Origin of the sequence: Thalassospira sp. UBA4513 (assembly GCF_002388495.1) — a bacterium.
Taxonomy (GTDB): Bacteria; Pseudomonadota; Alphaproteobacteria; order Rhodospirillales; family Thalassospiraceae; genus Thalassospira; species Thalassospira tepidiphila.
Genome location: NZ_DGMR01000012.1, coordinates 8204 through 93883 on the forward strand (window position 1 = coordinate 8204; position 85680 = coordinate 93883).

Annotated in this window: 84 protein-coding genes and 2 pseudogenes; 51 read left to right on the top strand and 35 right to left on the bottom strand. The window is 52.5% G+C overall.

What is annotated here, in order from left to right; all coding sequences use genetic code 11:
• From B2T33_RS05040 to B2T33_RS05065, 6 genes are all read left to right on the top strand, one after another.
• On the top strand, positions 1-231 hold a 231-nt coding region (locus B2T33_RS05040; protein WP_286791306.1), incomplete at its 5' end, for a GNAT family N-acetyltransferase.
• Entirely contained in the window at positions 228-956 is a 729-nt protein-coding gene (hisA, locus tag B2T33_RS05045; protein ID WP_064787961.1) for a 1-(5-phosphoribosyl)-5-[(5-phosphoribosylamino)methylideneamino]imidazole-4-carboxamide isomerase, read from the top strand. The genes B2T33_RS05040 and hisA, both read left to right, overlap by 4 nt.
• Positions 957-978: 22 nt before the next feature.
• A complete protein-coding gene (hisF, locus tag B2T33_RS05050) occupies positions 979-1740 on the top strand; it encodes an imidazole glycerol phosphate synthase subunit HisF (protein ID WP_197146356.1) in 762 nt (253 codons plus the stop codon).
• A gap of 4 nt (positions 1741-1744) precedes the next feature.
• Positions 1745-2071 (top strand): phosphoribosyl-ATP diphosphatase, encoded by a 327-nt coding sequence (locus B2T33_RS05055; protein ID WP_197146355.1) that lies wholly within the window; start codon positions 1745-1747, stop codon positions 2069-2071.
• A gap of 57 nt (positions 2072-2128) precedes the next feature.
• Complete coding sequence (locus tag B2T33_RS05060) at positions 2129-2500, top strand: histidine triad nucleotide-binding protein (RefSeq protein WP_044830002.1); 372 nt, start codon at positions 2129-2131, stop codon at positions 2498-2500.
• An 82-nt stretch (positions 2501-2582) separates the two neighbouring features.
• Positions 2583-3059, top strand: a complete 477-nt coding sequence (locus tag B2T33_RS05065; protein ID WP_286791307.1) for a DUF6314 family protein — start codon at positions 2583-2585, stop codon at positions 3057-3059.
• 48 nt (positions 3060-3107) lie between these two features.
• Here the strand turns inward: B2T33_RS05065 and B2T33_RS05070 are convergent, their stop codons facing one another.
• Positions 3108-4055, bottom strand: coding sequence for a LysR substrate-binding domain-containing protein (locus tag B2T33_RS05070; protein ID WP_197146354.1), 948 nt, complete (start codon positions 4053-4055; stop codon positions 3108-3110).
• A 119-nt stretch (positions 4056-4174) separates the two neighbouring features.
• Here B2T33_RS05070 and B2T33_RS05075 point away from each other — a divergent pair, with 119 nt between their 5' ends.
• The 3 genes from B2T33_RS05075 (at position 4175) to B2T33_RS05085 (ending at position 6388) form a co-directional block, all read left to right on the top strand.
• Positions 4175-4603 (top strand): VOC family protein, encoded by a 429-nt coding sequence (locus tag B2T33_RS05075; protein WP_197146353.1) that lies wholly within the window; start codon positions 4175-4177, stop codon positions 4601-4603.
• A 180-nt stretch (positions 4604-4783) separates the two neighbouring features.
• Positions 4784-5731, top strand: a complete 948-nt coding sequence (locus B2T33_RS05080; protein ID WP_197146352.1) for a 2-hydroxyacid dehydrogenase — start codon at positions 4784-4786, stop codon at positions 5729-5731.
• Between the two features lie 150 nt (positions 5732-5881).
• Complete coding sequence (locus tag B2T33_RS05085; RefSeq protein ID WP_197146351.1) at positions 5882-6388, top strand: SRPBCC domain-containing protein; 507 nt, start codon at positions 5882-5884, stop codon at positions 6386-6388.
• On the opposite strand, the gene B2T33_RS05090 is transcribed toward B2T33_RS05085, so the two are convergent.
• A complete protein-coding gene (locus B2T33_RS05090; protein WP_197146350.1) occupies positions 6374-7291 on the bottom strand; it encodes a LysR family transcriptional regulator in 918 nt (305 codons plus the stop codon). The two genes, B2T33_RS05085 and B2T33_RS05090, sit on opposite strands and share 15 nt — an antisense overlap.
• Before the next feature lie 126 nt (positions 7292-7417).
• Here B2T33_RS05090 and B2T33_RS05095 point away from each other — a divergent pair, with 126 nt between their 5' ends.
• The 5 genes from B2T33_RS05095 (at position 7418) to B2T33_RS05115 (ending at position 10398) form a co-directional block, all read left to right on the top strand.
• Positions 7418-8158, top strand: coding sequence for an SDR family oxidoreductase (locus tag B2T33_RS05095; protein ID WP_197146349.1), 741 nt, complete (start codon positions 7418-7420; stop codon positions 8156-8158).
• 197 nt (positions 8159-8355) lie between these two features.
• Positions 8356-8874, top strand: a complete 519-nt coding sequence (locus B2T33_RS05100) for a GNAT family N-acetyltransferase (protein WP_197146348.1) — start codon at positions 8356-8358, stop codon at positions 8872-8874.
• A 108-nt stretch (positions 8875-8982) separates the two neighbouring features.
• Entirely contained in the window at positions 8983-9276 is a 294-nt protein-coding gene (locus B2T33_RS05105) for a hypothetical protein (RefSeq protein ID WP_008888805.1), read from the top strand.
• Between the two features lie 68 nt (positions 9277-9344).
• Positions 9345-9641, top strand: a complete 297-nt coding sequence (locus tag B2T33_RS05110; protein ID WP_008888804.1) for a hypothetical protein — start codon at positions 9345-9347, stop codon at positions 9639-9641.
• Positions 9642-9798: 157 nt separating this feature from the next.
• Complete coding sequence (locus B2T33_RS05115) at positions 9799-10398, top strand: class I SAM-dependent methyltransferase (RefSeq protein ID WP_197146347.1); 600 nt, start codon at positions 9799-9801, stop codon at positions 10396-10398.
• Between the two features lie 77 nt (positions 10399-10475).
• Here B2T33_RS05115 and B2T33_RS05120 read toward each other — a convergent pair whose 3' ends face one another.
• Together B2T33_RS05120 and B2T33_RS05125 are read right to left on the bottom strand one after the other, a co-directional pair.
• Entirely contained in the window at positions 10476-11462 is a 987-nt protein-coding gene (locus tag B2T33_RS05120; RefSeq protein ID WP_197146346.1) for an aldo/keto reductase, read from the bottom strand.
• A 12-nt stretch (positions 11463-11474) separates the two neighbouring features.
• Positions 11475-12251: an SDR family NAD(P)-dependent oxidoreductase gene (locus B2T33_RS05125; RefSeq protein ID WP_286791308.1), complete on the bottom strand. Its 777-nt coding sequence runs from the start codon at positions 12249-12251 to the stop codon at positions 11475-11477.
• A 112-nt stretch (positions 12252-12363) separates the two neighbouring features.
• On the opposite strand from B2T33_RS05125, the gene B2T33_RS05130 reads away from it, so the two are divergent.
• Positions 12364-13278 (top strand): LysR family transcriptional regulator, encoded by a 915-nt coding sequence (locus B2T33_RS05130; protein WP_286791309.1) that lies wholly within the window; start codon positions 12364-12366, stop codon positions 13276-13278.
• A 29-nt stretch (positions 13279-13307) separates the two neighbouring features.
• Here the strand turns inward: B2T33_RS05130 and B2T33_RS05135 are convergent.
• Positions 13308-13979, bottom strand: a pseudogene (locus tag B2T33_RS05135) (ATP-binding protein); the annotation flags it as partial.
• 33 nt (positions 13980-14012) lie between these two features.
• Here B2T33_RS05135 and B2T33_RS05140 point away from each other — a divergent pair.
• The 4 genes from B2T33_RS05140 to B2T33_RS05155 are packed head-to-tail and all read left to right on the top strand — an operon-like array spanning position 14013 to position 18403.
• A complete protein-coding gene (locus B2T33_RS05140) occupies positions 14013-14807 on the top strand; it encodes a TnsA endonuclease N-terminal domain-containing protein (RefSeq protein WP_168173392.1) in 795 nt (264 codons plus the stop codon).
• 39 nt (positions 14808-14846) lie between these two features.
• On the top strand, positions 14847-16547 hold the full coding sequence (locus tag B2T33_RS05145) for a Mu transposase C-terminal domain-containing protein (protein WP_083952718.1): 1701 nt from the start codon (positions 14847-14849) through the stop codon (positions 16545-16547).
• Complete coding sequence (locus tag B2T33_RS05150) at positions 16544-17437, top strand: TniB family NTP-binding protein (protein ID WP_083952717.1); 894 nt, start codon at positions 16544-16546, stop codon at positions 17435-17437. Before B2T33_RS05145 ends, B2T33_RS05150 begins: the two co-directional genes overlap by 4 nt.
• A gap of 6 nt (positions 17438-17443) precedes the next feature.
• Positions 17444-18403, top strand: a complete 960-nt coding sequence (locus tag B2T33_RS05155; RefSeq protein ID WP_168173391.1) for a TniQ family protein — start codon at positions 17444-17446, stop codon at positions 18401-18403.
• On the opposite strand, the gene B2T33_RS05160 is transcribed toward B2T33_RS05155, so the two are convergent.
• Together B2T33_RS05160 and B2T33_RS05165 are read right to left on the bottom strand one after the other, a co-directional pair.
• A complete protein-coding gene (locus B2T33_RS05160; protein WP_143588684.1) occupies positions 18400-20397 on the bottom strand; it encodes a hypothetical protein in 1998 nt (665 codons plus the stop codon). The genes B2T33_RS05155 and B2T33_RS05160 overlap by 4 nt on opposite strands.
• Positions 20398-20489: 92 nt before the next feature.
• Positions 20490-21401 carry a tyrosine-type recombinase/integrase gene (locus B2T33_RS05165; protein WP_063086209.1) on the bottom strand — a complete coding sequence of 304 codons (912 nt, stop codon included), beginning with the start codon at positions 21399-21401 and terminating at the stop codon, positions 20490-20492.
• A 315-nt stretch (positions 21402-21716) separates the two neighbouring features.
• Here B2T33_RS05165 and B2T33_RS05170 point away from each other — a divergent pair, with 315 nt between their 5' ends.
• Positions 21717-23090: a hypothetical protein gene (locus B2T33_RS05170; protein ID WP_143588683.1), complete on the top strand. Its 1374-nt coding sequence runs from the start codon at positions 21717-21719 to the stop codon at positions 23088-23090.
• 25 nt (positions 23091-23115) lie between these two features.
• Here the strand turns inward: B2T33_RS05170 and B2T33_RS05175 are convergent, their stop codons facing one another.
• The 4 genes from B2T33_RS05175 to B2T33_RS05190 all read right to left on the bottom strand — a co-directional run bounded on the left by B2T33_RS05175 (position 23116) and on the right by B2T33_RS05190 (position 31160).
• The gene (locus tag B2T33_RS05175; protein ID WP_063086213.1) at positions 23116-24114 is read right to left on the bottom strand and encodes a Wadjet anti-phage system protein JetD domain-containing protein; all 999 of its coding nucleotides are present in this window, start codon (positions 24112-24114) and stop codon (positions 23116-23118) included.
• Between the two features lie 119 nt (positions 24115-24233).
• Entirely contained in the window at positions 24234-28955 is a 4722-nt protein-coding gene (locus B2T33_RS05180) for a hypothetical protein (RefSeq protein ID WP_063086216.1), read from the bottom strand.
• Positions 28955-29758 carry a hypothetical protein gene (locus B2T33_RS05185; protein WP_063086218.1) on the bottom strand — a complete coding sequence of 268 codons (804 nt, stop codon included), beginning with the start codon at positions 29756-29758 and terminating at the stop codon, positions 28955-28957. Before B2T33_RS05185 ends, B2T33_RS05180 begins: the two co-directional genes overlap by 1 nt.
• Complete coding sequence (locus B2T33_RS05190; RefSeq protein ID WP_063086219.1) at positions 29748-31160, bottom strand: hypothetical protein; 1413 nt, start codon at positions 31158-31160, stop codon at positions 29748-29750. The genes B2T33_RS05185 and B2T33_RS05190 overlap by 11 nt, the downstream gene beginning before the upstream one ends.
• Before the next feature lie 165 nt (positions 31161-31325).
• Here B2T33_RS05190 and B2T33_RS05195 point away from each other — a divergent pair, with 165 nt between their 5' ends.
• Complete coding sequence (locus B2T33_RS05195; protein WP_083952713.1) at positions 31326-32552, top strand: DUF2235 domain-containing protein; 1227 nt, start codon at positions 31326-31328, stop codon at positions 32550-32552.
• Positions 32553-32638: 86 nt separating this feature from the next.
• Here B2T33_RS05195 and B2T33_RS05200 read toward each other — a convergent pair whose 3' ends face one another.
• The 3 genes from B2T33_RS05200 to B2T33_RS05210 form a co-directional block, all read right to left on the bottom strand.
• Complete coding sequence (locus B2T33_RS05200; RefSeq protein ID WP_063086220.1) at positions 32639-34186, bottom strand: hypothetical protein; 1548 nt, start codon at positions 34184-34186, stop codon at positions 32639-32641.
• Between the two features lie 69 nt (positions 34187-34255).
• Positions 34256-36244 carry an ATP-dependent nuclease gene (locus B2T33_RS05205; protein ID WP_209220771.1) on the bottom strand — a complete coding sequence of 663 codons (1989 nt, stop codon included), beginning with the start codon at positions 36242-36244 and terminating at the stop codon, positions 34256-34258.
• A gap of 262 nt (positions 36245-36506) precedes the next feature.
• Positions 36507-36713, bottom strand: a complete 207-nt coding sequence (locus tag B2T33_RS05210) for a DUF3892 domain-containing protein (protein ID WP_063086221.1) — start codon at positions 36711-36713, stop codon at positions 36507-36509.
• 726 nt (positions 36714-37439) lie between these two features.
• Here B2T33_RS05210 and B2T33_RS05215 point away from each other — a divergent pair.
• From B2T33_RS05215 to B2T33_RS05225, 3 genes are all read left to right on the top strand, one after another.
• The gene (locus B2T33_RS05215; protein ID WP_198155600.1) at positions 37440-37742 is read left to right on the top strand and encodes a hypothetical protein; all 303 of its coding nucleotides are present in this window, start codon (positions 37440-37442) and stop codon (positions 37740-37742) included.
• Positions 37743-38318: 576 nt separating this feature from the next.
• Positions 38319-40094 (top strand): thiamine pyrophosphate-binding protein, encoded by a 1776-nt coding sequence (locus B2T33_RS05220; RefSeq protein ID WP_063086225.1) that lies wholly within the window; start codon positions 38319-38321, stop codon positions 40092-40094.
• Positions 40095-40216: 122 nt separating this feature from the next.
• Complete coding sequence (locus tag B2T33_RS05225) at positions 40217-40720, top strand: MarR family winged helix-turn-helix transcriptional regulator (protein WP_063086228.1); 504 nt, start codon at positions 40217-40219, stop codon at positions 40718-40720.
• Between the two features lie 15 nt (positions 40721-40735).
• Here B2T33_RS05225 and B2T33_RS05230 read toward each other — a convergent pair whose 3' ends face one another.
• The 5 genes from B2T33_RS05230 to B2T33_RS05250 are packed head-to-tail and all read right to left on the bottom strand — an operon-like array spanning position 40736 to position 45358.
• Positions 40736-41185, bottom strand: a complete 450-nt coding sequence (locus B2T33_RS05230) for a hypothetical protein (protein ID WP_063086230.1) — start codon at positions 41183-41185, stop codon at positions 40736-40738.
• A gap of 4 nt (positions 41186-41189) precedes the next feature.
• A complete protein-coding gene (nadC, locus tag B2T33_RS05235) occupies positions 41190-42071 on the bottom strand; it encodes a carboxylating nicotinate-nucleotide diphosphorylase (protein ID WP_063086232.1) in 882 nt (293 codons plus the stop codon).
• Positions 42068-43060 (bottom strand): ABC transporter substrate-binding protein, encoded by a 993-nt coding sequence (locus B2T33_RS05240; protein WP_175494872.1) that lies wholly within the window; start codon positions 43058-43060, stop codon positions 42068-42070. Before B2T33_RS05240 ends, nadC begins: the two co-directional genes overlap by 4 nt.
• Positions 43057-44280, bottom strand: a complete 1224-nt coding sequence (locus tag B2T33_RS05245) for a Gfo/Idh/MocA family oxidoreductase (RefSeq protein ID WP_223304935.1) — start codon at positions 44278-44280, stop codon at positions 43057-43059. The genes B2T33_RS05240 and B2T33_RS05245 overlap by 4 nt, the downstream gene beginning before the upstream one ends.
• A complete protein-coding gene (locus B2T33_RS05250; protein WP_223304934.1) occupies positions 44264-45358 on the bottom strand; it encodes a PDR/VanB family oxidoreductase in 1095 nt (364 codons plus the stop codon). The genes B2T33_RS05245 and B2T33_RS05250 overlap by 17 nt, the downstream gene beginning before the upstream one ends.
• On the opposite strand from B2T33_RS05250, the gene B2T33_RS05255 reads away from it, so the two are divergent.
• The 5 genes from B2T33_RS05255 to B2T33_RS05275 all read left to right on the top strand — a co-directional run bounded on the left by B2T33_RS05255 (position 45347) and on the right by B2T33_RS05275 (position 53380).
• Positions 45347-46624 carry a Rieske 2Fe-2S domain-containing protein gene (locus B2T33_RS05255; RefSeq protein WP_063086236.1) on the top strand — a complete coding sequence of 426 codons (1278 nt, stop codon included), beginning with the start codon at positions 45347-45349 and terminating at the stop codon, positions 46622-46624. The two genes, B2T33_RS05250 and B2T33_RS05255, sit on opposite strands and share 12 nt — an antisense overlap.
• A gap of 186 nt (positions 46625-46810) precedes the next feature.
• Complete coding sequence (locus B2T33_RS05260) at positions 46811-48292, top strand: aldehyde dehydrogenase family protein (RefSeq protein WP_063086238.1); 1482 nt, start codon at positions 46811-46813, stop codon at positions 48290-48292.
• An 88-nt stretch (positions 48293-48380) separates the two neighbouring features.
• Positions 48381-49364 (top strand): TAXI family TRAP transporter solute-binding subunit, encoded by a 984-nt coding sequence (locus B2T33_RS05265; RefSeq protein WP_063086240.1) that lies wholly within the window; start codon positions 48381-48383, stop codon positions 49362-49364.
• The gene (locus B2T33_RS05270) at positions 49361-51283 is read left to right on the top strand and encodes a TRAP transporter permease (protein WP_063086242.1); all 1923 of its coding nucleotides are present in this window, start codon (positions 49361-49363) and stop codon (positions 51281-51283) included. Before B2T33_RS05265 ends, B2T33_RS05270 begins: the two co-directional genes overlap by 4 nt.
• 426 nt (positions 51284-51709) lie before the next feature.
• Positions 51710-53380 (top strand): methyl-accepting chemotaxis protein, encoded by a 1671-nt coding sequence (locus tag B2T33_RS05275; RefSeq protein ID WP_063086832.1) that lies wholly within the window; start codon positions 51710-51712, stop codon positions 53378-53380.
• 83 nt (positions 53381-53463) lie between these two features.
• Here the strand turns inward: B2T33_RS05275 and B2T33_RS05280 are convergent, their stop codons facing one another.
• Positions 53464-53799 (bottom strand): TRAP transporter small permease subunit, encoded by a 336-nt coding sequence (locus B2T33_RS05280; protein WP_083952712.1) that lies wholly within the window; start codon positions 53797-53799, stop codon positions 53464-53466.
• A 649-nt stretch (positions 53800-54448) separates the two neighbouring features.
• Here B2T33_RS05280 and B2T33_RS05285 point away from each other — a divergent pair.
• Positions 54449-54949 carry a helix-turn-helix domain-containing protein gene (locus B2T33_RS05285; protein WP_223304932.1) on the top strand — a complete coding sequence of 167 codons (501 nt, stop codon included), beginning with the start codon at positions 54449-54451 and terminating at the stop codon, positions 54947-54949.
• A gap of 367 nt (positions 54950-55316) precedes the next feature.
• Here B2T33_RS05285 and B2T33_RS05290 read toward each other — a convergent pair.
• The 4 genes and pseudogenes from B2T33_RS05290 to B2T33_RS05305 all read right to left on the bottom strand — a co-directional run.
• Positions 55317-56162 (bottom strand): annotated as a pseudogene (locus tag B2T33_RS05290) (YifB family Mg chelatase-like AAA ATPase); the annotation flags it as partial.
• A 100-nt stretch (positions 56163-56262) separates the two neighbouring features.
• Complete coding sequence (locus B2T33_RS05295; protein WP_286791310.1) at positions 56263-56670, bottom strand: VOC family protein; 408 nt, start codon at positions 56668-56670, stop codon at positions 56263-56265.
• A 38-nt stretch (positions 56671-56708) separates the two neighbouring features.
• Positions 56709-57146: a YybH family protein gene (locus B2T33_RS05300; RefSeq protein ID WP_197146341.1), complete on the bottom strand. Its 438-nt coding sequence runs from the start codon at positions 57144-57146 to the stop codon at positions 56709-56711.
• A 59-nt stretch (positions 57147-57205) separates the two neighbouring features.
• Positions 57206-57679, bottom strand: a complete 474-nt coding sequence (locus B2T33_RS05305; protein WP_197146340.1) for a VOC family protein — start codon at positions 57677-57679, stop codon at positions 57206-57208.
• A gap of 119 nt (positions 57680-57798) precedes the next feature.
• Here B2T33_RS05305 and B2T33_RS05310 point away from each other — a divergent pair, with 119 nt between their 5' ends.
• Positions 57799-58278 carry a MarR family winged helix-turn-helix transcriptional regulator gene (locus B2T33_RS05310; protein WP_197146339.1) on the top strand — a complete coding sequence of 160 codons (480 nt, stop codon included), beginning with the start codon at positions 57799-57801 and terminating at the stop codon, positions 58276-58278.
• A 27-nt stretch (positions 58279-58305) separates the two neighbouring features.
• On the opposite strand, the gene B2T33_RS05315 is transcribed toward B2T33_RS05310, so the two are convergent.
• The 4 genes from B2T33_RS05315 to B2T33_RS05330 form a co-directional block, all read right to left on the bottom strand.
• Complete coding sequence (locus B2T33_RS05315) at positions 58306-58788, bottom strand: GNAT family N-acetyltransferase (protein WP_197146338.1); 483 nt, start codon at positions 58786-58788, stop codon at positions 58306-58308.
• A gap of 120 nt (positions 58789-58908) precedes the next feature.
• Positions 58909-59145, bottom strand: coding sequence for a hypothetical protein (locus tag B2T33_RS05320; protein WP_064787945.1), 237 nt, complete (start codon positions 59143-59145; stop codon positions 58909-58911).
• A gap of 82 nt (positions 59146-59227) precedes the next feature.
• Positions 59228-59857: a glutathione S-transferase N-terminal domain-containing protein gene (locus tag B2T33_RS05325; protein WP_168173389.1), complete on the bottom strand. Its 630-nt coding sequence runs from the start codon at positions 59855-59857 to the stop codon at positions 59228-59230.
• 50 nt (positions 59858-59907) lie between these two features.
• Positions 59908-61365 (bottom strand): alkaline phosphatase D family protein, encoded by a 1458-nt coding sequence (locus tag B2T33_RS05330; protein WP_197146337.1) that lies wholly within the window; start codon positions 61363-61365, stop codon positions 59908-59910.
• Between the two features lie 199 nt (positions 61366-61564).
• Here B2T33_RS05330 and B2T33_RS05335 point away from each other — a divergent pair, with 199 nt between their 5' ends.
• Positions 61565-61864, top strand: coding sequence for a cupin domain-containing protein (locus tag B2T33_RS05335; protein ID WP_008888786.1), 300 nt, complete (start codon positions 61565-61567; stop codon positions 61862-61864).
• A gap of 92 nt (positions 61865-61956) precedes the next feature.
• Here B2T33_RS05335 and gshB read toward each other — a convergent pair whose 3' ends face one another.
• A complete protein-coding gene (gene gshB, locus B2T33_RS05340; RefSeq protein ID WP_120223864.1) occupies positions 61957-62901 on the bottom strand; it encodes a glutathione synthase in 945 nt (314 codons plus the stop codon).
• A 234-nt stretch (positions 62902-63135) separates the two neighbouring features.
• Here gshB and B2T33_RS05345 point away from each other — a divergent pair, with 234 nt between their 5' ends.
• The 6 genes from B2T33_RS05345 (at position 63136) to rlmN (ending at position 68670) form a co-directional block, all read left to right on the top strand.
• On the top strand, positions 63136-63834 hold the full coding sequence (locus tag B2T33_RS05345) for a LolA family protein (RefSeq protein ID WP_197146336.1): 699 nt from the start codon (positions 63136-63138) through the stop codon (positions 63832-63834).
• Positions 63835-64346: 512 nt separating this feature from the next.
• Complete coding sequence (locus B2T33_RS05350) at positions 64347-65024, top strand: EI24 domain-containing protein (protein WP_008888783.1); 678 nt, start codon at positions 64347-64349, stop codon at positions 65022-65024.
• A 284-nt stretch (positions 65025-65308) separates the two neighbouring features.
• Positions 65309-65809, top strand: a complete 501-nt coding sequence (locus tag B2T33_RS05355) for a bactofilin family protein (protein ID WP_246878909.1) — start codon at positions 65309-65311, stop codon at positions 65807-65809.
• 12 nt (positions 65810-65821) lie between these two features.
• Positions 65822-66340 (top strand): hypothetical protein, encoded by a 519-nt coding sequence (locus B2T33_RS05360; RefSeq protein WP_008888781.1) that lies wholly within the window; start codon positions 65822-65824, stop codon positions 66338-66340.
• A gap of 279 nt (positions 66341-66619) precedes the next feature.
• Positions 66620-67183 (top strand): invasion associated locus B family protein, encoded by a 564-nt coding sequence (locus B2T33_RS05365; protein WP_008888780.1) that lies wholly within the window; start codon positions 66620-66622, stop codon positions 67181-67183.
• A gap of 230 nt (positions 67184-67413) precedes the next feature.
• Positions 67414-68670 (top strand): 23S rRNA (adenine(2503)-C(2))-methyltransferase RlmN, encoded by a 1257-nt coding sequence (rlmN, locus tag B2T33_RS05370; protein WP_286791311.1) that lies wholly within the window; start codon positions 67414-67416, stop codon positions 68668-68670.
• 185 nt (positions 68671-68855) lie between these two features.
• Here the strand turns inward: rlmN and B2T33_RS05375 are convergent, their stop codons facing one another.
• The 3 genes from B2T33_RS05375 to B2T33_RS05385 all read right to left on the bottom strand — a co-directional run bounded on the left by B2T33_RS05375 (position 68856) and on the right by B2T33_RS05385 (position 71381).
• On the bottom strand, positions 68856-69221 hold the full coding sequence (locus tag B2T33_RS05375) for a Dabb family protein (RefSeq protein ID WP_008888778.1): 366 nt from the start codon (positions 69219-69221) through the stop codon (positions 68856-68858).
• The gene (locus tag B2T33_RS05380; RefSeq protein WP_286791312.1) at positions 69218-70498 is read right to left on the bottom strand and encodes a murein transglycosylase A; all 1281 of its coding nucleotides are present in this window, start codon (positions 70496-70498) and stop codon (positions 69218-69220) included. The genes B2T33_RS05375 and B2T33_RS05380 overlap by 4 nt, the downstream gene beginning before the upstream one ends.
• Before the next feature lie 187 nt (positions 70499-70685).
• Positions 70686-71381, bottom strand: a complete 696-nt coding sequence (locus B2T33_RS05385) for a Tim44/TimA family putative adaptor protein (RefSeq protein WP_008888776.1) — start codon at positions 71379-71381, stop codon at positions 70686-70688.
• A 380-nt stretch (positions 71382-71761) separates the two neighbouring features.
• On the opposite strand from B2T33_RS05385, the gene B2T33_RS05390 reads away from it, so the two are divergent.
• Together B2T33_RS05390 and secB are read left to right on the top strand one after the other, a co-directional pair.
• The gene (locus tag B2T33_RS05390; protein WP_286791313.1) at positions 71762-72382 is read left to right on the top strand and encodes an FxsA family protein; all 621 of its coding nucleotides are present in this window, start codon (positions 71762-71764) and stop codon (positions 72380-72382) included.
• A 300-nt stretch (positions 72383-72682) separates the two neighbouring features.
• The gene (gene secB / locus B2T33_RS05395; RefSeq protein WP_008888774.1) at positions 72683-73180 is read left to right on the top strand and encodes a protein-export chaperone SecB; all 498 of its coding nucleotides are present in this window, start codon (positions 72683-72685) and stop codon (positions 73178-73180) included.
• Positions 73181-73304: 124 nt separating this feature from the next.
• Here secB and hemJ read toward each other — a convergent pair whose 3' ends face one another.
• The 3 genes from hemJ to hemE all read right to left on the bottom strand — a co-directional run bounded on the left by hemJ (position 73305) and on the right by hemE (position 76256).
• Positions 73305-73733 (bottom strand): protoporphyrinogen oxidase HemJ, encoded by a 429-nt coding sequence (hemJ, locus tag B2T33_RS05400; protein WP_008888773.1) that lies wholly within the window; start codon positions 73731-73733, stop codon positions 73305-73307.
• 167 nt (positions 73734-73900) lie between these two features.
• Positions 73901-75016, bottom strand: coding sequence for a ferrochelatase (gene hemH, locus B2T33_RS05405; protein ID WP_286791314.1), 1116 nt, complete (start codon positions 75014-75016; stop codon positions 73901-73903).
• Positions 75017-75215: 199 nt separating this feature from the next.
• A complete protein-coding gene (gene hemE, locus B2T33_RS05410; protein ID WP_286791315.1) occupies positions 75216-76256 on the bottom strand; it encodes a uroporphyrinogen decarboxylase in 1041 nt (346 codons plus the stop codon).
• Between the two features lie 688 nt (positions 76257-76944).
• Between hemE and B2T33_RS05415 the strand changes: the two genes are divergently transcribed.
• From B2T33_RS05415 to B2T33_RS05465, 11 genes are all read left to right on the top strand, one after another.
• Positions 76945-77769 (top strand): pyruvate, water dikinase regulatory protein, encoded by an 825-nt coding sequence (locus B2T33_RS05415; protein ID WP_008888770.1) that lies wholly within the window; start codon positions 76945-76947, stop codon positions 77767-77769.
• Between the two features lie 22 nt (positions 77770-77791).
• Positions 77792-78397: a Maf family protein gene (locus B2T33_RS05420; protein ID WP_008888769.1), complete on the top strand. Its 606-nt coding sequence runs from the start codon at positions 77792-77794 to the stop codon at positions 78395-78397.
• 45 nt (positions 78398-78442) lie between these two features.
• Positions 78443-79309, top strand: a complete 867-nt coding sequence (locus tag B2T33_RS05425) for a shikimate dehydrogenase (protein WP_008888768.1) — start codon at positions 78443-78445, stop codon at positions 79307-79309.
• A gap of 21 nt (positions 79310-79330) precedes the next feature.
• Positions 79331-79915: a dephospho-CoA kinase gene (gene coaE, locus B2T33_RS05430; RefSeq protein WP_008888767.1), complete on the top strand. Its 585-nt coding sequence runs from the start codon at positions 79331-79333 to the stop codon at positions 79913-79915.
• An 18-nt stretch (positions 79916-79933) separates the two neighbouring features.
• Positions 79934-80647 carry a DNA polymerase III subunit epsilon gene (dnaQ, locus tag B2T33_RS05435; RefSeq protein ID WP_008888766.1) on the top strand — a complete coding sequence of 238 codons (714 nt, stop codon included), beginning with the start codon at positions 79934-79936 and terminating at the stop codon, positions 80645-80647.
• Between the two features lies 1 nt (position 80648).
• Complete coding sequence (locus B2T33_RS05440; protein ID WP_286791316.1) at positions 80649-81590, top strand: substrate-binding periplasmic protein; 942 nt, start codon at positions 80649-80651, stop codon at positions 81588-81590.
• 228 nt (positions 81591-81818) lie between these two features.
• Positions 81819-82466, top strand: coding sequence for a Smr/MutS family protein (locus tag B2T33_RS05445; RefSeq protein ID WP_063086289.1), 648 nt, complete (start codon positions 81819-81821; stop codon positions 82464-82466).
• Positions 82463-82828, top strand: coding sequence for a helix-turn-helix domain-containing protein (locus tag B2T33_RS05450; protein WP_008888763.1), 366 nt, complete (start codon positions 82463-82465; stop codon positions 82826-82828). The genes B2T33_RS05445 and B2T33_RS05450 overlap by 4 nt, the downstream gene beginning before the upstream one ends.
• 238 nt (positions 82829-83066) lie before the next feature.
• The gene (locus tag B2T33_RS05455) at positions 83067-83855 is read left to right on the top strand and encodes a nitrate- and nitrite sensing domain-containing protein (RefSeq protein WP_286791317.1); all 789 of its coding nucleotides are present in this window, start codon (positions 83067-83069) and stop codon (positions 83853-83855) included.
• A 66-nt stretch (positions 83856-83921) separates the two neighbouring features.
• Positions 83922-85124, top strand: coding sequence for a methyl-accepting chemotaxis protein (locus B2T33_RS05460; RefSeq protein WP_286791318.1), 1203 nt, complete (start codon positions 83922-83924; stop codon positions 85122-85124).
• 353 nt (positions 85125-85477) lie between these two features.
• Positions 85478-85680: Rho termination factor N-terminal domain-containing protein (locus B2T33_RS05465; protein WP_286791319.1), on the top strand; the 203-nt coding region annotated here is incomplete at its 3' end.

Below are 85680 nucleotides of genomic sequence, written 5' to 3' on the forward strand. Positions count from 1 at the left end.
CGCGGGCGCGGCAACGGCAAGGCGATCGTGCGTTCGATTGAATATTTCGCCCGTGAAGCGGGCTATAGCGTTTTGAAACTCGACCTTCGCGAAACCCAGGAAGCCGCCATCGCACTGTATAACGGGCTTGGATATGTCCGTTGGGGCATCAATCCCTATTACGCGATGGTCGATGGCAAGATGGTCGAAGGCTATTACTACACCAAGAAAATACAGGACACCGATCAGTGAACCTTTATCCCGCAATTGACCTGAAAGATGGTGCATGTGTGCGCTTGCTGCGCGGCGACATGGACAAGGCAACCGTGTTTAACGACGATCCGGGCGCACAGGCCGGTGAATTTGTGCAAGCCGGTTGCCATTGGGTTCATATCGTTGATCTGAACGGCGCCTTTGCCGGTGAACCGGTCAATGGCGCAGCAGTGGACTCCATCCTTGCCGCTGTATCGGGCAAGGCCCAGACGCAGCTTGGTGGCGGCATCCGCACCATGGAAACGGTTGATTATTGGCTCAATAAAGGCATCACCCGCGTGATCCTTGGTACCGTTGCCCTTCGCAATCCCGATTTTGTTAAGGAAGCCTGTGCCAAATGGCCGGGCCGGGTGGCTGTCGGCATTGATGCCCGCGATGGCTATGTCGCGGTTGAAGGCTGGGCGGAAACGTCTGAGGTCACGGCCCTCGAACTCGCCAAGAAATTTGAGGATTGCGGTGTGGCGGCGATCATCTTTACCGATATCGACCGGGATGGCGCGATGGGTGGTCCGAATATCGAAAGCACCGTGGCCCTGGCATCGGAAATCTCGACGCCTGTGATCGTATCGGGCGGGGTTTCATCGCTGGATGATCTGATCGCGGTCAAGAAACACACAGATGCCGGCATTGATGGCGCGATTTCCGGTCGTGCGCTTTATGATGGCCGCATCGATCTGGCAGAGGCCATCGCGGCCCTTTCGTAACCGACCCAACAGGAAACAGACCATGCTGAAAACCCGTGTCATTCCCTGTCTTGACGTCAAGGACGGCCGCGTCGTCAAAGGGGTCAATTTCGTTGATCTGGTCGATGCCGGTGATCCGGTCGAACAGGCGCGCATCTACGATGCCGAGGGTGCGGATGAACTCTGCTTCCTTGATATCACGGCATCAAGTGATAACCGCGATACCATCTTCGATGTCGTTGCCCGCACGGCCGAGGCCTGCTTTATGCCGGTCACCGTGGGTGGCGGGGTGCGCACCCTTGAAGACATCCGAAAGCTGCTTCTGGCCGGCGCGGACAAGGTTTCGATCAATACCGCTGCGGTCAAAAACCCCGATTTCGTCCGCGAAGCCGCGCGCAAGTTCGGATCGCAATGCATTGTGGTCTCGATTGACGCCAAATCAACCGGCCCGGACAAGTTTGAGATCTTTACCCATGGCGGGCGTGAACCGACCGGGGTCGATGCCGTTTCGTTTGCAAAACAAATGGTCGAATACGGTGCGGGCGAACTTCTGGTCACCTCGATGGATCGCGATGGCACCCAGTCGGGCTTTAACATCCCGCTGACCCGTACCATTGCCGATGCCGTCCATGTGCCGGTCATTGCTTCGGGCGGTGTGGGGACGCTGGATCACATGGTCGAAGGCGTGCGCGATGCCCATGCATCGGCGGTTCTGGCCGCCTCGATCTTCCATTTCGGCACCTATCGCATTCGCGAGGTCAAGGAACACATGAAAGCCGCCGGTATTCCGGTACGTGAGGACTGAGAGCATGGCCAATCAACACATCCTTGATGCGCTTTACGCAACCGTTTCTGCCCGCAAGGGTGCAGACCCGGAAACCAGCTATACCGCCAAGCTGTTTGCCAAGGGCACTGCCAAAATCGCCCAGAAAGTCGGCGAAGAGGGCGTTGAAACCGTGATTGCCGCCCTTGCCGAAACCCCGGAAAAGGTCGCATCGGAAAGTGCGGATCTGCTTTATCACCTGACCGTGCTTTGGGCTGATCAGGGGGTCACGCCTGATGATGTCTGGAAGATCCTGGCCGAACGTCAGGGCATTTCAGGTATTGCCGAAAAGGCATCGCGCAGCAAAGATTAAGGCATAAAGCCTCAACTATCCGGGCAATGTCCCGACTAAGGTATCAGGAGCATCACCATGGCCGTTCAGCCCTACGATCCGGAAAACATCTTTGCCAAAATCCTGCGCGGCGAAATCCCGTGCACCAAGGTCTATGAAGATGACCATGTGCTGGCGTTTAACGATATCGCGCCACAGGCCCCGACCCATGTGCTGGTCATCCCGAAGGGTGCTTACACCAGCTATGATGACTTTGCGCTCAATGCATCGGACGCCGAAATCATCGCCTATACCCGCGCAATTGGCAAAATCTCCAAGGAAGCTGGCGTGGTTGAAGACGGCTACCGCCTGATCGCCAACACCCGCGAACACGGCCGCCAGGACGTCCCGCACCTGCATGTGCATATCCTGGGCGGTGAGAAGCTCCCGCGGATGCTGCCCGGCGCCTAAGCGACTGGAAACCCATTAAAAAGGCAGGGTTCCGCATCGCGCGCCCTGCCTTTTTTGTCCTAACATGAACCTGAAATCATCTATGGCACCCAACATCCCCACCGCCGCCGAGATTTTCGAAGCCCTTCCGGGCAACTGGACGCTTGTGCGCGATTTGGGCGAAGCCGGGCAGTTTACCGGCGATGTCAGGTTTCATGCTGCCGATCCGGCCCAACCCAATGTGCTGCGCTATCGTGAGGAAGGGTTTCTGACCCGCCCGGACGGCAAGCGGTTTGATGGCTATCGGGAGTATGATTTTGTCCTGCACGAGGACCCGGCGGCGATTGAGCTTCTGTTTCGCGACCCTTTGAGTTTCGGCAATCGCTATGTGTTGCTGCAATTTGGCGAAGAGGGTGAAGAGGGTGAAGAGGGGGTTTGTGCCCACGACATTCACCCCTGCGGGGAGGACTTCTACCACCATTGCATGATCTGGAACGGGTCAGATCATTTCGAAACAAAAATAAAAATCACCGGTCCGAAGAAAGATCACCTGCTGCACAGCATCTATCGACGCGCCTAGTATCCCGAAATACGAGACACCCGTCCATAATTTCAAATACTTGCCACTTTATTCTGACAAACCGGATTGACTTGCCAAACCGAGTACCCAATCCCGAAAGGCGCACACTTCCGGCACGTCCTGACGGCTTTCCGGCGTGATCAGATAGTATGCGCCGCTGGATTTCAAGCTGGCCGCGCTGACGATTTCAAGACTGCCCTGGGCAAGTGGTCCATCGATCAAAACCCTTGGTAACAGGGCGATTCCCATGCCTGCCTTGGCGGCTTCGATCAGCATGAAGAAATGCTCAAACGCCGGTCCGGGCGCCCCGGTAATCGCAATCCCGTTGGCCTGCGCCCAGTCATGCCATGCCTTGGGCCGGGTGGTGTGGACCAGTCGCGGATAGTGTCCGAGCAGATCTGCCGGGTCTCTGGGGCTGTTTTCGTCCGTCATGGCACCTGAAGCAACATATCCGGGTTTGGCAACAACCACTTGAATTTCATCAAAAAGATTGTCGCAGATCATCCCGGGCCAGCGACCATCGCCGAAATAAAGCCCGACATCCATCTGGCGTGCGCCAAGGTCCGGGCTGCGTTCCGGGGTGGCGAAATTAAGTGCCAAGGTTTCGATCACCGGGCGGATATCGGGGTTTTCGTTTTGAAATCGATTTAATCTTGGAATAAGCCAGCTGCTGGCCAGGGTATGCAGCGCACCGATAACCAGTTTCCGCTCTCCCGCGCCATGGGTCACCAGATCAAGGGTGGCGGCCTCGATCTCGTCGAGCGCCCGGCGCAGACTGGGCAGATAGGCCCGACCGGCTTCACGCAGGGCCAGTTTCGGGCCATTACGCTCAAACAAGCTCATGCCAAGGCTGGCTTCCAGATTGGCGACCTGCTGGCTGATCGCGCCGGAGGTGACGGAAAGTTCCGCAGCCGCGCGGGCAAAGCTGCCAAGCCGGGCGGCGGCTTCGAACGCGCGCAGGGCATTGAGAGGCGGGGTGGTCGGGCGCAGCGCCATAGCAATAGTTTTCCTATTGATAAGTCCAGAACTTCTGATTTTACCCGCCACATTCTGACGTATTAGAGTAGTTCCAACAACACATCGTTAGATAATCTGGATAATCTTTGAGGTTGACCATGTCTTCGCCATCCCTGCCACCGTTCCATCTGGCCTTCCCGATCAAATCAATATCTGACACCCGCGCGTTCTATATCGATATCCTCGGCTGTGATGAAGGCCGCTCGACCGAAGCCTGGATTGATTTTGATTTCTTTGGTCATCAGCTTTCTGCCCATGTCCGCCCCGAAGCCGGCCAGAACAAGGGGGCCGGTGATGTCGATGGCGATGCGGTGCCAATCCCGCATTTCGGGGCGATTCTGGAATGGGAAAAATGGCACGAACTGGCCGACAAGCTTAAGGCGGCCAATGTCAAATTCCTGCTGGAACCCAAGATCCGCTTTAAGGGTGAACCGGGCGAGCAGGGCACCTTCTTTGTCGAAGACCCAGCAGGAAATGGTCTTGAATTCAAGACCTTCCGTGACCCGGCCATGATCTTTGCCCACTGATTTGGACGTTTAATAGCACGTAACCGGCCTTGTGAAAGCGGGCCGGTCCATGACAGACTGTAATTGACGCGCCAACTGACGCGCCAACTGACGCGCCGGAACGCTTTGCGCTCTGGCGCGTTTGATATGTACAGAACCTTTTATCGTCCCGACTTTCCAAGCATTGACCAGGAGACCCCGATGGCAACCACCAACGCCCCGCTCAACATTCTGATTTCCGCTGCCGGCGATGATCAAAAGTGGAAAAGCGTGATGGTTGACCGCCTGCCGGACGCCAATATCGTGATCGAGGAAGACGATTACGATCCTGAAACGATTGACTATGCCCTGTTCTGGAAACAGCCACAGGGCCTGATCAAGACGCTGCCGAAGCTGAAAGCCATCTTCTCTCTCGGTGCAGGGGTCGATCACGTTGTTTCCTCGCCCAGCCTGCCCAAGGAATTGCCGGTCATTCGTCTGGAAGATGCCGGGATGGCTGATCAGATGGTGCAATATCACCTTTATGCCGCCCTGCATTTCATGCGCGACTTTGATGTTTATAGCGCCCAGCAGGCCAAGGCCGACTGGACCCAGCATGACGTCGCACGCATTTCGCAATGCCGGGTCGGTGTCATGGGGCTGGGTGCGCTGGGCTCTGCCGTTGCCTCGTCGCTTTCAAATCTGGGCTTTTCTGTTTCGGGCTGGAGCCGCTCGATGAAGGCGATTGAAGGCATTTCAACCTATGCCGGCAAGGAAACGCTGGCTGAGTTCCTCGGTCAGTCCGATATCCTGATCTGCCTTCTGCCGCGCACATCCGAAACCGAAAACGTCCTTAACAGCAGCACGCTTTCCTTCCTGCCCAAGGGCGCTGCGATCATTAATGCCGCCCGGGGGGCGATGATCAACGAAGCCGACTTGCTGCGCGCGATTGATACCGGCCATCTGCGTGGCGCGTTTTTGGATGTTGCCGCGACCGAACCGCTGCCCGAAAGCCATCCGTTCTGGGATCACGCGAAAATCCGCATCACCCCGCATATTGCGGCCGCGACCCGGTTTGAAGAATCCGTCGATCAGATTGCCGAAAACCTTGATCGCCTGGCCCGCGGCGAAACCCCGCGCGGGCTTGTGAACCGCGAGGTCGGCTACTAAGCCGCTACCGCTCAAACCACACACCCTTCAAACCCGATCCGGCGCATTATGCCTGCCAGATCGGGTTTTGCTTGTCCGCCCACAGGCTTTCTGCAAAACAGGAACAGCCGCACACGCAGTCGGCGCCATTGCTGTTAAACGGGATTTTCGATGTCAGCCAAAACCTTTGTTGCGCTTCGCGTTGACTGTGACGCTGCCACCGCCTTTGAACACTTCACAGGCGGGATTGATCACTGGTGGAAACAGGGGCCGCGCAACCGCCTGCTTGGCAATCGTCCGGGCATCATGGAATTTGGCGAAGAAAACGGCACACGCTATTTGCAGGAAGTCGATAAACGCCGCCCCGATTTCATCGTCCGCGCCGGTAAGGTCACCAAGTGGGAGCCCGCCAAGCGCCTTGCCTTTGAATGGAACTGGCCGATGGCCGATCCCAAGGAACCAGGGACATTGGTCGATATCCGATTTAGCGCGCTTGGCGATTACACCCGTATCACGCTGGAACATCTGGGCCTTGAAAAGCTTTCGATGGCCCATCCCGGGCGCAATGGCCTGAATGACAACCGTTTCAAGCCGATGATGACCCATTACTGGCAGGCGCATCTGGTTTCATTGCGAAACCGGATCAAACTGCTTTCAAGCCGCTCAAACCCGGCCTGACCCGGCAAAATCAAGCCCCGCCAGCAATTCAGTCAGCCAATCGACAAATACCCGCACACGCGCCGAAAGCTGCCGATTTTGCGGATACAGCACCGAAACCGGCATCGGATCGGGCGGGCAATCGGGCAGGATTTCAATCAGTTTGCCGGATTTAAGGTCATCGGCAACGCGATAACGCGGCACCTGCACAATTCCCAATCCGGCGGCTGCACAGGCGGCATAGCTGTCCGCCCCGGTCACGGAGATACTGGCCGGCAGCATGATCTCGCAAAGCTTGCCATCTACCCTGAAATCAAGCGGGATCGGCTTGTCATCGGCTCCCGATAAAAAACAAACCATCTGATGGCCCTGACTTTTCAGGTCGGCAAGGGTTTCGGGCATGCCGATGCGGGCAATGTAATCGGAGCTGGCAACGGTCGCCTCGTGCAAAAGGGCAAGCCTGCGCCCGATCATCGATGAACTGGCCAGATCGCCACTGCGCAATACGCAATCAAAGCCTTCATGCACCAGATCAACAAAACGATCGCCATCGGCCAGCACCAGATCGATCCCCGGATAGCGACCCCAAAAATCGCCAAGGGCCGGGATGATAAAGGTTCGCGCCAGCGTGCCTTGCAGATTAACCCTAAGCAACCCTTTGGGGTCGGCATTGGTAAAGCTGCCATCGGCCTCTTCGAGGTCGGCCAGAATCCTTACACAGCGTTGGTAATACGCATCCCCGTCGCGGGTCGGGTTGACGGTGCGCGTCGTGCGTTCCAGCAACCGGGTGCCCAGCCGTTCTTCCAACCGCTGAATGGAATTGGTCATGGTCGCACGCGGGATCAAAAGATCACTCGCCGCCTTGGTAAAGCTTTTGCGCTCTACCACGCGCACGAAATTGCGCATTTCCTCAAACCGGTCCATTCGTCATCCTGATTGTTATTTAATTTCGAATAATGATGTCGAATATAACCTAATTATCCAAAAAGTCATCTTGGGCATAGTGGACCCATGCCCTTGAGGCCCCCGTAACCACCAAGGAGACTTTTGATGTCTGCCAATCAAAACAAAACCGCCATCATCACCGGCGCATCGCGCGGCATTGGCGTGGCGCTTGCCAAACGTCTGGCAGCGGATGGCTTTAACGTTGTCATCAACTATGCCAGCTCTGCCGCCCCGGCAGAAGAACTGGCTGATTCGCTTAAATCGCAAGGCCACAAGGCCATCGCGATCAAGGCGGATATTGCCCGGCCGGATGCGGTTAAGGCCCTGTTTGACAAAACCATCGCCGAGTTTGGCGGCGTTGATGTCATCGTCAATAACGCCGGTGTCATGACGACCACCCCGATTGCCGACATGGATGATGCCACCTATGACGCGATGATGGATATCAATGTGCGTGGCACCTTCAACATGTTGCGCGAAGGGGCAAAACATCTGCGCGATCATGGCCGGGTGATCAATTTCTCGACCACTGCCCTGCACCTCAAACTGCCGGGCTATGCCGTTTATAACGCCACCAAGGCCGCGGTTGAGGCGATGACGGGCGTTTTCGCCAAGGAACTGCGCGGTCGCCAGATTACGGTCAATGCCGTTGCGCCGGGCCCGGTGGCAACCGAACTGTTCCTCAATGGCAAGACCGACGAACAGATTGCCAATTTCGCAAAGATGCCACCGCTTGAACGGCTTGGTGAACCTGATGACATCGCCGGTGTGGTGGCCTTCCTCGCCGGGCCGGATTCCGGCTGGGTGGATGGTCAGACCATCCGTGCCAATGGTGGTCTTGCCTGACCTCCACAAACCTCGTTTGCCGGGGTCCCTGATCTGATATCGGCATGATTTCCCCCATCCCCGTGCCGGTCTTTGCCCTGGGCCCCGCATTACCGGCAATGACGCCGCCTGATGCACAAACAGGCAGCGTCATTGCCATATTGCCTTGGTCCCCGGCTTTGCCCATGATGGCCCGCCATCAGCAAAGGGATCCCGCAATGTCAAACGCCACCACCACCACCAGCACCACCACAAAATCCGATGACATCACGTTTCGCTATGCCACCCGCGATGATTTGCCTGCCATCGTTGCCCTTCTGGCCGATGATGAAAAAGGCAGAACCCGCGAGGAACTTGGCGATCCGCTTCCAGATGCCTATTACGCCGCGTTTGATGCCATGGCGTCCCAGTCAACCGATGCGCTGCCCAACAAATATCTTCTGGCCATCAAGGGCACGGATATTGTCGGATGTTTGCAGTTGACCCTGATCGCCGGTTTGTCGCGGCGCGGGCAACTGCGCGCCCAGATCGAAGGGGTGCGGGTGGCAAGTACCGCCCGCGGTCAGAAGATCGGCGAAAAACTGATCAAGCAATCCATTTCGATTTCGAAATCACTTGGCGCGGCGTTGATACAGTTCACAACGGATAAAACCCGCAAGGATGCCCATCGGTTTTATGAACGGCTTGGATTTGTCGCCAGCCACGAGGGCATGAAGATGGCTCTTGATCCGAAATAGGCCTTGTTTTCTGCCAGATTGCGCACACGCAAATACGCCGGGCGCATTTCGTGATAGGGTCTGATGATTGTTGGCCTTACGGCTGCATCCATCGAACGGAGGACCATCATGAACTTGAGCGAATTACAAGATCTGGCCCGTGAACGCGGCTTTTCGCATGTTTTCAGCGCATCGGAAAATCATGTCACATGCGATGGCAAACAGGCGAAATATAGCGCCGATGATTTGACCATCATCGATTCCCGTTCTGTCGATGCCGGAACCGACCCGGGGGATGACGCCACCCTTTACATGATCGAGGCCAGCGACGGCACGCGCGGTATGCTGATTGTGCCCAACAGCTTTGATACCGACCGCAACAAGGCCGACCTGATCGACAGTCTTCGCCGCAAGCACAGCTGATTTCGGAACAAGCAGCCAGGATTTGCGTTTTGCCTTTATCAGACAATTTTTGATCGAGGAGGCCCGCAATGACCTTGGCTGATCTTCAGGCAAACGCCAAAGAACACGGTTTTGAACATCATTTCATGGCCGAGGAAGGCGGTGTACGCAGTGACGGCACCGGCAAGCTTTATACCCCGGACGAGCTGCGCCTTGTCCATTCCAACAGCACCGACCAAGGCACCGATCCGGGTGACGAGGCAACGCTGTTCATGATCGAGGCCAATGACGGCACCAAGGGTGTGATGATCATGGCCGATGCATTTCATGCCGATCCGCATAAGGCCGAAATCATTGATGTTCTGCGCCGTAATCGGGCTGCGTAATCAATTGCGTTGCACGCCACCTCGCACGTTCCCACATTCCCAAATGGATACGTTGCCGGGTGGCATTTCGCAAAATGAACACAAATAAGCGCCCGAAGCGACATAAAGGGTAGGCAGTTTATGCGCTCTCCCTTTACCAAGTGGGGCATTTCATTCGATGTCGGACTTTTTGCCATTCATTCGCGCCTGGGTCACCGATCCCAGAAAAATATCCGCCATTTCGCCCTCAAGCCCGGCGCTGGCGCGGCTGATCACATCCGAAATCAACACCCAAAGCACCCCGGTTCTGGAACTCGGACCGGGGACAGGTGTGTTTACCCGTGCACTTCTTGATCGCGGTTTGCGTGAAGATGACCTGACATTGATCGAAGCCGGACCGGATTTCTCCCGCCTGCTTTCCGAACGCTATCCCAGGGCCCGCATCCTGCAAATGGATGCCTGCCGCTTGGGCAAAAAGGGCCTGTTTGCCGCTGGCGAACTGGCAAGCGCGATTAGCGGCCTACCGCTTCTGTCGATGTCACCGCGCCAGATCATGGGCATCTTGTCGGGCAGTTTTGAATATCTGCGCGACGACGGCGCATTTTACCAGTTCACCTATGGCCCGCGCTGCCCGGTGCCGGACGCCATTCTGGCCCGGCTTGATTTGCAGGCAACGCGCATCGGCACCACGGTACGCAATGTCCCGCCCTCGTCAGTCTATAAGATCGAACGCAAAAGCCGCCCGGAAATGCTCAGCGAAGTCCGCAAATCCGCCTGAAACGCATAAAGGGGCACCAACTGCATGGTGCCCCTTTTTCTATATCATCGGCCTTTAAAGCCGATGGAAACGTCTGATCACCACAAATGATGGACGTGCGGGGCGATGCGCTGCTCATAGATGTTGCGCAATTCACCGATCACCTCTGAGGGCAGCGGTGCCACATCACTTGCCGCCGCATTCGCCGCGGCCTGGGCTGCATTCTTTGCCCCCGGAATCACAACACCAACGGCTTCTTCCATCAAAATCCAGCGCAGGGCAAACTGCGCCATGGTGATATTTTCGGGAACCAGCCGACGGATTTCCTCAACAGCTTCAAGCGCAACATCAAACGGCACACCGGCGAATGTTTCGCCTTTATCAAACGCCTCGCCGTTGCGGTTAAACGCACGATGGTCATCAGCGGCAAAGGCGGTATCCTTGGTCATCTTGCCGGTCAAAAGGCCGGATGCCAGCGGCACACGGACAATCACCCCGACATTCTTTGCTTTTGCCTCGCGGAAGAAAAGACCCGACGGGCGTTGGCGGAAGATGTTGTAAATGATCTGAACCGACGCAACCCCGGGATATTCGATGGCTTTGAGGCCTTCTTCGACCTTCTCGACCGAAACACCGTAATTGCGGATTTTCCCGGCCGTGACCATTTCCTCCATCACCTCGAACACATCCGGGCGATAGAACACCTCGGTCGGCGGGCAATGAAGCTGCACCAGATCAAGACAATCCGTCGCAAGGTTCTTAAGGCTCCGTTCCACAAAGGCTGTCAGATTCTGTTTGTTGTATCCCTCGGACACATGCGGATCGAGGCGACGTCCGGCCTTGGTTGCGATGAACGGACGTTCGCCACCGCGTTCTTTCATGACATCGGCGATGATTTTTTCCGACCGGCCATCACCGTAAACGTCGGCGGTATCGATAAAAGTCGTGCCGTTATCAAGGGCGGCATGCAGGGCTGCACGCGCGTCAGCCTCTGAAACATCGCCCCAGGCACCACCAATGGCCCATGCACCAAAACCGACTTCCGACACTGTGCGTCCTGTCTTCCCAAATTTTCTGTAGTTCATATATCGTTGCTCCTAAGGCATTAACTGGCCGCCATTGACCTCGATGATCTGGCCTGTGATGTAGCCCGCCATGGCGTTCGAGGCGAGAAACAGGAACGCCCCGACACATTCATCCGGGCGGCCCACGCGACCCATCGGTACTGTTGCGCTTTGCGCGGCAAGAACATCGGCCGGTGTATAGCGGTCATGAAATGGCGTCTGGATAAGACCCGGCGAAACGGCGTTCACGCGAATGCCGTCCGCCACAAGTTCCTTTGCCTGTCCGCGTGTCAGGCTGCTGACAAAGGATTTTACCGCCGCATACAACACAGCACCACCCCCGCCGCCATTGCGCGCGGCAATCGATGTTGTATTGACCACAAAACCGTTTTCTGACGCTTTGAGGTAAGGATACGCCGCCACCGTGGCTTCCCAGACCGATTTGCCATTGAGCGCAAAGACACGGTCAAGATGCTCGGGCTCGACCTCGGTCGTCGGCACACGGCCCAGCATGCCGCCAGCATTGTTGATCAGGCCATCCAGCCCGCCAAGCATCCCTGCGGCTTCCCGGACAACTTTCGTCGGGGTACCCGTTTCACTCATATCGCCCTGAACAGCTACGACATGCTTGGGAAATTCTGCCTGAAGGGCGCGTGCTGCATCACGGCTTTTATTGTAATGAAGCGCAACCTTGGCACCCTGTGCGGCAAACCCCCGGACAATCTCGGCTCCGATCCCGGTCGAGCCCCCGGTTACCAAAACACGGCGCGACATCAGGTCGGGAATCCTGACTGCCTGAATATCACTCATCGCATTCCTCCGGCTGAATTGTCTGACTTTTGGCCAGATTACTTGTTGCACCGACCCGTGTGGTGTGGTTTTTCATGAACTGAAATCATCCACAAAGTGAATAGAGCTCAACTTGGCTGGAATCGACCGCGCAGAGTTTGCCGATCTACGCTTGTTTCTGGCAATTGTCCGCCGCCAGAGCTTCAAGGCTGCGGCGATTGAATTCGGGCTTTCGCCGTCGGCCGCAAGTCACGCGATCCGCCGTCTCGAAAGCCGCCTTGGCGTAAAGCTGATCAATCGAACCACACGGTCGATCGTGGCGACCGAACTGGGTCAGGACCTTGCAACCAAGCTTGCCGAGGGCTTTGATAAACTCGATGAAGCACTCCAGACGCTTGATGCCCCCGGTGCCGCCAGCTTTGGCGAGGTCCGCATCAACGCCTTTTCCGATGCCGCACACCTTCTGATCGCCCCGGCATTGCCGGAATTTGCCAAGACCTTTCCCGATGTCAGCCTCAGCATAATCGTTGAAAACCGGCCGATTGACATTGTCGCCGAAGGATATGATGCCGGCATCCGGTTCGGCCATCTGGTCCCCGAAGACATGGTTGCCGTCGCACTCAGTGGACCCCAGCGCTGGGTCGTGGCCGGCGCACCGGATTATCTTGCGCGGCACGGAAAACCCGATACCCCTGAAGATCTGCGCAATCACACATGCCTGCAGCTTCTTCTGGGCGATAATTCACCTTTTCCCTGGGAACTTGGCATTGGCCCGGATCAGAAAAGCTACCGCGTGCCGGGCCACATCACCATTCAGGACACGGCAACCACGATCTCGGCCGCCAAGGCCGGGCTTGGATTGGCCTATCTGCTGGAATCGCGCATTGCAGATGAGATTGCCAGCGGACAGCTTGAAATCGTGCTGGAAGACCATGCATCATCTGATGATCCCTTCCACATGTATTACAGCAGCCGCCACAACAATCATCCGGGTTTGCGCGGCCTGATCAACATCATCCGCAAACAGAACGGCCTGTCGCGCATATGATCACACCCGGGTCGCCCAGTGAGGGGGGATTAGCGCCGATAGACCATCTGTCGGTAATTCAGTGCCTCGGCAATATGGCCGCGCTTGACCGCCGCACTTCCGGCCAGATCGGCAATGGTGCGCGCCACCCGCAGTATCCGGTGATATCCGCGGGCTGATAACTTCATCTGGCGGGCTGCATCCTGCAATAATCCACGGCCCTCGGCATCAAGGGCAGCGGCCTCCTGCAGGACTTCACCGTCGGCCAGCGCATTGGTCGATATGTTTTCGTTTTTATATCGCAACATTTGCAACTCACGCGCCAGAAATACCCTTTCGCGCACCGCCTGACTGGTTTCGCCTTTGGCCGGTAAATCAAGGTCTTCGGGCTTCACCGCCGGGACTTCAATCTGGATATCAAACCGGTCCAGAAGCGGCCCTGAAAGCCGTGCCTGATATTCCTCGCCACAACGCGGGGCGCGGGTGCACGCAAGTTCATTATCCCCAAGATAACCACACCGGCACGGGTTCATCGCGGCGACCAATTGCACGCGCGCCGGATAAGTCACATGCGCATTGGCGCGTGCAACCGATACCTGCCCGGTTTCAAGCGGCTGACGCAGCGCATCCAATACATTGCGCTGAAATTCCGGCAATTCATCCAAAAACAGAACGCCATTATGGGCCAGCGAAATCTCGCCCGGCTTGACCCGATGGCCGCCTGTAAAGAAACATAAAATATGAGACTTACAGGTATGAGTAAAAACAAAGGCTTATGGGTGGATTGGCTCACTAAATATGAGACTGAAACACAAAATATGAGACTCGGCAAAAATTACAGCCTTGCTGAGAGTCTTTTTGAAATCCTTGATGACATCTCCGCTGAAACACGCGGCGCACGTGAAATTCGGCCAACCGACCGATCAATAACGGGTTTACTAAAAGTAGCCCCTGACCAACCACAAATACCCTTCGAATCGTCACTGGAACGCGATTTTGCTATCTTGATGACCGGAAGAAGGGGTGTTTTTTCAATCGAAGCTCAGCCGGTCACCATCAGATATCTGGATGACCTGGGCAAAGAACGAACCTACACGCCCGACTTTCTAATCACGCGTTATCGTCATGAGTTGGAGCGGCCGGAATCTGGCCTGCACACCATGCTGGTGGAAATCAAATACACTTCCGACCTTGATGGTAAAAATCAGCCAACCCTTTTGCAAAAATTCAAGCACGCAAAACAATGGACCGAGTTCAAAGGCTGGTCCTTTAGCGTCTTCACCGAAAAAGAAATCCGAACATCAGAACTTGAACGTGCTCGTGAGCTCCTGCCCTATCGCTTTCTGGATTCTGATACTCCGGTAGAATCTGCAATTGACCTGTTTGTCCAGCAGCACAAAGTTGCGACAATCCGGCAAATCACAGATGCTCTTCACAATTTTTCTGAGGAACAAGTTCACACAGAAGTTCTCAAGATGCTTGCGACACATCAGCTTTTTGCCGATGATGAAAGTAGATTAGATGCTGATTTATCGATCTATTTATTATAGTTTCGATATCGTTATGTTTCTTTTGCGTAGGCTAGGAATTTGACATTCCAAAACACTCAGCCAGACAAAATTGACGACGAGCGTTGGGATAGCGCGCTCGAACGTCGGCAAGTTATTGAACGATGGCTTGAAATTGCCAGCCCGACCAAAGAACTGGCTGCAGATTTTGCTGCTAAATTGAATTGCAGTGTCCCGACGTTTTACCGCTGGGTAAAAAATTTCAGGAAGGATCATCAGACTTCGAGTCTTGTGGTTGGCCTTAACAGAGGCAACAAGACCAAACAACGCCTCCATCCCGACGTCGAAAAAATTATCTCTGATGTAATTAAAAACCTTTATCTGACAAAAGAGCGTCCGATACGGGCACGTGTTGTCGAAGAAGTCGAGTTGCAGTGTTTCAAAGCCAAACTTTCACCTCCTTCAAAACCTACCATTTATCGTCGAATTGCAGACGTCCCGGCTTTCATAGCGACAGAACATCGCTATTCTAAAAAGAAAGCGAAACATCTTTTTGAGCCACACAAGGGTTCTGCAACCACGGCAACTCGTCCTCTCGAACAAGCCCAAATCGACCACACCCCGACCGATATTACTCTTGTTGACCCTAATGAACGCGAAGGAATTGATAGAGCCTGGATCACGTCGGCCGTCGATTCATACAGCCGCGCCTGCACGGGCTTTTATCTTTCTTTCGGAGCGCCAAGCTCACTATCTACCGCCCTCTGTCTGACACAAGCTGTCCTACCCAAAGAGCAACTGCTGCGTGAACATAAAATCTCGGGCAATTGGTCAATGCAGGGACTTCCGGAGAAAATTTTCGTCGATAACGGCTCAGATTTCCATAGCGCAGCCTTCAAACGAGGCTGCGATCAACACGGTATTTCCCTTGACTATCGTCCTAAAGGAGCACCGCAATTTGGTGCTGTGATTGAGCGTTTCATCAAAACGCTGAACCATAGATCCCATAATATTCCCGGTACGACTTTCTCCAGCAGTCATCATCGGGGCGAGTACGACTCCCAGGGACGAGCCTGTATGACCCTCAAGGAGTTGGAAGGTTACCTTCTGGAGTTTATTGTTAACGTCTACAATCAGAGGCTCCACCAAGGTATTGGCATGCCTCCCGCTGCAAAGTTCGAACAGGGTTTTGGTGAAAATGATCCCCGTTCAATTGTCCGGCGCCCACGTTTGCCCAGCAATCAAAAAACATTCCTGATCGATTTTCTACCTGTCATGACACGCACCGTTCAGCGATATGGCGTACGTGTTGACGGCATCAACTACTATTCTGACATTCTGGGACAGATATTGTTTGATGGGGACAAGCGGAAGTTTGAACTTCGACGCGACCCTAGAGATATTTCGACGCTGTATCTCTATCACCCAGAAGACAAGACATACTATGAGCTTCCCTATCGCGACCCGAGCCAGCCTCCCATGAGCATTTGGGAGCTCAGACATATCAAGGATAGGATGCGGCGAGAGGGTAAAGACCAGGTCGATGAAGGGCGTATTTTTGCCGGTTATGAAGCTATGCAGAACCGCATCGCAGAGTCAGTGGCTTCCACTCAGAAGGCAAAAAAGCAGCGTAGAACCGAAAAGCGCCGCATGAATCCTCATGCGTCGCAAACGCACGCGGCCAAGCCTGCTCCGACCGAGCCTCGGGAGACGCTATCCGATGACGATCTGGAATTTGAATTCGATCCCTCAATGATTGAATCGGAGATCAAAATTCGATGACTGAGCACCTTCATAGTGAAGCGGCAAAATATCTGGAGGCATCACGGGACGAACAGATTCATTGGCTGAACACCCCTAAATGGTTCCCTTACGATACTGGCAATCGAATGCTTGAAAAGATCGAAGCAATGATCAAGCACCCGCCAACGCACCGCATGCCATCCATGATGCTGGTCGGCGAAACCAATAATGGGAAAACCATGATTTTGGAGGAAGCTCTGAGCCGTCATCCGCGTCGCTCAATTCCAGAGGAAGAAGCTGACCAAATCCCGGTTATTTTTATCACGATGCCACCAGGGCCTGAACTTCGACGATTCTACAAACAGGTCCTCGATAAAGTTGGAGCTGTTCACCGACCCAGCGATACAACAGCAAATCTCGAAAGCCAGGTACTGCACGTTCTTAAGGGCGTCGGTACGCGCCTCATCATTATTGATGAACTTCATAACATCTCGGAGGGCAAATTTACCCAGCAGCGTCAGTTCCTCAATATGCTGCGCTTTCTGAGCAATGAGCTTAGGCTTTCCTTTATCTGTGCCGGCACCAAGAAAGCCATCCGGACCATCCAAACCGATGATCAGCTGGCTAATCGCTTCAAGCCATATAACCTTCCTGAATGGAAAGACGGAAAGGATTATCGAAGGTTTCTCTATTTTCTCGAATCTACTTTGCCACTTCCAGAGCCATCGAACCTGCATAAATCTGAACTGGCGAGGACCATTCTAACAATTTCAGAACGGACCGTTGGAGAGATGGTTTCGTATGTGAAAGAAGCGACTTTCATTGCGCTTGATGAAAGTTCCGCTCATCTCAAACCACATCATTTTGAAATTGCGGACTATACATCACCTTCACGCCGCAAAGCAGAAGCCGAACAAATTGCCGGGTAAATGACCATGTTACCGGTTCGCCCAAAGCCTCAAGTCGATGAGTCTTTCACAAGCTGGCTGATCCGCGTCGCGAACGCAAACGGCATACCTGTCGGTACCTTCTGCCATTTCCTGTCAAAGCATCAGCATTTTTTTACACGGGATACTGACCGACCAACAGATAAACAGATTGTCTGCGACCTTGCCCGTCTGACAGGCACGCCAATTTCAGCGGCCGCCGAAACAACCATCCATCTTTTGGAACGACGCGTGTTTCCCATGCTGAAGCCGAACAATGTGCAGCAGATGATTACAGTTCTGGGAGTTTATCACAGAACCCATCGTAAATATGGCCAAGCCTTCTGCCCTCAATGTTTGGCTGATGAGGGTTACTACCGATTGTCGTGGCGGCTTGTGTTCATTACTCAATGCACAATCCATTCTCAAAGACTGCATGATCGATGTTGGCAGTGCGGCGAGCCTGTATGTCTTCATCGCAGTCCTTGGCATACCTGTCATTCTTGCGGGTTTGATCGCCGGGAAGCTGAAGCTTTACCAATAGACAGTCATGCAGAAAGACTGCAGAAAAGGCTCGAACAGGGTTTTCGTACAGGAACACTTTTCTGGGATGTACCGATGCCATCCCCTCAATCGTATGCCAAACTCGTTTATGACCTCATGAGCATATTGCATCATCGAGCACCTCGTGTCGCAAGGTTACGGGAAGTCATACGAGAAATGTCAGGCGGCCCCGAATTTAGCTTTGAAGGGGAACAAAAATCGCAAAGGCTGGAGAGCCTCAGTTGTGAAGATAGACACAAACTCATGGCCATCGTCGGCCGGGCACTTCAAGACTGGCCATGGCGGCTTATTGCATATGCGATGCGTGCAGATTGCTGGCATTCGTTCCTGCTTAAAGATTTAAAAAATCCGCATCCGGCACTTAGCGAAACCGCCACACGTTACCTGACATTTTCTCCAAACTAGGATAGCTGCAAAAGTTCTTCAATGATCAGGGGCATGTTTTCAGGCTTGGGATCGTCACGTTCCAATCTTTTGGCGTAGCAGTTCACGGTACTCAACAAATCTAACGTGGTAGGCCAACCGTTCATCCCGTCTACTTCGTGGTCCGCCCGCATCGTGAAATACAGAATATCCCTAATCAAACGGACAGGAAGCTTCAACAAAGTGACTGGATGAGCGACAAATGCTGGGCGTCCTTCATAGAGGCCGTTGCGCAATCTTCGCTCAATAAACATCAAATAACTAAATTTTCCGCGGTTGGGCACCCGACAGACCATCACCAGTAAATTTCGGCCGTTGCCAGCCTTTCTGAGTGGAATACATCCCGGCCATTCGCGTGTACTCGGAAACTCAATTACAGCAAATTTACCGTCAGCTACAGGAATCCAATCATCTCCGAGTGTTGCGATTCGATTTCCGGTTTTTCTCTGGAGAGTTGCCAAAGCTCTTGCCAAATCAGGTAACGGGTAATCGATCGGATCCCCACCTGGCTCTGGCCGCAGCTCTTCACTTTGACCATCGTCCACCAATTCAACGAGGTGAAAAGGTAAAGGGATTTTCGGTGAACAACCGAACAGGTCACGCGCGACCGTCGCTTTTCGTTTGCGTAACTGCTGCGCTATTTCGATGTCTACATCTGGAGAAAACTCCAGTGTTGAGTGCAAAGTCCCGCTCGAGAAGGGCTCCGCAAATGACCCGCTTGCAACATCACCCTCAACAAACTGGTATTTTGGACCTATCTGGTTTTGCTCCAGCTCTTCCAAGTGCTTTTCAATGCGAATGTCTGCGTTTGGCGGAACAAAGTCACTGGCTTCCAGATTCAGAGTTTCCCCATCAAACCCCAGATCAGCCGGCTCGGACGTTACACCGATGATCTCTTGCCCACCGGCTCTCGTGACTGAAAATACTCCATCTTCCGTTTCAAACGCCATTTTCTCAGGCTTTGCCGGAACAACGACCTGAATCGTAGATGCCAAGCGCAACGCTCTAATTCTCTGAATTTGAAGAACGTTAATCGCATGGGAGCTTTCGGTGATGTCATATTCCAGAGGTAGGCGAATGTCAGATGTAAGGCCTGCTGAGAAGCCCGCGAACTTGATTTCAAACGGATCGCTAAATGGCAAAATCAATCTTGGTGGACAAATTGGCCAACGATACGGGCTTAACCCCTTCAAAATCAGCGAACCACATTGCCCCAAAAATGCTTCCGCATTCTTTCCCATTGATAAAATGTTAGCCAACTCAATCGCCGCCGCAAATTTGGCGCCAGCGTTGTAGTTTTTTGGATAGATTCGAATATGCCCATGCTCAAGCTCAAATGGCTCACGGTAAAACCGTTCGACAACGGGCTGCGTTTTCCCGTTCATCAGGCCAACTAACAGCTCAGAACAATATCCAGTCAGATACCAGAGAAAATCTGCACAACTCATAATGAATTGTGTTTGGTGATCTGCCCCCTTTAGCCGACCGGAAACGAGTAATCGGGGAGAGGGAAGTTCTAATGGACCAAACTTCTCCAGATTGTCTGGAATATTGATCCACTGATAGTGGTCTATACTATGGGTGAGCCACTCAAGCCGCGCAGTCTTGGGATCAAGAGTCGCATGGAAGACTTCCAGATCAGGAATAGGTGAGTGAATGCGATTATTCCAAACACGCCCCTCTCTCATCAATCCGAATTCTCGCACTGGAAACTTGCGGTAAACCCAGCTCTCGGTTTGCGCCCGAGCAGCCAGATACGTAACAACATCAATTCCCGATTTATTCTTCGATGTCGGAAAAACGTCCTCACAAGGCGCAAATTTGGCGAGACCCCAAATCTGGTCTGCACGATAGCCAAGATTTGGAGATTCTATGGGATCATGTGTGAAACCGACGACATCGAGAAGAATGTGGGGGGTTCTAAAAGGAGCAGTACGCAGTTGCGGTGTTTCAATAGACGGGATGCGATCAGACATGGACCCCCAACATGTGTGTTTTACCAAATTCATCAGGTGTCCCGTGTCTGAAAGCAACACCAGACGACAGAATATATTGTGCGCTTAACAAACTATTTTCTCGATCCTGCGCGTCCTCCTTCATTATCGAAAGATCGAAAAATCTGTTCATGCAACAGGCCATCTTTGGGCTGCAGATAAGGTAAAAGGCCACCGGTACTTTTGTGGCGGGTAATCTTGCGGATATCCGCATCCGAGAGACCCTCCCAATGCGCAGTTGTTGCTATTCCGCTTCGTAGTGAGTGTGCGCCGAACTCTTGGGGAACCTTGTCACACAACAACAGCAATCGCTTTACCAGACGATTTATGTAGCGGTCAGAAACCGCTCTTTTTTGAATTTTTCCATCGCGGATTGCAGGAAAACAGGGACCATCAATGGGTCTGTTACTCAACTGGTACCAGTGTTCCATCGCATTAAAGGCGCAAAGCGACGACGGCACTTTGGGTATCCACTGGAAGACGGCATCGCTGTGGTTCTTTGATGGCTTCAGACGTACGATCAGGTGAGCATCTTCAAAAACAATGTCATCCCAACCGATTGCAACAATCTCGGAGCGCCTTAATGCCAGAGAGAATCCGATCAGCAAAGCGGCCCTATCCCGGGACGCCTTTGGACCGTTCTCTGGCAAATGATCCAGCATTTGCCCCAATAACACGGGAGCGATCATGCGTTTGCGTTTGGGATCATGACCTCGCTCCCGGCGAATACCTCGCATGAAACGACGCAAATAGTTTCGAGGATCCTTAAACTCCAGACCGTTCATCGCACACATAAAGTGGATGGCCGCGAGATCTTGTTCGAGAGCACTTTGTCCCACTTTGGCTGAGCGCTCTGTCAGAAAGAGCGTAATCGTCTTAGGGTCGGAATTTGGCTTTTCAATGCCCTTGGCCGCACACCAGGCTTCGTATCGTCGCCAGGATGCGAGATACCGTGTGCGCGTTGAAGGTGCCAGCGCCTGATCCATAATGCGTCCCGCCCGGTTGGCGAGTTCGAGAAAGGAGTTACCTGATTCGATCGTTCCGAATCCTGTATTAAGAGCAAATCGTTAGAAAAAGACGGTAACAGAAAAAACAAACCAAGAACAATTGATAATTTTTGACCTAAAATCAAAACTTCAATGGGAAAATGAAACGATAATCTGTTTATGAACTCTGACCAATGACGTCAGACTTTATGTCCTCATTGATCTATTATCCTGTTACAAAATATACACCAATAGTTGCATAATTAAATTAGATGCATCAAATTAACAACCGTATCCAAGGTTGGGAGGCTAACCGTGTTCAACAACTTTTTTTCAGGGGATCCGGTTATTGAAAAACCGAGAGCCGTTTACGCAAAACTCGATAAAATTGAGTCTCTCGACGGGGTAGGCTCACAATCCGACTCATATGTATATTTTGATACTGTTGACGCAGACTGGTTCAACCGTACTTGGAAAAAATATCGTTCTGAACGAAAACACCAAGATGCTTCAATAAACTGGTTTAAGGTAGCGCCCATATCGATCATTGTGGGAAAAAGAAGCCTGCTCTTTGGAAAATATGTCTCAACAGATGAGCTAGATTCACTGAGACATGAAATAGATGCCCCAACAGATGAAATAGAGGAGAGAGGTAACTGGTATCTTCTAGAATTTGCGAACGATGGCATCCCTGTTGATCAATATTTTGGCCTGTTCTCTCCTCCAGTTTCAAGGGTGATAGCGTCACCTCAAAGAGTATCTGCTGAGTTTGAAAAAAGTCTCGGAGACTGCTTTGACCTCGATGACATTAAAGATGCGACGGTGAGTGATATAAAGAAGACCCTCAATCCCTCGTGCAACTCGGTTGAAGGTGTAGCGGTCTACGATGTTGGTCAGGGTAACTGTAATGCACTGCTTAGAAACGTGTATTCCCCAGCTCCAACATTGTACTTTGACTTTGGAGGAGGAGCTCTGGCTAACCAATCGACCTTTCCGACCAAACTGCGTCACTTCTGCAAATCACTTAAGCAGCCAGTAATTCTATCTCACTGGGATTGGGATCACTGGTCATCGGCTCAGAGAGACTCAGGCATTCTTCAACATACTTGGATTGTACCACGCCAAACATTAGGAGCTGTGCATCGCACATTAGCCGCCAACATAGACAGCAAAGGAAAATTACTGATTTATCCAAATAATATAGGAAGCATACGTGTAGGTTCTGTAGAATTGATCAAATGCCAGGGGCGAGGACGGAATCATTCTGGGCTAGCTTTGATCGCAACTCATCAAATTCTGGATAGGCGTATATTGCTCCCGGGCGATGCCAGATACAACGTTATACCCAATTGTCTGAGTAGAGCTATTACAGCTTTTACTGCACTTGTAGCACCACATCACGGTGCAGATATGCGATTTAGGCGAGTTCCAGGCCCAGACTACTGCGGCTTTAATCGCATTGTTTATTCTTATGGTCCCCAAAACACTTTTTATCATCCGCGACAAATCACTATCGACCGCCATAAAGATGAAGATTGGGATCACAAGCTGGAGACTGCTGAAGCGCGTAAACGCTCTCCCACTCAACTTGGGCATTTGCTACTGACATTTGATAATAGCTATGTGCCAAACACAAGACTGTTTCCTCCATGCGGGGGCAACTGCCAACTAGATCTTGTTGAAGGATAAATTCTTTTCTCGGAAACCTGTCGGCTCATTCCCAAACGTCACCAACAATGTCCCCTAACCAAGGATCACACACGGCTTCTTGATCAAATGCGCGAGATCTAACAAGGTCCATAATCAAACGGAGCTTATCTGAGGCATCTGATGCGGTCCGCTGCTGGCCGCTTTTTCCTGAGAACGCTCCATAGGGGTGACCACCACGGCGCTCAAATTCCTCGATCATATAGCCGTAAGCAGCAGACAATCTCAGCTCGGGAATCCTGTATCTAAGCTTCTCAAAGATTCTGAGCGCTTCTCGATCCAAGTCCCCCCAGAATAGTTTGGTCTTATCGCTTTTGATGAGGGTGGACAACTCTTGGCGCGTATTGTCCACAGGACAAGACACGACCTTACCCATCAGCAATCTCTCGCCAAGATTTTCCAACGAGATGCCGTACCCGAATGAACAGATTCCAATGATCGAACGTTTAGACGGAGACTGAGAAAAGGCAGTAAATGCGGCCATATTTTCTATGAAAACGATAGCATCTGCATCTTCTAGTCTTGGACCTGCTGTCAGGACATATTGAACCCGATTATATCCGGCGTCTTTGGCAACCCCAAAGGCCTCAGCCACTGGCGCACCCAGTGTGTCCAAAGCCTTGGACGAGCCAAGCAAGTGTTTCGCCGAAGTGATATATGGATCTCGGTGACTTACCCCTTTATCGTTGAAAATTGCAATCAAGCCTTCGAGTATTGATATTTGATCAGCTTCGGACAGTTCCAACACTGAGGATGAGACACGCTGTAGTGCCGCTTTTTGTGGAACATTCAGTTTATCTTGGTACTTCGCAATAACCTCTTGCCATCGGGCATACTCGGCAGGGATGTCTTCTCGTTTGAGATCAAGTTGGACGTTGCGCAGGGGCCTCATACCATGGCTGAACACGCCCCGAAGCTCACCCAACGCTTGGAGCTCTCGCAATGACTCTATGATCATTGGTGTATCAAAGCGCTCAGGTAACCTCTCTTCGAGAAGTACCCACAATCTCGACTTCCTTATAGTTCCGGTTCTTGTGCCTGATCGCAGTGCGGCACGCACAATATCGAGATCACCATCTTGCAACAGAATACTCATATCAGCCCTAAAGCCCCAAAGAATTGAGTTTAATGCGTTGCCGATTGATCATCGAAAAGGTCGTCGATAACCTGATTCCTGTTTTGCGTAGCGTCTTTCTGTCTTCGTTGGCCCTGCATATTTGCCATCACCACTTCCCCTGGCCTGATTTTCAATTTGGCCCCGTTTCCGAGCTCAATATCGACATTCGTCCATACGTGCTCACCGTCCTCGCCGATGCCACCTGCCGGCTTACCAACGATAAAACGAGGGAAAATGTCGAAATTGTTCCGGTAGTGAGGAGGGTGAATAAAGCCGATAATCTGAAGGTTACTTTGGAGTTCCAGACTACCTCCGAGAGACAGATCAATTAAGCTTTCATCTGACAAATTGGAGAACAGACCATCAATTATCAAAATGCCCTGCGCCGCATTTTCAGCTTTCCTTCTTAGAATCGGTGACAGCCCTAGCGCCGAGCCCTTTTCTAACGCGTCTCTCTTAAAGGCAAATTCAGCGAGCTTTACAGTCCACAACAATTCCAACGCCGCATATTGACCTTCACTCACACCCTCCCGGTCAAAAGGAAAGGGCCTTCCCCCAATCGAGTTGTGTTGCACCGCAATTTTTGCTTCTGGAAACAGCCGCGGATAAATGATTTTTGCAATTCGATCACGTGCTTGAGCTCTGTTACGTGTCAATTCCGCGGAAGTTGGTTCGCTCTTGGTATTAGCTTCCCGCTCTTCGGTTATCTCAATCTCTTCAAGAACCTGCTCAAGAATACTCTCCCATAGCTCGGGAGCAGCGGTTTCAATCTCGATCTTGAACGTTGCATCTGGCGTTTTTGCGAGGACTTCTTTGAGATATCCAAGATGTACATTTACGCCGTCATCAAGAAGCGTTTTCCACACCTTCATCAAGCTGTCTTTATTCTTTTTGACGTCCCGCTGGATTGCTTCGAGAAGCTCCCTTTGATCATCGATTTTCCCCTTTATCTCGTCAACCAGAGTCCTTACATCAGATGGTTCGGCGCGTGCGATACGTCTAAAAATAGGACCTTTGATATCGTCATCTGCTTCACCAGTGTTGGAGAGCTTTTCCTTTTCCGTCATGAAAGCCTTACGTGCCGATTCCACGGCCTTTAACGCGTCTCTAGCCAAACGCTCGGCCTCACTTCGTTTAGTTCCAAGCTCGTCGCAAATCATGCTGACATGCTCAATAAAGCCCTCTTCTTCGATAAAATATCTATCTTTATCAACAAGGTATCTTCTTATGAATTCGAACCTCTGGAACAAGGGGTCCTGTGCCAGCCTCCCATCTGATGCACCTTCTTTGTCCTTGAAATTCTGCACGAAGCCATAGGCGTCCACATAACGGTAGCAGATTGCGGACACCAGCTGATCGAGCCGCCCTTCCAAAACTAGCGCGCGCTCAATCTTTGCCCGCAGGAGGTTTACATCTCCTTTTGCCTGAGAAACTGCACCACTCAGTTCTTCGTGTTTTGCCTGCGTTGCCTCAAGCTCGTCCTTGATGTTTTCAATGTCCTGTTGACAATCTACATATTTCTGGGCTTTTTCGAAATTAATGCCACGCAACCGATCTCGGTTTTCCTTTAGAATCGCCTTTTGCGCTGCAATTTCAGCCTCAGCATGCTTGAGCCACTCAAATTCCCCTTGATCAAGTAAACGCTGCCATTCTTTCAGAACTTCAATCATTGCCAACTGTGAGGTGAATCCTAACAGTTTCTCTTCAGCGGCAGTCTTTTGGACAGACCTGTGTTCGACGGTTTCACCCAGGTGCTCACGCTGGGCTTCTAACTCTTCAATCTGATTCGTAAGTGATAGGTAATCTCTCTTCAAGATCGTCAGGTTTTCAGCTCCGCCCGCTTTGAGGAATTCCCGTCGATTGGAGATAAGTGTAAATGCTCGTCTTGTGATCCGCTGCTTTGCCAGAGCGGACGCCTCTTCCAAACCGACGATGGAACTCTCAAGTGAGGCCATCGCTTGATCACCACCGGCGTTTTTAAAACCTGATAAAGCAACTGCTGACAAAGATAATGAGCTTTGCTCACCTATGCGCTCAAGCTCTTCTCTAGTATGCTCAAGCCTTGCTTCACTTGACTTAATGTCTGCACGCAATTGCTTTTTCCGACGCTCAAGTGCTTCCGGTTCAACGAGCGCTGCGATCACATCGTTATACTCTCCCAACATCAAACCTGACGAGACACCGCCTTCCCAGGATATCCCGTTTGTTTCCCTGTTCAGAAAGTCTTTGAGGCCTTCCTCAAGAAAAACAGGAACCTGCAAATCTTCTCTATCCAATGCCTGGCGCATAGCCAATGCATCTTTAGGATTCTTGAAAACGGGAACAGCAAGGAACGCCCCGAATTGGCTCGCGAGCTTTTTGCGTTCCGTGTCACTGGAGATACATTCAAGGATCACATCGCTCACCGATTTGTAGCTTTGATCCTCAGTTAGAAGCGAGAACGCACGTAAAACGTCGCCAGATGGGGACACACATGCGTGTTCGAGGCTTCTGAGTTGGAGATGTAAAGTGGTCTGAGTTTCCTGTTCGTGACCGATATCGACGATCAACTGGCCACGTTGGTTACGGGCCCATTCCAACCAGGTATCTGGCTCTGCCTCTGGGCATTCTATCTCAAAGAGCGAACTCGATTGTTTAAGACCAGAAAGGTCATGATGGTTTCGCCGTGCGTCATCTAGTGCTTTGTTACTCTTGAACGAAGCGTCAAGTAGTTGATCTTCAAACGAGTCATTGGGCTCAAGGTCGCCAAACAGAGCTGTGTATTCGCTGTCTTCTGACGCAAAAGTTTCAAGCCTCTTCAACTCAGTATGAAGCTGGTCGATCTGCTTCCTATAGGCATTTAATTTGTCCTCGCTCGACTTAAGCAACTGTTCGCTTTCGCTGAGATCGCGCTTGCACTGCTCCAGTCTTTTCCCCTCCGCATCACAGTTCTTTTGAATCTGATCCGCATGTTCAATTGGAGACCAAGAGAGACCTTTTTCGTGTTTTCTTCCAAACTGATGGAATGCCTCAAAAGACTTGGACAGTTCTGCTTTTCTGCCGACCTTATCTTCGACTTCAGCGTCCAGGCGATCATTTTCGTTCAGGATTTTCTCTTCAGTCCGGATCGGCGCAGACAGTTCTTCAGCAGAGAATCCTCGCTCAACCATGTCATTGTAAGACCGGCGTAAATCCTCAGATTCTTTATGTTCGAGTTTTCGGCGATCGAGACGCTGCTGGGTGTCTGCCAACTCTTGCGCGAGCAGAATTGATTTTTCCGACAGATGATGTGCATCTGCTTCGATTTCAGATCTGTGTTTGCGTAGAGGGTTGGAGTCCATCTGGCTGGAAAGAATATCAAACGCATGATTGATCGCCTCGATCAGTGCGGCTTTTGAAATGCTCCAGCTATCATGTCGCTCTATCACTTTGAGCAGATCACCTAAAACCAACCATGTCGGCTCTTTACCGCCACTATGTTTGACAGGTTTTCCCGAGTCGACCCCAATGTACAGTGTACTTTCAATAACTTGCCGCGCCTTCTTCCCATAATTCACGCCAAGCACATTTTCTAGGAATCGTCTATAATTAAATTCGGGATCGGTGGCGAACTTTTTAAACAGATATGCTCCCCATAGGGCGGGTGCACCTTCGGTATTTGAGCCCTCAAGGGCTGGTACCCAGACGACATTGGCGAGTACCTCTCGCACCAGTTCATTCTCAATAGTCGTTGTTGGTGAACGCAACAAACCTGGCAGCGGATTTTCGTCAACGAGATCACGTAGCAAGACTACAGTTTGCGCCACAACAGACATACGTTCATTCAGCTGTCTTTCCGCTTTTTGTAGAGCGTCCCCCATATCAGCCAGAGGCTGTAAGTCTTTGAGCGTTGCCTCTTGCTCCTTTAGTTCCGTCTCGCGCAACCGCTGCTGTCGCTTTGTACGGCTGAGCTTTCTACCCGAGGCACTGACGTTATCTTCGAAGTATGGGCTTTCTTGGCTCCAATCCCCGTCTGCCCCATTGATGATTTCTCGAATGCGCGGACCCGCCATGAGCTCGGGCGCTATATTTTGCCAGAAGAAGCTGGTGCCAAAGTCCCTGCCCTTAACTCTTTCCGTTTTAAATAACGGCTCGGAATGATCGCCAGCTCCACGCAAAATATGATTGACGTTTCGCTCGAGAACATTTTTGGGCATATAAGCGTAAACTAGGGATCGCCACTCAATGCGATCCTTCCTTGGGCGCACATTCCATTTACTGCCAGGGATAGCTTTTATCGCAGCCTCGACTTCAGAATTTGCATATAGCTCTTCTGCCCCATCGTCTAACAGGCGAGAAATCGGTACCGCATCCAAATCACGGGGGTAGTAGTAGTATATGACGTCTCCGTTGGCATACCCGCACGCGCCAAATGTGACTCTTTTTCCCGGTAAATCCTCTCCAAATGCGCGATGCATATAGACCGGCTGATGAATATCCACCTCAATGAATTCAACACGAACATGGCTCCAGACACCCGCACTTTCCGGTGCCATCCGTTCCTTCATGCGTTTGCATAGACGAGCGTCCAAAGAGAGAATACCCAGCACACTTGACACGATAGAGGTCTTGCCTTTCCCGTTTGTCATCTGGACGGCTGTGTTAAATCCTCCAAATCGAAAACGCGTTGCGCGAAACCTTGGCCTCCATGGCTTCCCGGCCTTTTTGATATTCAGGAAATTTGACGTCTCAAACGCACCAATCAAAGCCATCAATCAAACTCCTCGGAATCCGATTGGCCCACAATATTGGCATTTGGATCCTGCACTGTCGCAAGGTTCAGGGTTCCTTCAACTGGGTCTTCTAGCGGGATTTCAAACAAGTCACCCAAACCGATTTCGACAGAATGTGCGGCTTCTTTAGCCGCAAGGAGAGTTTGCCGAAAAACATCATCACCAACTTGCTCTAGCAATCCCGCTTCCGTCATGGTCATTAAAAATGAGTCGACCCTGATCTGAACTTCTCGATGCGGATCCACCTCAAGGAGTATTTGTGCAAAGATCGCCCGTTTGTCCGGGGCGACGTCAATTCTCGACAAAGTGTCAATGCCTGACATAACCAATCCAACCAGATGCTCTCTTCTAAAATCCGCCCCGGTAAAGCGGGAAACCTCAGTTAGAGATCTTCCATCATAAAGTAGGGCCATGTGATGCGACCAAATGAATATCCACCACGTCCTCGCCGTCTGTTGGGTTTCGTTCTTTTGACGCTTCATCGCCTCCAGCGCGCTATGGCTCCCACCAAACTCCGGCATTCCTGATTGCGGGTTGCGCAAGAACAGGAATGTACGCTCGCCGATTTCCGGGCGTCCCGGACCACCTTCAACAATTTCAAGTTTAAACCCAAATGCCTCAGCGAGTTTTCCAAGAACATCCCATTGCTGAATGTCCAGATCGTCTAACGCCTTTGCAACATCCAGCTCCCCCGGGTGGCTTTTCCGTGTTCCTGAGCCAAGACGCGCCTCTCTGTGACGCAACATAAATGTCAGCAAATGCCCGAGGTTATCATCGATCACTCGGCACCTCTTCGCACTTTACAAGAACGATATCGTTACCTCTGAAATCACCATCGACGAGCGACAACTTCACTTGATCATGAAGCGCTACCGCTACACGAACTTGTCCAATTTGAAAGAAGGGTGGAGCACTAAAATCTGATATCAACTCCTCAACTAAGCGTATCGAGCTCTCTTCAACCCAACCATTCATAATAATCTCGGATAACGGCAGAGGTCCTTCTGCAAGTCGCTGTTCGAAGCGCTTGGCATAAGCATCGATACACTTGAGTTCTTTAAGTGAGAGATTTTCGTCTGCGGGCGGTAGGAGAACTCGGTTGGATTCAGTCTTGGTTGTCCGGCTGATGATAAAGTTTCTAAAATCCACCGGATGAGGTGCAACCGTCCGCGGCAATTGCGGCATCAGCAAATCAACCATGCCCATCATTTCTGCTTCGCTTAAAGGGTCATACGCAAAACGTAGTGCCAGCCTTGAAAAGTCAACGTGGCGTGCAATAACCGCGCCGCGGTCTTGCATTCTGTCAATACATTCAAGAAAGCGCTTCAAGAACCCCTCGAGTGACTGCGCCAGTTCACGCGGTGCACGACGGATCTGGTCCCACAGCACAGCACCCTCGCCATATTTTTCGGTATATTGTTGAAATCGTTCTGCGCAGGATGTCGTGGCAAGGTGTTCGCGCACCTCAAGAAGCGTCTTGAGTGCTCCTTCTATGGTTTCCTGATAGGCACCTCGGTTCTCAAGATAGTAACGCCGCAGTTGCCCAAAACCCGGTTGCTCGGTTGCTGCAACCAGCTGTTCAGCTTCACGATTAATACTACGGACCATCTGGCCGCAAAGGGCGATCATTTTACCAAAATCGCCCAACCTCAACGCTTTGACGACACCATCACTAAGATCTCCAGTATAAATCCATTCTTTGGCGGACTTAGCGATCTGAACAGTTTGATGCCCTCGCGCACTGAGCCTCACGAGCCCGCCAGACCTCGAACGCTCCAACAGTGCGGTATCTTTGGTAACGAATGATTTTGGATTGATTTCTTCCTCTCGCCCCGAGAGGAAATGCACCTCTGTCGGTCGTGCCAAGACCCTTACGACATACTGCACATCCGTCACGCCGAGTTCAGGATGGCGCTGCTGGATTTGATCAATGAAGGGATCTATCGGAATAAATGCCCCTGGCGATTCAAAATCTGAAACGGTTAAATAGTTAAAGAGCTCTAATGCGACATCAAGCCAAAGTCCGCGCAACTCACGGCCAGGGCGTGCTAGTACGACATCTTGCGCAGGTACTCCCACAGCATGCGCTGAGTCATGCAAGTCTACCAACCGGAATGCGCCCAACAACCACTCTAGGTCTTCGGGAATCTCGTGGTCAGAATTCTGCGAGAGGTCGTGCGGCATCTTCACAGCTCAGTGCAAGTTTTATGTGAATTCCGAAGTATAAATAGTTGCAACCAAAGATAGAATATACTTTCATAATTAACACATAGGAACAACTTGAAACTGTTCGAGATCCTATCGGAGCTCCCACGTTTCAGAAAAATCGCCACAGCGTCAGGTTAGGCCATGACAGATACCCCATCCAAAACGCGCATGTCGCGCTCCAGCGTCGGCCCAGGCAGGAATCTTGTTGTCTGTTGCGATGGCACCACCAACGAAATTGGCAAGCAGCTTTCCAATGTGCTTAAGCTCTATCGGATCGCAGAAAAGAGTGAACAGCAGCTGGTCTTTTACCAACCGGGAATTGGCACTGTTGCAATGCCAGACAGTTGGGGAAAGTGGCGGCAAAAGGCCCATGCCACTTTTGAAATGGCGACCGGGAAAGGTCTGGATCGCGACGTATTGGCAGCATACCGCTTTCTGGTAGAAAACTACCGTGAGGGCGACCGAATATATCTGTTTGGCTTTAGCAGAGGCGCATATACGGTTCGCGTATTGGCTGGCATGATCTATCTTGTAGGTTTGTTACGCCAACATCAGGCTAATTTTGCAGGCTATGCGCTTAAAGCCTACAAAAATGCCAAAGAGGATAGTAATTATGCTACCGCCCATGAGTTTCGCGAGATCGTGCGTCCCTATGCTCAGGTTCCGATCGAGTTTCTTGGCGTTTGGGATACGGTGTCCTCAGTCATCGTTCCGGTATGGCTCAGCATCTTTCCAAAGTTCCACCTTGAAGAACTACCATTCGCCTCGATAAATCCGGCAGTCAAGGTGGTTCGCCATGCCGTGGCTATTCATGAATACCGCCGGATGTTCCGCCTGAAAAACTGGGCGAACAGTCAGAAGTTCCAACCGAACCGATATTCACAGGCCACTAATCACACAAAGCAAGACCTGCGCGAGGTCTGGTTCAACGGTTGTCATTCAGATATCGGCGGCGGCTTTGTCGAAGAAGAAAGTGCGCTGTCCAAGTTCCCGTTACGATGGATGCTAGCGCAAGCACGAAACAGGGGCCTGAGAATTCGCACACAAATGGTCAACCATATCGTACTTGGCCACCCAAGGGTCAATGCGCGCCAATACACCAAACCATCGGCTGATGGCCTTTTACACACATCCCTCACGACCGGCTGGAGACTTCTGGAATTTCTGCCCAAGAACGCACATCGCCAAGAATGGCATGAACGAAAAATCTGGTGGAAACGGTTTTATTTTCCTAGGGGGGAGCCCCGCCATATTCCACCAGATAGCCTCATACATATATCCGCCATCGAGCGCTTCAAAGACAATGAAAAGGAACGCCCAAGAAATTGGCCTGCTTCATACGTTATTGAAAAGGCGGAAGGCCCGTGAATAATCCCAAGACTGTCGGTGCCATGAGTCCTCGCGGCCATTCTGCAGCATCCCTTGAGATCGCGCAATTTAAGCAGTTGGCTTCTTTAACGTGATTTACTCGGGCTTCGTGCAACACACCGAAACACAATCACTACGATACACGTTGGATACATAGCGTCTTCGGGATATCGACGTTCAAGAGTGGTCACGCAGTTCTCCAAACTTACCACCGATGCATCCTCCTCAGGGAGATCAAGAACCAAGACGAATCCCAAACGCGAGATGGCGGCATAAGATGCAGCTTGCCCACCTGGAGGGAAAGCTTTCTCAATATCGGCCAAATCTATTGGTTTTTTGCGTCCGCGACGTACTTTCAGTTCAATGGGGATTGAATCATCAAACAGTATGTCTGCCTCTCCACCGAAGCGTTCCGGCTTTTTGACGACGCGTGCGCCAAATTCACTCCGCAGGCGCTCATAGATAAATGGTAGAAAAAACTTGTCTTCAATCTGAAGAGTTTTTTCGTCTTTATGCTGCTCCAGCCAAACTTCGGCTAGCTCTCTCATGAGACTCGGTTCTTCGATACAAAACGAGGCTCTTCGAAGAAGCCCTGAGCATATTGCACCAAACGACTGCTCAAGTTCGGCTTTCCCACCAAACACTAATCCCTGACGTACGTGCTGATGTAAACGATGATACAGAACGAGCTCAGTTTCATTCAGCAAAGATCTCGTTTGGGGACTAAGTCCCGCATCCACAGCACCAAAGATATTTTGTTTTGCTGGCCGCCGAACAAAATAGCGAACAACAACATCGTTTCGCTCGCGGGGATCACTCTCCAAATCAAGGTCAATCAGATCAAGATAACCGTTCACTTCTAGGAACAATGGTAGAAGAATTTTATCCTCTAACCCCGAAGTGCCAATTCCAAGCATTGTTAAATCCATGTTGTCAAAAACTTGGATCGCCCACCTAAAGGGAATTCTATTAGACAGCAGGGTGAATTCCGTTTCTCCCGTCGTATCAAACCGTTCGTCTAATTGATTTACGAGAAGCTCCACCTGCTTTCTGAAATCTATACGCGGCCCAGAATCTCCGGGTCGATTCTGGGCTGTCGCAAGGAGCATGAGGAGTTTTGAAGAAAGCTCCAAAGCAAAAGGGATACGTTTGGAAACCTCTTCACATAGAACTTTCGGGCAGACCGCTATGTCAAAGACTTGCAGTCCATCAACTTCCGCACATGAAACACGCTCTACACACGGAGCAAGCTCATCAACCTCGCTACCTGTTTCCAGCCATTTGAGTCGAGTTGCGATATGATCTTGGTAATGCTCAAGAAGGGTTTTCTCTTCTCCTGTGGGGCTCATTTCAACTCCAGTCAGAGCTGACAGAGCATCACCGACAAGTTCTGACATTTTATGCGTATGCCTAATCGTTTCAGCTGCGAGACTAGACACCAACGCTTCTTTGCTGACCTTTCGAAAGAAATCGCAGAGAGATAGCTGAACAGTTATTGTTCGCTCAAGTTTAGGGTCTGGGCATTTCATCAAAACGAGCCGTGCAAAGAAGGTCTCACAAAGTTCGGTAAAGCGGAGCTTATGATGCTCGCGGGCAATGAAGCCCCCCATTTTCTCCGTATCATTTTCGGTCATCAGATTGCCTCTAAGGCTTGTGTCGTCACCAATTTTGTTTGCAAGAAACTAGAAGAGTTGTTGATCGTGTCACCCTGCTGATTGAGCTTGGGGACTCCCCGTTAATCTCACATTCCCATCTTCCCCATGTTGCGCTGCCCACTCCGACAACTGCTCGAGCAACTGGTCAAGATGTGGTTTCTGCGAATCGTAACCATCTGGATCCGGTGAGCCTTCAACGTATAACTCAATCATTCGGTCAAGAACCATTTCGCCAACTGCTTTGTCAGATGTCACAGCCTTGTAGGCTTCATAGGGTTTGTCTTTGCCAAGCTCCTCTCCACCAAGAAACCGTTCAAAGTCGGGAATACTCCAACGATGTCGAACATTGATACCGTCTTGACGACACGCGATAACAGCTTCGCGAATAGAGTTGTTAATTGTCCACATGGGGTTGTGGCTCTCGCCAGACTTGGAGAAAGGCCAATCAACATCATGAACAATCCCAAAGTCTGTCTTGAAATGATGCAAGATCTTCATGAGCGGTATCAGTATCGCTTTGCCTCGTGCTCGAATGATGCTGGCACTCCGCTTCAAATTGGAGTCTTCATTCTGAACAGAGCCAAGGAACGCAGCCTGTTCGGTATCTCCCTCCACCAGGATAGGATAACTGCCAAAAAAAACTTCAGCCAAACTGACATCCGTCAATTGCAGTGCCTTCAGGTTTTCTTTCTCATCAGGGGAGAACGACACCTGGTCTGCTACATAGATAAGCGGCGAGATCGATTTTCCGTCGACAGACCGCTCCAATCTTGCGATCGTCGTGTGATCTTCCAACGGGTTGATGAAATAAGGCGAGTGCGTTGTGATAAGCACTTGCCAATCTGGATGATTGGCGAGTGCATAGAGATGCGTTTGAGCCAAACGGGCCGCCATCGGATGCAACGCATTTTCCGGCTCGTCCATGAGCAATATATAGCCGGGCAATGCAGGGTCTTCCGCGTCGGCAGGAAAATCTCCGGTACCGTCTAAGGCAGCAAGTGTCGCAGCTAACTGTTCTATTTTGGCCTCATCTCTTGTTTTCTTCTTTTCTTCGCTGATCAAAGCCTTCTCAACAGCGGTACGACGCTCCTTGTCACGCTCCATCTCGTTATGGACCTGTAGCATCGACCAAAAAAGTGCTCGGCGCGCTCCCGTGCCTTGCTGGGTAAGCTGAGACTTTCCACTTGCCTCCTCGATCCTTATTCCTGATCCCTGTTTAAGTAAGGTCTCAATTTTCAAATCTGGTGGTGGCATTTCCACTTGCAGCTTTACCCCGAGATCAGGAAATACAGCTTGCAAGCTCCCCATCACTTTTTCTGAGATTTCATTTATCCGTGCTTCGTGCGGTACAGCCACTTTATTCACTGTATCGGCAAGTGCCAGTCTTGCTTTAAACAGATCCGAATTCTCGTCCTTCGCGGACGCCTTTAACTCGGTCACGATGGGGCTCAAAGCCAAAGTGAGGAGCACTTCTTCCGTTTTGATCGCGTCATCTAGAGAACCGACACGCATTGGCTTTGGTAAACGAGACTTGAATACATTGTCGGCCCCGCCGGCCTTACCATCACTTGCCCAGTCCTCGACCTCTGGATCCCAAGTCTCACGCGTAATGCCTTCACGATCTGCAGGCCATATCCAGCGACTTCGTACGATGCGCAGACCGTTGCCGTCATCAAATTTCCATTTCTCGTCAACATTGCCCATACCCTCAGGGATATGCACATCAAGTTGAATTTCCGACGCTTCACCTTCGGGAGCCCAATTGCAACGATCCTTGGCATAATCGAATGAACTCGGCGTGTGCGCCAGCTCGTAGGCTCTCAGGATTGTAGTCTTTCCGGCGTTGTTTGCACCAACCAGGCAAAGAATATTGTCCAGCTTAACGGTCAATGTCTCGCTGCCAATACATCCGACATTCTTTACGGAAATACTTACTAGTTTTGATCTCATCTCTCCCCCCATTTGCCAAAGGAACGTCCCAATCAGAAGGTATGAAAAAACCTTCCAGATCGATTTGTGCAATTTGATGGGAGCCATTCTAGACCAGAAGCAAACGTCAATGCTTGATCAACCACGCCCCAATTAAGAGTAGGGGGGCTATGCAAAGGTGGTTAATGGTTTGCTGGAAAGTGCCAAAACTATTGGTATCACAAAATCCGCTTCAACTGGGTTATCCCACTACATATTTTGTCATGGGTAGCACTCCTGCCCTCAATTCGGCCAACATCTCGGAAGAATAGCAGAGTTTAAACGGCAGCAATTTCGCCTTTAGTACTCGTGTCAGAATGTGCAATGAGACTTAACGGTTCACATTGTCTTTTTTCGAGCGATCAGGATTGTCGCGCGCGTATTCCCGACCATTGATCTTCACAACATGGGCGTCAGGATGCTGACCTTTTTTAATCTCGTTCACTATTTGCTTACGCGGAACATTCTTACGAGGTCCAACGTCGTAGTGCTCGTTGCGCCCACCGGGACCGTCGTTCTTTCCTTTGATCTTGGTCATCATCAAGCTCCTTGGAAATCTACTGAAAGCACAGAATAAAACAACTTCAGCGAATCTTCACTTAAAAATAATCAACCAAAAGACACTATTCACCTATTTGCGCCACCGATGATCGAAACAGGGCCCTGCCATCTGCCTTTTCTTCTTGGCCGAACAGTAGATGAATTTGTCCGTTAAAAGACCTTAACGGACAAATTCACAGCCGAAACGATTGCCCGCCTGCTTGACAGGGTATCCTCTCCACCCAACATCTCAATTCTGGGCTGTCGGCACCGTTTGGCTCTAAGCCTCCCCCGACAGACAATGGCCAAAGCTCGCCAATCTCCGGCGGGCTTTGGCTTCTCCGAAACGATCGGCTCGCCGAGAGGCCAGGCCGCACCGCGCCGCCTATCTTTCGCCCAGGGAAAAGGGTCAGTCCGGCTTCGGGTGCTTTTCCAGATATTCGCCGATCTTTATGCCAATGAGCAGCAGGACGAAAAAGGCCCCGGTGCCGAAGAGAAAAAGATTGATGCTGGTGGAATCCATAGGGACCTCCCTTGTCATGCATCCAACTCTCGACCCATGTCACCCTTGTATGATGGGCGAAACGGGACGACATTTCCAGCTTGTTGACGGGCAGAAGAGATAAAACGGGAGGCACGGACCACGGCAGCGCACTTCAGCCAGAACCCCAGAGCGACTGCGGTCGCGCTCAAGGCCTATCGCAATATTGCACACAACTGGGCATTGTCCGCCCGTCAGGCGGCAGCCCTTGCCGATATGTCCCCGGGCAAATGGCGCGGCGCGCGCCGCCCGAATTATCGCGGCCGGATCAATGTCGATCAGATGCTCAGGCTGAGCGCACTGATCGGCATCTATCGCAGCCTTGAGCTGTATTTTAACACGCCGATCGCCCGCTCCTGGATATTGCTGCCCAATCAGGGGCCGCTGTTTCTTGGGGCGAAACCCCTTGATGTCATGATCGCAGATGGATTGCCAGCTCTGCTTACAACCCGGCAATATCTAGACAACTGTCTGGACGGACAGTGATAGCGCGTATCGGTTTCAGATCAGATACCGGCAATAGCCAAGATTGCTTTGAAACTGTTGACCAAGGTGAGTCATCTGCCATCGAGGCGAAATGACTCTCCGAACCGAGATACTGGCTGGTCGACTCCCTCTCCTGCATGTCAGACTGCTCTTAGAGTTTATTCCTCAAACAGTGCCACGCATTCGTAGCATTGAGCACGATTGCGGATACGGAGTTTGGTCAAGGGTGGAGCCGCCATTGGTCCAGTAAAGGGACAGGGTTTTGCGGCGTGTAAGAGCAGGTCTGTTTATCGTCTAGGGCAGCACGTCGCAGTGACATCACGAACCGCGCATTTATCGACCACCTCTTTCCAGTGCACATTCAAGTGCCCGGCGACGGCCTCACCATCCGCTCCCAAACAAGCAGGAAGTCCCGCTTAGCTACCCAGACGGAAAAACAGAAGCAGATTGCTCCGTCACGAGGATCAGAGCCGCAGATAGCATCGGAAAACCCGTTTGACATGATATTAGATATCGAAGTACTTAAATGGGAGACTATAAAGAACACCAACTAAAGTAAAAAATCGGGAGGAAGAGATGGAAAAGGTCGAGCGGCCTGTCATATCCGAGACAACAGGCTTGTGGGGGAGCGATCTGATCGCGGAGATGCTGCGTGCTCTCGATGTCGAATATGTAGCGCTTAATCCCGGTTCCAGTTTTCGTGGGCTGCATGACAGCCTTGTTAATCATCTGGGCAACGAAAATCCTCAAATGCTGTTGTGCCTTCATGAAGAACATACCGTCGCAATTGCACATGGCTGGGCGAAGGTAACCGGACGGCCTATGGCCGCGATTGTGCATGCAAATGTCGGTTTAATGCATGCGACAATGTCTATCTACAATGCCTGGTGTGACCGAGTCCCTGTTATGGTCTTTGGGGCAACCGGTCCTGTCGATGCGACGGAACGACGACCTTGGATAGATTGGATCCACACGTCGCGCGATCAGGCGGCGATTGTTCGGCCATATGTCAAATGGGATGATCAACCTGCATCGTTATCTGCTTCGCTTGAGGCCATGATTCGCGGCGCTTTAATTGCAAAAACAGCACCCATGGCTCCTGTGTATATTTGTTTTGATGTTGCAGTACAGGAAGAGGCTGTCACAGCCCCGATCAAGACACCCGATCCAAGGCGTTTTAAGTTGCCTATGTCACAGGGATTATTGCCCGACGCGCTTGCGGAACTTCACACGCGGCTAAAAGAGTCCCGGTCCCCAGTATTTCTTATGGGCCGAGTTTCTCGGTCTGCAGATGACTGGGCATACCGAGTGGCTTTGGCAGAGCATTTCAATGCTCGCGTTCTCACCGATATCAAACTGGGTGCGGCCTTTCCGACAGACCATTCTCTTCATTCCGGAACGCCAGGATTTTTCCTTTCCCCTGATGGTGCAAAAGTCCTCAACGAAGCTGATTTGATTGTCAGTTTTGACTGGGTAGACGTTGCGGGCACACTCAAACAGGCTGGCGCTCAGGCCGAGAATGCACCACTCGTTCAGCTATCGGTTGATCACCAACTTCACAATGGCTGGAGCCTTGATCATCAGGCCGCGGTTCGAGCTGATCTGCATATTGCGGCTGAGCCCGACATCGTCATACGTACACTATGTAAAGAGGTCGGTTTAACACCCCAATTGAAACCGCAGAACTTGCCGGCTTTCAGTACCGGAAAGTTGACAGATGATTTGGGACCTATGGATGTAGATACCCTTGCTGCGGCCCTCGGCGATGGGCTTAAAAACGAGGTTGTGTCTCTTGTTCGTCTGCCATTGAGTTGGGGCGGGGATTTGTGGCATTTCCGTCATCCACTTGACTATCTTGGCTATGACGGTGGCGCAGGTATTGCCTCAGGGCCGGGTATGCTGGTCGGGGCAGCACTGGCACTGAAGGGTACAGATCGGCTACCCGTTGCCGTGTTGGGGGATGGCGATTACCTTATGGGTGTTTCGGCCTTCTGGACCGCGGCCCGTTACGGTATCCCTTTCCTCGCGATCATTGCCAATAATCGATCTTTCTATAATGACGAAATCCATCAGGAAAAAGTTGCCGTCAGCCGTGAACGTCCAGTTGAAAACAAATGGATCGGTCAGCATATTGGAGGACCTGATATCGATCTTGCCGCCATGGCCCGCGCGCAAGGGGTAAAGGCCATTGGTCCCGTGACCAATGCGCGTGATTTGAAATCGGCAATTGAGGTGGCACTCGAGGATGTCAGACAGGGCAATGCTGTCGTTATCGATGCACGCATCACCCCGGGTTACAGCAAAGCAATGTCTGCGGGAATGACCCGCACGGCGGATGAAACAGCAGAGTAAATATGGCATGTGTCAACCATGCTTGATATGCTGTGTATCAAGCATGTTTGACTCCTCTATACGACGACTGTATCAGTCAAACGCAAAATATTTCAGTTGGCTTTAAGGGCGTCGTTTTGTTCATGACCGATAAAGAAAACAGAGTTCCCAATTCGCGAGAGCGTCTTGCTCATATTATCCGGTTGGCAACTCGGGGTTTTAACCGGTCTTTGCAAATACGTTTGGCCTCTCATCATGTTACGTTCGGGCAGTGGATATTTTTACGCATCCTGTGGGAGCAGGAAGGTCTGACACAACGTGAGTTGAGTGAAGAAGCCGGATTAACTGAACCCACAACCCACACGGCTCTGCAGCGGCTTGAAGCGCTTGGTTTTCTTGAAAAAAGAACGCTAGCCGGAAACAAGCGAAAACAGCATGTGTTTCTGACCAAGCGTGGCAAAGAACTGCGCATCGAACTTGAACCGCTTGCCGTAGAGGTGAACGAGGTTGCGCTGGCAGGATTGTCATCTTCCGAGTTGGATATAATCCGTAAGGGGATGCTTCTGATTCTGGATAATCTTGAAGAGGATGAGCGAAAAGCAGGTGAAGAGGGGCGAAAGGTCCCTCCTACCCGCATTCCGACTTAAGTTTTTTTCAGGTATTTAACACGGCGCGGTCGCAGAAAGCCTCTCGATAAAGGTATCGGTCGTGGTTATTTCGCGAAGCGGCATGTTTTCGCTTCCGGCATCTGGATTTGCATCATAATTCAGTCCTTCACCATCCCAGAACCACCAATAGACAACATTTCCTTGTCGGTCCCTGATGGGAATACGGAATGTCGGGAAGGTGCTGTCACTGGAGGGGACCTTCGTGCTTGTCACTTTTCGCCCTTCAAGCATGCCTCGCTCGATTGCGGAAAATAACGGCAGCATAACCGTGAAGACTGATTGACCTGATGCGAGTTCGAGAATGTTTTCCGGAGGTTTTTTGTAGTAACCCGGCAATGCACGAATGACTTCTGGATAGGCCGGGTGATTATGTGTGATCTGTACATAGGCAAAACCACCCGGAAGTTTGACCTCAATCACATCGCCTGGCTGAAACTGTTTCATTTTCCTATCCCAGTGTTACGTCGAGGCCAATATCAAGGGTTGGTGCCGAGATCGTGATTTTCGAGCTTGAGATATAATCAACCCCGGTTTCAGCAACGTCCTTGATGGTGTCGATATTGATGCCACCGGATGCTTCGATCCGCGCACGGCCGGCATTAAGGGCAACCGCCTCTTTCAGACCGTTGATGCCGAAATTATCAACCAGCACCGTTGATGCGCCCGCTGCAAGGGCTTCTTCAAGCTGTATCAGCGTGTCGACTTCGATCTCGATTACGACAAGATGGCCGACATAATTGCGGGCAGCTTCAATTGCGTTGGTGATAGATCCGCAAACGGCAATGTGGTTGTCTTTGATCAGGACGGCATCATCAAGACCAAAGCGATGGTTGGCACCGCCCCCACAGCGCACCGCATACTTTTCAAATGCGCGCAGGCCCGGTGTGGTTTTCCGCGTACAGCAAATGCGTGCCTTTGTATGAGCAATTAGATCTGCGAACTTTGCGGTTGTCGTTGCGATGCCTGACAGATGGCACAGGTAGTTTAGCGCAACGCGTTCCGATGACAGTATGGCACGTGCATTGCCGGTCACCCGGGCGATTTCATCACCCGGGGCCAGAACATCTCCATCCTTCTTGAATGCCTCAAACGCCAGCCCCGCACCGGCAAGTGCAAAGGAACTTCGTGCGAAATCGACACCACATAAACGCCCGGCTTCACGCGAGACCAAAGATACTTTTGCACTGAGATCAGGACCAATTGTTGCATCCGTGGTCAGGTCGCCGGCGCGTCCAAGATCCTCCTTAAGGGCGGCGCGAACGCCTTCCTCGATCAGAATGTGCGGCAAGGAGGGCATGACTGCAGATGTTTTTGCGATGGTATTGGTCATAGGCTGAAGACCTCACGCGTGGAGGGGTGGAAAAGCTCGTCGATCGAAAGTTTGCGCGGTGAAAGTCCTTGGCGGTAGTGATAGTCAAGGAACGTCTCGATGACTTTGCGGTTTGGCGCAACGCCATAGGGCCAAAGATCATCACCCAGAAGGTTTTTCGCGCGATCAAGCGTGTCTTCGACAAACGGCATCGTGACCTTCGTCGCGGACGTGTCGCTCAGCGCATCAAGCGCCATCTTCTTTGATTGCGAGAACGCCTTAAGCAGCGCCCCGGGAAGCCATGGATGCTGCTCAGCCAAGCTTTTGCGGACACCCAACACATGCATGATCGGGAAGATCGATGTACGTTTATAGTGGTCTTCTGCCGCTGAAATGCTGTCAGTGAACAGGCGCCCGACATGCGGGTGACCTTCGTTAAAGCATTTTGGCCAACGCGGACCAATGAAACCATCAATCTCACCGTCCATCAGCATCTGATTAAGCGTCGCACCGTCTGGCGCCTGGGTCATTTTGACATCATCGGGCAGATCAACCTTGATCTTTTCCGGCCGACCCGGCGTGTCCATGCCACCACGTACCCAATGGATGTCGGATGGTTTTACCCCATAGTCATCCTCAAGAATGCCTCTCACCCAGACATTTGCCGTCAGCTGATATTCCGCAATACCGATGCGGCGTCCTTTGAGGTCTTCGGGGCTATTGATGCCTTTGTCCGTCCGGATGTAAACCGACGTGTGGCGGAAGGCGCGCGACAGGAAGACCGGAATTGCCACATAGTGAGATTCTTCTCGTGCGAGTTTTACGCAGTAGGACGAAAATGAAAGCTCGCTGACATCGAAATCTTCGTTACGGAATGCCCGGAAGAACATTTCTTCCGGGGACAGCAGCATTGATACGGGATCTACGCCATCAATTTTGACGCGTCCATCAAAAATCGGCCTGGTGCGATCATAGTCTCCGTAGGCAAGTGAAAGTGTCAGATTACTCACGAGTTTCCTCCAATATTTGTTTTTTGTGTCTGTATTTGATGAAGCAGCTTGACCGGTGCTGCCGCTTCTGCGGATTGCAAAATCGCGTGGCACGCTTCAAGCGTGGCAAGGCCCCAGCGCCCGGTTTGTGATGGCGGAGCGTTAAAGCGGACAGCTTTAATCAAGGCGGAGTTAACGCCGGCGCGTGGGCCCATCTCCAGCGGTGCAGGAATGTATTTCTGTTCGAAATGGCCGTGCAGCCAAACCCCGTTGGGCGTAATCCGCAGATCGCCGCCGTCACACGAGACAATGATCGGGCCAAAATGTTCGTGGTTTGGCGCGGGTGGTCGTGCCGGGGTTTCGCCATATGTTCGACCGGATTTCAGGGCGGATTCTTCTTCCGGGCTTGAAACCTTGGTCAAGGCTTTGCGGGCTTGACCGTAGCTTTCAGGGTCCTTCGGATAGCCAAGTTCGCCAACCCAGCCTTGCCATACATCGGAATCAAAATGCGCGTAGCCCGAATAGGTCAAAGAGGCAAAGGCACCGCCTTCAAATGTAGCCAATGCGCTATATGCGCCTTCAGTCGGGCGGGCCGGATCCCAGTTCCCGGTGGCCGCAGTGATGGTTTTCATCATGCCGCCACCCAGAAGCCTAACAATATCAAGCTGGTGGACAGCCTGACTGAAAATCACTCCGCCGCCTTCTTCTGTGACGAGTTCCTCCGGTCGACGCGGACGATATAGGAAGTCGGTATAGTTCATTGCATGAATCATGCGGACGTTGCCGACATCGCCAGACTGAATGATCTTATGGGCCAACATTACAGCCCCATCAAAGCTGTGGCTGGGGCCCACAATCAGTTGCACGCCCGCTTTCTCACAGGCTTCGACCATTTTGATGCCGTCTTCAAGATGGATCGCAAGTGGCTTCTCAACCAAAACATGCTTTCCGGCTTTCGCAGCAATTTCCACGTGATCGACATGCATTTGATGCGGTGTGGCGATATAGACGGCTTCGACGTCCGGATCGGCGCAAATATCCTCGACGTTCTGATAGGTGCGCCCGCCAAACTCCTGCTCGAACGCCGCACGTGAAGATTCCCGCGGTGCGCATGCCGCAACAAGTTGCACCCGATCATCTGCATTGATGCTTGGCAATGTCAGCATGAACCCGCGACCAAGCCCGATGACGCCAAGGCGCAAGGGCGCCTCAAGCTTCGGCTGATTAGAGTTCGATGACAAGATTTCCCTCCCTTGCGCGGGAGACACAAATCATGATCTGGCTGTCTTTTTCTTCATCCATCAGGACCATGTCGCGATGGTCAACATCCCCTTCGATCAGCTTGCAGCGGCAAGTGCCACAGGTGCCGCTTTCACAAGAGCTTACCGTTTTGATGCCATTATCACGAAGTGCTTCGAGAACGGACCTGTCAGCAGGAACCGTGATGGTGGTATCGAGATTGGCGACTTTCACTTCAAACGGTTTATCGTCTTCGCGCACGGCATCGACGGCTTTGAAGTCTTCGAAATGCACACGCCCTTCCGGCCAATGGCCTGAGATGGCTTTGATTTCTTCCATCAAGGGGGATGGACCGCAGCAATAGACATGCCCGGCACCGGGCTCTTCGAAGTGATCCCAGAAATCATAAACCTGATTGAGATCGCCATTGTCGTGATGAAACTTAACGCGTGATCCGAATGCGTTTTTGATATCATCCAGATATGCAGTTTCCTCGGCAGATCGGGTGCAGTAGATCATCTCGAACGGCTTGCCCTGCGCAGACAGGTGATTGGCCATTGCGTAAATTGGAGTGACCCCGATTCCGCCTGCAATCAGCAAATATTTCGGTGCATTTTTGAGTGCGAACGAGTTCTCGGGTGCCTGAATTGTAATCTCGCTACCTTCAGTAGCTGACTCGTGCATTGAGGATGATCCGCCACGCGATTCAGGCTCGCGTTTCACGGCAATCACGTAGGTTTCCGGAAATTCCCCATCATTAACAAGCGAATAGCGGCGCATCGCGCCGGATGGCGTTTCGACGGTGATATGCGATCCCGGCGCAAAGGCAGGGAGTTCGATCTCATCCACGGGGGAAAGCGTAAACTCGCAAATATAAGGCGTTAGCTGACGCCGTGCCTCTACGCGCATTTTTATGCTTTCTAATTCTGTTGACATTTTTTCCTCCCGAAGTAACTTTGATGAATAAATTAGATATCTAATAATTCTTGTCAAGTCACTAGATGCCTGTAATGATGTGATATTGATTCTTTGATATCTAAGAAAACACAAAGGAGGAGAGTTCACGTTATGCTCAGCCATGAAGAGAATGACCTGTTAACCCGCGTCTCGGGTGATGCGCCAATGGGGAAGCTGATGCGCCAGCACTGGACGCCGGTTTGCCTCATTGAAGAAGTTGCCGAAGCGGATGGCAAACCGCTGCTGGTGGAGGCGATTGGCAATCGCTATGTCGCCTTTCGGGATTCAAACGGAAAGCTTGGTCTTCTTGATGAGCTCTGCCCGCACAGACGTGCATCTCTGGTTTTTGGTCGTAACGAAGATTGCGGACTGCGGTGCCTCTATCACGGCTGGAAGTTCGATGTTGAAGGCAACTGTGTTGCCATGTCGTCCGAACCCGAAGGCAGTCCGCTACATGAGAAGGTAAAGCACAAGTCTTACAAGACCGTCGAATGGGGGGGCTTTGTTTGGGCATGGCTTGGCGAAGAAGAAGACATGTATCCGTTTTCGCCACCTGCATTTGCCCCGACCGAAGATACCCAGGTTTCAATCCTGAAAATCAGGATTCCGGCCAACTGGGCGCAGATTACCGAAGGGCAGATCGATTCCGCACATTCGTCCAGTTTGCATTCATCGGATATGAAGCCGGCCCGCGTTGAAGGCGCTTCCGCGGATGATCAGGCATGGTACCGCCCTTCGACGGATAAATCTCCGCGCATGCAGACCCAAACGACCAGCTACGGCTTCCACTATGCTGCGATCCGTAAGCCGATCAAAAATCCTAGTACCCATAACTATCTTCGTATTACCGAGTATATTGCACCCTATACATCTCTGATCCCGCCGAATAACAATTATAATGTTGCGAGTGTTATCGTTCCTATTGACGATGAAACCACTCATTTCCATTTCATTGCCTGGGGTGGAAAGGCCTGTCCGACAACCGAAGAGTGGCGAAAATTCAATCACGCACAAAAAGGCATTCACCTTGATGATCGTTGGGTCTCCCAGCGTCAATTGCACAATAATTTCCTGCAGGATCGCCAGGCTATGAAGCTCGGGAGTTTCACGGGTGTTAAGGGTATTCCCAATCAGGATATTGTGATGTGGGTATCTATGGGTGCCATTGTTGATCGATCGGTAGATATTCTTGGGGCTTCCGATCTCGCGATTGTCGAGTTTCGCCGCTTGATGGTTGATGCAGCCAGAAAAGTTGCTGCCGGTGGCGATGCGATCGGTACCGTCGAGCCAAGAATTCCGCATGCAGACATCGCTTCGCGCGAGGGGGTCTATCCGCAGACAGTGGATTGGCGAACTCTTGTGGAAGAGAAAAGTGTCGCTGCCGAATAAGGTTTTGATAGCAGGTTCGTTTGTGAGCCTGCTATTTTTTTCGAACAAAACTAAGATATCTAATTTTATGGTTGACTGATCTCCTTTGCTGCCATTTAATTTAGATATCTTATAAAAAAGACCAGAGAGACCTTTCCGTGATTACAAAAAATAATAAACACGGAAATTCCCGGGAGGAAAAATCACATGAAGCAGGTAGTCGCCGCTTCTGCAGCCCTGGGCACATTGCCCAACAAACTCCCCCAAGGGGTTTATTATGGTGGAGCTTGGCATAGAAGTTCTAGCCAGCAGATACCGGTTTATTCCCCATCGACCGGACAAGAAGTTGCCAAAGTTGACAGTGCCGGCGAGGAAGAACTTGAAGCCGCTGTAAAAGCTGCAACTGCAGGTCAGAAAATTTGGGCGAAGACGATCCCTTTGGAACGGTCGCGTGTTATGCGCGAAGCTGCAAGCAAGATCAAGGAGCACAAGGAAGAACTCGCGCGACTTGACGCTCTCGACAGCGGTAACTCGTTGCGGGGGATGCTGTTTGACGTGGATATCGCAGTTACCTTGATGGAATTCTTTGCGGGCTTGGCCACGGAGATTAAAGGTGAGACCGTCCCGGTTGGGGCGGGGAAAGTGAACTATGTTGTGCGAGAGCCTGTTGGTGTCGTGGCACGCATCGTCCCATTTAATCACCCGCTGATGTTCGCCTGCGCAAAGCTTGCGCCGCCAATCATGGCTGGCAACAGTGTGATCATCAAACCATCGGAAGAAACACCGCTTTCAAGCCTAAAGGTTGCCGAACTTATTGGCGGACTTTTCCCACCAGGCGTTTTGAATGTGCTGAATGGCGGCCCTGATCTGGGGGCAGGACTTTCAACCCATCCCGGTATCGCCAGCGTCAGCGTTGTCGGCAGTGCCGCAACCGGGCGTGCCGTCATGCGTCAGGCTGCCGATACACTTAAACATGTGTCATTGGAACTGGGCGGAAAGAACGCACTTGTCATGTTCCCGGATGCGGATGTTGAAAAGGCTGTTCAAAGCGCGGTCAAGGGCATGAACCTGCCATGGACAGCAGGACAGTCTTGTGGCTCGACCAGTCGGGTATTCGTCCATGAAAGCCTATATGATCCCGTCGTTGATCAGTTGGCCGCCGCATTTGATGCAGTAAAGCCGGGCGATCCACTCTCACCTAGTACCGAAATGGGCTGTCTCTCGACGCGCGGTCAGTATGACAAGGTCCGCGGTTACATAGAAATAGCGCAGAATGAAGGTGCCAGGATGGTGGCGGGCGGCGATGTACCCGAAGAGCTGTCTCATGGCTTCTTTGTTCGACCGACTGTATTTGCTGACGTCACCCCCGATATGCGCATTGCGCAAGAAGAAGTGTTCGGACCGGTGCTGAGCGTCCTCAAATGGAGTGACTATGACTCCCTGATCGAAGCGGTAAATGGGGTTGATTACGGGCTCACTGCCTCGGTTTGGACGCGCGATATCTCACAAGCTATGCGTGCAGTTGATGACATTTGCGCCGGGTATGTCTGGGTCAACAATTCCAGCGACCATTTCCTTGGCACACCGTATGGCGGGATGAAGCAATCCGGCATCGGACGCGAAGAATGCTTGGGCGAGATGCTGTCTTACACCGAGCAAAAGAACGTCAATATCACTTTCGAGGCCTGATGCCGTTCCAGTGGGACCTTTGACGGTCGGCATCCAATAAAAATAACAGAAATTATAAATTGAGATCTTACCCATTAGGGAGGAAAGAATGAGGCTTTTGACTCTTGCCGCGGCTATTGGACTGGCCTTCGGCGTTAACACTGCACAGGCTGAACCGGTAAACCTGACGCTCTCAGGTGGCAATCCGGGTGGCTTGTGGTCCCTTCTCGGCGCAGGTATCGACCGTGCCGTAAAACAATCAGACCCAAATTCCGTTGTAACATATCAGGCAACTGGTGGTGGATTTGCAAATATTGGTTTGCTGGGAGCAAACCGGACGGATACGGGATTAGTTCACAACGCTGAAGTGAAGATTGCTCTGGCAGGTGAAGAACCCTTCAAGGCTCCTGTAAACAACATGCGTGCAATTGGTTACATGTATAATTGGGCGCCGATGCATTTCTTCTTGGCGAAGTCGATTGCCGACGAATACAACATCGATAGCCTCGACGATCTTGCAACAGCAAAAGCACCGGTGCGTATTGGTGTAAACCGTTCGGGTAACATTACGTCCAACGTAGCGTTGTTCATGCTCGAACAAGCTGGGTTAACCACGGAAGCTGTTGAGGCAAATGGTGGACGCATTGTTCAGGCCGGGGCAAACGACCAGGCAGAACTGCTGAAGGATGGTCGTATCGACATTGTTACCAATGGTGTCTTTGTTCTTCATTCCTCATTCCGCGCAATTGACGAAAACAATGAAGTCATTGTCCTCGACATTCCCCAGAATGTAATTGATGCCACGAATGCCCGTTTCGGAACTCAAACTTATACAATCCCCGGAGGAAGTTATTCCAATCAGCCAAATGATGTCGAAACGTCGGCCCTTGGTGCTCTTCTGGTGGCGACGGATCAGATGGAGGAAGAAACTGCATATGACCTTACCAAGGCTTTGATTGCAAATGTTGACGAGATCAAGGCGGTTCACGGTTCTATGAAGGCGCTGACCCCGGAGCTTATGGCTGATCAGGATGTTCTGCCGTTCCATCCCGGTGCAGAACGGGCATATCGCGAGGCAGGACTTCTCAAATGATGAAGTCACTTGTAAACACAGGCCGCAAACGTACGTTTGCGGCCCTACCCCACAAAGTTCTGATCAGCTTGGCGGCGCTATTTGCGATCGGGGTTATTTACGGCAACCTCTTCGTTATCTCGGACCCGCTTATAATTGGCATTCTGTTTCTTAGCGCCTTGTTCTCGATGCTCTTCTTGGTGGTCGGTGCAACAACTAATGCACGGGACAAACCGACCATTATTGATTGGGTGTTAAGTGTACTGAGCCTCGCTACCGGAGTGTTTTTCCTTGTGAATGCAAGTGTGATTTCAAGCCGGATTACTTTGCTTGAAGAGCTTACACCTGCTCAACTTTTCTTCGGGTCGTCACTTCTATTCTTGTCACTTGAAGCGACGCGTCGCACGACGGGTGCAGGTCTTACGATCGTTGTTCTCGGTTTTATGGCCTACAACCTGTTCGGTCACTTGCTACCCCCGCCCTTTGGGCACGGAGTGATCGAATACACCTACCTGCTGGATGCGCTAATCTTTACAACGGACGGTGTCTTTGGTGTCCCGATCCAGGTTGTCGCTAGCTATGTTTTCCTATTTGTTCTGTTCGGGACGTTGCTGTCATTTGCTGGCGGAGGGGACTTCTTCTTTAACCTTGCTGCCTCGCTGACTGGAAAGAGCCCCGGTGGTCCAGCAAAGGTCGCTGTTATCTCATCAGGCATGTATGGAACGATTTCAGGCAGTCCCGTATCTGATGTCGTCGCGACGGGCTCGATAACGATCCCAATCATGAAGCGCCTTGGCTATTCATCGCGTTTCGCCGGCGCAGTTGAAGTTGCTGCATCCACAGGTGGCAGCGCCATGCCGCCTATCATGGGCTCAGCCGCGTTCATTCTTGCTGAGTACACAGGGTTTGCGTATCGCGAAGTCGTCTACGCCGCGATTATTCCAGCGATCCTTTACTATCTTGGCGTTTTCTCGCAGGTTCACTTGCGCGCGGTCAAACGCGATCTGCGCTCCTATCCAGATGATGTCCCTACGCTTAAGGCAACCCTCATTAATGGCTGGATGTTTATTGTCCCGATCGCGGTGATCATACTCGCACTGTCGCTTGGTTATTCGCCAACCATGACGGCAGGCTTGGGAGCTGCTTCTGTCGTCATTGCAGCGGCTTGCTCTGCGCGAACCCGCATGAGCGTTTGGCGTGTAGTTGAAGGCCTTGGTGAAACCACACTGCGCATCCTCCCCGTTGCTGGCGCGTGCGCGGCTGCGGGACTTGTAATCGGAGGTCTGTCTATGACGGGCCTTGGCATGAAAGCGGCAAACGTGATCATGACAATCAGTGGTGCGGATCCGGTTATCACCTTGATGATTTCCGCTGTGGTGACCATCATTCTCGGTTTAGGGATGCCAACACCAAGTGCTTACATTCTTGCAGCAGTTCTCGTTGGGCCAGCACTTTCAAAGTTGGGATATCCGCTTCTTGAGTCTCATATGTTCTTGCTTTACTACGCGATCCTGTCGGCCTTGACGCCACCGATTGCGGTTGCGGCGCTGGCGGCAGCGGCCATTGCAGAAGAGGATCCATTCAAGATTGCGTTTGATGCAGTCAAACTTGCCGCAGTCGGCTTTCTGCTGCCATTCGTCTTTATTTGGAATCCTGCTATCATCGGTTCCGGTTCATCCATTGAGATTGGGCTTGCCGTGATCGGCGGTGTTATCGGAACGATTTCACTGGCGGCTGCAATAGAGGGCTATATGAATGGCACTCTGTCGCGGCTAATGAGAAGCCTGTTCATTTGCGTCGCTGTTGGCAGTGTCGCGCCGTACATGCTCGTATCTTTGGGTGCGATTGTTGTGGGCAGTGCACTACTTGCACGAAACTACTTCTCAACGTCACCCTCCTCAGCGAAAGAGGCGAAGGATCAAAAAGTTCCTGGAGCTTGATGCGTTCCAGTTGTGCAAGGGAGGTGTGCGCATATGCTTCATGCCTCCCTTTTTTTCGCGATGTCATAGGGCTGTTTGATATTGCATTTTCCCGAGATTGGACTTTTTACCGGCAGCTTTATGCTGCGGAGCTCATGGTCACTGCATTTTACCGATCCCGTTTCGTCTATAGTTATCCCAGTGCTGCATCCCGACCGTCGATTAGGGTAAGCGTCGCGGTTAGTTTTGTGCGTAGCGGATTACTCGCGTGCGCATGTCTATTTCCAGCCTCAGGAGATGTTTATCCTGGCTGACGCGACTTCATTTACTGAAATAAAATGGCATAATATCTTCGATCTCTAATTATAAAAGGGCCAATGACACATCTGGCTTAGAATAACAATTGGAAGCAGCAGCCAGCGAATGCTGGCCGTTCGGAGGAAAGCGATGACTAATCTAATGCGTAACTTAAAAATCTCGACAAAAGTTTTCGGAGGCTTTGCGCTCATCCTGTTGCTTCTGGCAACCGTTGCCGTGTTAGGCGTCGTTTCCATGAGTAGTGTGGGGACAGACTTTACGCGTTACAGAGAAGTTGTTCTCCAATCAAATCAAGCGGTCCGTGTGCAGGAGAAGCTGTTGGAGGCACGGGTGGCAGTTAAAGATTATCTATTAAGCAATAGCCCTGAAGATGCCCAAATAGTACTTGATATGCTCGACACGACTAAGCTGTTGAATCAAGAACTAGGGTCTTTACTGTCCGAAGGAAACCGAAAAGAGGCCTCGAGAGTAGTTTCAGATAACTTGACAGCATATTCTGAATCTTTTGAAGAAATCGTTTCGCTCTCGGTTTTTGATCCAGTACGTGGCGATTTGGTTTCCAATGAGTTAGAGCGTATCGGGCCGATTGTTGCCAGTGAGTTAGAAGACCTCAAGCTTGACGTAAAAGCAGAGCAAGATGAGATCGGCCCGCGCGCTGCTGCTGCATCTAAAAGATCTGTTTTGATCAGCGAGATACTAGCGGGTGCTGCAATCATCATTGGTGTAATTTTCGCGTGGTTAATTGGGAGGGGCATCTCTCAACCTATCGTGCAAATTACTGAAGTGATGAAAAAGTTAGCTGCGGGGGACAAAGAAGCAAATGTTCCAGGTGAGCATCGTGGAGATGAAATTGGAGAAATGTCTCAAGCAGTATTGGTGTTCAAAGAAAACATGATTCGTGCTGATCAGCTTGCCACGAAAGAAGCTGAAGCGCTAAAATTAAGAGAAAAACGAGCCGAGAAGATAAGCGAACTTACCGCCGAGTTTGACAGTGAAATGGCTTTTGTGCTCAAAGCCCTCGTAACTGCGGCCAAGGAAATGCAATCGACTGCGACTGGAATGACCAATACTGCAGAAGAGACAAGTCGGCAAGCTGGGATAGTTGCGACAGCGGCCGAACAGGCCTCGACTAACGTTCAAACAGTAGCGAGTGCAACTGAAGAGTTAAGCGCTTCGATTAGCGAAATAAATCAACAGGTGGGGCAGTCATCCACGGTTGCAGCTCGAGCCGTTGTAAATGCGGAAGAAACGAATGTCCGGGTACGTGGGTTGGCGGATGCAGCGCAAAAGATTGGTGACGTTGTTGGACTGATTAGCGATATTGCCGAGAAAACTAACCTTCTTGCTCTAAATGCGACGATTGAGGCTGCTCGTGCTGGTGACGCGGGTAAGGGTTTCGCTGTGGTGGCTGCAGAAGTCAAGAATTTGGCGACAGCGACATCAAAAGCAACTGATGAGATTACTGCGCAGGTTTCAAATATCCAAAGTGAGACTGATGGTGCGGTTGAGGCAATCGCTGCAATCTCTTCCACTATCTCGGAGATTAGTGAAGTTTCGGCAGCAATTGCAAGCGCTGTTGAGCAACAGGGAGCTGCTACACTCGAGATCACTCGCAACGTCCAAGAAGCCGCTGGGGGTACCACCGAAGTCACTAGTAGTATTATTAGTGTGAATGAAGCTGCGGTTTCGACAGGTGGAGCAGCTGAACAAGTATTAGATGCTTCGGGCAGTTTATTACATGAAACAGACAAATTGCGTGAGAAAGTGCAAGCATTCCTGAGTTCTGTTCGAGCAGTCTAACTGTCAAACATCCTTTCGAAGTGTCAGGGCCGAGATAAAAGTTATTTGAGTGATATCCGTTGCTTGTGATTCATTTGTCTTTGTCATGGAAATGGCGGGGTGAGCGCCCTCGACTTACCTTCAATCAGTTCAGTGCGCAGTGCTGTCAGTAATGATAAAATCAGTCTCCGGATCATGCTGTAAGAGGCGGGGATAACTGACCGCGCCCAAGGGGGCAGGAAGAGTTTTCCTCCATAATAGATTAGCGCAATGGCAAATATAATCCCGAGGGCCATGGCAATCGCATGTAACGCCGGAACGTATTTTTCCGGGACAAAAGCATCAAGGAAATCGACCGAAATATGACTTCCGAGCCGGATGCCGATACTGATACCCACGAAGCTCACGACAATGATTGCATAGCCAACAATTGTTTCAATCTAGAGACGGAGCATTATACCGGTTATGAATGATACCCGATGTTCAACCTGATTTTCTTTTTTGTTTCATGATGAGAGTGACTGCATGTCAGTCTGATTTCAAAGGTGTTGTTTTGAGCACGCTTAATGGGCGATTTATTGATTGTACAGACCTCATACCTGGGGTGTTTTGTGATCGGGGATTTATTGACAATACCGTCAATAAATCACACATTGGTTCAGCTGATACCGAGTTGGTTCTATCTAAAGCAATCACCTCTCAATTAGAGAAGCCGCCTTTGATCCAGACTAACCACCTGGTAGGCGGCTTCTTGCGTTTTAGAAAGGTCAGCGCGCCAACGGATTTTCTGCAGTAGCCTATCTAATTGTCAGCAGATAACCGAGACGAAAAGCTTTGCAATCCTCCACGCAAAACGTCCGATAGTTTCTCCCACACCCCGTTTGAGGAAGGATGATTGAGAGCTCCATTCTCAGAAAATTTGAAAGGCAGCACAATGTAGATAAGCTGATTGCGCTTTAATAGTGCAGAAGAGAGCTGATCACTTACATTTCTTCACTATCAAAATGCTCAAACATGAATAGCAACAGCTCCCGAATTTGCATTATTTAGAATATTATTCTCTCAATGCGTCCGCGGAATCAGACAAGCATGCCTTCTAAACAGCCAGACGATAATCGCCGTCGCAAACCAATGCGTAACGGACGGCGAAAAACAAAAACAGTAGGACCTCACCCAATTGATCTTCATGTCGGTAGAAGATTGCGCGAGCTCCGCATGCTTAACGGTTTCGGGCAGACAGAAATTGCTAAACTTTTGGGTATTACTTTCCAGCAGGTTCAAAAGTATGAGCGGGGAACCAATCGAGTAAGTGCATCAAGGCTATATGATATTGCCCAAGCACTCAAAGTTCCGGTCAGTTATTTCTACGATGACATACCACGCGATCTTACTGACAAGTCTATTGCTCAACGCAACAAGATTGTTACTCAACTCTTCGTTTCTCGTGAGGACCCTATGCAGCGGCGAGAAACTTTAGAACTTGTACGCAGTTATTACGGTGTTGAGGATGATGTGTTGCGTGAACGGATATTTGAACTGATAAAATCGATCTCGAAATACAACAGCAGCAAAACAGACAGGGGTATCTGAATAGCTAGCCGATACGACGGAGTTCTCAACGGATCAAAGCGATCCCGAAAACTCCGTTTGATACGATCACTAGGGCGTCCGCATCGGATAAATCAAGTTAAATAAAAAAAGCGGCGCAACCTAAGTCACCCGCTCCAATTCTCTTGCTGCAGGGTTTTCTCGCTAGCACGAGGGAACTGATCCCGCAACTCACACTATGACTAATATAAAAATTATATGGTGCTGTTCAATTAAATTCGTATGTGAAACTGAATACTGTCTTCACAACGAAAATTTGAGATTCACCCGTACCATTTTGGCATTCTCATATTTTCCGACACAAGTTCTCATATTTAATTTTACAGTCTCATATTTTGTGTTCATTTACACCGCCACCGACAAGAGCGGGCATGGAGGCAGAGTGATGGGGCTGGCGGAACGGTCGGGTTCGGATCAGGCCACCTTCGGGTAACATTCCGGATACGGAATGGATGACCGTGGTTTCCAGTGCCTGTCTGGCATCAAGATCGGGCAAAATGCCCGGCAAGCGGGCCGCCAGCATCGATTTTCCCGATCCCGGCGGACCGGACATCAAAAGGTTATGGCCGCCTGCCGCTGCGATCTCAAGCGCGCGTTTGGCACTTTCCTGACCCTTGATATCGCGCAGATCGCCATGGAAATCATTGATCTCGTCTGCATCACGCCGGATCGGGCGGGGAAGAATTTGCGTGCCTTTGAAATGATTGATCAGGGCCACAAGGCTTATGGGTGCCAGGATCTCAAGATCACCGGCCCAAAGGGCCTCTGCCCCATTGGCGTTCGGACAAATGATGCCGCATTCCTGCATCCCGGCTTCCATGGCGGCGGGCAACACCCCGCCAACCTTGGTAATGCTGCCATCAAGCCCCAACTCCCCCAGCACCAGAAACCGTTCGATATCGTCATGGCCGATGACATCCATCTCGGCCAGAATACCGAGTGCAATCGGCAGATCGAAATGCGATCCTTCCTTCAGCAAGTCGGCCGGTGCCAGATTGATGGTGATGCGTTTGGGCGGCAGGGCCAATCCCATGGCCGAAAGCGCGGATCGCACCCGTTCACGGGCCTCAGACACCGCCTTGTCGGGCAGGCCAACGACAGTAAAGGCCGGAAGGCCACTTGCCATTTGCACCTGAACATCAACAGGGATCGTTTCAATCCCGGCAAAGGCAACTGTGGTAACCCGCGCTGTCAATTTGCCTGACCCCCATAACCCCAAGTTGCATCACTTTGACGGGAAACGGGGATCAAGGCAACATATCGTTCAAGCACAAGGTGTTGGCAGATCTCGATGCCTATGCCGGTTCCATGTCGGTATTGACCATCCAGGGCGTGCCGAACTTGTCCGTCACCAGACCAAAGCCCTTTGACCAAAACGTTTCTTCGAACGGCATAATGACTGTACCACCCACCGCAAGCCCGTCGAAATACGCACGCGCCGTTTCGACCGTCGGGGCATGAATGGAAATGTTCATGCCTTTCATCGCCTCGAAATGTTCGGATGGGCTGTCAGACGCCATGATGTTCCAGCCATCCCCGACCAAGCAGGCATGGGCCATTTTGTCGGCCATGGCGGGCATTTCTTCGGCCATCGGGGTTTCGCCATAGGACATGGTGATAAGCTCACCCCCCAGAACAGACTGATAAAACTCCATTGCCGGGCGGCAATTACCATCAAAATTCAAATAGCTGATCACTTTCATCGGGGCTTCCTTTGTAAGATTGCGTTGATGGGCACGGCTTATGGCTCAAGCCCGAACTGGGCCTGACAATTTTCAAAATCAAACGGCACGGAAAAATGCTCGTGCGCGATGCGCCATTGGCCGTCGCGCTTTTCAAGCTGAGTGCTTGAGCGCATCCAGCTTGAATGTTCGGTACCATCCGGATCGCGCATGCCACAGCGGATCAGGAAATGCGCAACACCAAGATGGCCTGAGACGCGAATGGTTGGTGTCTGCATCTCAACAATCATTTCGGCTTCCTTGGGCAGGCATTTTTCCCAATGGGCACGGTAATCGACGGCACCATTGAATTGCAGCGGTCCAACCGCGTCATAGGAACAGATATCGGGGTGATAAAGCGCCATGATCGCATCGATATCCTTGTTGCGATTGGCATTCGCCCAACGATCAAACAGATCGGCAATCTCCTGGTGATCCTTGGCTTGTTTTTCTGACATCAGACACATCCTTGCGTTGGTGGTACGAGGGGTTTGGCTTCATGAGTGCTCAGGCCCGATCAGCCGTCGGCGACGGCACGTTCAAGTGCCGCGATATCAATCTTTTGCATTGTCATCATTGCGGTTGCCGCGCGTGCGGCGATGGCCGGGTTCGGATCGCTCATCAGTTCAATCAGGCGGGTCGGGGTGATTTGCCAGAAAACGCCAAACCGGTCTTTCACCCAGCCGCAATCGCGTGGCTCCCCGCCGTCGGACAGGCAATCCCAGTAATAATCGACCTCTGCCTGATCCTTGCAGTCGACGACGAAGGAAACGGCTTCGGTAAATTTGAAGTCAGACGGAAAGTTAAGCGCGACAAACTGTTGACCGAAAAGTTCAAAGCGGATGGTCAGAATGCTGCCCTCCCGATCGGCGAAGGCAGAACTTCCGCGCATGGTTTCACCGACTTTGGCATCGGCAAACACCGAAACATAGAAATTCACGGCTTCTTCAGCGGTCTGATCAAACCATAAAAAAGGACTAATCTTCTGCATGGGGCATTCTCCTTGCCGGGCAGAACGGATTTAACGCGGTGACGATCAAAACGGGCGATTTATCAGAATTTTCTTGTTTTCCCATTTGACAAATACGTTGATATCAACATAATTTATCCATGTCAAAAAAAGATTTCAACCATAGCGATCAGATCGTCCCCTATGCCGATACCATAATGGTAAGGGACTCGTGCCTTTGCCTGCATGTCCGGCGTGCGGCACGCACCGTCGCAAGACGGTTTGATGACGCCTTTCGCCCCCTTGATCTGACAAGCGGACAATATTCGCTGTTGATGTCGTTAAACCGGCCATATCCGCCGCACATGAAAGATGTCGCCGACCTTCTGGCGATGGATCGCACCACCTTGACGGCCAATCTCAAACCGCTTGAACGGCGTGGACTGATTGAAATTACACCCGACCCCAAGGACAAGCGCGGCCGCCTGCTGGCTTTGACCAAGGACGGCTTACACCTTCTCAGTCGCGCCTTCCCGATCTGGCAGGAAACCCAACAACAGCTGGAAAATCAGGTCGCCGACACTGATCCAAAGCAGCTTCTGGCAGCGTTAATCAACCTGTCTCAGGAACCCGGCAACTAAGCCCGGCTTTGGCAAAGCCACGCGGGATCAGCCGATCTCAAGCCGGAATTTTTGAAAGCAGGCCCCGTCATGGGAAACCGTTCCTTCAAACACGGCACCAAGGCGCCTTAGCACCCCAAGCTTGGTGCGGGTCGGCGGCAACAGGAAGGTCAGCGACGAAATACGCGGATCGGATCGGGCAAACGCGAGCGCCTTGTGCGTGATCGCCATGCCAAGACCGAAGCATTCCGGGCGCAGCACCAGCCCATAATCCCAGTCATCGCCCTCTTTCTGGAACCCGCCCCAGCCGACATAGGTGCCATCATAAAAGATCGCCCAATGCCCCAGGCCATCGCGTTGCCAATAGGCTTTCTTAGCCACCATGAACCGGGCGACGTCATCCTGATCCCACGGACCGTTTAGTAACGGCATATGGTCCGCCATTCGCGGATCGGACATATGGGCAATCAGGGTTTCGGGCGCGATATCGTCAAGCGAACCAAACGAAATCGCATCGGATCGGGTTGTCATCAGGCAAGACCAAACTCAGGCAAAGAAAAAGGCGCAAGAACCATCGGTTCATAGCGCCCTTCATCGGCCACTTTGTCAATCAAGCCCACCGGCATCGGCCATCACATTTGCGATAGCGGCCTAGTCCGAGGATTCGTCATCCGTTTCGCGCGGCGGAAGGAATTCCTTGCGGCACGGCACGGCAACCTCATCAACCACGGTCCAGCCGAAATTACGGAACTTGCCGAAACTGGCCTTTTTCATGGTGATGCCGCTTTCCTTGTGCTTGCGCACTTCCTTGGGGTCTTCGCCCTCAATCCGTTCAGCGCGGACCCAGGCGCGTTCACGCATGGCTTTGGTAATGGTCGGTTCGGTCATCGGCTTTTCGCAATTCAATCTTCAAAAGGCGGCGATAGCATGTCTGGCGGCGTTTGTCGCAGGTAATCGAAGGATTTTCTGATCAATCACCGTCATGGGGCAGGTGGAAGGTGGTCTCGGTAAAGGATTCACGTTCTGACATGATCGCCATCCAGTCGCGCACCCGCACCGGGATATCAAACCGCCGGTCCGGCCAGCGGAAATCAATGTAATAAAGCGCAATCAGCACAGACCATGTACCAAGATGTGGCTCCTCGGTGCGAAGCGCCGGCAGGCCATCGAGGATCGCCTCGATGCCCGATGTAATCGCCTGCGCCTGTCGCTCCATTACGTCTTCGGAACGATCACCGTCTTCGCGTTGGGAGTCGGCATAAAGCCGGGCGGTTGCCGCCATCATGCCATCGGCCAAACCCTGCCATTTCAATGCACTGAGGCGGGCCGGGCCGCTTTCGGGGATCACACCCTTTGAAATGCCCTGGGATTTGGCAAGCTGATCAAGATAATCACAGATCACGGCCGATTCAAAAACCGCCATGCCGTCTTCAAGGATCAGGGTCGGCACTTTCGCAAGCGGGTTATGGGCACGCAGCGCCTCATCCGTCCACGGATCAATCAGGATCTCGCTGATCTGTTTTTCCAGACCCAACTCACGCAAGACAACGCGCACCTTGCGCGAAAAGGGTGAAGTCGGCGCGTAATAAAGCTGCATCATGATCCAAAGCCCCTTGCCATTGGCACATTTCCGTCGGCTACGCTTCGCGGTCAAACGCGCAAATCCGGCGTCCAGCCAATTCCTTCGAGATGCCATTTGGCATGCCAGTTGGTGTCTTTACGTAACAGTGTAAGGTAATTTCGCGCCGCACAATAGGTACCTTTGCGTTCCGGCAGCGGTTTTAACTCTGTCGGCCGACCCGGAAGCGGGTTCTCCCCGATCCATGCCAAAAGGCCTAAAACCCTGGCGAAGGTCGGGGGTGGTGCGGTGTGCGAAATGCCCGATGCCACCAGTTGATGGATGGTTTTACCCTTGGTTTCAAAGGTGCCCCGGGTTGCGACATGGATTTCCCCCGAAAGCAGGGTGATCTCATGGTCATGCTCGTTGGCGATTTCTTCGATCAGTTCAAGGAAACGGCACCATTCGCGCCGGTGCCAGCGGCTTTGCCACTGATCGCGCAGGTCATCCTCGTATTTCTGGGCACGGGGCGAAAGATGCAACACCATCTCGATCAATGACAATCGCGGCCCGATCACCGGCACGCTCGACATCAGGAGAATACGGTTGCCATCCGGCACGGTTTTGAGCATCTCGGGCAAATCGCGCCAGCCATGCGCCCCCATCACGTCATTTGGTGTCCGTTCGGATCGCAAATCGGGCGCAACAATACTGACCTCCGGAAAATCGGTGCGCCAGCCAAGGCTGATGCCCTCACGATCCCTGACCATATCGGGCAAATCATCGGGTGTGCAGCAAAGCTGCATCAGACAAAAGGCCTGTCTTGCGCAGTCAAACATGCCCTTGGCAACGGCACTGCCCTGAAACCACTTCTTGTGACTGCCCCAGCCATCAAAAATGTCATGGTCATCCCACATCATCAGCGACGGCACGCGCGCCAACATATGGCGGATCTGCGGTTGGCCATAAATCGCCAGATAATGATCAAGATAGAATTTCAAAACGGCGTCGCGCATGACATCGGAAAAGGCGGTCGCCAACCGTTCGCTTCGCCCGGCCTTGTCCCAGGCAATGATATCCTCGTCACATTCCCAGACGCCGTCAGCGTAAATCTGATCACCACCATGCAGCAAAAGCGAGAAGGGCTGCTTTGCGTGTTCTTTGCCCAAATCCGTCCAAAGCGCATTGCGGTCTTCAAGCGGCCGGTCCAGATCGCCGTCTTCCTGACCATTGCACGATACAAACCCGATGCGAAGATCACCCCCAAGATCGGTGCAAACCTCGTATGTTTTGTTTCCGAAACTATATGATGCGGACCGGTTTGACGGCAGTTCAAAATCAAACCGCCAATAGCTTCGGCCAAACAGGCTGGCAAGCTTTGACGGCGCAATGACATCACGGTCATTAGCCCGAAATTCCGGGATTTCTGCACCATCATCGGCGACCACAAGGGCGGCGATCTTTGCCGTCTTGGCATTAGCACCCCGGGCAAACAGGAACGGCCCATAAAGATCCTGATCGGTGATTTTTGTCGCCTCGGAGCTGGTCATGCGCTGTTACTACCTGCCAAAATGATGTGAACTTGACCCTTGAAACATACGTTTGATCGCCGCGTTAGTTCCAGCTTAGCGGAACCGGACGGCGACGGCATCGTCAAAGTCACACATCAGACCGACATAAAAAAGGCAAGCAGCATAAGGGACTTGTCGCTATCATCAACGGGTTAACCGCAAAAATTGGAGAAACCCAGTGACTGCACAGCGCCCCAAAGCCATTCCCACCGTCCAGGTCGATGACGATGCCGTCAAGGTGACCGAATGGCACTTCCCGCCCGGTTCTGAAACCGGTGATCATGTTCACGGCATGGATTATGTCGTTGTGCCAATGACGACCGGCACCCTGACCATTGTGAACGATGACGGCACAACGTTTCCGTCCGACATGACCGCCGGGAAATCCTATGCCCGCAAGACCGGCGTGTCCCATAACGTGATCAACAACAATGACTTTGCCATCACCTTTGTCGAGGTCGAGGTCAAGGCGCGCTGATCAAAGCCCGCCTCAAGCCCCACAAAATCACCCAACAAAAAGGGCAGGTGATGATCACCTGCCCGATTTCGTTTTAGCGATATGGGGATGGCCTAGCCAAGCCGCGTTTCAATCGCATCCCAGATCAGGCTTTCCAGTTTGGAGCCGTCAAAGCGGTTGATCTCCTGAAGACCGGTCGGCGAGGTGACGTTGATTTCCGTCATGTAATCGCCGATCACGTCAATCCCGACAAAGATCAGATCGCGCTTCTTAAGCTCCGGCCCGATGCGATCGCAAATCTCGCGTTCGCGCGGGGTCAGCATCGATTTCTCGGCCACACCGCCGACATGCATGTTCGAACGTGCCTCACCCTCGGCCGGAACGCGGTTGATCGCGCCCACCGGTTCGCCATCAACCAGAATGATGCGTTTGTCACCCTTGCGCACATCGGGCAAATAGGCCTGTACCATCAGCGGTTCACGCGACTGGGCGGCAAACAGTTCCAGCAGCGAATTCAGGTTCTCGTCACCGGGTTTGAGGTGGAATACACCCGCCCCGCCATTGCCAAACAGCGGCTTGACGATGATGTCCTTGAATTCTTCGCGGAATTCCTTGATGCGGGCTGCCGACCGCGTGATCAGGGTCGGCGGCATCAGATCAGGAAATTCGGTGACAAAGATCTTTTCCGGCGCATTGCGGACATGGCCCGGATGGTTGACCACAAAGGTTTCCGGGTGGATAGATTCAAGCAAATGGCTTGCGGTGATATAGTTCATGTCAAACGGCGGGTCCTGACGCATCAGGATCACATCGGTTTCGCGCGCCAGATCAATCACCCGTGCTTCGCCCAGATCATGGTGGTTGCCATGTTCGTAGCGCAACGTCATCGGGCGGACTTCCGCCTTGATCCGGCCCCGGTCATAGAACATGTCATCGGGATGATAGTGCAAAAGGTCATATCCCCGCGCCTGGGCTTCAAGGCCCATGACAAAGGTCGAATCCCCCTTGATATCGATGCTCTCGATCGGGTCCATCTGGATGGCGACGATACGGCTCATTAAACGTGTTCTCCTGCTTGCCGGTGGTCAAATGACCTGCAATTAAGGCTCAAAACGGCCAATTAAGGTCATTTGCGGGCATGGCTTGACCCGGCTGGCCTTCCCGGCCAAATGATGCGATATGTTACTCGCAGTGAGTGGTTACTATTTGGCACGATTTTTATCATCCGCCATTCACCTTCTGCAATCGCCATGATTGCGATCAACGAATTGTTACGAACACCGGTAAGACACATGACCCGTTTGACCCAAGAACCGAAGACTCGCTGGAAATTGTTTGGCAAGAAAGGCCGCGCCGTTCTTGCGGCAAGTGTCATTGCGTCCGCCATCGGTCTTGGTGCCGTCACCAGTCTGACCCTGTTGCCAAGCACAGCCCACGCGCAAGCAAGCGATCAGATCACGCCTGAGATGATCGAAAAAATCGAAAACTATCTGGCCGGGATCACGACGCTCAAGGCCGAGTTCGTTCAGATTTCATCGGATGGCGGTGCGGCCGAAGGCGATCTTTATATGGAACGCCCGGGCAAGATGCGGTTTGAATATAATCCGCCAGCCCAGATCCTGCTGGTCTCGACCGGTCATGATTTCATCTATTATGACAAGGAAATCAACGCACCGACCTATTTCGACATTGATGAAACCCCGGCCGGGATCATCCTGGCGGAAAACATCTCGCTGACCGACAAGGTCAAGATTGTCGATTATCGTCGCACGGCCGAAACTGTGCGCGTTGAGCTGGTGCGCAAATCCGATCCGGGTGCCGGAAGTGTAACCCTGGTGTTTACCGAAAAGCCGATGCAACTGCGTCAGTGGAGCGTCAAGGACCCGACCGGGGTCGAGACCACGGTCACCCTGTTCAATACCGAAGAGGGCATGCAGCTTGACCCGGAACTGTTCAAATTTGAACGCATCTGGCCAAATCAGCGCAACTAGCCCAAAAAAATTTCCCAGCCGATTTTGATGTCTTTGAACCGCCCGTAAACCGGTGCCGGATCAAGAATATTTTCTGATTCAACTGCTTGGCCAAGTGGTGAATGTAATTGTGATTTCGTAACGAAATCACCGCGGATTGGAATCAGCGAAAAGTTTCAAAATTTGTCGGCTTTTTCGGGCCCAAACCCATGGCATGGACGCCCTGTGCTTCCTATATGTGAGTCTGTCACAAGGTTCCCCTAAACGACGGGAACCCGGTGTGAGGAAAAGGTCTCCCCTACCTTTCCTCACGCTCCAGATTATCGGAGCGCTGGCGTCCGGTTCTCCCCCCTGGCCGGACGCCTTTTTTTTGCCTGATGCCTGCGATAGATGTCGCATTCTTGGGAAATCTGCAAAGCCACCCCCTGATTTCACAGGCTGTTAATTTTAATTGCCTACTAAACTGATGCATGATTCCCTTGCGGATATATTCCGCACACTCGACACATGACAGGACAGGACCGACATCTTCCATGATCAATGACTTTCTGAAATCCGTTGCGCAGTTTTCCGACCCGCGTTTTCGCAAAGTTGTGCTGATCGGTGTTGCCGGTGCGCTGGCAACCATTGTCGGGTTGTGGGTCCTGATCTGGTTCGGCCTGAATTCCATCACCTTCTTTACCGATGGTGGCTGGCTTGAAACCGCCGTGGACTGGCTTCTGGGCATCGGTCTGACCCTTCTTGTGCTGTTGCTGTTTCCCGCCGCCACGGTCCTGATCTCGAGCCTTCTGCTCGATCAGATTGCCGACGCGGTCGAAGACAAGCACTATCCGACCCTGCCCGATACCCGTCCGCAGCCGATTATTGATGCGCTGATCAGCGGTCTTAAATTCGCCCTGACGGCTTTGGCGCTTAACATTTTGATTTTGCCGCTTCTTCTGGCCGGCCCGCTCTATGTCATCGCGTTTTACGGGATGAATGGCTATCTTTTGTCGCGTGAATATTTTGAACTGGTTGCCGCACGCCGCTATGATGCGCGGACGGTTGAGGCCATTCGCAAAAGTCGCCAGAAAAAGCTTTGGATTGCCGGGGTCGGTTTGACCTTCCTGATGACCATTCCCTTGGTCAATCTGGTCGCACCGATCATCGCCACCGCCTTTATGGTCCACTATTCTGTGCGTCTTGGCACCTATGTGCCCGAGACTGCCTGACCGGTAACCGCAAGGCCGATACACCTAGACCAACACCGAAACTGCAACTCTAAGGATCTGGTCATCCCATGTTTGGAAAGAAAAAAGCCAACAAAACAGTCGACAGAAGTGCGACTTCGTCAGATACATCTCGCCTGGATGGATCAGACAAGCTTTCCGGGACGATGACCTCGGCCTCTGATGCTGCATCTGACAAAGCCAGCGAAACCCGCACGTTCGAAAAAACAGAAAAACGAACAGAGCCGCGGCTCTTCACCCAACCGCGCACAAAGGATGAACCGCAAATGTCCAGCAAACCGCACTCCACCAACTTCCGCCCGGAAATCCCGAAGCGCCCGCTTGAAATCCCGACCCGCGGCAGTTCCGGTCGCCCGGGAGGATCGGGTAGCCACTCCTCCGAGGGCAAGAAACTGACAGTTGGTCGCGACATCACGCTTAAAGGTGAAATCGGTTCCTGTGACGTTCTGGTCGTCGAAGGCGTTGTCGAAGCCCAGATCAAGGAATGCTCGCGCCTCGAAGTTTCCGATGGCGGCAGCTTCATCGGTTCTGCCCAGGTGGATGAGGCCGAAATCAGCGGCAAGTTCGAAGGTGAACTGACGGCTGGTCGTGTGGTTGTCGTCCACTCGGCTGAAATCAGCGGCAAAATCACCTATGGTGCGCTTCAGATCGAAAATGGTGCCCGCATCAAGGGCGAGCTGGAATATGTCGAAGGCGCTGACACCGGTATAAGCCGCGGCGGCAGCACCGGCGCAATCACCATCCCGCGCAAATCTGACGATTCCTGATTTTTAGCGCGCATGATTGCCCTGACCCAAACATCACCCCGAACAGACGTCACCCGTCCATTCGGGGTGATTTTGCTTCTGGCGCTCATTGCCATGGGTCTATCGGCCTGTGGCGGCGGGTCGTCAGTGCCACCGGGTTCGACAAACACCAATTACGGCGAGCTCAATACCAAGGGCAACGTCACCACGACCCAGCCCGAAGCCCGCAGGCGGCCTGAAAATTCAAAATCACGCACCACCACGGCCGCCATCCCGTTCAAGCCGGTGCCCAACGCATCGCTCAAGGGGCTGTCAGAACCGGAAGTCGAAGCCAAAATCGGCGAACCGGAAATGATCCGCGGCGAAGGTGACATCCGCGTCTGGCAATACAGATCCGATCAATGTTCGTTTGATGCCTTCTTTGCCCCGGCAACCGAAGGCGCGCCTCGTGAACTCCGTCACATGCTGGCGCGAATGCGGCGCGGAAATCAGCCGATCACGGTTCAGGATTGTTTGGATCAGGTGGTCAAAAAGAATCTCGCACGCGGCTGACACCTGCCGATCAATTTTAGTGGTGTGACAACGGTTTACCGGTAATCCCGTCAAGAAGGGCATCACCAGCCATGGCTGGCGTCCGGCGCCATCCACAGAATAATTTGTAAAATTTGCCTGTTGGCACCCGGTTGGACGCATTCCTTGGTTTAATCTTTACCTTTTGGCGGCAATCTCGGAAAACGAACCTCATAAATTTGCCATATCCTTTGGATTTTATGCGTCCTAACGTGGTCCGGTCGGACCGATCCCGAAACTTCAGACACGATACGCGACCTCATGAAAAAACACGCCCATCGTCTCGTCAGAAATTCGTTTGCCGCCGCTTTTGGCGCGGTTGCCTGTCTGCTTGCGCTTGGTTTTGCGACCAATGTGGCACAGGCCCAGAACTCCCCGCAGCTGATTGATGTTTACGGCAAGTGGGAAGCCTACACCTATTCCGAGGATGGCCAGAAAGTCTGCTATATGGGCAGCCAGCCGACCTCGGCCAAAGGCGACTACACCCAGCGTGGCAAAATCTATGTCATGGTCACCCATCGCCCGGCACTCAAGCTGCTTAATGAAGTCAGCTTCATTACCGGCTATACCTACAAATCGGGCAGCGAGGTTGATCTTCGAATCGATTCCAAAAGTTTCAAGCTGTTCACCCATGATGACTCCGCCTGGGCGGTAAACAGCGAAGAAGACCGCAAACTGGTCAGCGCGATGAAAGCCGGATCGACCATGGTTGTGGTTGGCTATTCGTCACGCGATACCAAGACCACCGATACCTATTCGCTGTCGGGCTTTACCAACGCCTATAACGCGATTTCAAAGGCTTGCAACACCAAGCCGGTCAACTGATCCTAGCTGATCAAACCGGTTGGTGGGGCCGTCACAGCCTGCTTTGCAACCGTGATTGCAATGCTGTGATAGCTGCAATGTGAAATTTATCGTTTCTAAATCGACCCGGCCCCGCTATATGCGGGGCCAAGCATTTTTGCATCATTTCTGGTATAGTCCCGCTGACGCCAGAACAAGACGGCCAAAAAGCTGTCTGGCAAACCCACACTACGCAAAAGAGAGAGCCCGGGATGACCGACGTCCTGACCGAAAACGCACCCCTGACCGATGCCCCTGCCAAGCAGGATGGGCCGTCGCTGTCCGACTTCGTTTCGCGCGCCGCCAATGGGCAGGCTGCCGACGGGCGTCGTGATCTGGTCGGCATCACCCGCGAAGAACTGACCGAACTCATGGCTGGCATGGGCGAAAGCAAGTTCCGCGTCAAACAGCTTTGGAACTGGATCTATAACCGCGGTGTTACCGACATCGAGGACATGACCAACATTTCCAAAAAGCTGCGCGATCGCCTGGCGCAGGATTTCTATGTCGGGCGTCCGGTTTTGACAGCCGATCAGAAAAGTACTGACGACACCCACAAATGGCTGATGAAGTTCCATGACGGCAACGAGGCCGAGACGGTCTATATCCCTGATCGCAACGAAGATCGCGGTGCTGTCTGCATTTCATCGCAGGTGGGTTGCACGCTGACCTGCAAATTCTGCCACACCGGTACCCAGCTTCTGGTGCGCAACCTGACCCCGGGCGAAATCATCAGCCAGTTCATGGTCGCACGCGACAGCTACGGCGAATGGCCGACCCCGGCCAATGGCATCCGCCGTCTGTCGAACATCGTCATGATGGGCATGGGCGAGCCGCTGTTTAACTATGAAAACGTCCGCGATGCCCTGCGCATTGCCATGGACGGCGAAGGTATTTCGATCTCGCGCCGCCGAATTACGCTGTCGACCTCGGGCGTGGTGCCGGAAATCGTGCGCTGTGGCGAAGACCTTGGCGTTGGTCTGGCGATTTCGCTGCATGCGCCTGATGATGATCTGCGCAACGAAATCATGCCGATCAACAAGAAGTATCCGCTGAAAGAACTGATGGATGCGTGTCGGAACTATCCGGGCATGTCGAACGCCCGTCCGATCACCATGGAATATGTCATGCTGAAAGGCGTGAACGACAAACCCGAACATGCGCGTGCGCTGGCCAAACTGGTCAAAGGCGTTCACTGCAAGTTCAACCTGATCCCGTTCAACAAATGGCCGGGTTCGGATTACGAATGCACGCCGACCAACGATATCAAGAAGTTCGCGCAAATCCTGCTTGATAACGGCTACGAAGCGCCGATCCGCTGGCCGCGCGGCCGCGATATTCTGGCCGCTTGCGGGCAGCTCAAATCCGAAAGCCAGCGTCAGCGCAAATCACGCGTTGGCAGCACCGGTGACGCAGGTGGTTGCGGCAAATCGGATGCCGGCAACGAAGGCATCGTCGCCGCCCAGTAAGTCTGGCACCAACAACAACCCAAAATCGATCAACACCGGATGGCCTTGCCGTCCGGTGTTTTTCTTTGCGCTGTCCCTGTTTCAGGTCCCTGCGCCAAAATGTCCAAAAAATGCGATTTAGATCGTCGGTTTGATCTTGGTCGGTATTTTGATCGTAATTATAAGATCATTTTACGTAATCTAGTTCAGATCCAGCGTAATTCCGGCTTCTTGTCCGATCCCTTGTCGGGCGTATGGATGTCATCAACATTGACGCTTATGGCAAGAATACCGCCAAGGCCGCCTTCGGTCATTTCCGACAATCGAATGCCAATCCAGTCCTGATCAAGGCCGCGCACATAGGTGTCGCGTGCGGCCAGATCAGTAAAATCAATGGTGATGGCATGGGTAAATCCCTGACTAAGGCCGCTTCCGGTCATCTTTGCCCCACCGCAAAAGGCCAATGCGCCCGGCACTGAAAAGGCAACTTTTTCAAGTTCGCCGATCATGGTGTCGATGTCGCTTTGCGCGATATGGCTTGGGATCTGCAGCAACACAATATGACGGATCATGAAGTGCCCCCTGTCTGAGCATCCGCATCCTGCCAGCTTGCCGGATCGATGCTGTTGGGCAACAGGACATATTTGCGGCCCTGCCGGTTCATGTGGCCGGCATAAAGGGCCGCGTCCTCGCCCGGGCCAAAGAAGATGTCACCGCGCACCGGCCCGCGGATGGCCCCGCCGGTATCCTGGGCCACCATCAGGCGGCGGAATGTACGGTCCGCATTCATCGGATCGCTGGTTTCAAGCCAGACCGGAACCCCCATGGCATGGAACCTGCGATCCACTGCCAATGACCGGCCGGGTTCCAACGGCACCCCTTGCGATCCCAGCGGCCCTGCTTCGGGGTCGTTCGGATCAACCTTGAGCGGCTGGAAAAACACGTAAGATGCGTTGGTATTCATCACCGCATCGGCTTCGCCCGGATTGTCATGCAGCCACTTGCGGATCGATTGCAGCGATACGGTTTCGCGCGTCAGCACTCCGCGCGCGATCAGTTCCCGCCCGATGGCAAAATACGGGTGCCCGTTGGTTGCGGCATAGCCCACCCGAAGCACACTTTCATCAGGCAGTACCACCCGACCAGACCCCTGAATTTGCAGGAAAAAGGCATCCACCGCGTCATCGACCCAGACCAGTTCAAGATCACGGTCTGACAATGCCCCTTCCTCAATCGCTTCGCGGTCGTAATAGGGTTTGATGGCATCACCCGCGATCCGCCCGACCAGCTTGGTGCCTTTCAGATCCTCGCGAAAATCGCCAAGATCGATCGAGACCATGTCATTGGGCTTCAGATAAAGTGGTGTCTGATACGCCCCGCCACGGGTCAGCTGGCCTTGCAATTCCGGCTCGTAATAGCCGGTAAAAAGGCCCTCGGCCGTATCGCGATTGCCACTGAGATAGGGTTTGAAACCGCTTTCAAAAAACGCACGCGCGTCTTCCTTGCGCAGGCTCTCAACATCAAGGGAAACCGCGGTTTCGCAACGATCGCGCCACTGGCCAATGGTTCCCATGCGCGGATCAGGCCCGACGGGTTTGTCATCACTGCGTCTTAGCATCGCCTGGCACGACCGGGCAAAGGCCCGCACGGTGCCGCGCATGTCATCGGTCTGCCAGCCATCAAGATCAGCGAAAGTCGCCGGGCGCAGGGTCAGTTTGTCTTCCACCTCGGCCGGGGGTTCGATCTGTCCGGTGATTTGTGGCCAAAACATCCAGATCAGGGCGGCAGCCGCACCGACCAGCACAGAAACAAGGGACAGGCTGCGCGATAAAACCAGTCGTCTTTTCAAGATGGAAACCCGTAATTAGCCAAATCGAACGTCACCGTTTTTGCAACGATTCTACGAAAACCCGATTTTGCCCCTGACATGCTTAACAAGCCGATAATTGCGCGTGCTCGTTACCATGCGGACACGAAAAAAGGCGACCCGGTTTATCGGATCGCCTTTGATATGTTTGGTCTTTGCGAAACCCGCGTTAATCGGCGGTTTCTTCTTCCGGGGTTTCGGTCGCAACCAGCTGCCAGTTCGGATCGCGGCTTTCGATATTGCGCGCGAATGTCCAAAGATCTTCCGCCTCGACCACCTTGTTAGGGTCGCCATCGACAACATCGCCCTCGGCATTGCGAATGACCGAGACTTCCTCGGACACGAACTTGACCGTGACATAGGCGGTGCGGCCTTCAAGGCTGGCGTCATGGATCGACGCGCTCTTGATACCCACCAGGGTGGTTTCCTCGTGCTCGCCCTTTTCAGCGCGGGCATCGATGGCAGCGGCGAAGTTCTTGTAAACCTCGGCCGAAAGCAACGGGTTCAGGCCATCCTTGTCGCCCTTGGCAAAGTATTCGACAATCATTTCGAACGCCATGCGCGCGCCATTCAGGAAGTCCTGCTGGGTGAAGTTCGGATCGTGCTTCTGGATCTCCTGCAGGGTTGCAAACGTGCCCGAAGGAACATCTGCCGCATCCTGATCGTTACCGGAGTCCGGCAGGCGATAAACATTATCGGTCTGAGCTGCGGCGTCTTTCTGGCCTTCATTGTCATGAGTCTGACGGCCAAAGATATCGGACGGCCCCTGCTTTTCATTGCCGGTGCGACGGCCAAGCACGCCACGCAAACGCAGCACAAGGAAAACCGCAATCAGAGCGAATAAGAATATATCGAAATACTGCAAGACGGTCTCGTGATCCTAATGGTTTCAAACTGGTTGTCTGTATATCACAACCGTGGTGGAGAGATGGTATGAACTTAACCAAATGCAAGGGCAACTGCCGATTACCCAGCAAGATGTGATCATCTTCACCCTTCACCGGTGCGATATGCGCCGGGGCAAGGCCAAGATGACGATCTGCCGCATTTTTGTCGCGTTGTCACATTAGCGTTCCCACCAACTAACCAACGAACTTAAGTGTGCAGATTAATGAGAAATCGCTGAAAACCAAGTTGTTTTCTGCAATAGTTTCAGCAAGACGTCAGCTTTGGCCGTAAAATGCATGTGATAATACGACATTTGCGGCGCATACAGGCAATCCATCGCCAGTAAACGGAGAAACAATGGGCTTTTACTTTCTCGCGATATTCGTCGCCATGCCAATCATCGAAATCGCGGTCTTCATTCAGGCCGGCGAACTGATCGGGCTATGGCCGACCATTGGCGTGGTTGTTCTAACAGCCATCATCGGCACGTCGCTGATGCGTGCTCAGGGGTTGCAAACCCTGGCCAAGGCGCAAAGCCAGATGGATCAGGGCGAAATGCCCATTGGGGCCCTGTTTGACGGCATCTGCATTCTGATTGCCGGTGTATTGCTTCTGACCCCGGGCTTTGTCACCGACACCTTTGGCTTCCTGTTGCTTGTCCCGCCGCTGCGCCAGCTGATCGGGGCCAAGGTCATCATGAAGCTGGTCCAGTCGGGCAATATCCGGACAAACTTCCGCGGTGCGACCTATTCCAGCGGTGCGCAAGGCGGACCAAACGCGCGCGGACCGAATGGTGCGGGCGGAAATGGCGCCGGTGGACCTGGCGGAGCACGGCCGCGCGGTGCCGGGCCGATCATTGATGGCGATTTCGAAGATGTCAGCCCAAACGATCCGTCAAACGACACCGATAGCAGCAACGATCCGGGCGACAATCCCGAAACACCGCGCAATCTGCCCCCGCGTGACGAGACGCGCTGAATTCATACGAAAATCACAAAATCAGAAGGTTGGCCGACACCCCCGGTCAGCCTTCTTTGATTCAAAGGCCTTTGTCCGTAATCAGGACAACCAAACCCCCGGAAACACGGGCTTTGATAAGGGCTTTGACCCGCTCTGATTGGCTTGCCCGTGCAGGCCAGACGTGCTAGGCCAACAAGTCCAATTTATCTGCCGCAACGGGGCGGCGTCAGTAATAAGCATTTCAGCCAAGGCAAAGCCTTCAGGCCGAAAGCTTTTTTCTGATCAAGACGAAATGACCTCTAAGGGAGCTAGACTTTAATGGCCGAGAATACCACCGGTGCAGAAGGCGCAGCAGAACAGAAGCAGCAGCCGGCCGCAAATCCGATCACGATCCACACCCAGTACATCAAGGATCTGTCGTTCGAAAACCCGAACGCACCGGAAAGCGTTGCCCTGCAGCAGCAGCCGAAAATCAATATCGACGTTGATGTTGAGGCCCGCACCACCCAGGACCAGAAACTTCACGAAGTCACCATCAAGATCAACGTCAAAGCCGACGTTGGCGACAAGGTCGCCTTCATTGCCGAACTGCAGTATGGCTGCGTTGTGACGCTGAATGTTTCTGACGAACACCGCCTGCCGGTTCTGATGATCGAAGTTCCGCGCCTGCTGTTCCCCTATGTCCGCAAGATCGTCGCAGACCTGACCGCAGACGGTGGCTTCCCGCCGCTGATGATGCAGCAGATTGATTTTGCTGATCTTTTCCGCAAGAAATTCGCATCCAAGATGGAAGGTCAGCCGGCCGGCAACGCCTGATTGACCTTATCTATCGGATTTTGGTTCGATACCAAAACGATGACAAAGAAAAGGCCGCCAGTTTGGCGGCCTTTTTATTTTAAAATCGAAACGTTTTCACTGAGTGGCTGTCAAACAGACCCGATCAGAAGGGACGTGCAATCACCATGAAGACGACAATGATCATCAGGATCGTCGGTACTTCATTGAAAATACGATAGAATTTTTGCGATTTCGTATTGGCATCCGCCTCAAACGCCCGGCGGTAACGCGCCATCATCATGTGCGCGATGGTCATCAGAACCACACACAGCAGTTTGACGTGGAACCAGCCTTCGGTCATGACACCGGCCGCATGGATCAGATAGCCGCCAAAAATCCAGGTCGCGATCATTGCCGGGTTCATGATGGCCCGCAAAAGACGGCGTTCCATCACCTTGAATTTCTCGCTGGCTTCCGAGCCCGGCGCGACTTCGCAGTGATAGACATAAAGCCTTGGCAGATAAAGAAGACCCGCCATCCAGGCGATCACGCTGATGACATGCAGGGATTTGATAATGCTGTAACTATCCATCTCTCTCTTCTCTGGATGTGACGGTCAGGGTCGGCAGGTTAAAGCCCGCGCAAGCGGGAATTTTTTGAATTTTTCCGACCATAACAGCAATCAGGCCGATCCAAAAACAGAACCGGCCCGATTGGCGTTATAACTGTGATCTAAAGCGCGTCGCGCTTTTGGCCAATTCAGGCCCCGGCAGGTTTCAGCGATGGCTGCTTGGCGACCGCACAGGAATGTTCATCCGGGCACCACCAGCCGCGTGTTTCGACCGTGTAGTCATCCGGACCTTTTTCATCGAGCTCGTCCTGTGTTTGTTTTACAACCGAAACAAGTCCGGCAATAAACTTCGGATGGGAACAGACCGTGCGCACGCGCTCATAGATCGGCACGTGTTTTTCATGCGCCAGTTCGCCATATTCGATATCAAGCTCGACCAGGGTTTCCGAATGCTCGGTGACAAAGGCAATCGGTACCACAACGATGCCCTTGTTTTCCGCACCAGCACGCGCGATCTCGTCCTCGGTCGATGGGCCAATCCATTCCATCGGGCCGACCCGGCTTTGATAACAAACGTTCCAGTCCAATCCTTCGATCGCCATTTTCTCGACCACGGCGGCCGATGTTTTTTCGATCTGCGACTGATAGGGATCACCGCGCTTGGTGATCACGGCTTTGGGCACACCATGGGCGGAAAACAGGATGCGTGGCTTATCAATGCCAAGTTCGGTGGCCTTGGCCAGGGCACGATCATAGCCCGCCTTGATCATTTCGGCCGATGCTTCGACAAAGCCCGGATTGGTCGGATAGCAGCACGCCGTTTTGATCGGGGAGGTCAAGCCAACCTTGGCACAGGCCCGTTTCCAGTCCTTGACCGACGATCCGCTGGTGGTGGTTGAAAACTGCGGATAAAGCGGAAGCAGGATCTGTTCATCTGCCCCCCATGCCTTGACCTCGGCCGCGGTATCATCGGCAAACGGCTTCCAATAGCGCATGGCGATAAAGCAACGGTTTTCATAGCCGTCATCTTCGGCGTTCAAGGCAATCTGAAGCGCATCTGCCTGTTCCTGGGTCAGTTCCAGAAGCGGCGATTTACCACCGATATGGTCATAAATCTCACGCGCAATCGGTGCGCGGCGACGTGAAATCAGCTTTGCCAGCAAAAAGCGGAACGGATTGGGCAGGCTGATGATTGCCGGATCATTAAACAGGTTGAACAGAAACGGCTCAACAGCTGCCGGACTGTCCGGCCCCCCCAGATTGAAAAGAACAATGGCGCGTTTCTTGCGCGTCGTCTCGGACATTTGGTTATCCTTCATGTCAGATCGTGTCTGGACCGGTTCCCGACAAACCGGGAATGATGTAAACCCGTCGCGCTCCGGCGCCTATTTTGGTCAAACCGGACCCAAGCGCAACAGGCAACGCCCATCATACGCATTGAATTTTTCAATCGATTTGATTGATTTCAAAAATCACAAAATAAAATGCAGCAATTGCCGACATTTACCCTTTGTAATCGCGGATGAAGTCCACCAGCTGGCCAACATGTTCCGGCGGGGTTTCCGGCGTGATGCCATGGCCAAGGTTAAAGATGAACGGCCCCTTGCCCAGCGTATCAAGGATGCGCTTGGTTTCATCAAACATCGGATCGCCACCGGTGATCAGCAGCATCGGATCCAGATTGCCCTGCACCGGACCCAGTTTCTGAAGGTTTTCCGCCACCCAGTCGAGTTTCACCCCGCTATCAAGGCCAACCGCGGTCACACCGGTTTTTTGTTTGAAATCGACCAGATGCAAGCCACAGCCACGCGGGAAGCCGATTATCGGCAGATCCGGGTGCACGGCGCGCAAATTGGCAACGATCTGTTTGGTCGGCTCAATCACCCAGCGATTAAAGCCGGTCTCGGACAACACCCCGCCCCAGGTTTCAAACAGCTGAATGCATTCTGCACCGGCCTCAACCTGTTTCAGCAAATATTGCGTGGTCGCCTCGACCAGAATGTCGATCAGTTTGGCAAACCCATCGGGATCGCCATAGGCAAAGCGGCGGATATTCGGGAAGTCCTTGGAACCCTTGCCCTCGACCATGTAGGTCGCAACGGTCCAGGGCGCACCGGCAAAGCCGATCAGTGCTGTGCTCGATGGAATGGCGTGTGAAAGCTTTGAAACCGTCTCATAGATCGGACCAAGCGTGTCATGAATGCCTTCAACTGAAAGCTTGCCCAGGCCTGAAGCATCGCGGATGGCCTCAAGCTGTGGGCCTTCTCCCTGCTTGAAGGCCAAATGCTGTCCAAGTGCCTGCGGTATAACGAGGATATCGGAGAACAATATCGCCGCATCGAAGTCAAAGCGCCGCAGCGGCTGCAACGTAACTTCGCAAGCAAGTTCAGGATTATAGCAAAGATCAAGGAAAGAGCCTGCTTCTGCGCGGGTTGCGCGGTATTCTGGCAAATAGCGGCCAGCTTGGCGCATCAGCCAGATCGGCGGTACCGGCAAGGTTTCACCGGCAAGGGCACGCAAGAAGGTCTTTTGGGTGTTAGGCATCTGGTTTCCTGTTTCTCTTCCCGATCGCTTTTTTGATCTTTGGCCTGACATGTGGCGTTCGGCCACCTGTCAGAACCGGCTTTGTTATTTCGTGAAATGTGCCCTGGGGCCTTTGCCAAGACGTTTTCCACGTTCTGCCTAACAAAACCTTATTTAATAAAAAAGGATGTTGTTTGTGAGTGGTTCCCTGTGGATAACAGGGATTAAATTTCACGCACAGTTTATTCACATTCCGACTCGGGAAAAATGATTCATCTCAACCGGCCTTGGGGAAAACTGTGTACGACTCCGAACGACTCCCGGACTATGCCTTGGGAAAAGACGTTTTTGAATAATGGGGATAAGGTGAATAAGTCTGGTTTTTGCATTCTTATCCCTGTTATTACGGGAAAAATTTGGCACTTATCCCGCTCGGGACAGAGCACTTGAGAAACTTTGTATGAGCGGGAGGATAATTCCTGTGGAAAAAATCGGGCCGGAGTCGCACCCGTTATCCACATTTATCCACAGGGCCGACTCCGATCCGCTAACTTCGGGTTGCGATAAAACTCTTATCCATCCGGTTAGTGATCGGTATTTTGAACAGCCGTAACGTTGTTTGAATAAAGTTAGAAAAATCGTTTGGTCGGCAAAAAGTGGATAAGATTTCGCTTGGGTCGCCAAAAATTGACCAAAGAAACGGACAGGCATGGTCGGGACGGACAAAATTTTCCATCTTCATCTGGTCTCGGACTCAACCGGCGAGACGGTCGATGGCATTGCGCGTGCCTGTGTCGCGCAATTTCCCGATGTGCGTGCCCATGAACATGTCTGGTCACTGATCCGGACCGACGCGCAGCTCGCCCGTGTCTTGGCCGATATCGAACGCAATCCGGGCATCGTCCTTTACACCGTCTTTGACAGCGACATCCGCCGCAAGCTCGAGGAAGGCTGTCGCCGCCTGCAGGTCCCGCACAGCCACGTGCTTGATAACACGGTCACCATGATGGCGGGGTATCTCGGCCAGCAATCGCACGGACGGACCGGTGCGCTTCATAAAATGGACGAGGAATATTTCAACCGGATCGAGGCGATCGATTACACCCTGACCCATGATGATGGGCAATCGGGCTGGGATCTGGAAGACGCCGATGTGGTGATTGTCGGTGTTTCGCGCACGTCCAAAACCCCGACATCGGTTTATCTCGCCAATCGTGGCATCAAGACCGCCAATATTCCGTTTGTGCCGGGCTGTCCATTGCCGCCGGAACTTGATCAGCTCAAAAAACCTCTGGTGGTTGGCTTGATCAAGGATGTTGATCAGCTGGTCTCGATCCGTAAAAACCGCCTGCGCCAGATCGAACGCGGCGAGGGTGGTGATTACGTTGACCCGGTTGCAGTCCGCGACGAAGTCCACCAGGCACGGCGATACTTTACCGAACGTGGCTGGAAGATCATTAATGTGACCCGCCGATCCATCGAAGAAACCGCCGCCATCATTTTATCGACCATGTATGACCGCCGCGGTCATTAAGCTGCACCAACAGGATAAACATATGCCCAGCACCCATCGTCTTATTCTCGCATCCAGCAGCAAGGCCCGCCATGCCATGTTGAGCAATGCTGGTGTCAATTGCGAAGCCGTCGCCTCGATGATTGACGAGGATGGCTATAAACAAGCGATGAAGGCCGAGGGTGCGACGGCGGCCGAGGCCGCGGAAACCTTGGCCGAAATGAAGGCGCTGCGCATGTATCGCCAGCAACCCGATGCGATTGTGATTGCCGCTGATCAGATGCTGGAATGCAATGGCATCTGGTTTGACAAGCCGATGGACCGTGACAATACCCGTGCGCAACTCCTGGCCCTGCGGGGCAAAAGTCACAAGCTGGTCTCGGCCGCTGTTATATATAAGGAAGGCTCGCGCATCTGGGGCACGATTGATACCGCCCATCTGACCGTGCGCAACTTCACCGATGAATGGCTCGAAGAATATCTCGATGCCGCCGGCGAAGAGATTTATCACTGTGTGGGCGGCTATCAGCTTGAAGGCCTTGGTGCGCAACTGTTTACCGAGGTGCGCGGCGATTACTTCACCGTGCTGGGCATGCCGCTTCTGCCGCTGATTGGCTTCTTGCGCGATCACGGTGTTCTCAAGGCATAATCACAAAAACGCATCAAAAACCCATCTGGCAGGAAACAGCACGCAATGACCTCGCGAAATCCTTATCGCACCCTATCGGGCACATCGCGCCTTGCCGGCGTGATGGGCTGGCCGGTATCGCATTCGAAATCGCCGCGTTTGCATGGCTATTGGCTGGCGAAATACGGCATTGATGGCTGTTATATGCCACTGCCCGTGGAGCCGGAAAACTTTCAGGCCGCCTTGATTTCCTTGCGCAATCTGGGATTTTCCGGGGTCAATGTCACCATTCCGCAAAAGGAAATGGCGATGCCCGAATGTGATGAACTGTCTGATCGTGCGCGTCGCATCGGGGCGGTCAATACCGTGACCTTTGCCAAGGATGGCCGTCTTTTGGGCGATAATACCGACGGATTTGGCTTCCTTGAAAACCTGCGCCAGGAAGCACCCGATATTGCTTTTGCCAGCGGTCCGGCGGTGGTTCTGGGGGCAGGCGGGGCATGCCGTGCGGTGCTGGTCGCCTTGCTGGATGAAGGTTGCCCGGAAATTCGTCTGGCCAACCGGACCCGCAAACGCGCCGAAGACGTCGCGGCCGAAATCAAGGACCCGCGGATCAAGGTGATTGACTGGCCGGTTGCACCTGATGCGCTTGATGGCGCGTCGCTTGTCGTCAATACCACAAGCCTTGGCATGGTCGGCCAGCCCAAGCTTGAGATCGATCTGTCCGGTCTGCCGCAAACCGCCCTTGTCACCGATATTGTCTATGCGCCGCTGATGACCGATTTGCTGGTGCAGGCCAAGGCCCGCGGCAATCCGATTGTTGATGGGCTTGGCATGTTGCTCCATCAGGCACGACCGGGTTTCCATCGCTGGTTCGGGATCGATCCCGAAGTCACCCAGGAACTGCGCGATTTCGTTCTTTCGCCTGATTAAGATCCGAAGGGTAATCTTATTATGAAAATTCTTGGGTTAACCGGCTCCATCGGCATGGGCAAATCAACCGCGGCGGCGATGTTTCGTCACCTTGGTGTGCCGGTCCATGATGCCGATGCCACGACCCATGAATTGATGGCACCAGATGGCCTTGCCTTTGGCCCGATTGCCAGGGCCTTTCCCGATGTGATCGTTAATGGCCGGATTGATCGGCAGGCATTGGGCAAGATCGCTTTTGCCAATCCGGATGTTCTAAAAACGCTTGAGACCATCCTGCATCCGCTGGTGCGTGCGGCTGAAAACCGGTTTCTTGCCGCTCAGCGTCGTTTGGGGCGCAAGCTGGTTGTTCTCGACATTCCGCTTTTATATGAAACATCCGGTGAAAAGCGCTGTGATCATGTTGCGGTTGTATCGGCCCCGGGGTTCATACAACGCCAGCGTGTTCTTTCGCGAGAAGGGATGACGGAGACAAAATTTTCCGCCATTCTGTCGAAACAGATGCCAGATATCGAAAAGCGAAAGCGCGCTGATTTCATCATCCCGACCGGGTTGGGGCGTGCCGTCACTTTTCAATATATTCAGGGTATTATCGACCAACTCAGTTGATGACTGGATAACGACTACATGCGTGAGATTGTTCTTGATACCGAGACCACCGGCCTTGATCCCTATGCTGACCACAGACTGGTTGAAATCGGCTGTATCGAACTGATCAATCACATGCCCACCGGGCGGCAGTATCACCAGTATATCAATCCCCAACGCCCGATGCCCAAGGAGGCATTCGACGTTCACGGTCTGGGCGATGAGTTCCTCAAAGACCAGCCGGTCTTTGCCGAGGTCGCCGATGAGTTCATCGAATTCATTGGCGAGGATTCGGTTCTGGTCATTCACAATGCCAGCTTTGATATGAAGTTCCTCAATGCGGAGCTTGAATGGCTTAACAAACCGCGCATTGCCATGGAACGCGCCCTTGATACCGTCCAGATGGCGCGCAAGAAATTCCCCGGATCCCCGGTCAGCCTTGATGCGTTGTGTCGTCGGTTCAAGATCGATAACTCCAACCGTACCCTTCACGGCGCACTTCTTGACTCCGACCTTCTTGCCCAGGTCTATCTGGAACTTCTGGGCGGCCGTCAGCATGGCCTGTCGCTTGATCCTAATGCGCTAAACGGTGATCAGGATGAAGATAACGGCGGGCGTCGGGTTCTGGGCCCGCGGGGCAACCGGCTGGAACCAAGGCCGCATATGATCAGCGACGAAGAACTTGCTGCTCACCGCGCCTATATCGAGGCCAAAGTCAAAGATGCGCTCTGGCTTATAAAGCAAGAGGCATAAGATGGGAAAACAGCGGTGTCCATCATTGCGGTTTTCCGAACTTACAGTTTCTCAATACGCCAATCGCCTCCTTGCGATGCTGGTTTTGGTCTGTGCGCTGATCACGGCTTTAGGTAATCTTCGCGCCCAGACACTCACTGACGAAAAAGCTCCAGAAAACTCCACGTTTGATGGCACCTACATCATCCATTTGTCTGAAAGCAGCCGGGTTCAGTCATCGGGCCGGCCGGAGCCAGGCTATTTCGATACGCTTGCCATCGAACTGTTTACCAAGGCCGGTCTGGCTGTTGAAATCGTGCCGCAGATGCCCTGGAAACGGCAGATGGAGCTGGCCGGACGCGAAGTCGGCCACGTAATTTACCCCACCACCCGAATTGATTATCGCGAAGATGTCTTCCAATGGGTGGGGCCGGTCAGCCGGACCTTCTGGAACCTGTTTGGCTTTGTCGATACCGGTTGGTCAGACATGGCGTTTGACACGCTTCTGCGCGATGCCCGCATCGGGGTTCTGATGGGATCGGCGCGTGAAGGATATCTTCGTGATCGCGGCGCCAAGCAATTGGTTATGGTGCCGCGTGAAGAACTTCTGTTGCCGATGATGATGGCTGATCGCGTTGATCTGATTGCCATCGGTGGCAATATCCTGCGCCATTATCTTGATAAGGTCCGTGCCGAATATCCCGAAGTCAGCATTCCTGATGTGACTGGTTTCAAGCCCTATCGCACCTGTTATCTCTATATCGCGATCAGTGGTAATGTACCGCAAAGCGATATCAAAAAGCTGCAAACCCAGCTTGATCGCTTCAAGACCGACGGCTTTTTTGTTGAAAACCGCCGGATGCACGGGCTTTCGACCAATCTCGACAGTGCGTTTCTCAAGGCGATGCTTGATCTTGATAATAACGGGGTCACCTGTGTCGATCTGACCGATATCGATACCTGAAACCCAACCCCGTCGGGCCACCTTTCCCGGTCTGGCCTGTTTTTCCTGCAAACATATTGTTGCCGTGACGGCGAAATGCGCGATGGGCGCGGTTGCGCGAAAAGCAATGACACGGCAATATGCCGCGAACATTCCTTTGGGTGACCGGGCTGTTGCAAACAGGTGATATCGAATGGACGATAAAGCCTCGCGTATATGGACCGCGCCGCTTGCATATTGTCTTGGTCGATGAGTCAGAAGAAACCAAATAAGCGACGCCGCACCGTCACGGATGACGAAAAGACCCTGTGGGAGGTCTTTACCCGTGACGTCAAACCTTTGCGCAAGAAAAGGCGCAAGGCCGGCGATGACGTGGTCGCGTCTGATGATGACATCCACACCAGCGATACCGCGATTACCTTGCCCGATAATCTTGGAGAAAAACTTGAACAGTCCGAACAAAGCCGGGCTGCGCGCAATCTGCCCTCGGCCCGCCATGCTGACCGTGGCCCAAAGATCAAAAAACAGAACCTTTCCGAATTGAAACCCGGTGTCACCGACGGGATTGATCGATCAACTGCCAACAAATTCCAAAAGGGCAAGATGTCGATTGACGGTCGCATTGACCTGCATGGCATGACCCAGGAAGTCGCCCATAATGCGCTCAATGCCTTTATCGAGGATAGCTGGCGGGCCGGAAAACGTTGCGTTCTCGTAATCACTGGCAAGGGATCGCGCGCGGATGAATATGGTCGCACCGGTCTTTTGCGCGAACGCACCCCGCAATGGCTGAGTGCGCCAAACCTGCGCAATCGCATCCTTGCCATTCATCAGGCCCAGATCCAGCACGGTGGCGCCGGGGCCTTTTATGTCTTGTTGAAACGGAGACGCCCGTGACACCTTTTGGCAATCGCATCCGGGAACTCCGTGCGCGCAACAACGTGACGCTGACCGATATGGCAACCGCCTTGCAGTTGTCACCGGCCTATCTGTCCGCGCTTGAACACGGTCATCGCGGGCGGCCCAGCCCCGGGCTGGTGCAGCAAATCTGCGGTTATTTCAATCTGGTCTGGGACGAGGTCGATGACGTCAAACGTCTGGCCCAGCTCTCGCATCCGAAAATCACCGTCGATACCGCCGGACTGGAACCCCAGGCCACCGAACTGGCCAACCTGCTGTCGGAACGCATCGCCGGCCTGAGCGAGGATCAGCTTAACCGGATGCTTGAAATTGTGCGCGAACAGCATCGCTCTTCGTGAAACAGGATTTCCTGAACGCCTTTTAAGTTGAAACGTAACCATTGAATTTAATCCAAGGGTTACAATATCCAAATGTGCCGCGCTGATTATTTTGCGCCGCACAAAGTCTAGGCGCGTCACCACACCAACAATAAAAGGCAATTGATACGATATCGTATCAATATAAAACCTGCGCGCCCCGGGAGTTGGAAGAACGCATATTTGGCGGCCTCGCATTCCACAATGCACGGGGCTTTACATGTTTGCGAATATTCAGATTGGCAAGAAACTTGCGATTTCTCTGATCCCACCTTTGTTGGGACTTGTTGTTCTGTCCGGCGTCATTATTTCCGACCGTTATCGGGAAATGGATGAACTTGGCAAAATTGGCGGCTTGACCGAACTTGCGGTTCAGATCGGTGCGACCGTACACGAATTGCAAAAGGAACGCGGCGCATCGGCGGGCTTTATCGGCTCCAAAGGTGAACAGTTCGGACCGCAACTTGCCGATCAGCGCAACTTGTCGGATGCGCGCATCCAGTCTTTGCGCAATGCGTTAAACGACTTTGATCTTTCCGCCTATGACCCGGGTCTGGCAGAGCAGGTTGGCGTCTTTGTCGGGCTGCTTGATACCGTGCCCCAGACACGTGCCAAGGTCTATGCGCTGGATATCGAACTTGGCGAGGCGGTTCGGTTCTATACCTCGATCATTTCCGGCATGCTCTCGACCGTCAATGTCATGAGCACAATCAGCAACGATCCCGAACTTGTCCGCTCGATCGCGGCCTTTAATGATTTCATGCAGGCTAAGGAACGTGGCGGGCTTGAGCGCGCCACAGGTGCGGCCGGGTTTGGCATGGGCAAGTTCGAACCCAACCTTTATCGTCGATTTGTCGAGCTGATCACCCTTCAAAACGCTTATCTCTCTGTGTTCGAGGAAATGGCCGCACCAGAGATCAGGGAATTTTACGACCGCGCGATGCAGGACCCGGCGGTTGCTGCGGTCAACAAGCTGCGTGATGTGGCGCTCAGTTACCCGGTAACCTGAACCACCGATGGCATTGCGGGGACGGACTGGTTTGCGACCATCACGGTAAAGATTAATATTTACAAGATGATAGAAGACCATATTGCCCAAAGCCTGGTCACCCTCTCGGCGCAAAAGCTCTCTGAAGCGCAGCTTTATTTTTATGGCACATTGGCCGGTTTGCTGATCATTATCGCACTTGCATGCACATTGGTTGTCATCGTTGGTCGCGATATTTCTGCGCCGATCCGCGCCATGACCAAAACCATGAGTGATCTGACCGCAGGTGACCTGTCGGTCAAGGTATCCGGGGCCGCGCGCGGGGATGAGGTCGGGGCCATGGCCCGATCGGTGCAGTTTTTCCGCGACAGCCTTGTCGAGAATAGGGAAATGGCCGCCCAAAGTGAAAAGGAACAGGCCGCCCGATTTGCCCGTGCCGAAAAAGTCAGCCGGCTGGCCGAACGGTTTGAGGCCAGGATCAACGACTTGCTGGGGGATATCGGCCAGTCAACTGATGGTTTGCGCACCACGTCTTCAGACATGACATCGGCCATCGACAAGACCCGCGACAAGGCTCGCCTGGTGGCAGATGATGCCAAATCAGCGTCCGAGAATGTGTCCGCGGTTTCCTCGGCAACCGAACAGCTGGCCAATTCGATCCTTGAGATTTCCCGGCAGATCTCTGCGTCGTCGGATAATGCGACCGCCGCGGCCGACGAGGCCCGCGAGGCCGAAGTCATTGCAACGGCGCTGAAAGAAGGCGCTGAAAAGATCGGCGAGGTGATCGGTCTGATCCGCGATATTGCCGAACAGACCAATCTTTTGGCGCTTAATGCGACAATCGAAGCCGCCCGTGCCGGCGAGGCCGGCAAGGGATTTGCCGTGGTTGCCAACGAGGTCAAAAACCTTGCGACCCAGACATCGCGCGCAACTGACGAAATTTCCGAACAGATGGGCAATCTGCAGGACGCGACTGAACGCGCGGTTGATGCCTTTTCGCGGATTGGCGAAAAAATCGGCCAGATTGACGCGACCTCGTCCTCATTGGCAGCTGCGGTCAATGAACAGGAAGCCGCAACCTCGGAAATTGCCAATAATATTGATCGTGCCTCGCAGGGCACGACCGAGGTTTCGGGCAACGTTGCCGGTATCCGCGAGGCGACCGACAATGCCGGCGAGGCCGCCGATCACGTTATCGTCGCCTGTGATCAGGTTGCCAATGTTGCGACCAGCCTGCGCAAGGAAGTGGCCGAATTCCTTGCGTCCGTGCGCGAGGCCCAGACAGTTTGATGCAAAATTACCGATGAAAAAGAACACGGAATTTTGGCTCAAACCCGGCTTCGACCAGTGGAATGCGGTTGGTTGCCGGGGGCGAGATGTGATATTTTCGTATCAATGGCTGCAAAATTGCCCGGTTCTTTCGAATCACGGTTTGACTATTGCGATTTTCAAGGGTATCAATCGGGGGTGTTTCGATCCAGAAACATGAAAAGACCTGCCTTTCTTGCAACTCCAAGGTTTCGAACCGTCCGCACGCCCCAGCAAAAGCCTGAGCGCCTTGCCTGACGGTCAACCGCACATTCTCTTTTCTATCTCCATAAAATCTTCGCCCTTTCGGCAACCACAGATCATTAAACGCACATATGCATCTTCAGGACCTTAAAAAGAAATCTCCGACCGAGCTGCTTGCTCTGTCTGATGAACTCGAAATCGAAAACGCCAGCACGCTCCGCAAGCAGGAGCTGATGTTCGCGATCCTCAAGCAGTTGGCCGAGAACGACCACGCCATCTTTGGCGAAGGCGTTCTTGAAGTTCTGCCCGATGGTTTCGGCTTCCTGCGCAGCCC

Coding starts and splice junctions, on each gene's coding strand:
- B2T33_RS05095 (WP_197146349.1), top strand. CDS start 7,418: ATGTCTGCCAATCAAAACAAAACCGCCATCATCACCGGCGCATCGCGC.
- hemJ (WP_008888773.1), bottom strand. CDS start 73,733: ATGGATAGTTACAGCATTATCAAATCCCTGCATGTCATCAGCGTGATC.
- B2T33_RS05150 (WP_083952717.1), top strand. CDS start 16,544: ATGACTGAGCACCTTCATAGTGAAGCGGCAAAATATCTGGAGGCATCA.
- B2T33_RS05165 (WP_063086209.1), bottom strand. CDS start 21,401: ATGGATCAGGCGCTGGCACCTTCAACGCGCACACGGTATCTCGCATCC.
- B2T33_RS05455 (WP_286791317.1), top strand. CDS start 83,067: ATGTTTGCGAATATTCAGATTGGCAAGAAACTTGCGATTTCTCTGATC.
- hemE (WP_286791315.1), bottom strand. CDS start 76,256: ATGCCTAACACCCAAAAGACCTTCTTGCGTGCCCTTGCCGGTGAAACC.
- B2T33_RS05205 (WP_209220771.1), bottom strand. CDS start 36,244: ATGGCTCCCATCAAATTGCACAAATCGATCTGGAAGGTTTTTTCATAC.
- B2T33_RS05255 (WP_063086236.1), top strand. CDS start 45,347: ATGCTCAGCCATGAAGAGAATGACCTGTTAACCCGCGTCTCGGGTGAT.
- B2T33_RS05425 (WP_008888768.1), top strand. CDS start 78,443: ATGACCTCGCGAAATCCTTATCGCACCCTATCGGGCACATCGCGCCTT.
- B2T33_RS05315 (WP_197146338.1), bottom strand. CDS start 58,788: ATGACAACCCGATCCGATGCGATTTCGTTTGGTTCGCTTGACGATATC.
- B2T33_RS05390 (WP_286791313.1), top strand. CDS start 71,762: ATGGGCTTTTACTTTCTCGCGATATTCGTCGCCATGCCAATCATCGAA.
- hisF (WP_197146356.1), top strand. CDS start 979: ATGCTGAAAACCCGTGTCATTCCCTGTCTTGACGTCAAGGACGGCCGC.
- B2T33_RS05445 (WP_063086289.1), top strand. CDS start 81,819: ATGAGTCAGAAGAAACCAAATAAGCGACGCCGCACCGTCACGGATGAC.
- B2T33_RS05225 (WP_063086228.1), top strand. CDS start 40,217: ATGACCGATAAAGAAAACAGAGTTCCCAATTCGCGAGAGCGTCTTGCT.
- B2T33_RS05200 (WP_063086220.1), bottom strand. CDS start 34,186: ATGACCGAAAATGATACGGAGAAAATGGGGGGCTTCATTGCCCGCGAG.
- B2T33_RS05155 (WP_168173391.1), top strand. CDS start 17,444: ATGTTACCGGTTCGCCCAAAGCCTCAAGTCGATGAGTCTTTCACAAGC.
- B2T33_RS05325 (WP_168173389.1), bottom strand. CDS start 59,857: ATGATGCAGCTTTATTACGCGCCGACTTCACCCTTTTCGCGCAAGGTG.
- gshB (WP_120223864.1), bottom strand. CDS start 62,901: ATGAGCCGTATCGTCGCCATCCAGATGGACCCGATCGAGAGCATCGAT.
- B2T33_RS05140 (WP_168173392.1), top strand. CDS start 14,013: ATGAGTAAAAACAAAGGCTTATGGGTGGATTGGCTCACTAAATATGAG.
- B2T33_RS05285 (WP_223304932.1), top strand. CDS start 54,449: ATGCCTTCTAAACAGCCAGACGATAATCGCCGTCGCAAACCAATGCGT.
- B2T33_RS05440 (WP_286791316.1), top strand. CDS start 80,649: ATGGGAAAACAGCGGTGTCCATCATTGCGGTTTTCCGAACTTACAGTT.
- B2T33_RS05090 (WP_197146350.1), bottom strand. CDS start 7,291: ATGGACCGGTTTGAGGAAATGCGCAATTTCGTGCGCGTGGTAGAGCGC.
- dnaQ (WP_008888766.1), top strand. CDS start 79,934: ATGCGTGAGATTGTTCTTGATACCGAGACCACCGGCCTTGATCCCTAT.
- coaE (WP_008888767.1), top strand. CDS start 79,331: ATGAAAATTCTTGGGTTAACCGGCTCCATCGGCATGGGCAAATCAACC.
- B2T33_RS05345 (WP_197146336.1), top strand. CDS start 63,136: ATGACCCGTTTGACCCAAGAACCGAAGACTCGCTGGAAATTGTTTGGC.
- rlmN (WP_286791311.1), top strand. CDS start 67,414: ATGACCGACGTCCTGACCGAAAACGCACCCCTGACCGATGCCCCTGCC.
- B2T33_RS05300 (WP_197146341.1), bottom strand. CDS start 57,146: ATGTCAGAAAAACAAGCCAAGGATCACCAGGAGATTGCCGATCTGTTT.
- B2T33_RS05085 (WP_197146351.1), top strand. CDS start 5,882: ATGTCAGCCAAAACCTTTGTTGCGCTTCGCGTTGACTGTGACGCTGCC.
- B2T33_RS05055 (WP_197146355.1), top strand. CDS start 1,745: ATGGCCAATCAACACATCCTTGATGCGCTTTACGCAACCGTTTCTGCC.
- B2T33_RS05350 (WP_008888783.1), top strand. CDS start 64,347: ATGATCAATGACTTTCTGAAATCCGTTGCGCAGTTTTCCGACCCGCGT.
- B2T33_RS05195 (WP_083952713.1), top strand. CDS start 31,326: ATGACAGATACCCCATCCAAAACGCGCATGTCGCGCTCCAGCGTCGGC.
- B2T33_RS05320 (WP_064787945.1), bottom strand. CDS start 59,145: ATGACCGAACCGACCATTACCAAAGCCATGCGTGAACGCGCCTGGGTC.
- B2T33_RS05355 (WP_246878909.1), top strand. CDS start 65,309: ATGTCCAGCAAACCGCACTCCACCAACTTCCGCCCGGAAATCCCGAAG.
- B2T33_RS05100 (WP_197146348.1), top strand. CDS start 8,356: ATGTCAAACGCCACCACCACCACCAGCACCACCACAAAATCCGATGAC.
- B2T33_RS05210 (WP_063086221.1), bottom strand. CDS start 36,713: ATGACCAAGATCAAAGGAAAGAACGACGGTCCCGGTGGGCGCAACGAG.
- B2T33_RS05265 (WP_063086240.1), top strand. CDS start 48,381: ATGAGGCTTTTGACTCTTGCCGCGGCTATTGGACTGGCCTTCGGCGTT.
- B2T33_RS05110 (WP_008888804.1), top strand. CDS start 9,345: ATGACCTTGGCTGATCTTCAGGCAAACGCCAAAGAACACGGTTTTGAA.
- B2T33_RS05295 (WP_286791310.1), bottom strand. CDS start 56,670: ATGAAAGTGATCAGCTATTTGAATTTTGATGGTAATTGCCGCCCGGCA.
- B2T33_RS05125 (WP_286791308.1), bottom strand. CDS start 12,251: ATGAGTGATATTCAGGCAGTCAGGATTCCCGACCTGATGTCGCGCCGT.
- B2T33_RS05415 (WP_008888770.1), top strand. CDS start 76,945: ATGGTCGGGACGGACAAAATTTTCCATCTTCATCTGGTCTCGGACTCA.
- B2T33_RS05180 (WP_063086216.1), bottom strand. CDS start 28,955: ATGGCTTTGATTGGTGCGTTTGAGACGTCAAATTTCCTGAATATCAAA.
- B2T33_RS05260 (WP_063086238.1), top strand. CDS start 46,811: ATGAAGCAGGTAGTCGCCGCTTCTGCAGCCCTGGGCACATTGCCCAAC.
- B2T33_RS05420 (WP_008888769.1), top strand. CDS start 77,792: ATGCCCAGCACCCATCGTCTTATTCTCGCATCCAGCAGCAAGGCCCGC.
- nadC (WP_063086232.1), bottom strand. CDS start 42,071: ATGACCAATACCATCGCAAAAACATCTGCAGTCATGCCCTCCTTGCCG.
- B2T33_RS05060 (WP_044830002.1), top strand. CDS start 2,129: ATGGCCGTTCAGCCCTACGATCCGGAAAACATCTTTGCCAAAATCCTG.
- B2T33_RS05230 (WP_063086230.1), bottom strand. CDS start 41,185: ATGAAACAGTTTCAGCCAGGCGATGTGATTGAGGTCAAACTTCCGGGT.
- B2T33_RS05075 (WP_197146353.1), top strand. CDS start 4,175: ATGTCTTCGCCATCCCTGCCACCGTTCCATCTGGCCTTCCCGATCAAA.
- B2T33_RS05270 (WP_063086242.1), top strand. CDS start 49,361: ATGATGAAGTCACTTGTAAACACAGGCCGCAAACGTACGTTTGCGGCC.
- B2T33_RS05275 (WP_063086832.1), top strand. CDS start 51,710: ATGACTAATCTAATGCGTAACTTAAAAATCTCGACAAAAGTTTTCGGA.
- hemH (WP_286791314.1), bottom strand. CDS start 75,016: ATGTCCGAGACGACGCGCAAGAAACGCGCCATTGTTCTTTTCAATCTG.
- B2T33_RS05375 (WP_008888778.1), bottom strand. CDS start 69,221: ATGATCCGTCATATTGTGTTGCTGCAGATCCCAAGCCATATCGCGCAA.
- secB (WP_008888774.1), top strand. CDS start 72,683: ATGGCCGAGAATACCACCGGTGCAGAAGGCGCAGCAGAACAGAAGCAG.
- B2T33_RS05070 (WP_197146354.1), bottom strand. CDS start 4,055: ATGGCGCTGCGCCCGACCACCCCGCCTCTCAATGCCCTGCGCGCGTTC.
- B2T33_RS05080 (WP_197146352.1), top strand. CDS start 4,784: ATGGCAACCACCAACGCCCCGCTCAACATTCTGATTTCCGCTGCCGGC.
- B2T33_RS05365 (WP_008888780.1), top strand. CDS start 66,620: ATGAAAAAACACGCCCATCGTCTCGTCAGAAATTCGTTTGCCGCCGCT.
- B2T33_RS05065 (WP_286791307.1), top strand. CDS start 2,583: ATGGCACCCAACATCCCCACCGCCGCCGAGATTTTCGAAGCCCTTCCG.
- B2T33_RS05360 (WP_008888781.1), top strand. CDS start 65,822: ATGATTGCCCTGACCCAAACATCACCCCGAACAGACGTCACCCGTCCA.
- B2T33_RS05460 (WP_286791318.1), top strand. CDS start 83,922: ATGATAGAAGACCATATTGCCCAAAGCCTGGTCACCCTCTCGGCGCAA.
- B2T33_RS05250 (WP_223304934.1), bottom strand. CDS start 45,358: ATGGCTGAGCATAACGTGAACTCTCCTCCTTTGTGTTTTCTTAGATAT.
- B2T33_RS05160 (WP_143588684.1), bottom strand. CDS start 20,397: ATGTCTGATCGCATCCCGTCTATTGAAACACCGCAACTGCGTACTGCT.
- B2T33_RS05105 (WP_008888805.1), top strand. CDS start 8,983: ATGAACTTGAGCGAATTACAAGATCTGGCCCGTGAACGCGGCTTTTCG.
- B2T33_RS05190 (WP_063086219.1), bottom strand. CDS start 31,160: ATGCCGCACGACCTCTCGCAGAATTCTGACCACGAGATTCCCGAAGAC.
- B2T33_RS05305 (WP_197146340.1), bottom strand. CDS start 57,679: ATGCAGAAGATTAGTCCTTTTTTATGGTTTGATCAGACCGCTGAAGAA.
- B2T33_RS05330 (WP_197146337.1), bottom strand. CDS start 61,365: ATGACCAGCTCCGAGGCGACAAAAATCACCGATCAGGATCTTTATGGG.
- B2T33_RS05310 (WP_197146339.1), top strand. CDS start 57,799: ATGTCAAAAAAAGATTTCAACCATAGCGATCAGATCGTCCCCTATGCC.
- B2T33_RS05220 (WP_063086225.1), top strand. CDS start 38,319: ATGGAAAAGGTCGAGCGGCCTGTCATATCCGAGACAACAGGCTTGTGG.
- B2T33_RS05120 (WP_197146346.1), bottom strand. CDS start 11,462: ATGAACTACAGAAAATTTGGGAAGACAGGACGCACAGTGTCGGAAGTC.
- B2T33_RS05115 (WP_197146347.1), top strand. CDS start 9,799: ATGTCGGACTTTTTGCCATTCATTCGCGCCTGGGTCACCGATCCCAGA.